This is a genomic window from Leucobacter iarius, assembly GCF_039530105.1.
Taxonomy (GTDB): Bacteria; Actinomycetota; Actinomycetes; order Actinomycetales; family Microbacteriaceae; genus Leucobacter; species Leucobacter iarius.
In genome coordinates this window covers 115,344-230,686 of record NZ_BAAAOB010000001.1, presented here as the reverse complement: position 1 = coordinate 230,686, position 115,343 = coordinate 115,344, and the positions used below count along the sequence as shown (strand labels likewise).

The following is a 115,343-nucleotide window of genomic DNA, read 5'->3' as shown; positions in this document are numbered from 1 at the left end:
CGGGCAAGTCCCATGCGCGGCCACCGGAGCGAGCCGAACCGGTGGGGCTCGACCCGATCCGCATCGCCGTGTCGTTCCGCAGCGACCAGCTCGGCCGGCTCGACGGTCAGTCCCCTCCGGTCTGGGCGCCGCTCTCCGGGTTCTTCCCGGCGGCCGACGGGTGGGTGCGCACCCACGCCAACTATCCGTGGCACGCCGCGGCGCTGCGCGCCGTGCTCGGCCTCGGACCGGACGCAGGCGGCGACGCGGTGGCCGCGGCGATCGCCGAGCGCGGCGCACGCGAGCTCGAGGATGCCGTGTTCCGGGCGGGAGGCCTCGCGGTCGCCGTGCATGAGCCCGACGCGTGGGCCGCGCAACGCGGAGCACCCACGGCGCCGATCCGCGTGGATCGTGCCGGCCGGGCGCGCGCCGTTCTCGGGGCGGATCCGGAACGACCCCTCGACGGTGTCCGGGTGCTCGACCTCACCCGGGTCATCGCCGGTCCCGTCGCGACGCGCGCGCTCGCGGGCCTCGGCGCCGACGTGCTGCGCGTCGATTCGCCGGTGCGACCCGAACCGCTCTGGCAGTGGCTCGACACGGGGCGCGGCAAGCGCTCGAGCCTGCTCGACCTCGAGGATCGCGCCGACCGGTCCCGGTTCGCCGAGCTCCTGGCGGAGGCGGACGTCGTGGTCACGGGGGCACGCCCCGGGGCGCTCGCGCGCTTCGGACTCGAACCCGAGCAGATCGCCGAGTCCCGGCCGGGCACCGTCACCGCGCGGGTGCGTGCGTGGGCTCCCGGCGGCGACTGGGGCGAGCGGCGGGGGTTCGACAGCCTCGTCCAGGCGGCCTCCGGCATCGCCGCCGTCGAATCCGCGGACCGCGAGAACCCGGGGAAGCTGCCGGCGCAGGCGCTCGACCACTCCGGCGGGGCGCTGCTCGCGGCCGGGATCACCGCGCTCCTCGCCGAGCGGAACGCGGGCGCCGTCGAGGTGACACTGGAGAGCATCGGGCGGGCGCTGCTCGCGGCCGGCGCGGCGGCGAGCACCGGTGCGGCGGCGAGTTCCGGCGCGGGTTCGATCGAGCCCGAACTGATCTCCGCGGTTGGCGGCTTCGTACCGGAGGCCGCGCCGAGCCTCTGGGGCGCCCTGGGAATCGTCGGCGAAGCGTATCTGCCGAGCTGGCAATCGGATCCGGGACCTTGGGCCGGGAGTGCATTCGGTGAGGATCCGCCGCGATGGCGCTGAGCACCACCGGCGCTGCGCGCGGCCGGGAATGCCGCTCACCCGGTGCCGGTTACGACACGTGTCGCCCGATTCGCGCGGGTGGACCGATCTGGCGCATACTGAAGTGTTGCGAATGCGAGACATTCGCAGACTTCGCATGTTGCATCGCACCGGGCAACGCCGGACCGTACCGGCGGACGAGCAGATTGGACGGATCATGACCGAGCACCCGCAGCCCACGCAGAGCACGGCCGCGGCCGCCCACGACGCCTGGCGGGTCGCGCGTCGCGAGGCCGTCACCTCTGCCACGGGCAACCTCAGCCTGGTCGAGACCCGCTGGTTCCCCGCGGGCACGACAGCGCAGGAGGCGGGCATCACCGCCGAGGCCGAGCGCTCAGCCGCGCGTGCCGAGGGGCGCGGTGATCGCGTCACCGTGACCGAGCTGCAGCGCCGCGACCTCACCACCGGAGAGCCCGAATACGGCATCCGCGTGTGGGACGCCGATTCGGCGGCGATCCGCGCCTTCGACGGCACCGCCACCTTCGACTACGACCCCGCGTGGGTGATCGAGGCCGAGTTCACGCCCGTCGCCTCCGATCGCACGATCCCGTTCGAGCACATCCGCGACGCCGGGCTCACCCGCGACCTCGTCGTCCCGGGGGACATCGCCTTCGAGCGCGATGGCGAGCGCTTCACCCTCTCGGCGTTCGACGACGACGGCCAGCTGCTGCTCGTGTTCGGCGATCCGACGAACCGCGCGACCGACGGGACGCAGAGCTACGGCGCGGGCCGCTTCCTCTTCGTGCCGCGCGACGCGGGCGCCTTTGGCGAGGCCGGCCGGGTGACGCTCGACTTCAACCGCGCCTTCGTGCCGCCGTGCGGCTTCTCGGCGCAGTACAACTGCCCGATGCCGCCGGCGCAGAACCGTCTGCCCTGGCCGATCCTCGCGGGCGAGCGCCTGCCCGAGTTCCGCGACGGCTTCGACATCTACACGGTGTGACCGGAGCGGATCCTGCGCGAACCGGATCCGCCGCACGCACCCACCTGCTCAGCACCACTGCCCGACCCGAAGGAATCCCATGATCTCTCTGAAGCGGAAGGCCCTCGCGGCCGCTGCGGCCCTCACCGTCTCGGCCCTCGCCCTGACGGGCTGCGCCCAGGGCGGCGGCGCGAGCGCCGGCGGAGCCGACGCGACGATCCGCATCGGATCGCTCTACGAGCCCGTCAACCTGAGCAACGTCGCGGGCGGCGGCCAGGGCGTCACCGAGGCGCTCACCGGCAACGTCTACGAGAGCCTCTTCAAGCTGAACGACGACGGCACCATCTCGCCGCTGCTCGCAACGAAGCACGAGATGAGCTCCGACGGACTCACCTACACCTTCACGCTGCGCGACGGCGTGAAGTTCCACTCGGGCAAGGCGCTGACCTCCGCCGATGTGAAGGCGAGCATCGAGGCAGTGCTCGCGCCCGACTCCCAGTCGGCGCGCAAGTCGAGCCTCGAGGTGATCAAGAGCATCGAGACGCCCGACGCGCACACCGTGAAGGTCGACCTCAAGCAGCGCTCGATCTCGTTCCCCTACCTGCTCTCGTACATCTGGGTGGTGAACGCCGACGCCAAGAATCTCGAGAAGCAGGAGGACGGCACCGGGCCGTACACGCTCGGCGAGTGGAAGCGCGGCAGCACCCTGACGCTGAACCGCTGGAACGGCTACTGGGGCGAGAAGGCGAAGAACGGCAAGGTCGTGTTCTCGTACTTCACCGACGCGACGGCCGAGGACACGGCGCTCACGAGCGGACGCCTCGACCTGATCACGAGCGTGCAGAACCCCGATGCGCTGCCGCAGTTCGAGAAGAGCGGCAAGTTCACGATCAACGACGGCAAGTCGACCACCAAGGAGCTGCTCGCCTTCAACGATAAGGCGAAGCCGTTCACCGACGCCAAGGTGCGCCAGGCGATCTACTCGGCGATCGATCGCAAGAAGCTGCTGAACGCGATCTGGGGCGACTACGGCACCCTGATCGGTTCGATGGTGCCGCCGAGCGACCCCTGGTACGAGGACCTCACGACGCTGAACCCCTACGACCCTGCGCGCTCGAAGACCCTGCTCGCGGAGGCCGGGCTGGCGAACGGCTTCACCTTCACGCTCGACACCCCGAGCTACGATCCGCACCCCGCGGTCGCCGAGTTCCTGCAGTCGGAGCTGAAGAAGGTCGGGATCACGGTCAAGATCAACACGATCAGCGCCGACGAGTGGTACACGAAGGTGTTCAAGAACCACGATTTCGAGGCGACGCTGCAGGAGCACGTCAACGATCGCGACGTGGTCTGGTACGGCAACCCCGAGTTCTACTGGGGCTACGACAACCCGCAGGTCACGAAGTGGATCGACGAGGCCGAGCAGGCCTCGAGCGAGGCCGAGCAAGTCAAGCTGCTGAAGCAGGCCAACCGGCAGATCGCTACCGATGCGGCGAGCGCGTGGCTGTACCTGTACCCGCAGATCGTGGTCGCGTCGAAGGACGTCAGCGGATACCCGGTCAACGGGCTGAACTCGCAGTTCCCCGCCTATAACATCGTCAAGAAGTAGCTCGAAGACGCGAGGGTGCCGGGGGCCGCTGGTCCCCGGCACCCTCGCGTCGGTGGCGGCGACCGCCCGACCCGTGGGAAGGAGTGCACGATGCTCGGCTATCTGCTGCGCCGCGGCGCGCTCCTGATCGGATCGCTCGCGGTCGCGATGATCGTGATCTTCGTGCTGCTGCGCCTGCTGCCCGGCGATCCGGCGAACGCGCTGCTCTCGGTGAGCGCGACTCCCGAGCAGATCGCGGCGGCGCGCAAGCAGGTGGGATCGGATCAGCCGCTGCTCGTGCAGTTCGGTGCCTGGGCGGCCCAGATGCTGCGCTTCGATCTGGGCGAGTCCCTCATCACCGGTGCGCCGGTCGGACCCGAGATCTCCTCGCGACTGCGGGTGACGCTGCCGCTCACGCTCCTTGCGTTCGGCATCGCGCTGGTGCTGTCGGTCGCGGCGGGCGTGACCGCGGCGGTGCAGTCGGACCGCTGGTACGGCACGCTGCTGTCGGGCGTCGCGCAGCTCGGCATCGCGGTCCCCGTGTTCTGGATCGGGATCATCCTCGTGTGGGTCTTCGGGCTCGGGCTCGGCTGGTTCCCGACGGGCGGGTTCCCCGCGGACGACTGGTCGGATCCGGCGGGGGCGTTCTCGTCGCTCGTGCTGCCCGCGCTGGCCATCGGACTCGTGATGGGGGCCTCGCTGACCCGCTACATCCGGTCGGCGACGCTCGACGTGCTCGGCAGCGACTACCTGCGCACGGCGCGGGCGCACGGATCGGGCTTCGGAGAGGCGCTGTGGCGGCACGGGCTGCGCAACGGCGCGGTGCCGGTCGTCTCGGTGCTCGGCATCGAGCTCGCGACGACGCTGCTCGGGGCGGTCGTGGTCGAGAGCGTCTACGCGCTGCCGGGGCTCGGCAGCTACCTCGTCGACGGCATCGCGAAGCACGACTTCGCCGCGATCCAGGGGGTGCTCGTCGTGACCACCCTGCTGGTGCTGCTCGTCGGCTTCGCGGCCGATGTCGTGCAGCGCCTCATCGATCCCCGGCTGCGGGCGAGCGTGGGGGTGGCGTCGTGAAGCGCGCAACGCTCTGGATCGGCCTGGGCCTCGTCTCGGTCGTGGTGCTCGTCGCCCTCGTCTCGCTCGTGTGGCTGCCGTACCCGCTCGACGACACCTCCGGCGGGCGCCTGTCGCAGCCCTCGGGGGAGCACCTGCTCGGCACCGACAAGCTGGGGCGCGACCTGCTCAGCCAGCTCATGGTCGGCGCCCGCATCGCGCTCCTGGTCGGCGCGGGATCGGTCGTGATCGCGACGCTCATCGGGGTGACCCTCGGCCTCATCGCGGCGTTCGCGGCCCCGTGGCTCGACGACTCGATCTCGGCGCTCCTCGACGTGGCCATCGCGTTCCCCGTGCTGCTCACGGCCATGCTCATCGTCGCGCTGCAGCCGCCGTCGCTGGGCTCGGCGATCCTCGCGATCGGGCTCGGCATGTCCGCGGTCGTCGCGCGCATCGCGCGGATCCTCGCGAAGCGGGTCGTCGGATCGCAGTACGTCACCGCGGCGCGCACGAGCGGCACGCGCACGCTCGGGATCGTGCGGCGCCACGTGCTGCCGAACATCGCGCCCACGCTCGCGGTCACTCTCGCCCTGCAGTTCGGCGCGGCCGTGCTCGCAGAGGCGAGCCTCTCGTACCTGGGACTCGGCGCTCCGCCGCCCAACGCGTCGTGGGGCCGCCTGCTGCAGGAGGCGCAGGGCACCGTGCTCGAGGCCCCGGTCGGCGCGATCGCACCGGGTATCGCGCTCGTGGTGCTCGTGCTCGGCGTGAACTTCGTGGCGGACGGCCTGCGCGATGCGGCCGACCCCACTCGGCGCAGGAGGCGATCCGCATGAGCGTTCAGACCGGCGAGCGGGCGGGCGCGGGCGCGCCGCTGCTCCGCGTCGAGGGACTCACCGTCTCGGCGGGTGCCGGGGCGGAGGCGACCGAGCTCGTGCGCGGCATCTCGTTCGAGATCGCCGCGGGCGAGCGGGTCGGCCTGATCGGCGAGTCCGGCTCGGGCAAGTCCCTCACCGCGCTCGCGATCGCGGGCCTGCTGCCCGCCGGGCTGTCGGCCGGCGGTTCCGCCGTGCTCTCCGGCGTCGAGACCATCGGCGCGAGCGAAGCCGAGCTGCGGCCGCTGCGCGGACCCGCGATCGGTTTCGTGTTCCAGGAGCCGCTCACCGCGCTCGACCCGCTGATGCGGGTCGGCAGGCAGATCGCCGAACCGCTGCGACGGCACCGCGGCCTCCGCGGTGCCGAGCTCGACCGGGCGGTCGCAGAATCCCTCACCGAGGTGCGGCTCGAGGATCCGCGACTCGCCCGCGCCTACCCGCACGAGCTGTCGGGCGGGCAGCGGCAGCGCATCGCGATCGCGATCGCCCTCGCCGCGCGTCCGGCGCTGCTCGTCGCCGATGAGCCCACGACCGCGCTCGACGTGACCGTGCAGGCCGAGGTGCTCGGGCTGCTCGACCGGCTCGTCGCCGAGCGCGGCATGGGCCTGCTCTTCATCAGCCACGACCTGGCGGTGGTCTCGCAGCAGACCTCGCGGGTGCTCGTGCTGCGTGCGGGCGAGGCCGTCGAACGGGGCGCGGTCGCCGATCTGGTGCGCGCTCCGCAGCATCCGTACACGGCGCAGCTCGTCTCGCACGCGCGAGCGCTCGACGCGGCGCTCGACGGCGCGGCGGGCGGCGGGAGCACCGCGGCGGACGGCCGCGGCGGAGACGCAGGGGGCGACGCATGACCGTGCTCGAGGCCGCGAACGTCGACTTCGCCTACGGTCGCCGCCCGATCCTGCACGGGGTCTCGCTGCGGCTCGGCGCGGGCGAGTCCGTCGGTGTCGTCGGCGAGTCCGGTGCCGGCAAGTCGACGCTGCTCTCGCTGCTGCTCGGCCTCGCGGCGCCCTCGGCGGGCGAGGTGCGGTTCGACGGAGTCCCGCTGCGGCTGCGCGATCGGGCCGCGATGCGGCGGTTCCGCTCGGGCGTGCAGGCGGTGTTCCAGGATCCGTACTCGTCGCTCGATCCCCGGCAGCGCGTCGACCGGATCGTGGCAGAACCCCTCGAGTCGCTCGGGATCGCGCGCGGCGCCGACGCGGCGGATCGGGTGCGGGCCGCGCTGGCCTCGGTCGGGCTGCCCGAGGACGCCGCGCTGCGGTATCCGCACGAGTTCTCGGGCGGGCAGCGGCAGCGCATCGCGATCGCCCGGGCCACGGTCGTGCGCCCGCGCGTGCTCATCGCCGACGAGCCGGTGAGCGCCCTCGACGTGAGCACGCGTACCCAGGTGATCGACCTGGTGAACGAGCTGCGCGCGACGACGGGCCTCGCGCTCGTCATGGTGTCGCACGACCTCGGGGCCGTCGCCGCGACTTGCGAGCGCACGCTCGTGCTCGAGGGCGGTCGCGTGGTCGAGGAGGGCCCCACCCCGGGCATCCTGTCGACGCCGCGCGAGGACTACACGCGCCGACTCATCTCGGCGATCCCGCGGCTGCCGGGGTAGTCGCGATCGGCTCTGCGGCAGCGCTTCGGCCGGAGCGCAGGTCGTCCCGGCGTCGATCAGAGGCTCCGGTTCGGGCTGCCTCGGCGATCCAGCGCTCGCGCTGCCGTTCGCTCGCGGCGCCGACGCCCAGCATGCGCCGCACCGGGAACGGGCGCACACCGCAATAGCGCATCGTGTGCCGGGAGACCTGGCGCGCGGCCGGGGTCCCCACGAACGGCAGCGCGATCCGAGGGGTGTCGGCGAGCAGGTACATGCGACCGCGGCGCCCGGTGAGCAGGCCCTGCGGGAGGCCCACGGGCGACATCCGGTACTCCTGCTGCGGCAGCAGGGCGCGGTCGAAGAAGCCCTTGAGCAGCGCGGGTACCGATGCCCACCACATCGGGGTGGCGATCACGATGCGTTCTGCGGCGTGCAGGGCGTCGCGCGCGTCCTGCAGATCGGCTTCGATCGGGATCCGCTTGCGATAGCCGAAGCGCATGTGCGGATCGAAGTCGAGGTCTCGGAGTGCGAGCAGGCGAGCGTCGCCGTGCCCGTCCGCGTAGCTGCGGGCGATCGCCGAGGTGAGCGAATCGGGGTTCGGGTGTCCGTCGATGACGAGGGCGGTGGGCATCCGGCGATCCAATCTTGACAGTGTCTATTTATGTGGGCAGTGTCAAGATAAGGAATGATGTTGCTCGTGTCAAGTTCCCGAGAGGCCTACCACCACGGTCGGCTGGCCCAGGCGCTGGAGGACGCGGCCATGCAGCTGCTCGAGCGCAAGCCCGCGACCGAGATCAGTCTGCGCGAGGTCGCGCGCGCGGCCGACGTCAGCCACAACGCTCCGTACCACCACTTCACCGACCGGCGCGGGCTGCTGAAAGCGCTCGCCGAGCGCAGCATGGGGGAGCTGCTGGCCGGCGTGCGGGACGCGGTCGGCGGCGCCCGAGCCGCCGGCGGGCCCGTCGACGCGCTGCTCGCGGGCGGCAGCGCCTACATCCGGTTCGCCGTCGAGCACCCGAACGCCTTCACCGCCGTCTACGACCCGACGGTGTGCATCCCGGGCGCCCCGACCGAGACGATGGCGCCGCTCATCGAGGAGCTCGAAACGATCCTGGGGTCGACCGCGGCCGCGGTCGGTCTCGGATCCGAGAGCGATGCGCTCGCGCTGTGGGGGCTGATGCACGGCCTCGGCACCCTCTGCGCGGCGGGGCACTTCCCGGCCGCGGCGGCGCAGGCCGCATTCGCGGCGGGTGCGACCCGCATGCTGCCGAACTGACGACCCGAGCAGCTCGGTCGAGCGCTCAGGCCGCGATGTGCTCCTCGCAGGAGGCGCCCGCGTGGGACGCGCACAGCACGAGGCGCTTGCGGCAGGCCGGGTCGGCGCAGTTCGCGAGCTGCTTCGACGCCTCGCCGCAGACGGCGCAGCGCCCGAGCACCGCGGCCCCCGGAGCGAAGTCCATCGACTCGCGGCCGTCGAACACCGCGAGGGATCCCTCCCAGAGCCCGTCGTTGCCGAAGGCCTCGCCGTACTTCACGATCCCGCCGTCGATCTGGTAGACCTCGCCGAACCCCCGCTCGACCATCGCGGCCGAGAGGATCTCGCAGCGGATCCCGCCCGTGCAGTAGGTCACGACCGGGCGACCCTTGAGGTCGTCGAATGTGCCGCTCTCGATCTGCTCGATGAACCCGTGGGTGGTGCGCACGTCGGGCACGACCGCGTCCTTGAATCGGCCGATCTCGGCCTCCCACGCGTTGCGGCCGTCGAAGAACACGACCTCCTCGCCGCGCTCCGCGACCAGTTCGTTGACCTGCTGCGGCGACAGGTGCGTACCGCCGCCGACCACGCCGTTCTCGTCGACCACGGTCTCGTCGGGGATCCCGAACGCGACCAGCTCGTCGCGCGCCTTCACACTGAGCTTCGGGAAGTCGGCGATGCGCCGCCAGGGCGCGCGCCGGTCGACGCCGTGCAGCGGCTCGGCCGCATCGGGTTCGAACGCGGTGCCCTCGCTCCACTTCGGCACGAGCGCGGCGAACGGCGCGTACGCCTTCGTGCGACGCAGGTACTGCTTGCAGGCGTCGAGCTCGCCGCCGACGGTCAGATTGATGCCGTGCTTCGAGATGATGATGCGGCCGCGGAGGCCGAGGGACTCGCACAGCTCGCGCTGCCAGAGGCGCACCGCCTCGGGATCGGGGACGGGGGCGAAGGCATAGGCGAGCAGGATCTTGGGCGCGGACACCCGTCAATGGTAGGCGACGTGCCCGCGCCCGCGCCGTGTCTCAGCGTCCGGCTGCGAACTCGGCGTAGGGGGCGCGCTCCGCGCGTGCGAGGAGCAGGCGCTCGCGCAGCTCGGGCGACGCCGCCGCCCCGGCCGCGGTCAGTGCGAGCGCGATCGCGCCGTCGATGGCTGCGCGATCACCGGCTTCGGAACGCGCTGCCGCAGCGAAGTCGGGGTGGTGCGGCGACGCCGAGGTCCCGCGGATCTCGAGCATCGGATGGATCGCGGGCAGGTACTGCGAAACGTTTCCCATGTCGGTCGAACCGCCGACGAAGCCGCGGGGCGGTTCGCCGAGCACGTAGTCCAGCTCCTCGGTCACGGCGCGATCCCAGAGCGCCGAGAGCTCTGCGTGCGAATCGAGCGGCTCGTAGGGAGCTTCGGTCTGCTCGATCGCCCACTCGCAGCCGGTGGCGATGGCCGCCCCCTCGGCCACGCGACGCACCTGATCGCGCGCCGCGGCCCACTCCTCGGGATCGGTGCCCCGGATCTCGATCTCCATGAGCCCGCGTGCCGGGATCACGTTCGTGGCTTCGCCCGCTTCGACTACCCGCGACGCGACGACGATCGACTTCGGCAGCTGCTGCCGGAGCAGGCCGATGCCGACCTGCGTCAGTGTGACGGCGTCGCCCGCGTTGATCCCCGTGTGGGGCATCGCTGCGGCGTGCGCGGCACGGCCGGTGAACTCGATCTCGATGTGCTCGAGCGCGAGCGTGAGGTGGCCGCTCGCGGGCAACTGCCCCGCGGGGGCCGGGTGCACCATCAGCGAGAGCGCCGCATCGTCCCAGGCGCCCCGCTGCAGCAGCAGGATCTTCCCGCCCCCGTCCTCCTCGGCCGGTGTGCCGAGCAGGACCACGCGCAGGCCCAGCTCATCGGCGACCTCGGCCAGTCCGAGCGCCGCGCCCACCGAGGCGGTCGCGATCACGTTGTGCCCGCAGGCATGGCCCACCGTGGGGAGGGCGTCGTACTCGCAGGGGATCACGACGGTGAGATCGCCGGTCCCGAAGACGCCCTCGACGGAGGTCGGCAGCTCGTACGCGCCTCGGGTCACGGCGAAACCGCGGCGCTCGAGCAGGGCGGCCACGCGTTCGGCGGCGCGGACCTCGGCGAAGGCCAGCTCTGGGTCGTCGCTGATCTCGTGGCTCAGGCGCAGCAGATCGGCTTCGGCCGCGGCGATGGCGGAGCGGATGCGGTCGGTGGTCATCAGAGCGCCTCCTCGGCGATCGGGGTGTTGGGGGAGTCGGGAGTGTTCGGGGCTTCGACGGTGCTCGCATCGCCCGCGGGCACGCGATCCCGCAGCCGCATGGCGAGCACCGTCGCGACGGCTCCGAGCAGCGCGAAGAATGCGAAGGTGAGCTGGAACGCGACGAAGGGGGCGGGAACCTCGGCGAGGTCGGCTCCGGCCGGAGCCGAGGCTGCGGTGAGCACGGTCATGAGCGTCGCGATCACGGCGCCCGAGATCGATCCGCCGATGGTGCGTCCGGTGTTGTAGATGCCCGAGATGGACGCAGCGGACTCCTGCGGAGCACGCTCCACGACGATGCCGGGCATGGTGGCGAGCAGGATCCCGAGGGCGAACCAGGATACGGCGAAACAGGCGGTGGCGAACACGGCGTTGCCGGGGCCGGTCGCGAGCACGCACATGGTCGCCGTGACGATCGCAGTGCCGATCATGACGGTCGTGCGCACGCTCAGCGCGCGACGGAGCAGGGGCGTCGCGAAGGAGCCGAGGCTCGAGGAGATGCCGGTGATGGCGAAGATCAGGCCGACGGCACCGGGGGAGACACCGGCGCCGTACCCGGCCGCCTCGGGCGACGCGGTGAGGTAGAGCACCATCGGTGTCTGGGAACCGAACATGACCATCGCGGCGAGCAGCCCGAGCGCGAGGGGGACGCCGAGACGAATGCGGCGCAGCAGCGCCAGGTCGAAGAGCGGGGTCGTCGCGCGGAGCTCGACGAGGACGAAGGCCGCGAGCGCGAGTGCGCCGACCGCTGCCGGGATGAGGGCATCGGGTGCGAGCCATCCGGCGGACGGGCCGTTCGCCAGACCGTACATGATTCCGGCCACGCCCAGCCCGAGCAGCAGGGCGCCCCACCAGTCGACGCTGCGTCGGCTGTCGCCCGGAGTCGCGGGAACCGCGACGAGCAGGACGAGAGTGATGATCGCGAGTCCGACGGCGGGAACGCTCTGCGTCAGGACGAGGTTTCCGCTCCACTCCATGATCGTGCCGCCGAAGAGCGCTCCGAGCGCGACGCCGATGGTCAGGGTGCCTACCAGTGCGCCGACGATGCGCGCGGCGTTCTGGGATCGGTGATGCTTCAGCGTCGCCATCTCGAGCGGGAGCAGCGCCGCGACCGGGCCCTGGACGATCACGCCGATGAGGAGCAGCGGGAAGCTCGGGGCGAAGGCGATGAGCAGAGAGCCGATCGCCGTGCATGCGGCGCAGACGACGAGCAGCACCTTGGCGCCGAAGCGGTCGGCCAGCATCGTCATGAGAGGCACGGAGACGGCCGAGGAGAGCAGCCCGACGGTGAGCACCCAGTTGAGCGCGCCGTCGCCGACGCGGTAGTGGGTGCCGATGGTGTCGAGCAGCGGCACGATCCAGCCCTGCACGAGGCCGCCGAACAGCTCGAGCAGGATGAAAGCGGGGACGAGCAGCGGTGCGGCCTGTCTGAGACCGGTGTGCTCGACGGAGGAGTTCGTCATTGAGGTTCCTATTCGCAGGGGAGGGCCTGCGCTTCTACACTCGTGTCAGGCCCGCAGACAGCGTGCCAGTATCGCGAGAAGTCCGTGATGAATGCAGAGAATCTGCAATTGGAGGTGCCCGGATGCCGGAAAACCTCGATTCGGCGCTCGAAGCACTCGACCTGCAGATCCTCAACGCCATGCAGCTCGATCCTCGGATCCCCTGGAACGCGGTCGCACGGGTCGTCGGCGTGGATGCCGCTACCGTGGCCAGGCGCTGGGCGCGCATCGAGTCGGAGGGACGGGCCTGGATCTCGCTCACCGAGGGGCCGAGGCGGATGCCCGTCGCCGCCTTCATCGAGTTCTCCTGCGAACCGGGCCGCGTCCTCGAGGTCGCGGATCGCGTGGCCGTCGACGACCGCGTCGCCTCGCTCGACCTCACCGCCGGCCGCCGCGACCTCCTCGCGACCCTCTTCGCCCGCACTGAGGATGCACTGGCCGATCACGTGCTCTCGGAACTGGGAGCGCTGCCCGGCGTGCGCAGCATGCAGACCCACGTGCTCGACCGGATCATGCGGATCGGCTCGGACTGGAGTCTCGGAACGCTGTCCGCCGAACAGCGCGCACGGATCCCGATGCCGCGGCCGCCACGGGCCGGATCCGCGAAGCGGGTGGATCCCGCACTCGCCGACGCGCTCGTCGAGCTGCTGCGCAGGGACGGTCGCGCATCGTTCGCCGAACTGGGGGCCGCGCTCGGGATCAGCGCGCAGCGCGCTGCCGACGCGGTGGCCCGGCTGCGCCGTTCGGGAGACGTCGTGCTGCGGGTCGACGTCGCGCTCCGCCAATCGAACTGGCCGGTGGCCGCCTGGTACTTCATCCAGGCTCCCGCGGAGACCGTGATCGGCAGCAGCGCGGCGCTCGCCGATCTCGACGCAGTGCAGGTCGCGGCCTCGGTCACCGGGCCCTATCCGCTGATCGTGGCCGCCGGAGCGACCTCCCGGGCGGAGGCGCTCGACTTCGAGGCGCAGCTCGAGCGGAGACTGCCGCGCGCCAGGGTCGCCGACCGCTCGCTGATCCTCAGGGTCCGCAAGCATCTCGGCCGCGCGCTCGACGCCCGCGGGCTCGCCCGCTCGGCGACCGCGGAGCAGAACGGCTGGACCGGTCCAGACTGAAGCGGGCTTGTGCGAGTCCCGCCGCAGGATCGAGACTTGCGATGCACACCCGTCTGCGCACGACCCGGGAGACCGTCATGACCGCCGAAGCCGACCCGAACGCCCACACCCGCATGCACTCGGTCTCCGAGGAGACCCGGAGCATCGTCGACCTGGTGCTCGACTACTCCCGGCGCCGCCTGCTGGCCACCGACACCCCGCTCGACCACGCGTCCTCGCCGGGCGAGCTGACCCGCCTCGCGGGCCGCACCATCAGCGAGGAGGGCATCGGCGCGAGCCGCGCGCTCGCCGCCTTCGAGATGGTGCTCGCGCCCGCCTGCATCACGACCGATCACCCGCAGTACCTCTCGTTCATCCCGAGCGCCCCGTCGAAGGCCGCGATGGCGTTCGACCTCGTCGTCTCGGCGAGCGCGCTGTACGGCGGATCCTGGCTCGAGGGATCGGGTGCCGTGCACGCCGAGAACGAGGTGCTGACGTGGCTCGCCGGCGAGTTCGGCCTGCCCGCCGGAGCCGGCGGCGTGTTCGTGCAGGGCGGCACCATCGGCAACCTCTCCGCGCTCGTCGCGGCCCGCGACACCGCCCGCCGCGCCCGCACCGGGGCGGGGCTTCCCGCCCGCCCCGAAGGCGGCTGGGCGGTCGTCTGCAGCGCCGAAGCGCACTCCTCGGTGAAGTCCGCGGCCGAGATCATGGACGTCGACGTGATCGCCGTGCCCGGCGGCGACACCGGATCCCTCTCGGCCGCCGCCGTGCGCGAGGCGCTCGAGTCCGACGGCGAGCGCGTGTTCGCGGTCGTCGCGACCGGTGGATCCACGAACTTCGGCATCGTCGACGACATCGCGGGCGTCGCCGCGCTGAAGGACGACTTCGACTTCTGGCTGCACGTCGACGGCGCCTACGGCCTCACCGCGATGCTGTCGCCGCTCGCCCGGCACCACTTCGCGGGCGTCGAGCGCGCCGACTCGGTGATCGTCGACCCGCACAAGTGGCTGTTCGCGCCCTACGACGTGTGCGCGCTGATCTACCGCGATCCCGAGAACGGCCGCCTCGCGCACACCCAGCACGCCGAGTACCTCGACGTGCTCACCGAGCAGGCGGCCTACGACCCCTCCGACTACTCGATCCAGCTGACGCGCCGGCCGCGCGGCCTGCCGCTCTGGTTCTCGCTCGCGACCTACGGCGCCGCGACCTACCGGGACGCGGTGACGCACTCGATCGCGCTCGCCCGCCGCATCGCCGACGAGATCGAGCGACGCCCGGGCTTCTCGCTCGTGCGCGATCCGCAGCTCTCGGTCGTCGTGTTCGAGCGCGACGGCTGGTCGAAGGCCGATTACGAGCGGTGGTCGGATCAGCTGCTCGAGGACCAGCAGGCGTTCGTGGTGCCGAGCTCGCACGCGGGACGCACCAACGCCCGCTTTGCGATCGTGAACCCGCTCACCACCTTCGAGCAGCTCACCGCGATCCTCGACTCGATGAAGTAGTCGCCTCCGCGCCGGTCGGCGCTTGACCTTGACGTTACGTCAAGTTCTAGCGTTGAATCGTCGGGATCGGAGGGGCCACGAACGGCCCCGTCCCGACGACCGGGAGGAACCGTGGAGTACTCGATCCAGGAAGTGGCGAAGGCCGCGGGCACGACCTCGCGCACCCTGCGCCACTACGGCGAGCTCGGCCTCGTACCGCCCAGCCGGGTCGGTGCGAACGGCTACCGCTTCTACGACGACCGCGCGCTGCTGCGGCTGCAGCGGGTGCTGCTGCTGCGCGATCTGGGCCTCGGGCTGCCGCGCATCGGCGAGGTGCTCGCGGCTCAGGACGCGACGGCTCGGGATCCGGGCCGTTCGGCGGCGGATCCCGCGGCGAGCGCCGCGGGCGCCTCGCGCGCCGAGGCCGGGATCCTGCGCGGGCACCTCGAGCTGCTGCGCCAGGAGCAGCGGCAGCTCGACGCCCGCATCGGTGCGGTCGAACGCACGATCGCGGAATTGGATCGGCGCGGAAGCGGCGACGCGGACCTCTCGGGAACGGAAGGGAACGGAGGAGACCTCATGTCTCGGAACATCTTCGACGGATTCGATCACACGCAGTACCGCGAGGAGGTCGAGGAACGCTGGGGTGCCGATGCGTACGCGAAGTCGGACGCCTGGTGGAACGGCCTCGGCGCCGACGGGCAGCAGGAATGGAAGGATCGCGTCGCGGCGCTGAACGCCGACTGGGTCGCGGCCGCCGAGAGCGGCGAGGATCCCGCGGGGGAGGCGGCGCAGGCGCTCGCCGAACGGCACGTCGCCTGGCTGACCGGCATCGCGGGCACGCCCGCGGCGGCCCCGGGCGGCGACGTCGTCGGGTACGTGCTCGGCCTCGGCGAGATGTACGTCGCCGACGAGCGGTTCGCCGCGAACTACGGCGGTGCCGCGGGAGCGACGTTCGTGCGCGACAGCCTGCGCGCGTGGGCCGAGCGCCGCTAGGCGGCTCGGGAGGGCTGCGCAGGCCCCGGCGGACTAGGCCCGGCTCGCCTCGTTGTCGCGCACCTGCGCGATGCGCTCCTCCTGCTCGGGGGTGCGCGGCAGCGGCTGCTTGACCTGGTTCTCGCTCACGATCACCACGTCGTGGTCGACGTGGTCGGCCATGGAGTGGACGGCGTCGATGAAATCGCGGCGGCGGATCGCGTCGAGCACGCGGGCGTGATCGCGCTCCATCTCGGTCGCGGTGGCGACGTTCGCGAGGCGGCCGCGGTGCTCGGGGCTGCGGAGCTGCTCGTTGATGCCGGCGTAGAGCGCGGCGAGGAGCCGGTTCTTGGCGGCGTCGAAGAGCAGCTGGTGGAACCGGCTGTCGAAGGCGCTCGACTCGGCGCCGCGGGTGAACACCGGGCAGCGGTTGCAGCCGAGCTCGTCGGCCGCGGCCTGCTCGAGCGCCTCGAGATCGTCGTCGCTGCGGTGCAGCGCAGCCTGCTGCGCGGCCTCGATCTCGAGCGCTCGGCGGTAGCTGAGGATCTCCTCGAGCGTGAAGTCGACGAGGAACTCGTTGAGGAGCGTGCTCGTGGGCGTCGAGGAGCGCACGAAGGTGCCGCGCCCCGGCAGGGTCTCGAGCATGCCGATGCTGGCGAGCGAGCGCACGGCCTCGCGTACGGTCGAGCGGCCGACGCCGATCTGCTCGGCGAGTTCGGGCTCGATCGGGATCCGCTCGCCGACGGGCCAGTCGCCCGTGGTGATCTTGCGACGCAGGTAGGCGAGCGTCGCGCGGGCCCGTTCGGATCCGGTCGTCACTGCCATGTCTGTTTCTCCGCCTCAAGCACGGCCCGAGTACTCGTTGGCGCACCCGCGCCGAGCCGTGCCCCGAGTATATCGACTGCGCGGCTGACGGTAGCCCTCGCCGTCACCTGCTCCTAGGCTGGGGACCGCAGACAGGATCCCGGCCGCCCGGCCGGACGAGGAGGTCCCCGATGACGCAGCCGACGCAGGGGCGAGGCCCCATCAATCCCTACGCCGCAGTGCGGGAGGTGCCCGAGTTCGTGCTCGCGAGCACCGAGATCGAGGCGGGCGAACCGCTGCCGGCCGAGACCTACGACACGGCATCGGGCGGCAGCAACCGTTCGCCGCAGCTCAGCTGGTCCGGCTTCCCCGCCGAGACCCGCAGCTTCGCGGTCACCTGCTTCGATCCCGATGCGCCGACCGGATCGGGCTTCTGGCACTGGGCCGTCGCGAACATCCCGGCGAGCGTCTCGGAGCTGCCGGCCGGGGCCGGGGGACTCGGCTCGCCGCTGCTGCCCACGGGCGCGATCACGATGCCGAACGAGCTGCGCGAACCGGCGTTCGTGGGTGCGGGGCCGCCCGAGGGCACCGGCGTGCACCACTACTGGTTCGTCGTGCACGCGCTGAGCGTCGAGCACATCGACATCGATCCGCAGGCGACGCCCGCGGTGCTCGGCTTCCTCATGCGGGACGCGGTGCTGGCGCGCGGCGTGCTCGTCGCGACGGGCGAGTACGGCCAGGCCGACTGACCCGTAGCGCACGCCCCGTTTCGCGGCTCGCCGCGCGGCGGATACCATGCTGAGCAAGTTGTGCGATCTCGTGCGGCTTCCCCTGCTCGAAGGCATCCGGGTCCCGTGCACACCGCGCAGCGGACCCGACCGGCGTCTCCGGGCCCTATTAAAGGACTCAACACCCATGCGACAGACTTCGCTCCGCCGCCGTGCACTCGCCCTGGTCGGCATCGCCGCCGCCTCGGCCCTCGCACTGACCGGCTGCTCCGGATCCGCTTCGAACGACTCCGGCTCCGGCTCCGATTCGGCCGCCAAGAGCGTCAAGATCGGGATCAGCCAGCTCGTGCAGCACCCCGCGCTCGACGCCGCGACCAAGGGCTTCAAGAAGGCCCTCGAGGACTCGGGCATGAAGGTCACCTTCGATGAGCAGAACGCGCAGGGCGAGCAGTCGAACGCCGTCACCATCGCGCAGAAGTTCGCCTCGAGCGATGCCGACCTGTACCTCGCGGTCGCGACGCCCGCGGCGCAGGCGCTCGCGCAGGCCGTGACGAACAAGCCCGTGCTCTTCACCGCCGTCACCGACGCGGTCACGACGCAGCTCGTCAAGTCGAACGAGCAGCCCGGCGGCAACGTCACCGGCACGAGCGATGCCGCTCCCATCGACAAGCAGCTCGAACTGCTGAAGCAGATCGTGCCGGGCGCCAAGACCGTCGGCATCGTCTACAGCTCGGCCGAAGCGAACTCCGAGGTGCAGGTGAAGGCGGCCGAGGAGGCCGGCAAGAAGCAGGGCCTGTCGTTCAAGACGAAGACCGTCACCACTGCCAACGACATCGCGCAGGCTACCGAGTCGCTCGGCGACGTCGACGCGATCTACGTGCCGACCGACAACACGGTCGTCTCCGGTCTCGCCGCGCTCGTGCAGGTCGCCGAGAAGAAGCAGATCCCCGTGATCGGCGCAGAGGCCGGCACCGTCGAGAAGGGCGCGGTCGCGACGCTCGGCATCGACTACGAGAAGCTCGGTTACCAGACCGGCGAGATGGCCGTGCAGATCCTCAAGGACGGCAAGAAGCCGGCCGATCTGCCGGTCGAGACCGCCAAGGACGTCAACTACGTGGTGAACGAGGGCGCGGCGAAGCGCATGGGCGTCACCATCCCCGCCGACATCCTCGACAAGGCCGAGAAGGTCAAGTAGTCGATCTCCGGTGCGCCGGGCATTCGCCCGGCGCACCGGACCGAAGAACAGGAAAACTCCATGATCGGCGCGATCGAACTGGGCCTCATCTACGGTGTGATGGCCCTCGGCGTGTACCTCACCTTCCGCGTGCTGAACTTCCCCGACCTCACGGTCGACGGCAGCTTCACCACGGGCGCTGCGACCGCCGCCGCGCTGATCACGCTCGGCCAGAGCCCCATCGTCGCCACGCTCGCCGCGGTGGCGGCGGGGCTCGCGGCCGGAGCGGTCACCGGCCTCCTGCACACCAAGGGCCGCATCGACGGCCTGCTCGCGGGCATCCTCACCATGATCGCCCTCTGGTCGATCAACCTCAGGATCATGGGCACGACGAAGCCCGACAGCGCGGTCGCGGCGAACCTGCCGCTGCTGCGGGCCTCGACAGTGTTCGATCCGCTGCGCGAGAACATGCTGCTCGGCACCTGGGCGTCGGTCGCGATCATCGCCGTCGGCGTCATCCTCGTGAAGCTCGTCGTCGACTGGTTCCTCTCGACCAACCTCGGGCTCGCGATCCGTGCCACGGGCGACAACGGCCCCATGATCCGCAGCTTCGGCGTCAGCACCGACCGCACCACGATCCTCACCCTCGCCCTGTCGAACGGCCTCGTCGCGCTGTGCGGCGCGCTCGTCGCGCAGTTCCAGGGCTTCGCCGACATCAGCATGGGCATCGGCCTGATCCTCGTCGGCCTCGCCTCGGTGATCGTCGGCCAGGCGATCCTCGGCCAGCGCTGGATCTGGCTCGCGAGCCTCGCCGTCGTGATCGGCGCGGTGGTCTACCGCCTCATCATCTTCTTCGCGATGCAGGTCGGTCTCGATCCCAACGACATGAAGCTCGTCACCGCCGTGCTCGTGGTGCTCGCGCTGCTGCTGCCGCGCTGGGGCTTCCTCAAGCGGGTGCCCTCGCTGCGGGGCCGCGGCGGCCGGGTCCCGCCGCGCGATCCGGCGCCGGATCCCGCTCCCGTCGCAACCGGAGCGGCCCCGGCCGCCGCGACCCCGACCGCTCCGAAGGAGGCCTGAGCCGTGCTCGCCATCACCGACATCGAGAAGACCTTCTTCGCCGGGACCGTCAACGAGCGCCGGGCGCTCGCCGGCCTCAGCCTGCGGCTGGAGGAGGGCGACTTCGTCACCATCATCGGCTCCAACGGCGCCGGCAAATCCACGCTGCTCAATGCGATCTCGGGCCGCTACACGGTCGACTCCGGCAGCATCGAGATCGACGGGCGCCGGGTCAACCGCCTCAAGGAGTTCCAGCGCGCGAAGTACATCGGCCGCGTGTTCCAGGATCCGATGGCCGGCACCGCGCCGACCTTGACGATCGAGGAGAACCTGGCCCTCGCGCTGCGTCGCGGCACGGCGCGCGGTCTCGGCCCGAGCCGCAGCCGTGCGCAGCGGGAACGGTTCCGCGAGGAGCTGCGCACCCTGGAACTCGGCCTCGAGGATCGACTCGGCGCCAAGGTGGGCCTGCTCTCGGGCGGCCAGCGCCAGGCGCTGTCGCTGCTCATGTCGGGCTTCACGCACCCCAGCATCCTGCTGCTCGACGAGCACACGGCGGCGCTCGATCCGCAGCGCGCCGCGCTCGTCACCGACCTCACCGAGCGGATCGTCTCGCAGGGCGGCCTCACGACGCTCATGGTCACGCACAACATGGAGCAGGCGCTGCGCCTCGGCAACCGGCTCGTCATGATGCACGAGGGCCGGATCGTGTTCGAGGCCGGCGAGGAGCAGAAGAAGGGTCTCACCGTGCCGGCGCTGCTCGCCGAGTTCGCGAAGATCAAGGGCGCCCAGCTCGACGACCGCGCGCTGCTCGCCTAGCGCCCCGATCCAGCGCGCCTCCCGGGGCGCGCATAGGGGCCAGCCCTACAGTGGGCGTATGGCAGAGGAACGCGGCGGCGTCGGCGGGTGGGAGAGCATCGCTCGGGCGGCTGAGGCCCGCGCGGCCGACTGGGCGCGCGCCCTGCAGCCGCACGCGGACCCCGAGCGCGGCGAACGCGCCCCCGAACTGCTCGCCGGTGTGCGCGCCGACGCCGGCGGACTCGACTTCACGCGCCGCCTGCTCGAGCACCTGCTCGGATCCGCGGACCCGTTCGCGGCCGCGCTCGGCCTGCGGGAGGTCGCCCACGAGCTGCCCGAATCCATGCCGGTGCGCGACCGCCTGGCGGTCCGGGCCGGCGGCATCGCCGCCCTCGGCCTGCCGTGGGCGGTACTGCCGCTCGCGCGGCGCTGGTTCCGGGATCGGGTCTCGTCGATCGCGTTCACGGCGAAGTTCCCGCAGGGGCCCGAGAAGCCGGTCGACGCATCCGGGCTCGCGGATCGGCTGCTCGCGAAGATCGAACCGGGCACCTCGGCCCTGATCGCGCTCGGCGGCGAGCCCGTGCTCGGCGCCGACCGGGTCGAGCTCGAGGTCGCCCGCCTCGTGGCACTCGCCGAGCAGGCCGGGATCGATCAGCTGCTGGTCGATCCGCTGCGGCTGCTGCCGGGCGGCACCGACTGGACCTTCGACGCCGACGTCACCCGTGCGGTGGACGCCCTGCGGCCCGTGCTCGAGGCCGCGCGCCAGGGCGGCACCGCGATCCTGCTCGACGCCGTCGGATTCCGAGGCGCCCGACTCGCCCCCGAGGTGCTGCTGCGCGCCGCCGGAGACGCCCGCCTCGACGGCGTGCGCATCGGCCTGGTCGTGCCGGCCGAACTGCCCGAGTCCCGCCGCGTCGTCGAGCGGATCGGCCGGTGGGCGGTGCAGCGGGCGAGCGACGGCGGAACGCCCACCGAGATCGTGCTCGCCGACACGGGCATGGCGGGCGCCGAGCGGATCGCGTCGATCCGCAGCGGTCTTCCGGTGCCGACGCTGGACGGGCGCACGGCGGTCGCCGCGCAGCTGCTGCGCCTCGCGCACCTCGCGCTCGGCTACGGGCCGTCCGTGCGCCTCGTCGTGCAGAGCGAGGAGCCCCGCCTCCTCGCCGCCGCGACCGTGCTCGCCGAACGGCACGGCACCGGAGAACTGCTCGGCCTGCAGCTGCGCGCCGGCGCGGATCCGTCCCTCGCCCGGGTGCTCGCCACGGGCGCGCACGAGATCCGGATCCGCCTCCCGCTCATCCCCTCGGGGGAGCCGTCGGGCCTCGCCGAGCCGCTGCTCGCGCTCGCCGCCCACGCGGCGGACCCCGACCGAATCGACTTCGCGGAGGCCATCGCCGAGGCCGCCGAGTCGTTCCCCGAATCGCACCGGACCCAGCTGCGCGCCCGGGAGTGGGATCCGAGCGAGCGCGACAGCGCCCTGTTCTACCGGCCCCCTGCCGACCCCGACCGCTTCGACACCGGCGGCCTCACCGCCGCCGTCCTCGGCCTCACCCGCGGTTCCACCGGCGAGATCACCCTCGAGGCCGCGGGCCCCGCGCTGCGCATCCCCGTGATCTCGGAGTCCGGCCTCGCCGCCGAGCCCGCGACCGACGCGTCGCGCACCGACAATCGGGAATGGGTCCGCTCGCTCGTCTCGCTCGTCGCCGAACCCGGCTCCGAAGCCGCGTCGGCGGCTCCGGGCGACGCCCCAGGCACCCCGGACGGATCGGGCGGTTTCGAGGCCGACACCGTCGTCTCGGCGGCCTCCACCGCCGCCGGGATCTGGCGGGCGCCGCGCCACGGCGACCGCGCGACGCGGGTGCGCAGGCTCGCCCTGGGCACCGTCGCGGCCCGAGACCGGCTCATCGCCGCGCTCGCCGCCGAGAGCGGCGACCCGGTGGCGCTGCTGGACGCCGCCGTGGGCGACGCGGTCGACGCGGCCCGCTGGCTCGGGCGCCTCACGGAGGACCTCGGGTCCGTGCGCGGAGCCGAGTTCCATCCCGACCGGGTCGCGGTCGTGGTCTGCGATGCGGGCACGCCGTTCGCCGAACGTGCCGAAGCGATCCTCTCGGTGATCGCGGCGGGCAGCGCGGCGATCGTCGCGGCCCACCCCTCGGTGATCCGTTCCACGCGAGTCCTGCTCGAGGAATGGCAAGCGGCGGGTCTTCCCGTCGAGGTCGTGACCCTGATCGCACCCGGTCCCGAAAGCACCGCCGACCCCGATGCGCCGGGCCACCTGGCCCTGGCCGTCGAGCTCGCGAGCGATCCGCGCGTCGATCGCGCCCTGGTGCTCGGGCGCCGGGAGACCGCCGCGGCACTGCTGCGCCGGCGACCCGACCTGCGGATCGAGGGCCGATTCGAGGCCCGCGCCTCCGTGCTCGTCACGGGCGGCGCCGACGTCGATACCGCGATCCCCGACGTGCTCGCCTCGGCGTTCGGCGCGCCCGCGGCGGATCCGCTCCGCGCCCGCCAGCTCGTGCTGCTCGGCGGCATCGCGCGATCCCGCCGGTTCCGCTCGCGCCTGGCGGACGCCGTCCGCACGCTCCGTGCCGGCCACACCGGGCGGGCGGGATCGAGCGACCCGCTCGACCTGCAGCTCGGACCGCTGCCGGAGCCGCCCGGTGCCGCGGGCCTGCGGGCCCTCACCGAGCTGGATCCCGGAGAGGAGTGGCTCGTCGAACCCGAGCGCCTCGACGACGCGGGACTCCTCTGGCGGCCCGGCGTGCGCTGGGGCGTCAAGCGCTCGGCGCGATTCTGGCGCGATTCCATCGGCATGCCCGTGCTCGGAGTGACGCACGCGCGCAGCCTCGACGAGGCGATCGCGATCCAGAACGACGCCGGCAGCGGGGCCGCCGCGGCGATCCACTCGCTCGACGCCGACGAGATCCTGCCCTGGCTCGAACGGGTCGAAGCGGCGTCGTTGGCGATCTGCCGCCCGACCACGGGCGCGCGCATCGAGCAGCGGCCCGTCGGCGGCTGGAACGACGCCGGGCTCGGCATCGGATCCCTCGCGGGCGGCCCGAACCGGCTGCTCGCCCTCGGCTCGTGGAGCGTGCGCGAGGGGACGCAGAGCTCGACCCTGCACCTGCGCGGCCTCGACCCCGAGGTGCAGCTGCTCATCGAGGCGGCCCAGGAGGCGCTCGACTACACCGCCTTCGACCGGGTACGGCGGGCTGCGCTGAGCGACGCGCTGACCTGGCGCACCTCGCTCGGCATCGCGCGCGACACGGTCGGCCTCGGCATCGAGCGCAACCTCGTACGGCACTGGCCCGTGGCCACGCAGCTCCGGCTCGCCGAGTCGGGGGAGCTCGCCGAACTCATCCGGGTGCTCGCCGCCGCGCTCATCGTACGGGCGCCCATCACCGTCTCGACCGGGGTGGTGCTGCCCGCACCGGTGGTGTCGCTGCTCGAACGGCAGGGCATCGAGGTCTCGCTCGAACGGGACGACGACTGGCTCGAGCGCATGTCGGTGCTCGCCGCGGTGGCCGATGCGTCGAGCGCCGCCGACGCCGGCTCGCGGGGGAGCGAGGGCGGTGCCGCGCTCGTCGGAGTGGATCCGAGTGCGGCACGACGGATCCGGCTCATCGGCGGCGACCGCGTGCGCGCGGCGGAGTGGCTCGGCCACGGGGGCCGCGTGGCGCTCTGGGCGGAGCCCGTCACCATGGCGGGGCCGGTCGAGCTGCTCACGCTGCTGCGCGAGCAGTCCATCTCGATCGCGACCCACCGGCACGGGCTCGCAGCACCCATCCTCGCGGTCGAGGACCGGGTGATCGAGCTCGGCCGCTAGGCGGCGGCTCGCGGCTCGCGCTGCATCGGCGTGTGCGGGATCCCGTCCTCGACGAACTCCTCGCCGTGCTGCACGAACCCGAAGCGGGCGTACCAGCCGGTCAGGTATGACTGCGCGTCGAGCACCATCGGGCGCTCGGGCGACGCGGCGTCGTGCGCGTCGATGGCGGCGCGCATCAGCGCCGCCGCGAGGCTGCGACCCCGCCACGCGGGCGCCGTCGCGACCCGGCCGATGCGCGCGGCATCGGGGTCCTGCAGCACGCGCAGGGTCGCCGCGACGCGGCCCTCGGGCGCGGCGTCCTCGACGTCGATCCAGAACTGCTCGGCGCCCGGCTCGAGGTCGCGCCCGTCGAGGTCGAGGTACGGGCAGTCCTGCTCCACGACGAACACCTCGGAGCGCAGGCGGGCGATCGCGTAGAACGCGGAGGCGTCCAGATCCGCGAAACGGGCGCTGCGCAGCGCGAGGCCCTGCGGGAGCGCGGCGGCGGGGCTGCTGGATTCGTGGAGCTCGCTCATGCTCCGATCCTGCCACCGGATGCCGCACCGACACGCGGGGCGACGCGCCGCGGGGCCGAATCCCGGCCCGATTTCGGATCCGAGACGAATCCGGGTAGAGTGGTCTCTCGGTCGTGTTCGCGCGGCCAACGGCGGGTTACCCGAGCGGCCAAAGGGGGCTGACTGTAAATCAGCTGGCACTGCCTACGGGGGTTCGAATCCCTCACCCGCCACAGCTAGAAAAGCCCGGTCAGGATCAAATCCTGACCGGGCTTTTTGCGTTTCCGGGGGTCGTTCGGCCGGTGCGTCCGGCTGCCCGCTGATCGCTCTGCGGAGATCCGAACGATTTCGGATCCGGGGCCTCGCGCGTCCGCGTTCCTGCGGATCTCCGCGCGGTGCCCCAAGGTCCTCGCGCATTCGAATTACAGAACTGTAGTTCGGCGGTCATCAACAGCTTGTCCACACCTCAGGGCCGGTATTCACGCGTTTTCCCCCGATTCTCCACAGAGTTATCCACAGCTGTGGATCGTTCGTGCGGTCCGTGCGGTGTTGAAACGACGCGGATCGAACGCGCGGATCGAACCCATGTTCGACGCGACACGCCGCCCGCGCTGCGCGGTTCGAACATCCGCGGTTCAGCCGAGCGCGTCACGAGTGCCGGCGAACTTCCGCGACCACTGACCGACACCCATGCGCGGATGCAGGTAGACGGCGTCGCCGATGCGGGCGAGCATCTGCTGGTAGACCTCGACGGCTTCCGAGACGACCCCCAGGTCGTGCGCCATGGAAGCGACGTGGCCGTCGCGGAGCGCCTCGACCTCGCGGTAGCGCTCGGGGTCGATGAGCCGCGTCGCCGCCCACTCGTCGGCGCGGCGCTCCATCTTCGCGTCGAAGTGGGGGAAGAGCGACGGGACGTCGCCGTTGAGAGCGTGACAGGTCTCGTGCCCGAGCTTGAACGTGTGCAGGCGCGGAGCCATGTCGTGCTGGAGCCGGACGAGCTTCAGGTCGTGGTCGTACTCGCCATCCCGATCGAGGTGTTCGAGATTGACGTACTCGACGGTCACGCCGAGCGCGTCGAGGATGTCGAAGAAGACCAGATCCATCAGTCGTACTCGCCGTCCTCTCCTCGGTCGCGCGACCGCTTGCTCGCGGCCCGGCGCTGGGACGCGGCGAGCTCGTCGGCGATCGACTGGTCCTCATCCTGACCGAAGCGTCCGACAATGAGGTTCGACTCTACGGTTTCAGCGGCGTTTCGGCGGCGGCCGCCGAGTGCCTGCACGATCGCGGGCTTCGGTTCGTCGTCGACGGCGCGCGGGGCGCGCAGCGCGACTCCGCGGTCGGCGAAGACGAGGCGGGCCGGTGATCGGCGATCGTGGGCGGCGAGGAACTCCTCCGCCTCGCGGACGAGTTCCCACGACTCGACGCCCAGCGAGAAGCACATGGCGTCCAGCTGGTCGATGGAGATCGGGCGGACGCCGCGCACCATCTTCGACAGTTGGGACTGCGAGGTCCCGACGGACTCCGCCATCTGGCTCTGGCTGACGCCGTACTTGGCCATGAGTGCGCGCACCTGTCCGGCGATGTGCCGCGTCAGATCGAGCGTGTCGTAGTCGTTCATGGGATCCATCGTGCCAGTTCTGGCACGAGTAGTCCAGGAAGCTTGTTTTCTAGTTAGAGGACCGCAACTATAGTTCACATGAACTACGCAACACCCAGTGCCCAAGCCGCCCTGGCCGTGCGAGCTCTCCTGCACGATCGCGCCGAGACGCAGGAGCGGCTCGCGGACTCGATCGGCATCTCCCTCTCCACCCTCAAACGACGAATGCTGTGTGCCAGCCCCTTCACCATCGACGAGCTCTTCGCGATCGCACGCCACTTCGACGTCCCGCTCCCGTGGGTCCTGTTCCTCCGCACCTCGCGAACCGGGAGCGGACCGGATCCATCCGGGAGTCCATCGAACCCGCCGGAGCGACCGCCCGCCACCGCGGCGCGGCGCGCACCGAGCGCACCGGAGTCGCCGCGGTAGGGGTGCCGCAGCGATCCACCAGTTGGCCCCGCTCGAGCGGGGAACCGAAGGCGTCGGGGTGATGACGCGTGGCCGCCCGTGGTGGGGCGGAACCGGCACAGGGTCACGTGCGGCCCGTGCGTGCGCTCGCAGATCGGCGCACGGGCACGGGATCGCCGGTCCGGCGATCCCTCGGAGGCCGGGTCGAGAACCGACGGAGGTCCCCGAGATCGAATCCGAAATCAAGACGAAGGAGAAACATGGCGCTACTGACAGTGGACCAGTGGGCGAACTCCGTGAACGGGAAGTACATCGACCACGATGGCATCCCTGCGGGGAACATCTACCAGTGCCACGACCTGTGGATCGACTACCTCATGCGGGTGGCCGGCGGCACGCAGTCGATGGGGTATGCCCCGTCCGGCTTCACCGACAGCGTGTTCACGAACTTCCCCGTGAACGGCCTCGACGCGAAGGTCACGAGGACCTCCGGAACGAGCGGTATCCGTAAGGGCGATGTCATCTTCTGGGGCTACGGAGCGGCGAACTACCCCTACTCGCACGTGGCCATCGCGCTCGCGGCACCGTCCGGCGGGAGCGTGCTCTGCATGAGCCAGAACCCGGGCGCATCGCAGAAGCTCACCCTCACCCTGGCAGGTGCCCTCGGGTACCTGCGTCCGAAGAACCTGCCCACCGATCCGACCCCTCAGCCCGACCCAAAGGAGATCACTGTGAAGAGCTACCACCGCGAAAACCGAACCACCCGTCCGATCGCGCCCGGCCAGCGCCTGTACCTCATCGATAGCGGGAACGCGAAGGAGAACTGCGTGGGTGGGAATGGGCCGTACTCGCTGACCGCGCACCTGTACGGAAACGGGTTCGCCCCGGGCGACGTGCTCGAGTTCCGATTCGAGTCGGTGACTGTTGCGACCGGCGCGCAGTCGGATCACTACCTCGAGCGAGTGAGCGCGGATGTCAACGGCGGGATCCGGGCGAGCCGCGAGTTCAAACTCGACGTGCCTGTGGGCACCCGGGTGCACTTCTCGGTCTACGCCGCGACGACCAACGCGAAGACCGGGTCGATGATCGTCATCGACTCCGACGCCTACCTGTTCAGCGTCGCCTGAGCCGGCTGCCGGATCCGTGGCGCTCTTCTATCCGCTCCCTCCGGAGCGCGTGATCGAGTGGCCGGGGATCCGGCCGGCCGGATGGGCGCCGCACTGGGGGACCGACTGGCCGACGCCGGTCGGGACCCCGGTGCCCGCCACCAGCGACGGCACGATCGTGTACGTCGGCGATGACGGGCTCGGCGGGAGGACCATCGATCTGCTGCGCGACGACGGTCTGCTGCAGCGCTTCGGCCACCTGTCTGAGTACCGGGTCGGACTCGGGCAGCGGGTCGCCGCGGGTCGGATCATCGCCCTCTCGGGCAACACCGGAGCCTCGACCGGGCCGCACCTGCACTGGGAGCTCCGCCGTGACCGGCTCTGGTCGGCCGGCGCCTGGATCGATCCCCGTTCGCTCCGTCCCTCGGCATTCGGCCGTGCGGCCCGCACGGTCCACCCCGTCCGCACGGCTCGACCGGCCGTCCCCGCACTCAAGGAGGTGCTCCCCATGACCAACCCCATCGGCATGTACATCGGCACGACCCGACCCAGGACCGCGACGGAGGAGCGGTGCGTCATCTACGACCTCGACTCGGGGTTCTACACGACCTTCTCCGGGGTCTCTCAGTCCTACATCAACGACATGGCGCGTGCGCACGGAACGCGATCGTTCGGGCGGATGACGGTCAAGCACTGGAACCAGATCAAGGCTCAGCTGGACGAGGTGAGGCGCTCGTGAGCTCCCCGGAATCCCTGATCATGGAGGGCCTGTCGAGGGTGAACTGGGGCACCGTGCTGACCGCGCTGCTCGGGGCTTCCGGAGGCGCCTTCGCGGCGCTGAACCGGGCTCGCGGCCGGCGGCGGGACGACATGCAGGCGTTCATCGATCAGCTCCAGGAGGAGCGCAACCAGTACGCCGAGCTCCTGCGTGAGGAGCGGCACGCCGACCAGGCCCGCATGGATCGGATGTGGGCCGACAAAGCGGCGTCCCGCGAGTACGTTGCGCAGCTCCGCGCCCATATCCATCGGGGCGACCCGCCCCCGCCGCCGAGCGCCCCCGACGGCTACATCGAATGAACCGACCCCGCTCGCGGAAGGAGCGCTCATGTTCAAATCCACTCCGGTCCTCCGGCTGTTCGTCTACGGCCTGGCCCTGCTCGCCATGGCGACGAGCTTCTTCATGACCGCCGTCGAGTCCCCGCTCGCGCCCGCGTTCGTGCAGACCGCGAATCTGCTCGGCGCGGCCGCCGGGGTCGGCGCGATCTCCAATCTCGGCACGCTCTCACGCAGACCCGGCGATGTCGGGATCGTTCCCGACGAACCCGCCGCTGAGGGGTTCGGGGCCGCGGACGGAGCCGGCGCGATCCTCGAAGCGCCGCTCGGGCGATTCGCCGAGCGCGGGGCTTCGGAAGGGGTGGCCGCTACGGCCACCGATGCCGAGGCGCCGAGGCACGCGCGGCGCACCCGACCCCCGGAGTAGGCTCCAGGCATGACGGCCGCCGCGCTCTCCTACCTGTTCGTGCCCGCCTCGCGGCCCGACCGCTACGCCAAAGCGATCGCCTCGGGAGCGCACCGGGTCGTGATCGACCTCGAGGACGGCGTGGCCGTCGCCGACAAGGCGGCTGCGCTGGCGCACGTGATCGCGGCCCTCGAAGCGGAGTCGGGTTCCGAGCTCGCGCTCGCCGCATCGGTGATCGTGCGCGTCGAGGGTCCGCGGTCCGACCGGTTCGAGTCGGAGCTCGCGGCGCTCGCCGGGCTCTCCGCGGGCGCGCGCGGTCGCCTCGCCGGCATCGCGGTGCCGAAGGTGGAGGATCCGGCGGCGCTCGCGCACGCGATCGCCGCCGCGCGAGCGGACGCGGGGACGGGGCCGGCCGGCGCACCGCTCGAGGTGCTCGCGCAGATCGAGACCGCGGCGGGCCTGGCCCGGGTGGGCGAGATCGCCGCGGTCCCCGGCCTGACCCGGCTCGCCATCGGGGCGGCCGATCTGTCGTTCGACCTCGACACCGAACTCGACTCGGTCACGATGGACTTCGCCTACGCCAGGCTCGTGCTGGAGTCGCGCATCGCGGGTCTCCTCGGTCCGATCGCATCGCCGTCGTTCGAGCTGGCCGACCTGGACCGGGTCGAAGGAGACGCGCGCCGCTTCCGCGGGCTCGGCCTCACGGGGCAGTTCGCCGTCCATCCGGTGCAGCTGGCCGCGATCCACGCGGGCTTCGGCCCGACCGCCGAACAGGTGACGTGGGCGCGCACCATCGTGGACACGGGCGACGGTGCCGTGCGCGTGGGGGAGCAGATGGTGGATGCCCCGATCCGCGACCGGGCGGAGCGGATCCTCGCGCAGGCCGGCTGAACCGGGTGCGGGGACACCCCGCGCGGTTTCGCGTACGCTGGGGGCATGGCAGATTCTTCGTTTGACGTGGTGAGCAAGATCGACTCGATGGAGGTCGACAACGCGGTCAACCAGGCCCGCAAGGAGGTCGAGCAGCGCTACGACTTCAAGGGCGTCGGCGCCGACATCTCGATGAGTGGCGAGACGATCCTCATCAAGGCGAACACCGAGGAGCGCGCGAACGCGGTGCTCGACGTGCTGCAGTCCAAGTTCATCAAGCGCGGCCTCTCGCTCAAGGCGCTCGACTCGGGCGAGCCCTTCGCCAGCGGCAAGGAGTACCGCATCGAGTCGAAGCTCAAGGAGGGCATCGACCAGGCCGCCGCGAAGAAGCTGAACAAGCTGATCCGCGACGAGGGCCCGAAGAGCGTCAAGTCGCAGATCCAGGGCGACGAACTGCGCGTCTCTTCGAAGAGCCGCGACGACCTGCAGACGACCATGGCGCTCCTCAAAGGCGCCGACGTCGACGTCGCGCTGCAGTTCGTCAACTTCCGCTGAGACCTCCGAAACGGCTCGGTGCCGCGGGCTACTGCTCCGCGGTACCGGGCCGTTTTTCGTTCCCGCTCTCCGGCGGCTCGATCCCGCTCGAACGCGGTGTCGAAATCGTTATTACGGAGATACGAATTGTGATCGTTCGGAGATCCCGAGGACACTAATCTTCGGGACATGAGCCTCTTTCCCTCCGCCCGCCGATCCGGCGGGATCCTCCTGATCACCGCGGCGGTTCTCGCGTCCGTCCTGACCGGCTGCGCTCCCGAAGCCGCACCGAAGCCGACGACGAGCCCCTCGACGAGCAGCACCCCGAAGCCGAGCGCCACGCCCACCGAGACCCCGGCCGCCTGGACGCGATTCTCGGATCAGCGATTCACCGCGTCGTTCGAGCTGCCCCCGGGGTGGAAGCTCGAGGAGCAGGAGACGCCGTATGCGGACCAGGGGATCTTCCAGCTCAACGTGCTCGACACGGCGGGGAAGCGGCAGCTCGTGTTCCTGAACGGTGCCACCGGGCTCGGCGGCGTCTGCTCCGCCGACAGCGTCCCCATGCAGGTGGAGGAGCTCGATCGTCAGGAGGTGTCCCTCACGGGGTATGCTCCCGCCACCGAACCCCCGGTCGCGCTGACCGCGCCGCAGTTCGTCTACCGGGCCTGGAACACCGGGGACGGCGTCGTCGCAGCGACCGTCGCCCTGGTCAACACTCCGCCGGTGAAGACCTGCTTCGACGTCAATCTGCTGTGGACCGCGGAGCGCCAGTACACGCTCTCCGACGGGACGCAGGTCGGCACGCACAAGGAGCTCCGCCCGCGGACCTTCGCGAACATGGACGAGGCGAAGGCGTTCATGCAGACCCCCGAGTACGCCACGCTGAAGCGGATCATCACCTCGTTCCAGCTCTGAGACGGGCCCGGTTCCACGACTCGCGGTCACCCGCCCGGTACACTGGGCGGGTGATCGGCGAGAACCTTCTCGGTCCCGAGCCCACGCGGCTCCCGGCCGAACCGCATGTCTCTGACGCTCTCGACCGCGGCGAACCGATCGAGAGCGTGGTTCGCGCGAACCCGGATTCGCCGCTCGCCTGGGCGCTGCTCGCCGACGGCGCGTACGCCGACGGCCGCGAGATCGAGTCCTACGCGTTCGCCCGCGTCGGCTACCATCGGGGGCTCGACGCGCTGCGGCGGGCCGGATGGCGCGGCGCCGGGCCGGTGCCGTGGGAGCACGAGCCGAACCGCGGGGTGCTGCGCGCGCTCTTCGCGCTGCGCCGTGCGGCCGGTGCGATCGGCGAGACGGGCGAGGTCGAGCGCCTCACCGAATTTCTGAACGGGGCCGACGCGACCGCGATCGCCCAGATCGAAGCGAGCGGAACGCTCGAGGGAAGGGGCTGAGATGCCCGCTGTACTCATCACCGGCGCCCAGTGGGGCGACGAGGGCAAGGGTCGCGCGACCGACCTGCTCGGCAGCCGGGTCGACTACGTCGTCAAGTTCAACGGCGGAAACAACGCGGGGCACACCGTGGTCGTCGGCGACGAGAAGTACGCGCTGCACCTGCTCCCCTCGGGCATCCTCACCCCCGGCGTCACCCCGGTGATCTCGAACGGCGTCGTCGTCGACCTCGAGGTGCTGCGGGGCGAGCTCGAGGCGCTCGGCGGCCGCGGGGTCGACGTGTCGCGGCTCAAGCTCAGCGCGAACGCGCACGTCATCACGGCCTACCACCGCACGCTCGACAAGGTCACCGAGCGGTTCCTCGGCAAGCGCCAGATCGGCACCACCGGTCGCGGCATCGGCCCGGCCTACGCCGACAAGATCAACCGCGTCGGGATCCGGATCCAGGATCTCTTCGACGAGGGGATCCTGCGCCAGAAGGTGGAGGCGGCGCTCGAGTTCAAGAACCAGGTGCTCGTCAAGATCTACAACCGCCGCGCGATCGGCGTCGACGAGGTCGTCGACGATCTGCTGAGCTACCGCGAGATGATCGCGCCGATGGTGTGCGACACCGGTCTGCTGCTGCACGAGGCGATGCAGGCGGGCAAGACCGTGCTGTTCGAGGCCGGCCAGGCGACCATGCTCGACATCGACCACGGCACCTACCCGTTCGTCACCTCGTCGAACGCGACCGCGGGCGGCGCGAGCACCGGATCGGGCCTGCCCCCGCACCAGATCGACCGTGTCATCTCGGTGGTCAAGGCCTACACGACCCGCGTCGGCGCCGGCCCGTTCCCGACCGAGCTGTTCGACGAGTCGGGCGACTACCTGCGCAAGCAGGGCTTCGAGTTCGGCACCACCACGGGTCGTCCGCGCCGCTGCGGCTGGTACGACGCGCCGATCGCCCGCTACGCGGCGCGCATCAACGGCGTCACCGATTTCGTGCTCACCAAGCTCGACGTGCTCTCGGGGCTCGAGACGATCCCCGTCTGCGTCGCGTACGACGTGAACGGCGTGCGCCACGACGAGATGCCGGTCAACCAGAGCGACTTCCACCACGCGAAGCCGATCTACGAGGAGTTCCCCGGCTGGAACGAGGACATCTCGGGCGCCCGTCGCTTCGAGGATCTGCCGAAGAACGCGCAGGACTACATCATCGCGCTCGAGGCGATGAGCGGGTCCCGCATCTCGGCGGTCGGCGTCGGCCCCGAGCGCGAGCAGGTCGTCGTGTTGCACGACCTGGTGGGCTGAGGGCCGCCGTGTCCGAGCCGTCCGCCCAGGAGCAGCTCGACCGACTGCGGTCGAGCATCGACAACATCGACGCCGCGCTGATCCACATGCTCGCGGAGCGCTTCAAGTGCACCCAGGCCGTCGGGCTGCTGAAGGCCGAGCACGAGATGCCCGCGTCGGATCCCGGCCGCGAGTCGCGGCAGATCGCCCGACTGCGCGAGCTGGCCGAGGGGGCGAACCTCGATCCGGAGTTCGCCGAGAAGTGGTTCAACTTCGTGGTCGCCGAGGTGATCCACCACCACGTGCGGATCGCCGAGCAGCGGGACGCGTAGCCGCTGGTCGAGTCGCGGGACCCGCGGCTCGACCACGCTGCCCCGCTAGTCGTCGAGCAGCTCTTCTTCGAGGTTCCAGACCGGATCGCCGCTGTCGCTCTCCGCGAGGGCCACGATGAGGTCGTGCTGCTCGGGGTCGTCGTCGCGGAGCATGCCGCGCGCGGCGGCGACGACCTCGTCGCGCTCGGCGTCGTCCCCGGCCTCGCGCTGGGCGTCGCCGAGCGCCCAACGGTAGCTCTCGAGCGCGGCGTGCAGCTCTTCGTCGGTGATGTGCGACTGGTCCACGGGCCACCTCCTGCGCCGGGCGCGAACCCCCGTGGGCCCGCTGTCTGCCTCTACGCACAGCCTAACCCGCGCGGGCCCCGACTGTCTCGGGGCGGCGGTGCGTCGTTCAGACGGTGCTCCGCGCGGCGACCTTCCACGCGAGTACCCCGGCGGTCGCGGACAGTGCGAAGCATCCGCCCGCGACGAACCAGAGCCACGGGGTGGTGAGCGCGAACAGGCCGGCGATCAGCGCTCCGCCGAGCAGCAGCACGGCCATGACCCAGAGGCCCATGTGTGGTTCGATGACGGTGACCCCCGCTGCTTCTGACGGCTCCGGCTTCGCGGTCATCACGATGTAGGCGGTCGCGAACGGTCCGAGGAGCAATGAGAGCAGGAACCAGTTCAGGCGCGATCGGTTCTTCTGCTCGGCCAGGCCGGCGTTGACGAGCGCCAGGGCGAACCAGCCCCAGCCGCCCTGCTGCCATCCGTCCACGGATCTCCCATCGTCGCGTTCCGGGTACCGAGTCAGGATACTGCTTTTCGGACAGCGAGTGGGTTGCGAATCATTCGAACATATGTTCGAATGATTCGCATGCGATGGGACGGTCAACTGCGGGATCCCGGCGCCGCCGAGGCGGCCGCCGATGCGGGATCGTCCGCGCCCGAGGCCGGTTCGGTCTCGGCGAAAGCGACGGATCCGGCGCTCCCGGGGCTCGAACGGTCGACGCTGGCGGCGCTCCCGGGGCACCTGCGCACGGTGCGGGCGCCGGAGTTCCAGGGCGCGGTGTTCCACGAGGTGCTGGCGAAGAGCGCGCTCAACCGGGTGCCGGGGCAGTCCTCGATGCCGTTCGCGTGGACCATTAACCCCTACCGCGGCTGCAGTCATGCGTGCGTGTACTGCGTCTCCCCGGAGACGCTCATCCTCTGCGCGGACGGGAGGCAGCGACCGTTGAGAGAGCTCCAGGTCGGGGCCGAGATCATCGGAACGGAACGGCGCGGAAGGTACCGACGGTACGTGCGCACGACGATCCTCGACAAGTGGGGGACCCGAAAGGTTGCCTACCGGGTCGCCATCGCGGACGGGACCACCCTCATCGCGAGCGGCGATCACCGCTTCCTCACCGATCGAGGATGGAAGTTCGTACGGAACAGCGAGTCCGGGCAGCGTCCGCACCTGACCACGGCGAATCGCTTGATGGGCTTCGGGCTGGGCGGAGGTGCATCGCGAGGCGCCGTCGATATCGAGGGCGATGCATACCGGCGAGGGTACCTCGCGGGAATGGTGCGCGGAGATGGCATGATCTTCCGCCGCAGCTACGACGACGGGTCCCGCGTGCGCGACATCGTCATGTTCCGCCTTGCTCTGGCTGACGAGGAGGCCCTGGACCGCTCTCGCCGATACTTGGAAGCGGAGGGGATCGTCGTGCGAGAGCGGCCGTTCGCTCCCGCGAGCAGCACCCGCCGGGCGATCCGCGCATTGCACACCGCCGCCCGGAAGCAGGTCGAGGCGATCGAGCGCATCACGCACGAGACGCGCTTTGCCGACCTGGACTGGTGCGCCGGGTTCCTCGCCGGCGTCTTCGACGCCGAGGGAAGCTGCTCCCGGGGAATCGTTCGAATACCGAATAGGAACCCCGAGTTCCTCTCGGAGATCTCGGCCGCGATGGAGCGCTTCGAGCTCTCGCACACCGTCGAACCTGCGCGCCCGAACGGGGTGCGGAGTATCCGTCTGCTCGGCGGCCTGCCGGCTCGGCAGAGATTCTTCGCCACGGTGCAGCCGGCCATTACGAGGAAGCTGTCGGTCGAGGGCGTCGCAGTGAAGACCGTCGCCGATCTTCGGGTGGTCGCGATCGAGCCGCTCGAAGGCGAACGCGAGCTGCTGGACATCACCACAGGCACCGGCGATTTCATTGCGAACGGAGTGATCAGCCACAATTGCTTCGCCCGCGGCACGCACCGCTATCTCGACTTCGATACGGGTGCCGACTTCGACCAGCAGATCGTGGTGAAGGTCAACGTCGCCGAGGTGCTGGCGCGCGAACTCGCGAGGCCGAAGTGGGCGCGCGAGACCGTCGCGCTCGGCACCAACACCGATCCCTACCAGCGCGCCGAGGGGCGCTACCGGCTCATGCCGGGCATCATCGAGGCGCTCTCGCGCAGCCGCACCCCGATCTCGATCCTCACCAAGGGCACCCTGCTGCGCCGCGACCTGCCGCAGCTCGCCGTCGCCGCCGAACGCGCCCCGGTCGACCTCGCCATGTCGATCGCGATCGGCGACCACGAACTGCAGCAGTCGGTCGAGCCGGGCACCCCGAGCACCCGGGCGCGCCTCGAGACCGTCGCGCGGGCGCGTGAGGCGGGACTGCCCATCGACGTCTTCGTCATGCCGGTGCTGCCGCACCTCAGCGACGGCGCGCAGCAGCTCGACGCGCTGCTGCGCGAGATCCGCGAAGCCGGGGCTCGGTCGGTCATGTACGGACCCCTGCACCTGCGCGCCGGGGTGAAGCCCTGGTTCTTCGCCTGGCTGCGGCGCGAGCACCCCGATCTGGTCGCGCGCTATCGCGGCCTGTACCCCGAGGGCGCGAGCCGCGCCCCGCAGGAGTACCGCAGGGCGCTCGCCGCCAGGATCCGCCCGCTCATCCGCAAGCACGGCCTCGAATGGGCGCCCGGACGGCCGGCGATCCGCGAGACGCCGGAGCCCGCGATCCCGCAGCTGCAGCCGCAGCCGACGCTGTTCTGAACGACCGGATCTCCTCCCGGGGTCGGAGCCTCCGGGCCGGAAGTGGTACCTCAGGGGGACGTGCCCGGTCGGGTGCTCCGCATACCGTGGAATCATCCCGGAGCGGATCCACCGCCCGGAACCGACCCCTCGCCTTCGCGCGGGACCACGAGAAGGAGCCCCCATGATCGAGGCCACCGGACTCACGAAACGCTACGGAGCCAAGACCGCGGTCGACGGCATCAGCTTCAGCATCCAGCCGGGGCAGGTCACCGGCTTCCTCGGGCCGAACGGCGCGGGCAAGTCGACCTCGATGCGGATGATGGTCGGACTCGACCGGCCCACCAGCGGCACCGTCACCATCATGGGCAAGCCCTACGCCGAGCACGACGCACCGCTCGCGGTCGCCGGTGCCCTGCTCGACGCCAAGGGCGTGCACCCGGGCCGCTCCGCTCGCAGCCACCTGCGGGCGCTCGCCGCGACGCACGGGATCCCCGAGCGCCGCGTCGACGAGGTGCTCGAGATGACCGGCCTTTCCGCGGTCGGCATGAAGCGCGTCGGCGGCTTCTCGCTCGGCATGGGCCAGCGACTGGGGATCGCCGCGGCGCTGCTCGGCGACCCGAAGGTACTGATCCTCGACGAGCCCGTCAACGGTCTCGATCCCGACGGCGTGCTCTGGGTGCGCCAGCTGGTGCGCTATCTGGCCTCCGAGGGACGCACCGTCCTGCTGTCGAGCCACCTGATGGGCGAGATGGCGCAGACCGCCGACCACGTGATCGTGCTGGGGCGTGGCCGCATCGTCGCCGACGCGCCGATCGATCGGCTCATCGCGAGCGCCCAGACCGACCGGGTCTCGGTGCGCGCACCCGAGGCCGCCCGCCTGGCCGAGCTGCTGCTGCGGGTCCCCGAGGTCCGGGTCGAGCACGGTGCCGACGGCTCGTTGACCGTCGAGGGCGTGCCCGCGGCCGTGGTCGGTCGCGCGGCCTTCGAATCGGGGGTCGAGCTGCACGAGCTCACGCCGGTGCGGTCCAGCCTGGAGGACGCCTACCTGGCGCTCACCCGCGACGACGTCGAGTACCGCACCGACGCCGCGCACGCGTTCCCGCCGGCCGCCTGAGCCGAGCCGCCAGACACCGAGTTTTCGCCTCGCGCTCACCCGCGACGCACCAGACGAACAGGATTCACACCATGACCACCACCGCTCCCGCCGGAAGCGCCCCGCAGGCGCCCGCCCGTCGAACCGACGCGCACCGGAACGCCGTGCGCCCCCGTCTCCGCTTCGGCGGAGTACTGCGCTCGGAGGGCATCAAGCTCTCCTCGCTGCGCAGCATCCGCTGGACCCTCATCGCCACCGTCGTCGCCGGTCTCGGACTCAGCCTCCTCATCTCCTGGGGCCTCAAGTCCACTGCGGGCATGGAGGGCGCGCCCACCATCCCGCCCGAGACCTACGCGCTCTCCTCGGCCACCATCGCCGCACCGTTCATCGCGCTGGTGTTCGGCGTGCTGGGCGTCTTCGCGATCTCGAGCGAGTACTCGAGCGGCATGATCCTCTCGACGCTCACCGCGGTGCCGAAGCGCACCCCCGTGTTCCTCGCGAAGGCGATCGTGCTCGGCATCATCGCCGTCGTCACCGCGGCGATCCTGGTGATCGGCGGCCTGCTCATCGCGCTGCTGTTCAACTCCGAGGTCGGATCGGTGATCTTCTCGAAGGCGGTCGTCTCGGGCGGTGCCGGCGCCATCGCGTATCTGACGCTCATCGCGCTGCTCGCGTTCGGCGTCGCCGCCCTGTTCCGGAGCACCGCCGGCGGCATCGCGGTGATCGCGGGCCTCACCTTCGTGCTGCCGCTCGGACTCCAGATCGCTTCGATGACGGGCTGGGAGTGGGTCAGCACCGTCTCCCACTACATCCCGTTCTCGCTGGGCAACACCATGTCCGCCGGCATCGCCGAGGCGACCGTGCCGGGCGCGACGGGCCCCGACTACTGGGGCGCGATGCTCGTCATGCTCGCCTGGGCGCTCGTCGCGGTGATCCCCGCCGGGATCCTGTTCCGCACCCGCGACGCGAAGTAGCCGCCGCCGGCGCCCGGCCGGGCACCGGAACGGACGAAGGCCCGTGATGCGTGAGCATCACGGGCCTTCGTCGTCCGCTGAAGCGCGGGAAGTCTTAGAAGCGCCAGACGACGGCCTGGAAGCCGGCGGGGGGCTCGGGAGTCCAGTTCTCCTTCTTGGTCACGAGACCCGAACCGCCGGGGCTGTTCGACTGGATGATGGTGAGGGTGCCGTCCTTGTCGACGCCGGTGACGAGGACGGTGTGGACGCCGGTGACCCAGGAGGTGGGGGAGGCGATGTTCTCGTACTGGATGATGTCGCCGGGCTGGGCGTCGGACAGCGCGAGACGGGTCGCGCCGGCGTAGTTCGCGACGGGATCGCCGCTGCCGACCCACTTGCCGCCGCCCGCGAGGATCCAGCGCTGGGCCGACATGATGCACTCGCCGGGGGCGCTCCAACCGGTGGGGCGGCTGGTGCCGACCTCGCTCTCGGCGGCCGCGATCGTCTTCTCGACATCGAAGCCGTGCGGGGCGTTGGCGACGTCGCTCATCTTCAGCATGGAATCGAGCGTGTTCGCGCTGACGTCCTCCTGCTGCGTGCGCAGGGTCTGCGCGGGCGGCTGGACCACTTCTGCGGCAGCTGCGGCGAAGTCGACCGGTGCGGGAGCTGCGCTTGCGGGCGCTGCGCCGAGGGCGAACGTCACGGACGCGACGAGCGTCACGATGAACGCCTTGGCGGGAGTCTGCACGCTGCGTTTCTCCTTGGATCCTCGGTTGAAGTTTCACGCTCTGATCGAGCGGCACAAGTTCCAGTATGCGTTACCGTACCGTTACAAAGCAAGTCTTGCTGCAAAAACGGCGGATTCATGCGGGAGATTCGGGTGCGTCGAGCTGTCTCGGGCGCGCTTCTCGCGTCGCTGCGGGGCGTTCGGTCACGGCCCGTTATGAAACATTGCGACATGGGTGACATAAGTGAACGTGATGTGAGGCTATGCTGGACCGCTGTGGGTCCGAACGGACCCGTCCACGGAATCGGATCCGGCTGCGCGCCGTCGATCCACCGCGACATCGAAACCCGCGCACCGCGCAGGAAGGACGACCCATGTCGACCACCGCCCAGGCCCCGACCGCGAAGCGGAGGCTGCCCCGCTGGGCGACCTCCTTCGGCTGGCAGATCCTCGCCGCGCTCGTGCTCGGCGTCGTGCTCGGCGCGATCGCGCTCTCGCTCGGCAAGGACGGCGCCGGCAACCCCAACGGCCTGCAGGTCACGCTCGACACCATCGGGTCGAAGTACGTCTCGCTGCTGAAGGCCGCGGTCGTGCCGCTCATCTTCACGGCGATCGTCTCGAGCATCGTCGGTCTGCGCCGGGTCACCAACGCGGCCCGCCTCGCGGGGCAGACCCTGCTGTGGTTCGCGATCACGGCGCTCATCGCCGTGACCATCGGCATCGTGCTCGGCATCGTGATCCAGCCCGGATCCGCGGCCGCGCACGGCGAGTTGAAGACCGGCGACCCCTACACCGTCGGCACCTGGTGGAACTTCCTCGCCGGACTCGTCCCCGGCAACTTCCTCGGCCTCGAGGTCCGCGGCGCCATCGCCGACCCGGCGACCGGCGCGCTCGACCTCGCCCCCAACTTCAACGTGCTGCAGGTCATCATCGTCTCGGCCGCGATCGGCATCGCCGCGCTCAAGATCGGCGAGAAGGCGGAGCCGTTCATCCGCGTCGTCGAGTCCGCCCTCGCGATCATCCAGAAGGTGCTGTGGTGGATCATCCGCCTCGCCCCGATCGGCACGCTCGGCCTCATCGGCAACGCGGTCGCCGAGTACGGCTGGAGCACCATGGGATCGCTCACCTGGTTCGTGGTGACCATCTACATCGGCCTCGCGCTCGTGCTGTTCGTCGTCTACCCGATCCTCGTGAAGACCCACGGCTTCTCGATCAAGCAGTACTACTCGGGCGTCTGGCCCGCGGTGCAGCTCGCGTTCGTGAGCCGCTCGTCCATCGGCACCCTGCCGCTGACCGAGCGCGTGACCGAGCGAAACCTGGGCGTGCCCCGCGGCTACGCCTCGTTCGCGGTGCCGCTCGGCGCGACCACCAAGATGGACGGCTGCGCCGCGATCTACCCGGCCGTCGCCTCGATCTTCATCGCGCAGTTCTTCGGCCTCGAGCTCTCGCTCACGCAGTACTTGCTGATCGTGCTCGTCTCGGTCGTCGGCTCGGCGGCCACCGCCGGCACCACCGGCGCCACGGTCATGCTGACGCTCACTCTCTCGACCCTCGGCCTGCCGCTCGAGGGCGTCGGCCTGCTGCTCGCGGTCGATCCGATCCTCGACATGGGCCGCACCGCGGTGAACGTCGCGGGCCAGGCGCTCGTGCCCGCGATCGTGGCGAAGCGCGAGGGGATCCTCGACCTCGACCTCTACAACGCGCCCCGGAACGGCCGCGCGTTCGACAACGACGACGCGGATTCGGATCGCGGCGCCGAACTGGATCCGGAGCCCGCGAAGGCCTGATCGAGCGCGCGCTCGTCCATGACGCGGAAGGGCCGGTGCCGGGAATCGATATCCGGCACCGGCCCTTCTGTATTCGGCGCTACGCCCGCGCGCCGAGCCGCTGCAGGAACAGCGCCTCGCCGAGCGCGATCCGGCGGATCTCGTTCGGGTCGACGCTCTCGTTGGTGGAGTGGATCCGGCTCTCCGGATCCGGAACGCCGAGCAGTACGATCTCGGCCTCGGGGTTGATGCCTGCGAGCACGTTCGTGAGGGGAATCGATCCGCCGCCGCCGCTCGTGACGGTCGCGACGCCGTCGTAGGCGTCGGTGAGCGCATCGCTGAGCAGGGTGAAGCTCTCGCCCGTCGTGTCGGCGCTGAACGGGTGGCCGAGCTCGCCGGCGCTCGTCTCGACCTTCACGCCCCACGGCGCGATGGCGTGCAGGTGCGCGATGAGCGCGTCGCGCAGCGCGGCCGGGTCGGCGCCCGGCGGCACGCGCAGGTTCAGCTTCGCGGCGGCGCGGGGCTGGATCGCGGCGACCGCGCCGACCACGCGAGGCGCGTCGATCCCGAGCACCGTCAGCGTCGGTCGCGCCCAGAGCTGATCCGCGACCGCGCCCGAGCCGATCCGCTCGGTGCCGTCGAGCATGCCCGCGTCGCTGCGGAACGCGTCCTCGCCGTACTCGACGCCGGGCCAGACCTGGTCGGTCGGGATCCCGGGCACGCTGAGGTCGCCCCGCTCGTCGCGCAGGGTCGCGAGCATGCGGATGAGTGCGGCGAGGGCGTCGGGTGCCGCGCCGCCGAACTCGCCGGAGTGCAGCGAAGCCTCGAGCGCGGAGACCTCGACGACCACGTCGACGGCGCCGCGCAGGCTCGTCGTCAGGGTCGGCACGCCGTTCGCGAAGTTGCCCGCGTCCTGGATCAGGATCACGTCGGCCTTGCGGAACAGCTCGGGGTTCGCCTCGGCGTAGCGGTCGAGGCTCGCGCGCCCCTGCTCCTCGGAGCCCTCGGCGACGAGCACGAAGCCGACGGGGTACGCGGCCGGGTCCGTCGCCGCAGTGTCCGCACGCAGGGCGCGCAGCGCCGCGAGGTGCGCCACGAGGTTGCCCTTGCAGTCGGCGGAGCCGCGACCGTAGAGACGGCCGTCGCGTTCGGTGAGCTCGAAGGGCGGGCTCAGCCACTCGTGCTCGTCGAGGATCGGCTGCACGTCGTAGTGGCAGTAGAGCAGCACGGTCGGCGCCCCGGCGGGCGCGGGGCGGTGGCCGATCACGGCGTAGGTGCCGTCCGGGGTCTCGGTGAGTTCGACCGGGATCCCCTCGGTGAGGAACGCGTCGCGCACCCACTCGGCGGCGCGCACGCACTCGGCGGGATCGACGACGCGCTCGTCGGCGATCGACGGGATCGCCACGATCTCGGTGAGGTCGGTGAGGACCTGCGGCATGAGCGCGTCGATGCGGGCGCCGATCTCGACGCGATCGGCGGGCGGGGTGAACGGGGTCTGGACTGCTTCGTCGGTCATGCCTCTATTCTGTCGCGCCCGGGCCCGCCCGGGCGCGCGCCCGGCAGCGCCGTCAGCCCGCCGGCAGCGGCTCCGCGGGGCACCGCTCGAGCACGCCCCGCATCGCGTTCCGCTCGGCGTCCGTCACCCAGAGCGCGTACTTCGCCTTCACCGCGATCTGCCGCGCCACGTAGGGGCAGCGCGCCCCGGCCTGTGGCGGCAGCCAGCTCGCAGCGTCGGAGGCCTCCTTGCTGGAGTTCTGCGTGCCCGAGATGGCGAGCAGGTTGAGGGGATCGTTCGCGAGCGACTCGCGCTGCTCCTGCGTCAGCTGCTGCGCGCCCTTCTGCCAGGCGTCCGAGAGGGCGACGACGTGGTCGATCTGCACGAGCGGCGAGGTCTCGGGGCCCCGCTCGAAGGCGATGGTCTCGCCCGAGTACGGGTCGAGCAGGGTGCCGGAGGCGATCTTGCAGTTCTTCAGGCGCGCGGTGTCCGTCAGATCGCGCGCGAGGATGTCGTTGCGGGTGTCGCAGCCGTTGCGGTCGACGTCGAGCCACGCCTTGCCGAACACGACGGTGCGGTCGTAGCCGGTCTTCGGTGCGCGACCCTTGACCTCGAGCGTTTCGAGTGCGGCCAGCGCCGGGCCGGTGGACGGCGCGGGCGTCGGGGACGTACCGGGGGTGCGGCTCGGATCCGTGCTCGGCGACGCGGATGCCCCCGGCGACGGCGACGCGGTCGGTGGAGCGGTCGGTGCAACGGGCGGCGCGGGATCGAACGCCTCGGGCAGCAGCTTCGCCCCGACGGCGATGGCGGCGACGAGGATCGCGCCCAGTACCCAGGCGGCGGACTTCAGCCGGCGGCGGGCTCGGGCCAGGTCGTTCTTCGCGCTCACCGGCTCCATTCTTCCAAGGATCGGTGCGGAGGACTCCTCGCTCCGGCTCCGGGCGCGCCGGACCCGATGGACGGGTCCGGCGCGCCCGGAGCTGTGCGGCGGATCAGAGCTCCACGGTGCGCCCCACGAAGCTCATCTCGGCGTCGGGCCCCGAAGCGATACCCACCCCGCTGGGCCTCGGGACGAAGCCGGGGAGCCGGTCGATGCCGTCGGCGCCGTCTACGAGTCGGAGCGCCACCGGAGCCGTGCCCTTCAGACGGAGCGTGATCTCGGCCCCGGCGGCGGGCAGTGCCTCGATCTGCACCGAGAATGGCGTGCCGACGGCGATCTCCCTGCCGCCCACGACGGCCGACTCGACCTCGCCGCGCGCGAGCTGCAGGTACAGCGATCGTGCACCGCGCGGCGAGGTCGCGCGCAGATCGAGCTCGCGACCGCCGGGCACGGCCCGTTCCGCGACGACTGCGATCTCGGGCGCTCGCGCTCCGACGGCTCGCGCTTCGCCGACCCGGGTATCCGTGTCGAGCATGGGGAACGCCTCCGAGAGGTCGGAGCGACCTGAGACCATGCCGCGGCTCCATCCGGTGGGATCGTTCCCGGCGCTCACCCAGGCGGCGCGACCGGTGTCGGCGTCCTCGACGTGAGCGAGGGCGACCGGGACCGGGTTCTTCGCGTCGAACCGTTCGGTGGTGAAACCGACGCCGAGGGCGATCACCGCCGCGAGGGTCGCCGCGACGGGAGCGATCAGTGTACCGAGCCGTCCACGGACGCCTCGAGCCGAGCCGTCGGCCGGCCTCTGCGGGAACAGCAGGTCGAGCACTGGGACGAGCGCGAGTGCGAGCAGCGCCGCGAAGCCCAGCGCGGGCAGGCTGCCCTCGATCCCCGAGGAGGGGAGCAGCAGGCCGACGGTCGGCACCAGTACCAGCACCGAGACGATACCCGAGGCGGTGAAAGCGAGGATCCGCCTGCGGACGAATGCGGCGACGATCAATGCGATGCCGGTCGCGAGCGCGGGGATCGCGGTGACGTAGGAACCGCCCGGTATCGTCGCGGCCGTGACCGTGCCGATGCCGGCCAGCCAGACCGCGCCACCGAAGAGGAGGCCCTCGACGGGGAACCGGCGGCGCAGCAGTGCCAGCCAGATCAGCGTCACGGCGAAGACGGAGAGGACGAGGGCGGTGCGGAACCAACCCGGGTTCCAGGGCTCGGCGAGTTGCGCGTACGCTGGCTCGACCGTGGTCATCAGCGCCCAGAGTCCGTTGCCCGCGGACAGCACGACCCCGACGGGGATCGCGGCGAGTCCGACGCTCGCGAGCAGGCGTCCGAGCCCGACGGCCCGGCGCCGGACGAGCAGGAACCCCGCGGCGAGCACCGAGACGACGGCGCCGATCGCGATCGGCCACACCAGGGTGCCCGGGTAGCGGACGAGCTGGCCCAGCACCGGGAAGAAGGTCGCGTCGTCCGCGGCCGGTTCGGCGAGCCGAGCGAGATCGGCGGCCCCGAGCGCCCGTGCGGTGGCGAGCGTATTGGATCCGTGGTGCTGCAGGGACTCGATCGACTGGTGCTCGATGTCGTCCTGCGGTGCGTGGTAAACGGCCGAACCGTCGAGGTACGAGAAGTTCAGGCCGGTGAATCGGCCGGACTCGAGCATCGGCGTGAAGTCCGTGTCGTTCGGCATCTCCTTGTAGATGTCGGCCGCGAGGCTCGTGCCGACCGGGTTCGGCGCGTTCGCGCCGAACAGGTCGACGAGTCGCTCGTTGCCGGGGCCGGTCTCGAAGAGCAGCGAGGGGCCGCGCGAACCGCGGGCCTCCACGTTCAGCACCACTCCGCCCGCTTTCGCCTCGGGCGCCTGCGACACGAACGCCTCCGAGCCGAGCAGACCGGCCTCTTCGGCATCCGTGAAGAGGAGGACGACATCGTTGCGCGGTGCGGGACCGTTCGCGAGCGCCCGAGCAGTCTCGAGCAGCGTGGCAACTCCGGCACCGTCGTCGCCCGCGCCGTGGGAGGCGGGCGCGGCGTCGTAGTGTGCGACGAGGAAGAGCGTGCCGGTCGAACGCGTGCCGGGGAACTTCGCCAGCACGTTCTTCGTGTATCCGATCGTCGCGCCGTCGCGCACCGCGGTCGAGCCGACGCCCTGCTGGACGCGGGTCTCGATGCCGTCGCGGCGGAGCGCATCGACGATCATTTGCCGCACTCGATCGTTCTCCACCGACCCGGTCGGGTGGGGTTTCGTGCTGATGTCGGCCTGGTGGATGCGCGCGCGCTCGGCGCTGAACGCATCGGCCGGTGCGGAGGCCGGCGCGGCGCTCGGCGGCGCGATGCTGGCGGCCGCCCACCAGGCGGAGAGCCCGACGAGCAGCACGAGGCCGATCGCGAGCAGAGCGTGGATCCGGGGCGCGGTCCGCGGGCGGGCTGCTGCCGTCGCGGAAGGGTCCTGGTCTGTGATGATCTTCCCTCTCGTTCATGAGCTTCGGGGGATCGCGCACGCCGGGACTGCCGGAGCGGCCGGCGTCGGCGATTCCGCTCAGAGTAGGCGGGGGGATCGGGCCGGGCATCGTGCTCGACGCGCGGCGGATCGCCGCCGGATTGTGCGCCGCGCGCACGCCTGCGGGATCCCGCCGAATACTCGGAGCACGGGCGGTCGGCGGCCTGGGAGCCGGCAGCGAACGCGCTGTGAATGCGCGTTCGACGGCCCCGGGATCGCTGGATCCGCGGGGCCGTCGATCGCGCGGTGCGGGGTCGCTCGGCGGGCGTCGCTCAGCGGGCGAGCGGGGAACGTCGGTTCCGCATCCGCATCCGCGCACCCCACACGGTGAGCCCCGTGCCGAGCAGGATCATGATTGCGGCGAGCCACCCGATCTGCGGGGCGGAGGTAGCTCCGGTGACCGAGAGGTCGCTGGTCGCGCCGCGGGCCGAATCACCTCCCTCGTGCGGGTCGGCGCCGGTCCCGGCCTTCGCCGCGGCACCCGCTCCGGCTGCCGAGTTCGCGGAGGCTCCGGCTTTCGTTCCGGCATCCGCACTCGCTCCGGCTCCGGCCTTCGTCCCGGCACCGGCACCGGCACCGGCACCGGCCCCGGGCCCGGAGGTCGGATCCGCCGCGGCGCTCGCCGCCGCTCGGGCGCCGCCCGCCGATGCGGATCCCTGCTGGTCGCCGGTTCCCGCAGCCGCCGCGGAGGCATCGGTCGAGGCGTTCGCGATGGCCGCCGCACGGGCGGCGCTCGACGAGTCGCCGTTCGCGGTCGCCGTGCCCGCGGAGTTCGCACCCGCCCCGACGTTCGCGGATGCCCGGGCGGCGGCCTGGGCCGATGCGTTCGCGTGCGTCGAGACGTCCGCGGAGGCGGTGACCGCTCCGAGGGCCTGCGACGATGCGTTGGCCTGCGACCCGAGGTCTGCGGCCCCGCGCGCTGCCGCTCGCGCGTCGGCACTCGCCGCGGCGTCCGCGGAGGTGCTCTGGTCCGCGTAGGCGGCGGCCCGCGCCGCGGCCTGCGCGCCCGCCCGGTTCGATCCGTCGGCGCTCGCGGACGCGGCGGCGGAGGCCGAGGCGTTCGCCAGGGCGCCCGCGTAGCCCGAGGCGGTGCTGGATGCATCGCTCCGGGCCGCGGCCTGCGCGGACATGGAGGCCTTGGCGAAGCCCTCGGCCGACGCGGCGGCGTTCGCCGTGTCTCCGGCGTTCGCGTCCGCCGCCGCGGTCGCTGCGGCCTGCGCGGCGGCTCCCGACCGTGCGGTTGCGGAGGCCGAGGCGTCGACCGAGGCCCGTGCGAGCGCGGATCCCTGCGCTGCGGCCTTCGCCGAGGAGTCCGAGGCGGCGGAGGCCACCGAGGTCGCGTCGCCGTACGCCGCCGACACGGCCGAGGCCTGGGCGGCGATGCGGTGGTCGCCGTCCGCCTGCGCTGCGGCGGCGGCCGACGCCGAAGCGTTGGCGTTCGTGTCGGAGCTCGCCCGGCTGAGCGCCTCCGACGAGGCGTCCGCTGCCGCGGTCGCCGTGGCATCGGCAGCTGCGGTGGCGGACGCGGTCGAGGACGCCGAGGCGATTGCCGCGGCTTCCGCCGACGCGTTCCCGCGCGCGTTCGCCGCGCTCGAAGCCGAGGCGTTCGCGGCTGCGGAGGCCTGCGAGCTCGCTGAAGCGACCGCCGCGGCGCGCGCCTGCGCGCTGGGTCCGGAGTCCACGTTCGCCGAGGCCGTGGTCGATGCGTTCGCCCGTGCCGCGTTCCGTGCGGCGGCGGTCGCGTCGCCGTTCGCCGCCGCCGAGGCGGTGCTCTGAGCGTTGGCGTACGCCGAGGCGACGGCCGCGGCGACGGCTTCGGCCGTGCCGTTCCCGTCGGCGCGCGCCGAGGCCGCGGCCGAGGCGGACGCGTTCGCGTTCGTGTCGGCGGCGGCGACCGATGACGCCTGGGACGAGGCCATGTCCGTCGCCGAAGCCTGCGCGGCGGCCGAGGCGTTGGCGTTCGCCGCCGACGACGCCGAGGCGTTCGCGGACGTCTGCGTATCCGCCGAGCCCGCCGCGGAGGCCGAGGCCTGCGCCGCAGCGTTCTGCGCGGTCGTCGCCGTGGTCGAGGCGTTCTGCGAGGCGTCCGCCTGCACCGAACCGGCGACCCGGGCCGCCGCCGATACGGTGGCGTCGGCGGCGGCCGAGGCGATGCTCGTCGCGTCGGCGAAAGCAGCGGCCTGCGCGGCGGCCCGGGCCTGGGCCTCGGCGGAGACGTCGCCCTGCGCCGAGGCCGCGGCCGATGCCGAGGCGTTCGCGTCCGCGCGGGCGGCGGATCCCGCCGACGCGGAGGCATCCGAGTCCGCGTTCGCGCCGGACGCCGCGTCGGCGTTCGCCGCGGCCGACGCCGAGGCCTCGTTCGATCCGTTGCTGCTCGCCGCGGCGCGGGCGGAGGCCGAGGAGTTGCCCTCGGCCGCCACCGAGGCCGAGGCTCGGGAATCGCTCTTCGCGGCGCTCAGTCCGGCGGCGGTGGCGGCAGCCCGGGCGCTCGCGCTCGCGGTGCTCGTCGCATCGGCCGACGCGTCGCTCGACGCGTCGGTGCTCGCCGCCGCCTGCGCCGCAGCTTCGGCGTCCGCTCGGGCGGCGGCCGAAGCTGACGCGTTGCTGTCCGCCCAGGCGGCGGACTGCGCGGCGGCCTGGGCGCCCGCCCGGTTGTCGCCATCGGCTCGGGCCGACGCGGCGGCCGAGGCCGAGGCGTTGGAGTCCGCCGATGCGCGCGACGACGCCTGCGCGCTGGAGTCCGCCTCCGCCGCGACGGACGCGGCCGATGACGCGTTGCCCTCTGCCGCAGCGGAGGAGCCGGCCCGGGCCGCCGCGGTGCTGTCGGCGGATGCGCGCGCCGCGGCGATGCCGGAGGACCAGCCGCTGGCCGACGCGTCGGCCGCTGCCTCGGCGGTCGCGGATCCGGCGGCGCGTGCGGCGGCCGCTGCGTCGACGGTCGCGGCGGCGTCGGCAGTGGTCGAGTTGTCGGCCATCGCCGCCGCCACGGCGGCTGCCTGGGCCGCGGCGTTGTTGTTGCCGTCGGCCATCGCCGATGCCGAGGCGGAGGCCGCCGCGTTGCCGTTGTTCGGGCGGCACGCCTGCTGCGCGGTCAGCGACGCGGCGTTGGTGGTGACGGTGCCCGAGCTGTTCGTGGCGCTGAGCCGGTATCGGATGCCGGTCATGCGGTTCTCGAAGTTCGCGGTGAGGGCGAGCCCGTCGCTCGACACGGTGCCCTCGGCGGGGACCCACTGATCGCTGCCGGGCGCCTGCTGCTCCCAGCGGTACGCGGGGGCGGGGTAGCCGTCGTAGTCGAGCTCGGCCCGGATCGTGAAGTCGGTCAGGCAGACGCCCTCGACGGTGTAGGGGAGTTCGCGGATGCTCGGCACGCCGAACACCTCGAACCCGCCGGGCACCCGGTAGCTGTACTCCGCGAGCGCGGGAGGGGTCGGGCTCACGCAGCCGCCGTAGCCGTTCCCGTAGCAATAGGTGCCGGCCTCGCGCCAGGTGATGGTGAGGTCCTTGCGGCCCGGTTTGCCGAGGTTCACCCCGTTCCAGCTGACCGACTGCGGTTCGATGCCGGAGATGTTCCACGCGGTGTCGCGGATCGGCAGCTCCTGCCCGTCGAAGGACATCTTGACCGAGCGCAGGGGCTGCATGAGCCGGGACGGATCCGGTGCGCCGGTGCTCCGATCGCGCGTGAACACGTCGCCGTCTTCGGTGACCCAGAGCGCGCCGGCGATTCCGCCGTTCCCGGTGGGGACGCTGTTCACGACGCTCGCGATCTTCACCGAGTCGGGGACGGCGAGCGGCTGCGGCGCGGTGACGCAGGTCCCGTCGGCCGAACGGCCCCAGGCCCACAGCTTGCCGGTGCTGTCGAGCGCAGCGGGGGTGTTGGCTCCACCGAAGATCCGGGTGACGGTGACGCCGCTCAGCCCCGCGATGGGCGCTGCGCCGGCGGTGCCCGACGCCGACCCGTTGCCGAGCTCGCCGCAGCTCTGCGTGCCCCAGGAGTAGACCCGGCCGTCGTCGGTGAGGGCGAGCCGGTACTGGGAGTCGCCGGTGACGTCCGTGAACCGGACCCCGCTCGGTGCGGTGCGGGTCCAGGGGGCGGTGTCGGCCTGCTGCCAGACCGCGCCGTCCGCGTCGATGAGGGATCGGGCCGAACCGAAGAGGGAGAGGCTGGAGCCGAGGCTTCGGACGGTCGTGCCGGCCGGGGCCGCGAGCGGCACGAGCGCCGGCTGGGTCGGCGGGGCGTCGTACGAGAGTCGTCCACCGGGGTCGACGCCCGCGAGCGAGCCGTCCGAGAGCAGGACCGTGCCCGGGGCGATGTCGCGCACCGTGACGCCGGACGGGAGCGGGACGGGGCGGAACGTCATCGACCACCACGTGTTGCCGAGGCTGTTCGCCCAGTACCGATCCCGAGCCGAGTACCAGAGACTGCCGTCGGTTCCGAGCGCGAGGATCAGCTCCTCGTTCCAGCGGGCGCTGACGCCGTACTCGACCCGGGTGCTCATGCGCACCTTCGTGAAGCGCATGGCCGGGTCCGCGACCTCGGCGAGGCGGTTGCTCTCGTACAGCCGGCCGTCGGCGCCCAGCAGCACGACGCGGCCCGAGGTGCCGCTGATCCCGGCCCAGATGTCGTCGACCTTGCTCGCGACGCCCTCCCGCATGGGGATCCGGAGGTCGGGGAGCCCGACGGTGAGGTTCTGCCAGGTGAAGGCCTGCCCCTGCCGGGTGCTGAGCGTCGGTTCGTGCCCGGCGGGCGCCTGCGGCGGTGCCGCGGGCGCGGGGGCCGCGTGCGCCGTATCGGCCGCTCCCGCGAGCGACGCGAACGCCAGCAGCCCGCTCGTCACGAGCACCGCGAATCCGTTCCGCAGCGCCCGCCGAACGGGTCGTCCGACGGGCCGTCGGGCCTCCGTCGACCCGGTGCGCCGGATCCCTCCGTGCCTCGCGGCACCGAAGATGCTCGCCCCCATGCGTGTTCCCCCTTGCGATCGAGCACCGCCGGGCGGCTCCGCCCGATCGGTGTTCGTGGTCGATCCCCGGAAAACACCGGGTTCACCTATGAGAGACACTCAGGCGCCCCCAAAACCGTCGCGGTTTGCACATTCCGGGCGTGTCGCGACGCCGATGCGGCGGTTGAAGCTTCATCAATTACGGTGAACACGTCGAAATCACGGCATGTGGGGTGGAAGTTGGACGAAGAAGTCTTGCTCGCACGCGCGTCACGGGGCGACCGTGCCGCTGCCGGTGCATATCTGGCGCAGCATCTTCCGGCGCTGCACCGATCCGCGCGGCGGATCGCCGGCAGGCGGATGGATCCGGACGACCTGCTCGCCGACGCCGTCGAGGGGCTGCTCGTCAGGTGGGCGGACGGCGGCGAGGAGATCGCGTCGCCCCGCGGCTACATCCTGGTGTCGATGCGCAACCGGGTCATCAACGAGGCGCGGTCGCCGCGGTCGCGCAGCACCGGGCTCGGGTTCGGGATCGGGTTCGACCGGGACGATCCGAGCGCGCTCGGCACCGACGAGGCGATCGAGCTGGAGCAGGAGCTCGCGTGGCTGCGCCTGGCGCTCGGCCGGCTCTCTGCGGCGCACCGGAGCGCGCTGCACGACGGCGAGGTCCCGCCGGGCGGACCGACGGCAGGCGATTCGACGGATGTCGGGGAGCCGGGCGCGCAGGGCGGTGCCGGGCGGAGCGCCGATGCGCGGCAGTCCCTCCGGGCCCGCGCACGCCGCGCGCTGCGCCGCGCGTACCTGCAGGTCGTGCTGGAAGAGGGGGCGTCCCCGGCCTGCCACGCCGCGATCGCGCGGCTGCCGGTGCGGGTCGGGGACGACCCGGACTCCACCGGCGACGCCCCCGAACACTTCCGATCCTGCGAGCGCTGCCGGAAGCGCTGGCTCGTGTTCGCGGGACTGGCGGGCGGGCTCGGCATCGCGGGCGCTGTAGCCGTCCCGGCGGGATCGGCACCCGCGCGGGCCGACGGCCCGGGATTCGCGGGATCCGTCGGATCCGCCGGATCCGCCGGATCCGCCGGAGGCGCCGGCTCGGGCCGCGGGTCGGGCGAGGGTGCCCGCGGGATCATCGCCTCGGGCGCCGCGCTGATCGGGATCGGGATCCTCCTCGCGGCCGCGGCGTTCTTCCCGCAGGCGCTCCGCCCGTGGGCGGCCCCGGGGGAGCCCGCGCCGGTGGGGCGCTCGGCGAACGCCGTGGGAGGCGGGGCCGGTGCAGCGGTGACGGCGCGCATGGTCCTGGCCGTGACGGGCGGGCCGATCGCGGGGGACGGGATCCAGGAGGTCACGATCCGGCTCACCTTCGACGTGGCGGGGAGCGACTGGTCGACGCACGAGCTCGGCTTCGAGCTGCCGTCGACCTTCGACGCCGTCAGCGCGTCGGAAGGCTGGAGCTGCGCGGGGCACCGCTGCGCGCCGGCCATCGCCGACGCGCGCGAGGGGGTGTTCGCGATCCGCGGGCCGCACGGCGGGGGTGATGAGCGGATCGGGGTGCGCTGGCGGGCGGAAGCGGCGGGACACGCGGTGACGGCCGATGCGTCCAGCTCGGTGCCGCTCGCGGGCGAGACCTTCACGACCTCGGCGAGCGACCGGGAGGGGTGAGCAAGGGGCGGTGCGTCCGCCCGCGTACCCGCCCGCCGAAGGGTGACAGTCGGGGTGACAGCGCCCTCTCTGTGCGATGCCTGAGTGTCAGGATCTGGCAGTAGCGTCGGCGCTCCCCCGCCGATGCGCGAAGAGCAGGTTCTCTCGGAGAGGTAACGGACACGATGACCGCACGGATCGGACTCCGCAGGTTCAGGCCTGCACGAAAGACGTTGGGAGTCACCGCGGCCGCGGTGCTCGTCGGAGGCGCGCTGGTCGGTGGACCGATCGCGCCGAGCGCGGTAGCGGCCCCTGGCGTGGCCGCGGCACCCACCCCGGTGTTCCTCGAAGACTTCACGGGCAACGGCAGCAACGACAACCCGCAGAACATCACCGGCTTCGTCGGGTCGTCGGGCATGACGTACGTCGCAGACGCACAGTGGACCCCGGCCGAGGGCCGGTGCAACGGCTGGGTCGCGAACTCGACCGCGGTCGCACCGCTCGCGGTCGATCCGGGATGCGCGGGCGGATCCTGGACGGCGACGCAGAGCGGCAGCACGGCCATCGGTACGTACCTGGGGCAGGACGCCGCCACCGCGCCGACGAACAACATCCTGAACGCCCAGACGCAGGGCGGCAGCGATATCGGGGGCGGGGTGGTCCTGCAGACCGCGAAACCCGTCACCGCGGCGCGGGTCGGCGACCACTTCTATGCGCTGTCCGCCGTCTCGAGCTCCACCGGATGCGCTTCGCCCGCTTCCCTGGGGTTCGCGCTGATCGAGAACCAGACCGGGAGCGGGCCGGCCCCGGGCACCGGTGGCGGCACGCTCACCACACTGCTCTCCGGACGCAGCGCCTGCGCCGCGCCGTACGAGACGATCGGGACCGCGCGAGTGGCGACGGTCACGTCCGATGCGTTCAGGGTTCCCGCGGCGACGCCGATCGGGTTCCGCTTCACGAACGCGAACGGGTCCATCGGCGGCAACGACACCAACTACGACAACGTCGGCATCGTGGACGTCACCCCGCAGCTGGACGCCGCGTTCTCGCCGGCGAACGTGCCCGCGGGCACGAAGACGAATCTGGTCTACACCGTGACGAACACCACCGAGCTGGGGGCGAAGGCCGGCTGGGCGTTCACCGACACGCTCCCCGCTGGCCTGGTCGTCGCAGCCGCCCCGACCACGACCTGCGCCGCGACCACCGCGACCGCGGCCACTGGCGGCACCGCGATCGACGTCGGCGGCACGATCGCGAAGAATGCGACCTCGTGCACGGTGACCGTGCCCGTGCGAGCCACCTCGCTGACACCGGGCAGCTACACGCTGCCCGCGACGAGCACCGCGACGGGGTTGCTGAAGCCCGCGAATGCGTCGGTGACGTTCCAGACCGGTGCAGTTGATGAGACGAAGTCGACGATCGCCGCGAATCCCACCTCGATCGTCGCGAACGGCACGGCGACCTCGACGGTGACCGTGCGACTGTTCGACGGCGCCGGCAACCCTGCCGGCGTCGGCGGCGACGCCGTGGTCATGAACGCGACGAACGGCACTCTCGGCGCGGTGACCGACAACGGCGACGGTACGTACACGGCTACGCTGACCGCCCCGACGGCGGCCGGCAGCGCGACGGTGTCGTTCACAGTGAACGGCATCGCGATGAGTGGGACCGCGACGGTGAACTTCACCGCGGGAGCGGCGAGCGCGACCACCTCGACCATCTCGGCGACCCCCACCAGCATCCCGGCCGACGGCGCGTCGACCTCGACCGTCACGGTCCAGCTGAAGGACGCGAACGGGAACCCGCTCACCGCCGGCGGCGCGACCGTCGCGATGGCGACGACGGCGGGTACGCTCTCGACCGTGACCGACAACGGCGACGGCACGTACACGGCGACGCTGACGTCCGCGACGGTCACGGGGAGCGCGACGGTGTCGTTCACGGTCGGTGCCGCTGCCGGGACGGACACCGCGCAGGTCGACTTCGCGGTGGGTGCACCGGATGCGGACGAGTCGGAGATCCAGGCGGCCCCGAGCAGCATCACCGCCGACGGATCGAGCACCTCGCAGGTCACCGTCACCCTGTTCGACGCCCACGGCAACCGGATCACGACCGGCGGCAGCACGGTCACGATGGCGACGACGGCGGGCACGCTGTCGAGCGTGACCGATAACGGCGACGGCACCTACACGGCGACGCTCACCTCGAGCACCGCGTCGGGCACCGCCACCGTCTCCTTCGGTGTCGACGGCACGCAGAGCACCCGTACCGCGAGCATCGAGCTCACCGCCGGAGCGGTCGACGCCGACCAGTCGAAGATCGAGGTCTCGGACCCCCAGCTGACCGCTGACGGCACGAGCAGCACGACCGTGACCGTCACCCTGTTCGACGCCCACGGCAACCGGCTGACCGCCGGCGGCAGCACCGTCGCGCTGGCGACGACGGCGGGCACGCTGTCGACCGTGACCGACAACGGTGACGGCACCTACACGGCCACGCTCACCGCGCCGACCGCGTCGGGCACCAGCACGATCTCCTTCAGCGTCGACGGCACCGAGAGCGCCGAGACCGCCACAGTGGCCTTCGTCGCAGGGGCGGTGGATGCGGATGCCTCGACCATCGCCGTGAAGCCGGCCAAGATCCCGGCCGACGGGAAGAGCACTTCGATCGTGACCGTCACCCTGGTGGACGCGCACGGCAACCCGGTCACGGGCGGTGGTCACAAGGTGACGATGCGGACCACGGCGGGCACGCTGTCGGACGTGGTCGACAACGGCGATGGCACCTACACCGCGACCCTCACCGCGGCGAAGGCGTCCGGGGTCGCGACGGTCTCGTTCAGCGTGGACGGCACCGAGAGCGGTGAGACGGCGCAGGTCGAGTTCACGTCGGTGACCGTGCCGACGACGCCCCCGACGTCGAAGCCGAAGCCGACGTCGCCGGCCGGCGGGCTGTCGACGACGGGTGGTGCGTCACTCATGGGTGGGGTCGCTGTCGGGATCCTCGCGCTCCTCGGTGGCGGTGTCGCGCTGGTGGTGGCGCGGACGCGTCGCCAGCGCGCCCGGCACGAGTAACCCCGGGCGTTGCCCTGACGGAACGGGCTCCCGACCGTATCGCGGTCGGGAGCCCGTTCTGCTGTCCCGCCCTGGTTGGCTGGGCGGTGACCGACCAGGTGCCGGTGCCGGGCATCACCCGGACCTGGCCGTTGGAATTCGCCGAGGGTGCTCCAGGTCGGCGGGGCATCAGTGCCGCGCGCGCTCCGCTGCGGCCGGCTTGCCGTGCCCCTCGGTGAACTGCGGGCGACGGCCGAACAGGCGTCCTGCGCCGAGCAGGATCCCGACGATGAGCAGCCCGATCAGCAACCCGGAGATCGCGGAGATCGCGGTACCGCCGATCCAGACGACGATCGCGCCGAGCGGTTCGAGGATCCCCTCGACGCCGTGCAGAAGGTCCGCTGGGAGATGGAGGCCGACTTCGCCGAGGTTCACGATCACGAGGTGCCCGCCGACCCACAGCATGGCGACGGTGCCGACGATGCTGATCGCGCGGAAGATGGCCGGCATGGAACGTACGATTCGGGTTCCCGTGTGACGGACCCGCCTCACCGGGTTCTTGGCCATCTTCAGCCCGATGTCGTCGATCTTCACGAGCAGCGCGACGGCCCCGTAGACGGCGCCGGTCATGACCACGGCGATCACCGCGAGGACCAGCAGCGTCTTCCAGAAGCCGAGCCCCCGATCCAGGCTCGCCAGCGAAATGAGCATGATCTCCGTCGACAGGATGAGGTCGGTGCGAATGGCCCCCCACACCAGGCGCTTCTCGTCGCGTGCGCCCTCCTCCTCGGCGCCGTGATTGAAACCGAACCACTCGAGCACCTTCTCGGCACCCTCGAAGCACAGGTACACCCCGCCGACGATCAGCAGATACGGAAGAACCCAGGGCGCGAACGCGGTGAGGAGGAGCGCCGCGGGGATGATGATGAGGAACTTGTTGCCGAGCGACCCGAGCGCGATCCGTCCGACGACCGGCAGTTCGCGGGCCGGCGTGAGCCCCTGCACGTACTGGGGTGTGACGGCGGCGTCATCGATCACGACGCCCGCAGCCTTCGCGGACGCTTTCATCGCGGTGGTGAGGATGTCGTCGACGACCGCCAGCAATCCAACAGACATGTGTGCTCCCATCGCGACGAAAGAACGGCGCCGGTGACCCGGCGCTGCGTAAGGAGACACTACCGATTGGCTCGCCGTTGAGGCATCGCGCCTCTCGTATTGGGGCGGGATCCGCGACCGAGCTCGGAAAACGTCTGAGGCCCTCGACTCCGAACGGAATCGAGGGCCTCAGGCGTATTTTGCAAGGGTTTCGGGATCTTTCTGCAAAGACCCTGGTGGCGGAGGATGGGGGATTTGAACCCCCGAGGGCGTGAACCCAACACGCGTTCCAGGCGTGCGCCATAGGCCGCTAGGCGAATCCTCCAGCGCCGACTGCGAGCAGCCAGCTTTTCCATATTAGCCGGTTCTCGGCCGACTTGCTGACACGGATCACCCGCGGGTCCGATGATCAGGGCCTCGGGGTGCCCGGGTGTCGTCGCTCAGCGGTCCGCGAGCGGGTGCAGCACCATGCCTGACTCGTCGATCAGATCCTCGTCCTCTTCGGGGCGGGGATCGCGGCCGTCGGCCGCGGCGAACGCGACGGCGGCGACGGCGCAGGCGATCGCGATGATGCCGAACGGGTTGCAGAGCGCGATCGACATCTCGTTCGCGCCCGCGCCGCCGAGCTCGCCGAAGAGCGTGCGGAACGCGCCGTCCGCGTACTCGGGAGCCGTGAGGCCGAAGGCGATCGCGCACGCGGCGGAGAGCACCAGGGCGACCCGGGTGCGCGGGCGGATCCGGTAGCCGCGGGCGACGGTCTGCGTCATGCGCCGGGCGGTCCAGATCCAGAGCCAGACGAAGGCGAGCCCGAGCGTCGGGCCGAGCCAGGCTGCGACGGGTCCGACGAGTCCGAACGACACGCGGGCGAGGGTGATCCACAGGCCCAGGACCAGGGAAAAAACAGTGATCAGGGTGGTGCGCACACGCCCGAGTCAAGCAGATTTCGCATCGCGTCGCCAACAGTGCTATTCTCTAACGGTTGTCATCGCAAGGTGGCCGCGCCCCGATAGCTCAGTGGTAGAGCACTTCCATGGTAAGGAAGGGGTCGCCAGTTCAATCCTGGCTCGGGGCTCTGACTCTCTGGCCTGCATTCGTGCGGGCCAGTTTGGCTGAGTAGCTCAGCTGGTTAGAGCGCACGACTCATAATCGTGAGGTCGCGGGATCGAGCCCCGCCTCAGCTACAGAGAGTCACGAAAAACCCCCGGTTCGGCCGGGGGTTTTCTCGTTTCTGCGTGGTCCGAGCTGCTCCCGCGCCGGGCCGTCGCGCCCGCTTCGAGGCGGTCTGCCGCGCTACACCCGCTTCGCGAAGGTGACCGCGCGATCCTCGGCGCGGAATCCGAGGCGTTCGTACATGCCGAGCGCTCCGCTCGGGTTCTCGGCGTCGACGTTGAGCATGGCCCGGTCGAGTCCGGCGTCGCGGTACGCCCGCAGCGTGTCCGCGATCAGTGCCGTGGAGAGCCCGCGGCCGCGCCAGCCGCGCACCACCCCGATCATGCCGAGCTCGCCGAACGGGCCGCCGTTCGCCGCCCACGCATCACGGTCGACGTCGCTGAGCGCGAAACCGACGACCCGGCTCGGGTCGGAGAGCGTGCCCCCTCCGGCGATCGCGAGGCGGGACAGCTTCGGCGCGAACGCCGAGGCCCGTCCGCCCGCCTCCCATTCCCGGCGCGTGATCGGTTGCGTCCCCCAGTGGTCCCGGAACGCGTCGTTCACCGCCGCCCGGGTCGCCTCCGAGCGGCGGGCGGTGAAGGGGACCAGTGCGATGCCCGCGGGGAGGGCGGTGGCCGGGAGTTCGGCGGACAGCGGGCGCCAGAGCTCGAGCCACCAGCGCACCGGCGCGAAACCCGCCGATGCGTACAGCGCCTGGTTCTGCGGATTCGCTTCGCGGCTCGCGACGGTGATGATGGCGGGCAGGTCTCCGCCGGTCTCGGTGAGGATCTGGCGGGCGCGGGCCTCCTGCCAGGAGAGCAGCGCACGGCCGACGCCGAGCCCGCGGTGGTCGGGGCGCACCGTGCCCTCGAGCGCCACCTCGACCTCGGTCGTCGGATCCTCGGTGCGCTTGGCGGTGCCGAAGGCGATGGCCGTGCCGTCTGGGCCGAGCGCGATCATCGAGTCGGTCCGACGGCTGAAGTGCGCTCCCGAGAGGCCGAGGGCGATCTGGTCCTTCGCGAGCCGGGTGCGCGGGTGGTCGACCCGGCCGGCCTCCGCCACGAGCGCGTGGATGCGCCGGATGTCGGTGCGGCGTGCGCGCCGCCAGGTGAGCGGCGTCAGGCCGGCGAAGGCCGGGAGCACCGGAAGCGCGGCGGGGGCATCCGCGCGAGCGGCGAGCGGCGTACGGGCGGCGGCGGGCTCGGGCGGGTGAGCGAGCATGCGCTCCTCCTTCGGGGGTCGGGTCGCGCCGGCGGCGCAAAATATCTTGACAGTAACGAGCGGATCCAGTGTGATAGATCGGCCTGTGGGTTGACTGAGACGGCCACCGAGTCGCGTTCCTGTGAAAAGTTTTGACGAAAACCAAAACATGCTGCACACTTCTTTGATGAAAACCAAATCAACGAAGGGGCAACGATGCGCTTTCCTCGAAGGCTGATCGCCGCGGCGCTCGCGCTGAGCGCGCTGCTGGCCGCCAGCGGCTGCAGCGCGCCCGCGGGAACCGGTGAGCGGGTGCTCCGGATCGCGCGTGCCGAGTCGTTCGACGGCTGGGATCCCGACAAGGCCTCGGCGTACGCCAGCTACCAGACGCTGCAGGCCGTGCTCGAACCCATGCTGCGGCTGAACCCGGACGGCGTCTCGATCGACCCGGGCATCGCGACCCGCTGGGAGAGCGATCCGGCGAAGCGTCGTTGGACCTTCACCCTGCGGGACGACGTGCGGTTCAGCGACGGATCCCCGCTCACCTCGGCCGACGTCGCCTTCTCGGTGCAGCAGTGGAAGGCCGGCCCGAACTACGGCGGCATGTACGCGCAGATCGCGCGCGTCGAGACCCCCGACGCGCGCACGGTGCGCTTCGACCTGAGCAGCCCCGACGCGTCGTTCCCGGTGTTCATGACCTGGTCCTCGTCCGCGATCTATCCGAAGGGCTTCGGCGGGCGCACCGCCCGGCAGTTCTTCGCGAAGCCGGTGGGCGCTGGGCCGTTCGAAGTGGATCGCTGGTCGCCGGGCGGTCGGATCGTGCTGACCCGCAGCCCGCACTACTACCTGCCCGGTCGGCCCCACGTCGATCGCGTGGTGATCGACGTGGTCGAGGAGGATGCCGAGACCATGTTCGAAGCCGGGCAGCTCGACATCGTCGAGTACGTCTCACCGCTCGAGGCCTCGCGCTTCGGCGACGAGCTGCGCACGCTCGCGCCCAGCCAGGTCGAGCACCTGAGCCTCAACCGCGCGAGCCGGGGCCTCGGGGACCGGCGCGTGCGCGAGGCCCTCGCGCACGCGGTCGACTCCGACGCGATCCGGATCGGCGCCTTCCGGGGCAAGGCCTCGGCGCCGTCGGGGATCCTGCCGCCGGGTCTGCCCGGAGTCGTGCCGCCGACCGTGCCGATGCCGAAGCACGATCCCGCACTCGCGCGCGAGCTGCTGCGGAAGGCCGGGGCGAAGGACCTGTCGTACGAGGTCATCTACGACGCGTCCAACAGCACCGATGTGCTGATCGCGCAGATCCTGCAGGCCGGGTTCGAGCAGGTCGGCGTGCGGCTCAAGCTCAGCGGGCTCGAAACGGGGACCTTCATCGACCGCGCGTACGGGCACGACGCCGACATGGTGCTCTGGTCGTTCGGCGCGGTCTCGCCCGACGTGGTCGATCCGATGAGCTGGTTCACGGGGACGTCCTGGCTGTTCTCGGGTCTCGACACGGGCCCGCTGCTCGGCCGGATCGACGAGTATCGGCGGACGGCCGACCCGGCGGAGCGGGAGCGCATCGTCGCGGCCGTGCAGGACGCGGCCGTGGAGGAGCTGCCGGCGATCAACCTGGCCCAGTACAGCGTGCAGCACGCGGTGAAGTCGAACGTCTCGGGCTTCGCGCCGACGCCGTGGGGCATGTATGCGCTGGACACGATCGAGGTGGGGCGCAAATGAACCGGTTCGCCTTCGTCGGGCGGCGGCTGATCTTCGCGGTGCCGCTGCTCGTCGCCATCGTCCTCCTCGTCTTCCTGATCCTGCAGATCACGCCCGGCGACCCCGCGCGCCAGGTCGTCGGCCTCCGGGCCTCGGCCGAGGACGTCGCGCGGGTGCGCGCCGAGATGGGGCTCGACCGGCCCGTCCTGGTGCAGTTCCTCGACTACCTCTTCGGGGTGGCGCGCGGCGATCTCGGCATGTCGTTCAAGTCGGGCGAACCCGTCGCGGGCATGATCGCGGACCGCTTCCCCGTCACCGCGGGGCTCCTCGGCCTCGGGCTCCTCATCTCGCTGCTCGTGTCGATCCCCGTCGCGATCCTCACCTCCCGCCGTCGCGGCGGGGCCGCCCGGGCGGTCGTGTCGACCCTCGAGATCGGCGGCCTCGCGCTGCCCTCCTTCTGGATCGGCATCGTGCTCGTGCTCGTGATCGCGCTGCCCACCGGGTGGTTCCCCGCCGGGGGCATCGGCGAGACCCCGGGGGATCACCTCCGCTCGCTGATCCTGCCGGCGGTCACCCTGGCGATCACGGTGGCGCCGCTGCAGATCCGCAGCCTGCGCGAGAGCATCCTCGAGACCCGCGAGCGCGACTTCGTCACGCTCGCGCGCACCCTCGGCGTCAGCCGATCCCGCACCATGCGGCACTTCGTGCTCCGCAACGCCGCGGCGCCGAGCGTCTCGCTGTTCGCGCTCAACATCGGGTTCCTGCTCTTCGACGCCGTCGTGATCGAGAGCACCTTCGCCCTGCCGGGCGTGGGGCAGGGGATCGTGCTCGCCGCGAAGCAGCGGGACATCCCGGCGATCCAGGGCTACACCCTGCTGTTCGCCGTCATCGTGGTGCTCGTCTATCTCATCGCCGACGTCGTCAACGCCGCGCTCGATCCCCGCGTGAAGGTGGAATCCTGATGTCCGAACCCACACGTCCGACCAGCGTCTTCCCTCGCACAGAGGCGCTGACGACCGCGATGCCCGCGAAACCGGGCGAGCGAGCCGTGCGGCGCCGGCCGAAGCCGGGACTGCTCATCGGCGGCTCGATCGTCGCCCTGTTCGTCCTCGTCGCGCTCGCCGCCCCGCTGATCGCGCCGCACGGCCCGAACGACCAGGACGTGCTGAACATCCTCGCGTCGCCGAGCCCTGCGCACTGGCTCGGCACCGACGAGCTCGGGCGCGACGTGCTCAGCCGCCTCATCTTCGCGGCGCGGGTGGACCTCGGCATCGGCCTGCTCGGCGCGCTGCTGCCCGCGGTGGCGGGCACCGCGCTGGGCGCGATCGCCGGCTACTTCGGCGGCTGGGCCGACGCGCTCATCATGCGGCTGTCGGACGTGGTGCAGGCATTCCCGAGCTACATCCTCATCATCGCGCTCGTGTTCGTCTTCGGGCAGGGGCCGGTGTCGATCCTGATCTCGTTCACCCTCGTCTCGTGGGTGGCGTACGCCCGGCTCGTGCGCACCGAAGTGCTGCGGGTGCGCGAGCAGGACTTCGTGCAGGCGGCCCGGGTCGCGGGCCTCGGCGACCGCCGGGTGCTCTGGGGGCACGTGCTGCCGAACTCGCTGCAGCAGGCCGTGCTCTACCTGCCGGCCGACATCATCGGGGCGACCCTCGGCCTCGCCGCGCTGTCGTTCCTGGGGCTCGGCGTCGAGCCGCCCACCGCCGAGTGGGGCGCCATGATCGCCCAGGGCAAGCCCTACCTGCGCGAGCAGTGGTGGCTCGCCACCGTGCCCGGCCTCGCCGTCTTCGTGTTCGGCGTCGGTCTCTCCCTCGCCGCCGAGGGCCTGAACTCGAGGAGGACCCGATGACCGCCGCCGCCCGCACCGAACCCGCAGCCCCGACCGTGCTCGACGCGCGGGGGCTCTCCGTCCGCCTCGCGCTCGAATCCGGCACCATCGTTCCGGTGCGCGGGATCGACCTGCGGGTGCGCCGCGGCGAGGCGCTCGGACTCGTCGGCGAGTCCGGCAGCGGCAAGAGCCTCACCATGCGCGCCCTGCTCGACGTGCTGCCGGAGGGCGGGAGCCGAGGCGGAACCGTCGCGCTCGAGACCGTCGCCGCCGATGGATCGCGCGTCCCGGCGCGCGCCGCGCTCGTCTTCCAGGAGCCGCTCTCGGCGCTGAACCCGACGATGCGGGTCGGCGACGCCATCGCGGAGGCCGCGCGGGCCCGGGGAGTGCGACCGCGCGCGGCCCGGGCGCTCGCGGTGGACCTGCTCGCGCAGGTCGGCGTCCCCGAGCCGGAGCGGCGTGCGCGGGACTGGCCGCACGAGCTCTCGGGCGGGCTCCGGCAGCGCGTCATGATCGCCGTCGCGCTCGCCGCCGAGCCCGACGTGCTGTTCTGCGACGAGCCGACCACGGCGCTCGACGTCACCGTGCAGGCGCAGATCCTCGCCCTGCTCGACCGGTTGCGGCGCGAGCGCGGTCTCGCGCTCGTCTTCGTCTCGCACGATCTGAGCGTCGTCGCACAGCTGTGCGATCGGGTCGCGGTCATGTACGCGGGCGAGATCGTCGAGCAGGGGCCGCTCGGCGAGGTCCTCGCCGGGCCCGCGCACCCCTACACCGCGGCGCTGCTCGCGGCGGCGCCCGCGCTCGACCACCGGCAGGATCGCCTGCTGCCCATCCCAGGGACGCCGCCCGATCCGCGTGCGTTCCCCGACGGCTGCCGCTTCGCCGCGCGCTGCCGGTTCGCCGACGAAGCTTGCCGGTCGGCCCGGACCGAGCTGCGCGTCGTCGGGGCCGACCGAGCGACCGCATGCATCCGGCCCGGAGCCGGGGAAGGAGTGTTCTCGTGACCGCACTGCTCGAGACCCGCGCGCTGCGCAAGAGCTATCCGGTCCCCGCCGGCCTGTTCCGCCGGACCGAGCGCGAGGCGCTGCGGGGTGCCGAGCTGCGCATCGAGCGCGGGGAGGCCGTCGGGATCGTGGGGGAGTCCGGCTGCGGCAAATCGACCCTGGCGAAGCTCCTCGTCGGGCTGGTGCCGCCCACGAGCGGCGAGATCCTGCTCGACGGCGAGCCGCTGCCCGCGCGGCGGCCGACGTCGCTGCAGCGACGGATCCAGATGGTGTTCCAGGATCCGTCCTCGTCGCTCAACCCGCGGCGCACGGTGCGCCAGACCCTCGCGGAGCTCCTGGCGGTGCACCGGATCGTGCCGGCGGATCGGCGCGAGGGGCGGGTGCGCGAACTGCTCGACGCGGTCGGTCTGCCGCGCGAGCTCGCCGACGCGGTGCCGGGTCGCCTGTCGGGCGGGCAGAAGCAGCGCGTCGGGATCGCGCGGGCGCTCGCGCTGGAACCCGAGATCCTCATCGCGGACGAATCCGTCGCCGCGCTCGACGTCTCGGTGCAGGCCTCGATCCTGACTCTGCTGCGGGACTTGCGGGAGGAGCTCGGACTGACCCTGCTGTTCATCACGCACGACCTCGCGGTGGTGCGGCAGGTGAGCGACCGGCTCGTGATCATGAGCGCCGGCGAGATCGTCGAGGAGAGCGGGACGGAGGCGTTCTTCGCGGGGCCCCGGCACACGTATTCGCGCCGGTTGCTCGAGTCGGCCCCGAGGCTCCCCGCCGTGTGACGGCGGGTGGCGGGGCGTCGGGCGCGGATCGGTATTGTGGAGCCGTGGGAGCACGGGAGACGAATCGGGAGAGCCGCGAGCGCGCGCTGCTCGAAGCGGCCATCGAGTCCTTCGCCGAACTCGGTTTCTCGGAGGTCCGCCTGTCGGACATCGCGAAGCGCGCGGGCATGACCGCCGGCCATCTGAGCTACTACTTCCCTTCGAAGTCGGAGCTGCTGCGGCGCGCGATCGAGATGAGCGAGCGCCGGCTCATCGAGGATGCTCGCGCGGCGCTCGCGCGCCTGGAGCGCCCCGAGGATCGCCTGCGCACGCTGATCGACCTGTCGCTCGCCGACCGGGTGCGGGATCCGGGCTGGCTGCTCTGGTTCCAGGTCTGGGCCGGTGCCGCGCTGCACCCCGAGATCACCGAGTCGCACCACGCGCTCGACGGCGAGTGGCGTGCGCTGCTGCGTCAGGTGATCGACGAGGGCATCGCCGCGGGCGGTTTCCGCGCCGAGGACCCCGACGCGACCGCCGCCGCGATCGCGAGCATGCTCGACGGGCTCTCCATCCAGCTCGTGCTGGAGGCACCCGGGTACGGCCCCGAACGCATTCGGGCCATCGCCGACGCGGCGGTCGCCGCACTGCTCGGCCTGCGCGACGCCTGATTCCTGCGGTTCCCGGCCGTTCCCGACGGTTCCTGGCAGGCTTCTTCCGCCGGATATCCAGCTTCTGCCGGATCCTCCCCGCGGGGATCGTCCGGCCCCCGCCCGATATCCGGTGCCCGTCGTGCGACCGGGGCTTGCGCAATATTTGGTTTTCAGCAAAACTTTTTTGAGAACCAAATTTTGGAGTGATGATGACCGAGATCCAGAGCACCCCGGCCGCGGCCGGATTCGCCATGCCCGCCGAGTGGGAACCGCACGACGGCTGCATCATGGTGTGGCCGTTCCGAAAGCAGCTGTGGGGATCGCAGCTCGCCGCCGCGAAGCGCGACTACGCGGCGGTCGCGAACGCCGTCGCCCGCTTCGAGCCCGTGTTCATGGTGTGCCCGCCCGGGCTCGCCGACGAGGTGCGCGCCGCCTGCGGCCCCGAGGTCGAACCCATCGAGGTGCCCGTCGACGACTCGTGGGCCCGCGACAGCGGCCCGATCTTCCTCCGCAACGACGAGACCGGCGAGTTCGCCGTGATGGACTTCCGCTTCAACGCCTGGGGCGAGCGCTGGCCGCACGCCGAGGACGCGCAGCTCGCGGTGCGCCTCGCCGACCACTTCGGCCTGCCGCACTTCCGTACCCCGTTCGTGCTCGAGGGCGGTGCGTTCTTCGTCGACGGCGAGGGCACTGTCTACGTCACCGAGCAGTGCCTGCTGAACCCGAACCGCAACCCCGAGCTGAACCGGGAACAGATCGAGCAGGAACTGCGCGCGGGCCTCGGCGCCGAACGCGTCGTCTGGCTGCCCTACGGGCACGCGCTCGACACCGGCCCCGCCGGCACCGACGGTCACATCGACGGCGTCGCCCAGCTCGTCGGCCCCGGCCGGATCCTGCTCGAGGTGCCGAGCGATCCGGCATCCACCGAGTACGAGCGCTCGCGCGCCAACCTCGCGGCGCTCGCCGCCGGGCCGGACGCGCGCGGGCGCCGGATCGAGGTGCTCGAGGTCGACGTCCCCGCCGAGGGGCAGGTCGCCTACGCCAACCACTACCTCGCGAACGGCGCCGTGATCGTCCCCATCGGCGAGGACGAGCACGATGCCGGCATGCTCGCGGCCCTGCAGCGCATCTACCCCGATCGGGAGATCGTGGGCGTTCCCGGCCGCACCATCGGGTACGGCGGCGGCGGACCACACTGCATCACGCAGCAGATCCCGGCCGGGATCCTCTCGCCGCGCGCCTGAACCCGAGCGTCCCGCAGGCCGTTCCGGCGAGCATCAGGGCGAGCGTCGCCCGGACCGCCCCGGCCTGCGGGGCCGACCCCGTTCCAGTGCCGCCCGGTGTCGGTGGTCGGGAGTAGGGTCGTGCCCGTCCCGATACTTCGATTGCAGAGGAGCCGCCATGGTCGCACGCACGCGCAGGGTCGACCCCACGCCCCGCCTCGATCCAGTGCGACTCGACGAGCTCCGCGACGGCGATCCCGAGGCGATCGGGCCGCGCCGCGTGTTCGAGGGCGAGCGCTTCGCGGGCGGCGACCTCTCGGGGCGCGCCGCCGCCGGGCTCACCCTGATGGAGTGCGAACTGCTCGACCTGCGGGCTCACGACACCGACCTGCAGGGCTCCCGGTTCGTCGAGACCCGCTTCGAACGCCTCGACGCGCCGAACTTCAAGGCTCGACGCACCACTTGGAAAGACGTCGAGATCCTCTCGTCGCGCATCGGCGCGGCAGAGCTGTACGACTCCGGGCTGCACCAGGTGCTCTTCGAAGGATCGAAGCTGGGGTGGGTCAACCTGCGCGCCTCCGAGCTGCGCGACGTGCTGTTCCGCGGCTGCCACACCGAGGAGCTCGACCTCGGCGGGGCGCGCGTCACCCGCATGGCGTTCGACGGGTGCACGGTCGGCAAGCTCGTGCTCACGGGCGTGCGATCCGAAGGGCTCGACCTGCGCGGCCTCGAGTTCTCGAGCATCGAGGGTCTCGAAGGCCTGCGCGGCGCGATCGTCTCCGAGATGCAGGCCATCGACCTCGCCCCGATCTTCGCCGCGCACTTCGGTATGGGGATCCGCGCGAGCTGACGACGGCTCCACGAGATAATCGTCTCCGTGTTCTTCCTCCCCGTCGGTGCCGTCCTGCTGAACGTCTACGCCCTGATCCTCGTGCTCGCTCGGGCCTGGGTGTACCGCACGCCGCTGTACCGGCCGATGCTGTGGAACATCCTGCTCTCGGTCCTGCCCGTCTTCATCCTCGGCATCGGCGGCCTGTTCGGCTTCGCGCTGCTCGCCGCGGCTCCCGCGGTCGGGCTCGCGGTGCTCGCCGTCACTGCGATCCTCTGGCTGCTCATGCTGCCGAACGCGAGCTACCTCATCACCGAGCTCAACCAGTCGCACCGGCGGGACGGCGATCCGGTGCCGCTCTGGTACGACATCATCCTCGTGATCACCCTCGCGATGTCGGGCGTGATCAACACGGTCTTCAACGTGTTCCTCGCGCACATGTTCTTCACGACGAGCGTGTACGGCGACTCGGCGCGCAACTTCCTGGAGCCGGGCGCGCTCGCGGCGGTCGGGGTCGTCATGCTGCTGCTCGGGTTCGGCATGTACCTGGGGCGCTACCTGCGCTTCAACTCCTGGGACCTGCGCCACCCCGTCTCGTTCCTGCGCAAGTTCTTCGCGCACTTCCGCACGCGCGACCACATCGCGGCGGCCGCCGGCTTCACCGTGACCTACGCCGTGTTCCTCGCGCTCATCTACTGCGTCGTTGCAGGGCCGATGATCGACGGCTTGCTGTCGATCGAGCGGGTGCGGAGCCTGCTGCAGTAGCCTGCGGTCAGCGCGGGCCGGATGCGGCCCGCTCCACCGGGGAATCGGGAATCGGGGTCGCGATGGTAGAGCAGGAAGCGCGGGCCACGTCGTTCGGCTCGGTGGCCGAGCTGTACGAGCAGGGGCGTCCCGAGTATCCGGCCGCAGCCATCGAGTGGATGCTCGCGCCTGTCCGCGGCACCGCCGCATCGCCGCGGGTGCTCGATGTCGGGGCGGGGACCGGCAAGCTGAGCCGCGGCCTCGCCGCGGCCGGGTGCCGGGTCACCGCGGTGGATCCCGATGCGCAGATGCTCGAGCAGTTGCGCGGCTCGGTGCCCGGGGTCCCGACGGGGATCGGCACCGCCGAGTCCCTGCCCTGCGCCGACGCGAGCGCGGACGCCGTCGTGCTCGGGCAGGCCTGGCACTGGGTCGATCCCGTGCTCGCGTCCCGCGAGATCGCGAGGGTGCTGCGTCCGGGCGGTGTGCTGGGCCTCGTCTGGAACCTGCGGGATCCCCGCACCGCGTGGGCGGCCGAGCTCGAAGCGCTGGTGCGGTCGAGCGGGTCGCGCGACACGATGGCCGCGGGCGGTCCCGAACTGGCGCCCCCGTTCGGCGCTCCCGAGCACGCGAGCTGGGCCTGGGAGCATCCGGCGACGCGTGCGACGCTGGGCGGGATGCTGCGCTCCCGCAGCTCCTACATCACCGGATCCCCGGTCGAACGCGCGGAGCTCGACGCTGGGCTCGCTCGGATCCTCGACGGGCTCGGCCTGCGCGACGGCGAGTCGATCGGCATGCCCTACGTCACGCACGCGTTCCGCGCGATCCTGCCCGGGTAGGACGCTCGACGGTCTCGACCCGCCCGGAAGGCCGCAGAACGTGCGGCCTCGCGGTGCGCGAGCACCGACTCCGGAGCTCCCGGATCACAAATCCGGACCGAAGTCAGGGAATGCCCTGGACGAACGCGCGATCCCCAGGTACGCTCAACTCGATTCGGGGAAGTTTCAAGTATTCTGCCGTGCCGCTCGGGGGCGCGCGGCGCTTCGCCGAAGTCGGGGACGTGCCAACGCTCCCGGACAGCTCGAGCGGTCGGAGGGGGCCGGCGCTCCTGACACGTGGGGAACCTCATGAATACAGCAGCACCGCCTCGTCGCGGTTTGGCGCGCGCGGCCGCGTGGGCGACCGCAGCGCTGATCGCGCTCCCGCTCGGCGCGCTCGGAGCCACCGCGGCCTCGGCCGTCGTCGGCGACCCGACCGTCGCCACCACCGCTCCGGGCACCACCAGCGTCGCTCAGACCGCGGGCAAGGCGCGCGGCAGCGGCCTCTGGGGGTACGCGGGTGATGTCCGCACCTGGGAAAGCGGCCTCGTCTACACCTACGGTGTGGCGATCAGCCCGTCCGATGGCAGCCTCTGGGCGACCGACAGTGCGAAGGTCGTCGGAAGCACTCCCACGGGCAACTCGCGTCTGCAGCGGCACGAACTGGCTGCGACGCCGGATTGGGCGGCGGGTCAGTACACCGGCAGCGGCGCGTACGGCACGGTCGCCGCGGGCGACAACGCGGGCGTCGGCGCCAACTACGCGAAGCTCGCCGACTCCCAGGTCTGGGACGGCACCACGATGCCGAGCGGCAAGTTCGGCGGGGTGCGCGGCGTCGCCGTCACCGAGGCAGGCACGGCCTGGACCATGGACTCCGACGGTCAGGGAAGCTGGCTGACCAACGCGAAGAAGATCGTGCGCATGGTCACGCCGAACGGTACCGAGGCCGGCGCGATGGGCAAGTCGAGCTGGCCGAGCGGCAACGGATGGGCGAACCGCTACGACCCCGAGACCTTCGACTACACCGTCGGTGTCGCACGGTTGAACAACGGCGACATGATCGTCACCAGCCTGACGCCCGAACTGCTGAAGCAGTACAAGCCCGACGGCACCTTCGTGCGCAACATCTACCTGAACCAGCCGGCGGGCACGGCGTACCCGAGTGACGGCGGCTTCCGCTCGCCCTACGCGATTGCGGTCGACCCTGCCGACGGCACCCTGCTCGTCGGCTTCATCGATCCGGGCAACGGGAACAAGAGCTTCATCCAGCGCATCGACCCGAACTCCTGCACTACCGAGGCTGTCGGCAACCCGACGGGGTCCTCGCGTGACCGGTGCGCCGTGAAGCAGACCATCGGCATCGGAACCCTCGGAACCGGATTCCTGCAGCAGACGGCGACCTTCGCGATCCAGGTGGAGCCGCGCACGGGCGACATCTACGTCGGCCAGCGCACGGGGCTCATCTCGGTCTTCGCGAACGACGGCACGGCGAAGGGCAAGTTCTCGGCGTTCGGCTCGGGCACCGGCAACGGACAGCTCTCGACGGTCCGCGGTCTTGCCTTCGACGAGCGCGGCTTCCTCTACGCGACCGTCGCCGAGGGGTCCTCGGCGACCCGCGTGGTGATCTTCGCCCGCACCCCGGATGCTGTGACGCAGTTCGCGGCGCAGTACACGAGCCCGGCGAAGACCTCGGTCGACCTCACCTGGAACGCGCTGCCCGGCGGCGTCACCGCCGACGCGCAGTCGCCGGTGCGCGACTACGTGATCGAGCAGTCGGAGGACGCCGGAGCCACCTGGACCGTGGTGCCCGCGGCCGCGTCGACTGCCGCGACCCGGACCGTGTCGGGCCTCGACCCCGCGAAGAACTACCAGTTCCGCATCTCGGCGTGGAACGAGGCCGGCAACGGCGATACCGCGGTCACGACCGTGCGCGCGCCGCTGTCGCACCCGTCGATCTCGGTGACGAAGACCGGCAACGGCCAGCAGAAGGGCACGCAGGCCTCCGCGCTGCACGTCGCGGCGGGATCCACCGTCCAGTTCGCCTACACCGTGAAGAACACGGGCGACGTGCCGGTGCAGATCGACGACGTGACGGACAGCGTGCTCGGCACGATCCCCGCGCCGAGCGGCTTCAGCGGCACGCTGGGTGTCGGCGACGAGGTCGTCTTCACCGCGAGCGGGCCCGTGGCCGAGGGCGATTACCACAACCGGGTCACCGTCAAGGCCACCGAAGCGGGCGTTCCGAACGAGCTGCAGCCGGTGCAGGCCGACTGGTACGGCTTCGGCGCGACCGCGGGCCTGCAGGTCGTGAAGACCGGTGACGGCGTCCGCGCGGCCACCGCCGCGGATCGTCACAGCGTCTCCACGAAGAAGACGGTTCCGTTCGTCTACACGGTCACCAATACGGGCAACGTGCCCGTGCGGGTCGACAGCGTGAAGGACGACCGGCTCGGCACCATCGCCGCGCCGAGCGGGTTCGACGGCACGCTGGCTCCCGGCGCCTCCATCGCCTACACGGCCTCGGGCAAGCTGCCGAAGGGGGACTACGTCAACACGGTGACGGTGTCCGGGACCGCGACGGGGACCGATGCTGATCTGACCGTGGACCCTGCGAAGGACAGCTGGTACGGCAAGGGAACCGTCGATCGGGTGCCGCCGACCACGACGCCGCCGACCACTCCGCCGACGACGCCCCCGACGACCCCGCCGACCAAGAAGCCGAACGGCGGCGGACTCGCAGATACCGGTGACGCGACCGCCGCGGGCGTGCTCGGCCTGGCAGGCGTGCTCCTGCTCGGCGGCGGTGCGCTGCTGACGGTGAGGCGACTGCGCCGAACGGCATAGCGCGACGCGACGAGTGCGCGGGTGCGGATGGGCGAACAGCCCGTTCGTACCCGCGCACGTGCGCGTTCCGGGGCAGGTTTCCCCGTGTTCTTGCGGGAACCCCACAAACAGTATTGGTGTAGGTGGTTTCGGGGTGCACAATCGACCGGTGCCGTAATTCGGCGGCGCAGGATCTGGAACCGGGCTATTCGAGACGATGAGCGAGTCGGGAACGGCTGAGCGCGACGCGGTCGTGCTCGGGCCCGATCCTGCCCGATCCGCGTTCGCCGAGGACCCCGTCGATCCCGATACCGACGCCCGCCTGCTCGATGCCGCGGCGTGCGGCGACGCCGACGCGTTCGCCGAGCTCTGGTCGCTGCACCGGGGCGCGGCCTACGCGGTCGCCCGCTCGGTCGCGCCGGGCAACGCCGACGACGTGGTGTCGGAGGCCTACGCGACGATCTGGGCTCGGCTGCAGCGCGACTCCGCGCCGACGGAGGCGTTCCGCGCTCACCTGCTCGAGACCGTGCGGGAGATCTCCGCGCGGTGGTTCCGCGCCGGCCGACGGGTCGTCTCGGTGCCCGCCGTCGAAGAGGTGCCGGACCCGAGCGTCGGCGACGCCATGGAGTCGGTCGAAGAGCGGGCCATGATCCTCAGCGCCTTCGCCGCGCTGCCGGACCGCTGGCAGCAGGTGCTGCAGTGGCGTTCCGTCGAGCGGTTGCCCCGAGCGGAGACCGCCCGGCGGCTCGGGATCAGTCCGAACTCCGTCTCGGTGCTCGGCCGACGCGCGACCGAGGGGCTTCGCGTTGCCTGGCTCGCGCAGTGGTTGCCGACGCCACCCGGCGGGATCGAGCACGCCCGAGTGTTCGAAGCGCTGCCGCGGTACGTCCGGGATTCCCTGCCCCGTGAGCGGGCCGCGCTGCTGCGCTCGCACCTGCGCGGCTGCGGCCAGTGCCGTTCCGCCGAGCAGCAACTGCTCGAGGCGAACCGTCGTCTCGGCGGCGGGATCCTCGGCGTGCTGTTCCTCGGAGGCGCGGGGAGTGCGCTGACCGCGGCGCTGCGGGCGGCGGATCCGGTCGCTCCGGCGGCGTTCGCCGCGACGGGCGGGGCGACCGCGGTGCACGGAGCGGCGATGATCCGCCCCCTCGCCGTGCTGACGCAGGTCGGTGGCCTCCGCGCCGGTTTCGGCAAGCTCGCGACCGCCGTCGGCGGCAAGGTCGCGATCGGATCCACCGGACTCGTGCTGGGTTCCACGCTCGCCGCGGCCGCGATCGCCGGAACGGTGGTGCTCGCGCACCCCTTCGACCCCCAGCAGCCCGTCACTCTCGAAGCGGGCAGCGGCTGGAGCACCGGGCAGCATGCGGCGCCGTCGGACAACGGATCGGCGACCGGCGGCGCGCCCCGGTCTCCGGCGAAGCAGCGTCCCGGCACCTCGGGCGCCGCGGCCGGAGTGGAGCCGGGGGCGGGCCTCGGGGCCGTTGCCGGTCAGCAGACCGACGGACGTCCCGCGCAGCTCGCGGACGAGGTCGTCCCGCGGGAGGACTCGCTCCTCCCCGAGGTTCCGCTGAGGCCCAAGCCCGAGCCCGACGGAGGCGACCGGGTGGGTCCTCCGAACCCTCCGCCGACGCAGCGCCCGGACCTCCCCGCGCTCCCGACCCCGACCGTCCAGAGCTCCGGCGACGCCGGCGGAACCATCGCGCCGCGCCTCAGCGGCACGGTGGAACCCGGGACGAAGATCGCCGTCGCCGTCGCGGGCGCGCGGATCCTGCCACCGGTCGCCGCGGACGGGAAATGGGCCGTCGACCTCGCGGATCTGGAACTGCGACCGGGTGCGCAGCGGGCCGAGATCACCCAGACCCGTGGCGACAGCGTGTCGCCCGCCGCACCCGTCACCTTCTCGCTCACCGCACCGAAGGTCGAACTGACCGCTCTTCCGGTGCGTTCGATCGACACGACCCGCTTCGCCGCGACCGTCTCGATCACCGGCGGCGTGCCCGGTGCGACGGTCTGCGTGAGCACGGGCACCGCCAAATCGCCCAGGATCCAGCTGGACTCGCGGGGCGCCTACGAGCGCGGGCTGGTGCTGTACCCCTCCGGAACGAAGGCGCTGGTGTTCGCCTACTGCGACGGCGACGGATCCGGCACGCGATTCGGGGTGCGGCAGAGCATCGCCATCCCCGCCGCCGACCCGGGCACGCCGGCGGATCCCGGATCGCCCGCGACCCCGGCGGACCCGGGCGCGCCGCAGCCTGCCGATACCGGGAACGGCACGGCGGACTGAGCCGGCTCGGCCCGGATCAGACCCGGGTGAAGACCGCGAGCGCCTCGAGGTGGTGCGTGTGCGGGAACAGATCGAACGCGCGCACCGGCCCCAGCTCGTAGCCGAGGCCCAGCAGCGTCGCGGTATCGCGGGCCAGCGCGACCGGGTCGCAGGCCACGTAGATGATGTTCGCGGGTGCCAGCTCGCCGAGCTGCTGGCTCACCGCTCCGCCCGCACCCGAGCGCGGGGGATCGAGCACCACGGTCGAGCGGCGGAAGCGGTCGCGGACCGCCGCGGGCGCGGCGAGCAGGTCGGCGAGGTAACGATCGACGCGGGCCGTCACCGCGAGCGCTCCGACGAGCTCCGAGAGGTTCTCGGCGGCATCGTCGGTCGCGCCGGGATCGGCCTCGACCGTGGTCACCTTGAGCGCGGGGCCGACGGCCTCGGCCATCGCAGCGGCCAGCAGGCCTGCGCCCCCGAAGAGGTCGAGGTTCGCCGCGCCGGCATCGACACGGCCGGCCTCGTCGAGCGCGATGACCGCGTCGCGCACGGCGGTGAAGAGCACCTCGGGCGCTTCGCGGTGCACCTGCCAGAACCCGCCGGCGCGCACCAGGAACTCGCGGTCGCCGACGAGCTCGCGCACTGCGTCGTTCTCGCCGGCGCGGGCCACGTCCTCCTCCGCCGTGATCAGCATGCGGGGATCGTCGGCGCTGGGAGCGATCAGGTCGATCGACACCAGGTGGTGCATCGGCTCGTCGAGCGGGGCGATCATGTTGACGCCCTCGACCGCGAGCGGCAGGGACTCGACGGGCACGATGGTCCGGCTGCGCGCCGCGTACGGGCCGACGGCGCCGGTCTCGGGATCCACGTGCAGGCGCACGCGGCTGCGCCAGCCGAGACCGTTCGCCTCGTCGTCGCCGGGCGCCGCCTCGACGGTCACGTCGCGTTCCACGCCCGCGAAGCGCTGCAGGGACTCGGCGAGCACCTGCGCCTTGAGGGCGCGCTGGCGCTCGAGCGCGATGTGGCCGAACTCGGCGCCGCCGGCGCGCTCCTCGGGATCGCGTTCCAGGGCGGCCTCGGGCCAGACGTGGGGGCGCCGGTCGGGCGACGCCTCGAGCACCTCGAGGGTGACCGCGCGCGCGAACGACTTCTTGCGGGCCTCGGTCACGCGCGCACGCACGCGCTCGCCGGGGATCGCGTCGGCGACGAAGACGACGCGGCCGTCGTGCCGGGCCACGCTCACCCCGCCGTGCGCGATGTTGGTGATCTCGAGCTCGATCTCGTCGCCGGGCTGCAGGGGTGAGGTATTCGCCATGCACCCATTCTCCCATCCCTCCTGCGCCGATGCGCACGGATCGGCGGCGGGGCTCGCGCCATCGCCCCGCCGGGTCTACGCTGAGGCCATGAAGCCCAGCGCCCCGGCCGGTGCGGCCATCGAGATCCGGGGGCTCGGCGTGCGTCGCGGGCGGCGGGCCGTGATCGAGCACCTCGACCTCCTGGTGCAGGCCGGACGGGTGACCGGACTCCTCGGGCCGTCGGGATGCGGCAAGTCGACCCTCATGCGCACGGTCGTCGGCGCGCAGGCCGGGGTCAGCGGCAGCGTGCGCGTGCTGGGCGAGCCCGCCGGCTCCCGCGGGCTGCGCCGCCGGGTCGCCTACGCCACCCAGGCGGCCTCCGTCTACGACGACCTCACGGTGCGCCAGAACCTCCGCGCCTTCGCCAGCGCCGTCGGTGCCCCGCGCGACGATCCGGAGCGGGTCGTCGCGCTCGTCGGACTGGAATCCGAGGCCTCCCGTCGAGTGGACGCGCTCAGCGGCGGACAGCGCAACCGGGTCTCGTTGGCGGCCGCCCTGCTCGGATCCCCCGAGCTGCTCGTCCTCGACGAGCCCACCGTCGGGCTCGACCCCGTGCTGCGCGCCGAGCTCTGGGAGCTGTTCCACCGCCTCGCCGACGGGGGCACGACCCTGCTCGTCAGCAGCCACGTCATGGACGAGGCGCTCCGCTGCGACGACCTCCTCCTCATGCGCGAGGGGCGGATCCTGACCCACACCACCCCGGGCGCGCTCATGCGGCACACCGGGACCGAGGACCCGGAATCCGCATTCCTCGCCGTCATCGCGGCCGACGCGGAGGGCCCGGCACGGCCCGACGGGGAAGGACGGACGCCGTGAACCCCGCACGCACCCTCTCGACCGCCGCGCGCGTGCTGCGTCAGCTCGTGCACGACCCCCGCTCCGTCGCGCTCGTGCTCATCGCCCCTGCGCTGCTGGTCGGGCTCTTCTCCTGGCTGTTCAGCGACCAGCCCGGCGTATTCGACCGACTCGGCGGACCGATCCTCGCGCTCTTCCCGTTCATCCTGATGTTCCTCATCACCTCCGTCACCACGCTGCGCGAGCGACGATCCGGCACCCTCGAGCGGCTCATGACGACCCCGCTCGGCAAAGCCGACTTCATCGTCGGCTACGCGCTCGCCTTCGGCCTCGCCGCCACCCTGCAGGCGGTGATCACCGTCGGTTTCGCCGTGATCGTCTGCGGCCTCAGCACGACCGGCCCCGTCTGGCAGCTGGGCCTCGTCGCCGTGCTCGACGCCCTGCTCGGCACCGCGCTCGGCCTGCTCGCCAGCGCGTTCGCCCGCACCGAGTTCCAGGCCGTGCAGTTCATGCCCGTGCTCGTGTTCCCGCAGATCCTGCTCGGTGGGCTGTTCATGCCGCGCGATCAGATGCCCGACGTGCTCCACGCCATCTCCGACTGGCTCCCGCTCAGCTACGCGATCGACGCGGTCACCGCCGTCACGAAGGGCGACGAGGACTGGACGCTCTGGGGGCCGCTGATCGTGATCGCGGCGGTCTCGGTGGTCGCCCTCGCGCTCGCCGCAGCGACCCTGCGGAGGCGGACGCCGTAAACTCGCGGCATGCGTCTGATCCTCGCCTCGACCTCGCCCGCCCGTCTCTCGGTGCTGCGCGCCGCCGGCATCGAGCCGGTCTGCTTCTCGCCGCAGGTCGACGAGGAGGCCGAGGTCGTCGCGCGCGAGGCGGAGCTGGGGCGGGCGCTCACCGCGCCCGAGCTCGTCGAGTACCTCGGGCGGTTGAAGGCCGAGGACGTGGTGCGCCGGCACGCCGCGAAGATCGCGGAGCTCGGCGGGGGACTCGTGCTCGGCGGCGACTCGGCGTTCCTCATCGACGAGCAGATCCTCGGCAAGCCGCACCTGCCCGAGGTGGCGCTCGCGCGCGCCAAGCAGCACCGCGGCCGCAGCGGAGTGCTGCACTCGGGGCACTGGCTCGTCGACGTCGCGGCCGACGGATCCCCGCGCGGGGCGGCGGGCGCCGTCGACACCGCGACGGTGTCGCTGGCCGCCGACGTCACCGACGCGGAGCTCGAAGCGTACGTCGCGACGGGCGAGCCGCTGGAACTCGCCGGCGGATTCGCGATCGACGGCCTCGCCGGGGCCTTCATCGATCGGGTCGAGGGCGCGACCAGCTGCGTGATCGGACTCTCGCTGCCGGCGTTCCGCCGCCTCGTGCGCGAGCTCGGGCACGACTACCCGTCGCTCTGGAACCGCGCAGCATAGGCGCGGCGACCCGTTCCTCGAACGGGGGCGGGAGCGCTACCGTTCGCGGCGGGCGAGCAGCGCGACCGTGAGCGTCGCGATGGTCATGCCGTCGGTCAGATCGACGCCCAGGAGCTCCTCGATGAGCGCGATCCGCTGGTAGAACACCGAGCGCGAGAGCCGCGCCCGCTGCGCCGCGAGCGAGCGGTTCGCGGGGTGCGCGGTCACGGCGTCGAGCACGCGCACCAGATCGCCGTGGTGCTCGCGGTCGTACTCGACGAGGGGCGACAGCACGTCGCTCGCGAACTCCTGCACCTCGGGGGTGCCCGACAGCTCGCGCACGAGGAACGCGAGCGGTTGGCGCTCGGCCTGCTGCACGCTGACCCGACCCGCGCGAGTCGCCGCGGGCAGGATCCCGACCGCGCGCACCGTCTCGAGCGACGAGATGGCGCCGCGCAGGCGCCGGGCGGGAACCCCGAGGCCGAGGTGCGCACGCCAGCCCGCCGGTGTAGCGGCAGGCGCGAGGGCATCGATCTCGCGGGCGAGCCGGGCGGCCAGGGGCGAGGCGATCCCGCGGTCCCCGGTCGGGGCGACCCGGGCGTCGCCGTCGGGGAAGGACAGGAGGGCGAGGAGCACGGGGCGCTCACCGCTCGCTCGTCGCCCCCCGGCGTCGCCCGGCCCGCCGCCGGACGTGCCGGGACCGAACGTGGACAGCTCGCCGTCGTCGACCGCGATGAGCGCTCGTCCCTCGGGCGCGATGGCCCGGCGCAGGGCCGATTCCAGCACCGAGCGCTCCTTGGCGGCGGGCCCGCCGAAATCACCGGCGCCGCGGAGCGTGACACCGACGGTCACCCGGCCCGCGACGGGCAGCCCGCCGGCCGCGAGCTGCGCCGCGAGCTCGGTCTCGTGCCGGTATCGGCCGCCGAGCAGCGCGCCGACGAGCCGCTTCGACGAGAACCGCACCCAGGCGTCGCCATCGGGATCGGCCAGGCGCCCGAGCGCGAGGGCGAACGCGCCCAGCTCGAGCACCGTGCGCCGGCCGGCGGGGTGCGGTGCGCCGGGGAGCGCGGTGAGGAATCCCCAGCGGCTGCCCCGGGCCTCGACGGGCACGCGGACCCAGCTCGCCGGCAGTTCGAATCCGCGTCCGTCCGAGGCGACCCAGGCCGACAGGACCTCCTCGGGCGGGTGCCCCGGACCCGACCACGCGACGACACGGTGCGCGGAGTCCTCGAGCACGACCGGGGCGCCGATGGTCTCGGCGAGCCGCTCGATCACGTAGTCGACGGGGCTGCGGTTGAGTCCGAGCTCCGTGAGCATGTCGTGCACCTGCGCTCGGGCGCGCAGCGCCTCGTTCTGAGCAGCGAGGATCCGCTGGTGCACGCGCTGGGTGATCTGGACGAAGCGGACCTCGCGACGCAGCACGGCGAGGGGGATCCCGTCGCGTTCGCACGCGGCGATGAGCGGCGCCGGGGCCTCGGCGAAGTGGACGCCGAGCTCCAGTACGATCGCGGCGACATCGGCGGCGACGAGCGCCTCGGCGATGCGGGCCAGGCCGGCTTCGTCGCGGGGCCAGCCCGCCCCCGTGGTGAGGACGAGCTCGCCCCCGTCGAGCAGCGAGGCGCCGCCATCGGCGCCGCTGCCGGCGACCACGTGGGCCCAGCGCACCTCGCGGTCGAGCCCGCCGCGCCCGGCGATCAGCTCGAGGCGTCCGTCGGCGAGCTCGGGGAGGGCGAGCACCGAGCGCACGCTCGGCAGCGGGTGGCGTTCGAGGGGGTCGGCCATGGTGTGCTCCGCTCGCTCCGGGACTCCGCCCCGAACGGGGCGACGCGGCTATCATACAGAGTGTCCGGTCGGCTTCAGAAGTGCGGTCGCTTTGCGTGATTCCAGCGATGATCCTCGCTGAAATACTGGTGACAGTGCGCCGCGTTCGAGGTCGAACACACTGCCCGATGCGGCGCGGATGCGATGGCCGTGCAGTCGGTGCGGCCCGCTTCCCGCAGCGAGACACCACGAAGAAGAGGATCCGGAGCAGAACCCATGAGCGACTTCATCGACCAGAACGGCGCCGAGCAGAGCTTCGGCGACTCCGACGCCCAGCGCGAGGTGCGCGCGAACGACCGCCAGTACGTCTTCCACTCCTGGTCGGCGCAGGGCAAGATCGACCCGATCCCCGTCGCCAAGGGCGAGGGCGTGCGCTTCTGGGACTACGACGGCAAGGAGTACCTCGACTTCTCCTCGCAGCTCGTCAACCTGAACCTCGGGCACCAGCACCCGGGGCTCGTGAAGGCGATCCAGGAGCAGGCCGGTCGCCTGGCGACGATCCAGCCCGCGATGGCGAACGACGTGCGCGGCGAGCTCGCGAAGCGCATCGTCGAGCGCAGCTTCGACGGCGCCCGCTCGGTGTTCTTCACCAACGGCGGCGCCGAGGCCAACGAGTACGCGGTGCGCATGGCCCGCCAGCACACCGGCCGTCAGAAGGTGCTCGCACGGTTCCGCTCGTACCACGGCTCCACCGCGACGGCGATCACGCTGACCGGCGAATCGCGCCGCTGGGCGAACGGCACCCCCGACGCAGGCGTCGTGCATTTCTTCGGCCCCTACCAGTACCGTTCCGAGTTCTACGCGGAGACCCCGGAGCAGGAGGCCGAGCGTGCGCTCACCCACCTGGAGCACACGATCCAGCTCGAGGGCCCGGCGACGATCGCCGCGATCATCCTCGAGACGGTCACCGGCACCAACGGCATCTTCGTCCCGCCGCCCGGCTACCTCGCCGGTGTGCGCGCGCTCTGCGACAAGTACGGCATCGTCCTGATCTGCGACGAGGTCATGGCGGGCTTCGGGCGTACGGGCGAGTGGTTCGCCTACCAGGCGTTCGACGTGAAGCCCGATCTCGTGAGCTTCGCGAAGGGCGTCAACTCGGGCTACGTGCCGCTCGGCGGCGTCGTGATCTCCGAGGAGATCCACAACAGCTTCGTCGAGAAGCCGTTCCCCGGCGGCCTCACCTACAGCGGTCACCCCCTGGGCTGCGCGGCGGGCGTCGCCACCTTCGACATTTTCGAGGAGGAGGGGATCATCGAGCGCGTGCGCGACCTGGGCGCTCGGGTTGTCGAGCCCCGCCTGCGCGAGCTCGCCGAGAAGCACCCGTCGATCGGCGAGGTGCGCGGCACCGGACTGTTCTGGGCGCTCGAGCTCGTCACCGACCGCGGCACGCGCGCTCCGCTCGAGGGCGACGGATACAACGCGGTCATCGCGGCCTGCAAGAACGCGGGCCTGTGGCCGTTCGCTGCGGGCAACCGCCTGCAGATCGCGCCGCCGCTCGTCATCAGCGAGGAGGACCTGGTCCGGGGTCTCGACATCATCGATGCGGCGCTCGACGTCGCCGACGGGTTCGTCGCGGCCTGATCCGAGCGACCGTTCGTGCGACGGGCCTCGGAGCTTCGGCTCCGGGGCCCGTCGTCGTTCGCGGGCGGTCGGTGAATTCTCAGATCCGACTCTCGACGCGGGCGCGACCTGGGGACAGAATGATGCCAGGCCCGCTCCGGGTCGAGAGTCCCGAAAGGATCAATGCAGATGAGCGCTCTGGAAGACATCAGGAAGTACGCCCCGCAGGCCGAGGAGTCGGTGGTCGCCGCGATGGAGAAGACGTATGCGCTCGCGCTGCGCGACGCCGATGCGCGCCAGGTCTCCTTCAGCGATCCGGCGGAGCTGAAGACGGTGCGGGACAGCTTCGTGAAGGGCAAGCTCGGGGTCGCTGATTCCGATGCCGACATCGATGCGGCGATCGCGAAGGTGGGGGAGCAGGTGCCCGGTCACAAGCAGCGGCTCACCGTCTACTACCTGCTCGCGCAGCACTACGGCAAGCTCTCCGTCTTCGGCGGCTGAGCCGGCGTCGAGCGCGCCGAGGGGCGGATCCGAGATGCAGATGCCGAGGGCCTCCGAGGAACAGAAGCAGCGCTTCCGCGATCTGATAGCGGAGGTGGGCGCGAGTGCTCCCGAGGCGGAGGTGAAGCCGATGTTCGGCCAGCTCGGGGCGTTCGTGAACGGCAACATGTTCGCGGGGCTGTTCGGGCCCGATCTCGGTGTGAAGCTCGCCGAACCGGACGCGGCCGTGCTGGCCGCGTCCGGTGGCGGGCCGTTCGGTCCGGCCGAGCGGCCGATGGGCGGGTACCTGACGTTGCCGGTGGACTCGGATGCGGCGGAGTGGATCGGGCGAGCGCTGGCCTACGTCGCTGCGCTTCCGCCGAAGGCGCCGAAGCCGTCTCGGGTGAAGCGCTGAGCGGCCCTCCGCCTATGCGGATCGCGGTTCCGGTCCCAACTGCTCCGGGTGGGAGAAGTCGAGGGGTCCCGTGTGGGTCGCCAGGGCGAACAGTCGATCGTCGACCCGGTCGAAGCGCGCCCCGAAGCGATTCTCCGCTCGGTCGATCCGCTTGGAGAGTTTCGCGTCCACCGCGTCGATTCGTTTGCCGAGCTGGGATTCGACCTGGTCGATTCGTTTGCCGAGCTGAGTCTCGACCTGGTCGATCCGGTCGCCGAGTTTCGTCTCGACCTGGTCGATCCGTTTGGTGAGTTTCGCGTCGACAGCGTCGATTCGTTTGCCGAGTTGGGATTCGACCTGGTCGATCCGCTTGGTGAGCTTCGTCTCGACTGCATCGATGCGGTTGGTGAGGGCGGTTCCGACCGCGTCGATGCGGTGTTCCAGACCGTCGATGCGATGGGTGAGGCGACCCTCTGAGCGTCGGCTGGTCGTCAGGATCATGCCGCCGAGGGTGGCGCCGAGCGTCACGAAGCCGACGAGGACGGTGACGAGCGCGCTGAGCTCCAAACTGCCTCCTCGGTCTGCCGGATGTGTGGATACCAGCCAGGCTAGGCGCGTTCGGTGCGCCTTGCGGCCGCCGAACGCAATCTGTGGAGAACTCGTGTCGGACCCGAGCTGTGTAGGACGATCCGGCTACTCGGGCGAGTCGGAAGCGCCCATGATTCCGGTCGCGGGCTCCCCGGGGAGCGGCGCGTAGCGCAGCAGGAGGGCACCGGCGCTCCCCGAGGCCGGCGGTTCGACGAGCCGGAGATTGCGCGGCGCGGCGCCATCGGGGAACACGCGGCGTCCTTCCCCGAGAACGACGGGGTAGACCCAGAGCCGCAGTTCGTCGAAGAGCCGCTCCGCGAACAGGGTCTGCGCCAGGTCGAGGCTGCCGATCACGTGCGTCTCGCGGTGCCGGGCGCGCAGCGCCGAGATCTCGCTCGCGAGGTCGTCCCCGATCCGAGTGCTGCCGTCCCAATCGAGCCGCGTCCCCGGATCCCGTGAAGCGATGTACTTCGGGAGGGAGTTGAGGATCCTCCCGATCTCGGTGTCGTCGTGCAGCGGCCAGTAGGCGGTGAAGATGTCGGCGGTGTGGCGGCCCAGGAGCAGCGCGTCCATGTTCCGGATCCCGTCCAGGATCGTGCGGCCGGCCAGGTCGTCGGCGAACGGCGCCTGCCAACCGCCGAAGCGGAAGCCGCCGCTCGGATCCTCGTCGGGCCCGCCCGGAGCCTGGGCGACTCCGTCGAGGGTGGTGAAGAGGTCGATCACGATGCGACCGGCCGGATTCTGCTCAGGCATGGCGGACTCCGTTCAGGTGAGTGCGCGCTCGGCGACGTCCCGGTCGGGCGCGGGGATGATGCGATCGATGCGGAAGGTCTCGGCGAAGGTGCCGAGCAGTGAGGCGTCGCCCCGCACCACGGCGACGAGATCCTGGTCGAGTGCCTCGGCGGCGTCAACCTCGCCGCCGATGAGGCGTCGGATGCCGGGCCCCGCGACGATCACGCCGTCGGGGTCGCCGTCGGGGATGCGGTTGCCCGCAACGGTCGGATCCGGCGCGATCCTCGCGATGGCGAGTGCGCGATCGCGGACGGTCGCGCGGAGGGCCACCTCGCCGACGTGGAGTTCGTAGTCGGCGTCGGCGGCGTGCTCCGGGCGGAACGAGGTGCGCAGCGCCATGCTGAGCGAGTCGGGGGTGACGATGTCGCCGTCCTCGGGATCGCCCATGGTCTGGAACCCCCAGCGCCCGAGCGCGATCATGATCGGCTCCAGCGCGCGTCCGTACTCGGTGAGTTCGTAGACGAGGCCGCACCGGGCGAGCGGGACCCGACGCACCACACCACCCTCCTGCAGCTCCTTGAGACGGGTGCTGAGGATGTTGGTCGGGATGCGGGGGAGGCCCTGCTTCAGATCGGTGTATCGGCGGGGGCCGACGAGCAGGTCGCGGAGGATGAGCAGCGCCCATCGCTCCCCGACCAGCTCGACGGCGGAGGTGACGCCGCAGTACTGGCCGTAGCTGCGCGCGGCCATCTCAGGATCCGGGGACCGGATCCGGGCCTGCGCCGTGCTCGGCGACGTATGCCTCGGGGCCCTGCTCGGCGGCGGCCTGCGCCATCCAGTTGAAGTCGATGATGTTGCCGTCGGGGTCGTGCAGACCGCGCTGGTACATGAATCCGTAGTCCTTGGCCTCGCCGGCCTCGGAGCCGCCGGCGGCGACGCCGGCCTCCACGATCGCGTCGACGGCCTCGCGGGAGTCTCGGGTGAAGGCGACCGACACCTGGGCGCTCGTCTCGGGATCCGCGATCGGCTTCTCGGTGAACTGCGAGAAGTGCTGGTGCGTCAGCATCATGAAGTAGGTGTTCTCGTCCCAGACGATGCACGCGGCGTTCTCGTCGGTGAAGAGCGGGTTGATGTCGGCGCCGAGCGCCGTGTAGAACGCCTTGCTGCGTTCGAGGTCCTTGGTGGTGAGGTTGACGAAGATCACGATGACTCCCTTGTGCGTTCGGTGACTCGGGCTTGCCCGATGCCAATAGCTTGCAAAAAACAAGCAACCTTGTCAACGGGAAGTTTCGAGCGGAATAGAGCTGGGCGCCATTTGCATAGCAAAGCTATATAAATAGTGCTACAGTTGCTTGCTGTGGAAGAGAACAGCGCCGGTGCCGGTGGACAGATGGATCACCTGGCTCTCGAATTGACTCGGGCGGCATCCAGGTTCACCCGGCTCGCGGGCCGGGTCCCGGGCAGCACCTACTCGACCGTGGCGTGGCGGGTGCTCGCCGAACTCGAGCTGCAGGGCCCCGCCCGGGTCAGCGAACTCGCCCAGCGCGAGCGCATCGCGCAGCCCTCCATGACCGCGCTCGTGCAGCGCCTCGAGTCCGAGGGCTGGGTCGACCGCAGGCCCGATCCGGACGACGGGCGGGCCACACGTATCGAAGTCACCGCGGCCGGATCCGCGGCGCTCGCCGACTACCGGCGTGCGGCGTCCGAACGCTTCCGTCCGCTGCTCGCCGACCTCACCGACTTCGACCGGGCCACGCTCGCGCGCGCGGCCGAGCTGCTCCAGCAGCTCGCCGACGGCGTCGACCGCGTCTGACCCCTCGTCCCACCGCCACCACCAGTTCCGAAGGAGTCATCACGAGTACGCTCACCGATCCCCAGCCATCCACCGGATCCGTACCGGTGCCGAGCCCGGGCAGCGCCCGCGCGGCCGGCCGGGCCGCCGCGCCCCGCAAGGCCTCGATCCTGCGCCAGCCCACCGCGGTCTGGGCGATCGCCTTCGCCTGCGCCATCTCCTTCATGGGGATCGGGCTCGTGGACCCGATCCTCCCCGCGATCAGCCACGAGCTCGGCGCGAGCTCGGGGCAGACGATGCTCCTCTTCACGAGCTACCTCTTCATCACCGGCATCGCGATGTTCTTCACCAGCTGGGTTTCCGGTCTGCTCGGTGTGCGCTGGACCCTGGTGCTCGGGCTGATCCTCATCGTGGTGTTCGCGGCCTTCGCCGGCCTCTCAGGCACCGTGGACGAGATCATCGGATTCCGGGCCGGCTGGGGCCTCGGCAACGCGCTCTTCATCTCGACCGCCCTCGCGGCCATCGTCGGCGCGGCATCGGGCGGATCCCGGCAGGCGATCGTGCTCTACGAGGCCGCGTTGGGCGTCGGGATGGCGATCGGTCCGCTGGTCGGCGGCGCGCTCGGGTCGATCTCGTGGCGCGGCCCGTTCTTCGGGACCTCGGCGCTCATGGCGATCGCCCTCATCGCGATCCTCGTGCTGCTGCGCGCTCCGAAGCAGAGCGCGGCCGAGCGTGCGGTGGCGCGTGCGGCGCGGCCCTCGTTCACGGCCAGCTTCCGGGCGCTTCGCAACCCGGCGCTGCTCGCGCTCGCCGCGGTGGCCTTCTTCTACAACTTCGGCTTCTTCGTGCTGCTCGCCTACAGCCCGTATCCGATGGAGGCCGCGGCGAAGGCGGCAGGCATGACCGCGTTCGGGGCGCATGAGCTCGGCCTCGTGTTCTTCGGCTGGGGCCTCGCGCTCGCGATCACCTCGGTGCTCGTCGCGCCCGTGCTCACTCGTCGTTTCGGCCTGCGCCCCGTGCTCTTCACGATGCTCGGCGGGCTCACCGTCTGCCTCGCGCTGCTGGGCTTGTTCGTCGGCAGTTTCGCCGGTCTGGTCGTGGTGATCATCGTCAGCGGCCTGCTGCTCGGCATCATGAACACCGCCCTCACCGAGGCGGTCATGGAGGCGACGGACCTGCCGCGCAACGTGGCATCCTCCACCTACTCGGCCGTGCGCTTCATCGGCGGCGCGATCGCGCCGGCCGTCGCCGGCCCCATCGCCGCGGGTCTGGGCGCTGCGGCTCCCTACTGGATCGGCGCGGCGTCGCTCGTCGTCTCGATCGTCGTGCTCGCGAGCGTCGGGCACCTCCTGCACCGCGTCGGCGCGACCCCGCACGAGAGCGCGGAGGGCGAGGCGCAGGTGATCGCGACGGGCGACGCCGCGTAGCGGAGCGTCGCACGCCCGAGGGGGCGTGCGCTCAGCCGGATATACGCCTTCAGCCGGACGAATCCCAGCGATTCGTCCGGCTGAAGGCGTATATCCGGCTGAGCGCGTGAAGCGGCCGGGCGGTGCGTGCCCGCAGGCGGAGCGCGGCTGAAGCTGCTTGCGCTCCCAGGTTCATCGTTTTAGACTGACTAGTCAGTTTAGAAATGCATCGAACCAGAGGAATCTCCGTGAACGCATCGGATCCGACCCAGATCCTGGAACTCGATCGGCCGACCGGGACCTCCGCACCCGCGACCGTCGCCGGGCCAGCCGGCACCACCCGCCCCGCTTTCGAGCTGCGCGGCGCGACCGTGACCGCCGACCGCGGCACCGTCTTCGGTCCGCTCACCGTCGCGAGCGCGAGCCCGGTGTCGGTGGTGCTGGGCTCCCGCGGCACGGGGCGCACCTCGCTGCTGCTCAGCATCTCCGGCCGCATGAAGCTGAGCGGGGGCGAGCTCACCACGCTCGGCGAGACCCGGCTCGGCGAGATCCGCAGCCGCACCGGCGTCGTCGGCTTCGAAGCCGTCGACGCGCTCGAGCACGCCGTCACGCTCGGTGCGATCCTGCGCGAGCGCCTCGCCTGGGCGATGCCCTGGTACCGGCGCACGCCCCGAATCACCCCCGAACTCTCGTCCGAGCTGCTGGCCGCGGCCTTCGGCGAGTTCGAGCAGCCGGATCCCGGAACGCTCGTGCGCGAGCTGGGCGCCGCCGAAGAAATGCTCGTGCGCATCGCGCTCGCCCTGATCGAGGGTCCCGAGCTGCTCGTCGTCGACGACTTCGACGCCGTGCGGGATCCCGCGGAGCGCGCCGTCGTGGCCGAACGCCTGAGCGCCCTCGCGACGCAGGGGATCCGCGTGGTGCTCGCCACCAGCGACCCGGGCGACGCCGAGCTCTTCGCCGCCCACGAGCCGACCGTCGTCGAGCTCTGATCCCTCCGCTCCGGCCGCGCCGCAGCACCGACGAACGTCACCGATAGTCGAAAGAACCGCAATGTCACTCCTCACCCGCAGCACCGAGCTGAAGCGCTTCAAGCAGGGCACCCTGCCGAAGATCTCGCTCGTCGTGCTCCTCGTCATCCCGCTCATCTACGGCGCCCTGTACCTCTGGGCGTTCTGGGCGCCCACCGACAACATGAACAAGCTGCCCGTGGCGATCGTCAACCTCGACGAGTCCGCCGAGAAGCCCGACGGGTCGAAGCTCTCCGCTGGCCACGACGTCGTCGAGCAGCTGCAGGATCGCAAGGACCTCGACTGGAAGACGCTCGACGCGGACGAGGCGGCGACGGCGGTCTCGGACGGTGACGTCTACTTCTCGGTCACGATCCCGAAGGACTTCTCGAGCACGCTCGCCGGGCTCCAGGACGATCCGAAGGCCGGCGAGATCCAGGTCGTCTACAACGACAACAACTCGTTCCTCGCGTCGACGCTGGGCAAGCAGGCCATGGTGCAGCTGCGCGGCGCGGTCGCCGAGACGGCGACGCAAACCGCTGCCGAGCAGGTGCTCGTGGGCGTCGAGAAGCTGAGCGACGGCACTCGCACCGCGGCCGACGCCGCGGGCACGCTCGAGCAGGGCACTTCGGCGCTCGCGACGGGCAGCGGCAAGCTCAGCGTCGGTCTCGGCAAGCTCGCCGACGGCACGGCCGAGATCGCCGCGGGTGCCCCCGCGCTCGTCGACGGCACGCAGCAGCTCGCGAGCGGCGCCGGCGAGGCCCGCGACGGCAGCGCGAAGCTGAAGGCAGGTAGTGCGAAGGTCGCCGATGGCAGCTCGCAGCTCGCGGGCAAGAGCGGTGAACTTCGCGATGGGCTCGGGCAGCTGTCGAGCGGGGCCGGAACTCTCGCGACGAAGTCCACGGAGCTCGCGGCAGGAAGCTCGCAGCTCGCGGAAGGCGTCAAGACGCTCTCCGCCTCGAGCATCCAGCTCGCAGCAGGCCTGGCGCAGCTGTCGACCGGCACCGGCCAGCTCGCGGCAGGGACGCCCCAGCTGAGCGCCGGCGCAACTGAGATCTCCACGGGAGCGGAGGCGGTGAACTCGGGGGCTTCCCAGGTGGCGGCCGGTGTCGGGTCCATTGCCGAACTCGCCGCGGCCAACCCCACGATGACGCTCGCAGAACTCGACGCGGCGCTTCAGGCGCGTGGCGCCTCGCTGGCGGCACTCTCGACCGGGGCCGGGCAGGTACGGGACGGGGCCGCCTCCCTCTCATCCGGCGCCAAGACGCTCGCCGAGAACACGGCGACGCTAGACGGATCCGCGCGATCTATCGACGCTGCGGCGCGGAAGCTCTCGACCGGCGCAGGGGCACTCTCCGGTGGGATCGCGACGCTCGACAGCAAGTCCGGCGAGCTCGCAGGGGGAGCTGCGAAGCTCTCGGCCGGTGTCGGGACGCTCGCGCAGAAGTCCGGCTCCGCCTACGCAGGAAGCCAGGCCTTCGAGAACAAGCTCGGTGAGCTTTCGTCGGGAGCCGACCAGGTCGCGGAAGGGAGTTCGCAGCTCGCCGCCGGCACTCAGAAGCTCTCGGACGGCGCCGGGCAGCTGGCGTCGAAGACGCCCGAGCTCGCCGCCGGCGCGACGAAGCTCAACGACGGCGCGCAGGAGGCCAGCTCGAAGTCGAAGGACCTCGTGAAGGGCGCGACGAAGGTCGACGACGGCGCGGGCACCTTCGCGTCGAAGCTCAAGGACGGCGCCGCCGAGGCTCCGACCTTCGCCGAGGGGCAGACCGCGAAGATCTCCGAGACGATGGCCGCTCCGGTCAAGCTCGACGAGACGACCGAGAACGGCGTGCAGGGCTTCGGCGGCGGTTTCGCCCCGTTCTTCATCGCGCTCGCGTCCTTCGTCGGTGCGCTCATCACGTGGCTGATCCTGCGCCCGATGCCGCGCCGCCCGCTGGCGTCGAACGTCTCGGGTCTGCGTTCGGTGCTCACCGGCTTCGGCCCTGCGGCACTGATCGGCGTCGGCCAGGTGATCATCATGATGTCGGTGCTGGTGTTCGGGATCGGTCTGCGACCGGTGCACTGGATCGGCATGAGCCTGTTCATGCTGCTGACGACGTTCGCGTTCCTCGCGCTGCAGCAGATGTTCATCGCGGTGCTCGGTACGGCGACGGGCCGCGTGGTCAGCCTCGTGCTGCTCATGCTGATGCTCTCGTCGTCGGGCGGCACGTACCCGGTCGAGACGACGCCCGGATTCTTCCAGGTGCTGCACCCGTTCATGCCCGCGTCCTACGTGGTCGACGGTCTGCGGCAGCTGATCGGCGGCGGCATCGACGGTCGATTCTGGGGGGCGCTCCTGGTGATGCTCGCGGTGCTCATCGGTTCGCTCGCGATCAGTGCGGTCGCCGCGCGCCGGCAGAAGGTGTGGACGATCAAGCGTCTGCACCCCGAGCTCGCGATCTAGCGGGAGGGGTTGCGGCCCTCGCGCGGAGATCCGCACGAGATCGGAGATTCCACGGGAATCGGATCCGGGATCGTGCGGATCTCCGCACGGAGGCACGGCGGCACCCGCGGTAGGGGAGGATGGACGCATGGCACGCGTGAACACGAAGCAGCTCATCCGCGACGCGGCGGTGCGCGTGGCCGCCGAGCACGGCATCAGCGGCGCCTCGATGGATCAGATCGCGGAGGCGGCCGGGGTCGCGAAGGGCAGCCTGTACTACAACTTCGCGTCGAAGGACGCGATCTTCGAGGCTGTGATCCAGGGCGGGTTCGAGCACCTGGCGGAGGCCATCGACACCGCGCGCGTGGGTGTCGCCCCGGCGGATGCGCCGCGCGCGGTCGCGGGTGCCACGCTCGAGACGCTGCGCGGCAACCTGGACCTCGCGAAACTGATGGCCTCCGAGGTGTTCCGCACGGATCGGCCGTGGGCTTCGGCCATGGATCTGGCGAGGTCGTCCGTGGTGGTGCGGTTCCGCGATGTGCTGCGCGAGGCCCGCCGGGTCGCCGGGGATCCCACGGCGGACGAGGTGACCGAGATCGCGGGCGCGGCCTTCTTCGGCGCGCTCGCCGGCGCCTGCCTCGACTGGCTGCTGTTCCGGCAGGATCAGTCGATGGAGCAGGTACTCGACCAGGTGCTGCGCGCGCACTGATCCCGCGATCTGCGCCGCGCTTCGCGGCTCAGTGGGCCGCGGTGAGCCCGATGCGCGGGAACAGCACTGGGAACGCCTTCAGGAGCCCGGGTACGAGGGCGCCACTGTGGTCCGCGTCGGGGATCGCGAACCACGAGGTCTCGAACCCCGCGTCGCGGGCGATCTGCGCGGCGAGCTGCGTCTGCTCCGTGAACTGGGCGTCCTGATCGCCCGCCGTGAACACCGCGACGTGCCCGGCGTAGCCGCCGGTGTTCTCCGCCGCTTTCGTCGCGGGCTTCGCCGCCTCGTACGCGGCCTCGTCGCCGCGGAACACCTGCTGCAGCACCTGCTCGGGGAACTCCGTCCCCTGATAGGACTCGCCGGACAGGCTGACGACGTTGCCCCACAGCTCGGGGTGCGCGAGGCCCCAGTCCAGTGCGCAGCCGCCGCCGTTCGAGAAGCCTGCGATCGTCCAGGACGAGGCGTTCGAGAGGATCCGGAGGTGCGCCCGGGCCCAGCGCGGGATATCGGTGGTGAAGTACTCCTCGACGCCGCCGAAGGCGGCCGAGTCGACGCAGGCGGGGTTGTTGTCGATCGCGCCGAGCTGGTCGGCGACGATGACGATCGGAGCGAGGCCGTGGTGCTCCGCGGCGAGGCGATCCATGGCCTCGCTGATCGGTCCGGGATCCGGGGATCCGGGTTGCCCCATCATGAAGACGACGAGGGGCAGCGACGGCGGATCCCGCGTCAGCGCGGCGGGTGGCAGGTAGAGCGACGCGGAGCGAGCGGAGAAACCTGCGGTCGACGGGATCTGGAGCGCGCCGTTCAGGGGCACGACCGCGCCGTGCTTCGGCAGGTCGGCCGGGGCGCGCCAGGTCTCCGCGATCGGAGTCGAGGGATCGGGACCGGGCAGGGGAGCGGCGATGCGTACGGTCGCGCCCTGGGTCGTGGTGCCGGTCGCCCCGGCAGCCGGGGCGACCCGGGCGAGCGTCTCGTGCACCGCGAACACGGCGACCAGCAGCAGGAGCACGAGCAGCAGCGAGAGCAGGTGGCCCCGGCGCGACCGGAGGCCGTGCGCTGCGATCGGGACGCCGAAGGGCGGCAGGATCCGAGGATCCTGCCGCCCTTCGAGTCGACGCATGATGCGCTCGCGTCAGTTCGTGCCGAGCAGCTTCTGGATGCGCTGGACGCCCTCGAGCAGTGCATCGTCGCCGAGCGCGTAGCTGAAGCGGAGGAAGCCGGACGGGCCGAAGGCCTCGCCGGGGACCGCCGCGACCTCGGCCCGGTCGAGGATCAGGTCGGCCAGCTCGAGCGAGGTGGTCGGCGTGACGCCGTCGATCTCGCGCCCGAGCGCGCCCGCGACGTCGACGTAGGCGTAGAACGCGCCCTCGGGGGTCGGGGCGTGGAAGCCGTCGACCTTGTTGAGCTCGGCGATGATCGTCTTGCGGCGACGGTCGAAGGCCTGGCGCATCTGCTCGATCGGCTCCTGCGGGCCGTTCAGCGCCGCGATCGCCGCGCGTTGCGCGATGTTGTTGATGTTCGAGCTGAGGTGCGACTGCAGGTTCGCGGCACCCTTGATCACGTCCGCGGGGCCGAGCATCCAGCCGAGGCGCCAGCCGGTCATGGCGTAGGTCTTGGCGACGCCGTTCACGAGGATCGTGCGATCGGCGAGCGCCGGGACGGCCTCGACGATCGAGACGGCGCGCACGCCGTCGTAGGTGAGGTTCTGGTAGATCTCGTCCGAGATGACCCAGAGGCCGTTGGCGTCGGCCCACTCGCCGATCGCCTTCGTCTCCTCGGGGGAGTAGACGGCGCCGGTCGGGTTGGACGGGGAGACGAAGAGCAGCACCTTGGTGCGGTCGGTGCGCGCGGCCTCGAGCTGCTCGACGGTCACCTTGTAGCCCTGCTCGGAGCCCGCGAAGACCTCGACGGGCACACCGTCGGCGAGGCGGATGGCCTCGGGGTAGGTGGTCCAGTAGGGCGCGGGGAGCAGCACCTCGTCGCCCGGATCGAGCAGCGCCTGGAAGGACTCGTAGACGGCCTGCTTGCCGCCGTTCGTCACGATGATCTGCGATGCGGGGATCTCGAGTCCGGAGTCGCGGAGCGTCTTGGCTGCGATCGCCTCGCGCAGCTCGGGCAGGCCCGCGGCCGCGGTGTAGCGGAAGTTCTTCGGGTCGTCGAGCGCGGCACGGGCCGCGTCGACGATGTGCGCGGGAGTCGCGAAATCGGGTTCGCCCGCGGCGTAGCTGATGACGGGACGACCCGCGGCCTGGAGGGCTTTCGCCTTCGCGTCGACCTTGAGCGTTGCGGACTCGGCGATGGCGCCGATCTTCTTTGAAAGACGGGAGATGTGGCTCACGTATCCATCCTACGGCGGAGGGTGCGGTCCGTTCGCATGCGTTCGCTGGGAGAGCCGGATCCGGGCCTCCGATCGGTGCGCGGCGCGCCCGGGATGACGGGGCCGCGTTCGACATCCGGGCGGTGATCCCGTAGACTCATCAGCGGTAGTTGACTTCTGCCAGAATTTCCTATGCCCGAAGGGGTCGGAAATTCGGCGGATAAGCACTCCATAGGGCGGTGGCGCAATTGGTAGCGCAGCGGTCTCCAAAACCGCAGGTTGCAGGTTCGAGTCCTGTCCGCCCTGCCACACCTCGTCGCATCGCGGTCGCGAAAGCGACGGGGCGATGAAAGGACGGGAATCCGTGAGCAGCAGTGAAATCGAAGAGTCCGGTGGCGGCCTCGTCGAGCGCGCCAAGGCCGACAGTGCCAAGCGCGGCTGGTTCGGTCGGATTCTCCTGTTCTTCCGGCAGGTCGTCGCCGAGCTGAAGAAGGTCGTCACGCCGACCCGCAAGGAGCTCATCAACTACACCCTCGTGGTGATCGGCTTCGTCGTCGTGATGATGGCGCTCGTCTGGGTCCTCGACCTGGCGGCGGGTGCGGCCACCCTGTTCATCTTCGGAACTCCGCTCAACTAGCGCTCCGATCCCAGAGATTTCGTTTTTCGCGAGAGAGCAAGAAAGTCAGATGACGACCGAGAACAACACCCCCGAGTCCGACCTCGACGCTGCCCTCGACGCGCTGGCCCGCTCCGCCGACCCCGAGGCGGACGCCGTGGTCGAGGACGCGCTCGAGATCGACCAGCCGGCCGAGGCCGATGCCGCGGCGACCGCTATCGCCGAGTCCACCGCGGACGGCGAGGCCGCTGCGGACGCCGAGGCGGATGCCGAGGACCCCTACGCCGCGTTCAAGCGCGAGCTGCGGGTCAAGCCGGGCAAGTGGTACGTCGTGCACAGCTACGCGGGCTACGAGCGCAAGGTCAAGTCGAACCTCTGGAACCGCCGCGAGACCATGGGCGCCGTCGACGACATCTTCGAGATCCAGGTCCCCATGGAAGAGGTCATGGAGGTCAAGAACGGTCAGCGCAAGATGGTGACCCGCGTGCGGATCCCCGGCTACGTGCTGGTCCGTATGCACCTCAACGAGAACTCCTGGTCCGTCGTGCGTCACACCCCGGGCGTGACCGGCTTCGTCGGCAACGCGCACAACCCCGTGCCGCTGCGCTTCAAGGAAGCCTTCGAGATGCTCAAGAGCACCGTCGAGCTCGAGCCGGTCGCGACCGCCAAGGGCAAGGCCGCGGCCACCGCCGCCGCGCAGGGCAACGTCGAGATCGACTTCGAGGTCGGCGAGACCATCACGATCAAGTCGGGCTCCTTCGAGGGCCTGCCCGGCACGATCAGCGAGATCAACCCGGCGAGCGGCAAGCTCACCGTGCTCGTCTCCCTGTTCGAGCGCGAGACTCCGGTCGAGCTCAGCTTCGACCAGGTCACCAAGATGGTCTGACCCTCGAGGTCTGCATTCGCCGAACGCCCCGCTGCTCCCGAGCAGCGGGGCGTTCGCGTTTGGGGGCGGCCCGCTGGTGGACTGCGTCCGACCGCCGCGACCTCGCTCGCACCCCCGATCCCTGCTACACTGTTGTGGTTTGCGTCCGCGTGATCCTGCTTCCCGAAGCAGCGAGCGCCGATGCGAACCGCGCACCGCGTTCCGGAACGGCCGGAAGTCGCGGGAGAGCACGTGCGGAAGCGCGCGCGTTCGAGGAAAGGAAACATCATGGCAAAGGCCAAGAAGGTTACCGGTCTGATCAAGCTTCAGATCGCAGCCGGCGCCGCCAACCCCGCACCCCCCGTGGGTCCTGCGCTGGGTCAGCACGGCGTCAACATCATGGAATTCTGCAAGGCCTACAACGCGGCCACGGAATCCCAGCGGGGCAACATCGTCCCCGTCGAGATCACCGTCTACGAGGACCGTTCGTTCACGTTCGTCCTGAAGACCCCGCCGGCCGCCGAGCTCCTGAAGAAGGCAGCCGGCGTGCAGAAGGGTTCGGGCACCCCGCACACCGTCAAGGTCGCGAAGGTCACCGCCGAGCAGGTTCGTCAGATCGCCGAGCAGAAGCAGGCCGATCTCAACGCGAACGACATCGACGCGGCTTCGAAGATCATCGCGGGCACCGCTCGCTCCATGGGCATCACGGTCGAAGGCTAAGGGGTACGGAAATGGCACAGAAGTCCAAGGCGTACCGCGCCGCTGCCGAGAAGATCGAAGCAGGCAAGTTCTACTCTCCCGCCGAGGCCGTGGCCCTGGCGAAGGAGACCGGTTCCACCAAGACCGACTCGACCGTCGAGGTCGCCGTCAAGCTCGGTGTGGATCCCCGCAAGGCGGACCAGATGGTCCGCGGCACCGTCAGCCTGCCCCACGGCACCGGCAAGACGGCGCGCGTCATCGTGTTCGCGACCGGCCCCGCGGCTGAGGCGGCTCTCGCTGCCGGTGCCGACGAGGTCGGCGGCGACGAGCTGATCGAGAAGGTGGCCGCAGGCTACACCGACTTCGACTCGGCCGTCTCGACCCCCGAGCTCATGGGCAAGGTCGGTCGTCTGGGTAAGGTGCTCGGCCCCCGCGGTCTGATGCCGAACCCCAAGACCGGCACCGTCACCCCGAACGCGGCTCAGGCCGTGACCGACATCAAGGGCGGCAAGATCGAGTTCCGCGTCGACAAGCACGCCAACGTGCACTTCATCGTCGGCAAGGCCTCGTTCTCGGCCGAGCAGCTGAACGACAACATCGCTTCGGTGCTCGAGGAGATCGTGCGTCTGAAGCCGGCGTCGTCGAAGGGCAAGTACCTGATCAAGGGTGCCGTCTCGACCACGTTCGGCCCGGGCATCCCGCTCGACGTCAACAACATCTGATCGAGGCGCGTCCGCAGGACGTGCGATCGGAACCGGAGGCCCCGGCAGTTTCGACTGCCGGGGCCTCCGGCTTTTCCACAGATTCCCGGCAGGCGCTGCCGGACTTCCGGTACCGTTTAGTATGAGTTGATGATGTCTCGCATTCCCCCCTGCGGTCACGGACGGTGGCTGTCGTGAGCGCGCGCGCATCGATCAACGCACCGGCGATTCCGGGCTTCAGCTACGTGCGTCCGCTGGGCGCCGGCGGATTCGCGCAGGTGTTCCTCTACGAGCAGGACATGCCTCGCCGCCTGGTCGCGATCAAGGTGCTGAACGGGTCGGTCGCGGGCGACGGCGCCGGTGCCGAGCTGCGGGCGACGTTCGAGAGCGAGGCGGACGTGATGGCCCGCCTCAGCAGCCACCCCTCGGTGGTGTCGATCTACGAGGCGAGCATCTCGCTCGAAGGGCACCCCTATCTTGCGATGGAGTTCTGCCCGGGGTCTCTCGGACAGCTGACCAAGGGCAAGCCGGCGCGGCTCGTCGACGTGCTCGACGCCGGAGTGCGCATCGCCGGGGCGCTCGAGACGGCGCACCGCTCCGGGGTTCTGCATCGCGACATCAAACCGTCCAATGTGCTGCTCACGACGCTGGGCAAGCCCGCCCTGTCCGACTTCGGTATCGCGCACGTGCTGGGTGGTCGGCAGGCGGAGGGCGAGCTCGCGATGTCGATCCCGTGGTCCGCACCCGAGGTCGTGCAGCTCGAGAGCAGCGGCAGCGTGTCGACGGAGGTGTGGTCGCTGGGCGCGACCCTGTACTCGTTCGCCTCGGGGCGCTCGCCGTTCGAGCTCGCGGATCGTGCGCAGAACACGCGTGCGAAGCTGTCGGAGCGGATCGCCAAAGCGGTCTACCAAGGGATCCCGGGGGCGCAGGGCTACGAGCACTTCGACGAGGTCATCGCGCGTGCGCTGCGGCGGCTGCCGCACGAGCGCTACGCGTCGATGGCCGAGTTCGGCGAGGCGCTGCAGGCGCTGCAGCGCGCCTACGGCTTCGACGTGACGCCCCTCGAAGTGACTTCCGATGCCTGGGTGCCGCGGGCCGAACCGGTCGAGGCCGGCACCCGCGGCCCCGTGGTGACCTCGGTCGGCCGTGCGACCCGCGCCGAGGCCCGTGCCGAGATGCTCGCGCAGAAGCGCGGCACCGATGACGACGGCCTGCTGCTCGACCGGCCCGCTTCGCCCCTGCGCGCCGGGCTGATCGGTGCCGGGGCCGCGCTCGCCGGTGTCGCCGCGATCGCGGTCGTGGTGTGGGCGCTGACCGGCGGTGGCGGATGACCTCGGCGGGTTCGGGCGAGCGGCGCGGTCCCCGTCGACTGCAGTGGTGGATCGCCGGCGGCGTCGTGACCGCGTTGGTCGCGACGGTCGCCGTGATCGCGAGCGGATACGACGCGAGGCAGACTCCGCGTGAGGAACCGGGGGTCTGGGTCGCGCGCGAATCGGGCCAGTACGCCCGGGTGAACACCGATACCGGGGAGCTCGATCTCGTCCGCAAGGTCTCGGACCCGAGCGGGATCATCCAGAGCGGCGGTCGCGGCGCCGTGCTCTCGAACGGAAACGGCAGGGCCTGGAGCCTCGACCCCTCCAACCCGGTCGACCTCGACGTCAAGCCCGCGACGAGCGGCGGGGAGCAGCCCCCGAAGTCGGCGCAGCCGGCCTCGAACCAGTCCGCGCAGTCACAGGATTCCGCGGAGTCGGTGCGCATGCCCGAGGGCACTCGCGACATCGTGAGCGCCGGTCGCTTCGTTGCGATCCGCACCGAGTCCGGGGCCGTCTACGCGGGCGAGCTCGCGCCGTCCGAAGCGGATGGGCTCGGTGCGAACGCCGCAGCCGTGAGCACTGCGGACACCGCGGATCTGGAACGGCGATTGTCGTCGCTGGTTCGCGTCGATCCTTCCGGTGAGGGGCAGAAGAAGCCTTCCGCCGGAGCGGACGCGGGCTATCGCGCCGCGGCGATCACGCTCACCTCGGCGGGCGTGATCGGCGCATACTCCAGCTCCGACGGCTCGGTGCTCAGATTCGACATCGCCGCCGGCGAACCCGTCGGCCGCGCGGACCCGGTGCCCGATGCGGCGGGGAAGCTCCAGTCCCCGCAGCTCGCGCTTCTCGGCGACGACTGGGTGCTGCTCGACGGCGAGAGCGGGCGACTGTGGCGCTCGGGCGGCGGCGAGACCACGGTGAAGCTCGAGGGTTCCGGCGTGCTGCAGGGCAGCCTCGATCCCGAGCAACGGAAGCGGGTCTCGGCCGGCGAACGCCGGAGCGGCCAGGACGCCGCGGTCGATGCGGTGCTCATCGCCGACACCGGCGGACTCCTCGCGGTGTCCTCCGGGGGCACGGCGAAGCGCGTGCTGCAGGCGAACGGTGCGCCGGCGCAGCCGACGGCGGTCGAGGGCGCGGTCTACGCGGCCTGGCTGGGGCAGCGCGCGGGCACGCTGTGGAACTCGAACGAGGGCGACAAACCGCTGGCGTTCGACGACGCCGCCCGCGAATCCGGCGACCTCCAGCCGACCATCCGGAGCAACGGCTCCCGGGCCGTGCTCAACGAGATGCGCACGGGCATGCTCTGGACGCTGCCCGACGGCAAGCGGATCCCGCTCTCCCAGTGGAGCATCTCGGATCCGCCCAAGCAGGATCGCGGCTCGGTCGTCGTGACCGACGTGACCGATCAGCAACCCCCGACCGCGGTGAACGACACCTTCGGGGTGCGAGCCGGCGCATCGGCGCCGCTCCCGGTCCTGCTCAACGACTTCGATCCCAACAAGCGCGATGTGCTGACGATCGTGCCGGACTCCCTCGGCGCGAGCAGCCTGCCGAAGCCGTTCGGTTCGCTCGAGCTGATGCCCGACGGGCAGTCCCTCATGGTCCGCGTCGCCGCGAAGGCGAGCGGAACCGCGACGTTCACCTACCGAGTGACCGACGGCGCGCTGACCTCGAACCCGGCGACGGTGACCTTGCGCGTCGCTCCCGAGGCCGAGAACACCGCGCCGGCGTGGTGCCCGGTCGATGGCTGCCGACGCGAGTGGCGTGTGCCTCCGCTCGCCCCCGGCGGCACGCTCGTCGCCCCGCTGCTCGACGGCTGGGTCGATCCCGAGGGCGACGTGATGACTCTCACGAGCGTCGAGCCGCTGCGCAAGGAGGATCCGCTGCGCGCTATGGTGACCGCGGACGGGCGTCTCGCGCTGCGGCACACCGACCCCAACGCCGGGGCGGCCGAGATGACGCTCCGGGTCACCGTCACCGACAGCCGCGGCAAGCAGACCCGCAGGAACCTGGGCGTTTCGGTGCAGCCGGGTGCGGCGGCCGAGTTCACCGCGTCGGCGACGACGGTGCGGGTGGGCCAGACCATGACCGTGCGGCCGCTCGAGCGGGTGGCGGGCGGTTCGGGCAGCTTCGCGCTGCTGGACGCGACCTCGCCGAGCCCCAATCTGCGCGTCACCCCGCACACGTCGAACGGCACGATCGATCTGCAGGCCTCGCAGGCCGGCAGCACGACCGTCTCGGTGATGGTCCGCGATACGGCCACCGGGACCGAGGTCACGGGCCAGCTCCGCGTCACGGCGACCCCGGCCGGTCCGCCGCTCGCGCTTCCCGAACTGCGCGCGTTCGTGCGTCCTCTCACCGACACGACCGTCGAGATCCTCGACGCGATCCCCGGGGCCGGGTCCCGCTCGCTCGCGGTGCAGAGCGCGAAGTCGGGCGGTGGAGAGCTCCAGGCCTCCGTGATCGACCACTCCAAGGTGCACGTGTCCGGAAGCACCCCGGACGGAGCGCCCGGCCGTATCGGCGCTGTCGATGTCACGGTGGCCGAGGGCGGCACGACCGCGACGGGCAAGCTGACCGTGTTCCAGGTCGCGGCGAACGCACCCTCGGGGGTGATCGCCGTCGCGGATACCGCGACCGTTCGCGCCGGTTCGGTGGTCGATATCCGCGTGCTCGACAACGATGTGGCCGCTCCGGGTGAGCGCCTGGTCCTGCAGCCCGAGATCGTCGGCTCGGGAACCAAGGGCGAGCTCGCCTTCGCCTCGGGCAACGTGCTCCGCTACCTCGCGCCCAAGAAGCCCGGCACGTACCGGCTCAGCTACACCGCGTACGGGGCGAGCGATCCGACCTCCGGCGACGTCGGCGCCGTGATCGTGACCGTGCTGCCGACCGGAGCGAACCGGGATCCGCAGCCGGCGGCGCTCACCGCGCGAGTCGCAGCGGAGGCCACGGCCCAGGTCGCGGTCCCGCTCTCGGGCGTCGACCCCGACGGCGACCGGGTGCGCCTCACCGGTGTGCAGACCGAAGAGGGATCCGGCATCGTGGCGGCCCTGAACGACACGGGCACCGGGATCGAGGTGTCCGCCGCGGCCGGAGCCAAGTCGGGCACGAAGCAGCTCAAGTACACCGTCGTCGATCCGTCGGGCGCCCGCGGCACCGGCAAGCTCGGCGTCGTCGTGCTGCCCGAGCAGGAAGCCGCGGGAATCGTCGCGACGACGGATTCGCTCCGTGTGGGCCCGGGCGGCGATGCGGTCGTTCTGAGCCCGCTCGACAACGATGTCGATCAGTCGGGCGGCACGCTCGAACTCACCTCCGTGACCCCGAATCTTCCCGGTGGGAAGACGAACCCCGCGTACCGGGCGCTCGCCGGGCGCCTCGACCTGTCCGAGATGAAGCAGGGCCGGGTCTCGATCGAGCCCGGCCGCGAGCTCGGCACCGACTCGTTCCGCTACACGGTCCGCTCGACCAAGACCAAGAGCACGGCGGACGGACTGATCGTCGTGCAGACCTCCGAGCACGTCGGAGCGCAGGCGCCCGCGGTGAGCGACACCGTGCTCAACGTCCGCGACCGGGCCGATCTCGCATCGAAGGGCGTCGACGTGCTCACCGGCAAGACCCGCTGGGCCACGGGCGACGTGTCGAAGCTGAAGCTCTCGATCTGGGGGAGCGGGGACGCCGACTACCGGGTGAAGGGCTCCCGGATCCTCGGGCAGTACCGCGCGGAGGGCGACACCGTGGTGTTCAAGCTCAGCGGAGCGGACGCCTCGGGCAAGCAGGTCGCGACCTACGGCCTGCTCGTGATCCTGCCGCTCGACGAGCTGCCGCTGACGCTGAAGCCCGGCCTGAAGCCGCTCACCGTCGACGAGAACCAGCAGACCGAGGTCGATGTGACGGACCTCGTCGACGTCGGACCGAGCGATCGGGTCGAGCTGCGCAAGGGCTCCTTCGTGGTCGGACGCGCGCAGGCGAGCTGCCAGGCGGTCTCGGGCGACCGGCTCCGGTACTCGGCCGGCGGAGAGGCTCCGTGGACCGACAGCTGCCTCATCGATGCCCGACTGGTCGGTCAGGACCGCTGGACCGCGCTTCCGGTTCCGGTCGTGATCGTGCCCAAGCAGCCGGTGGCGCAGGCGCAGGCGCTCACCCGCACCGTCGATCCCGGCGCGACGCAGACCATCTCGCTCACCGACATGGTGACCTGGGAGGGCGGGCGCAAGGGTGACACGGGCAAGCTGAGCTTCGCGGAGTCGGGCGGCACCTCGCTGTTCGAGGTGCAGCAGAACGGCAGCTCGCTACGGGTGACGGCGCGCGCGGACGCGGTACCCGGCACGCAGGAGACGGTGTCTATCGCCGTCAGCGGGGCGGGCGACTCGCGAGCCCCGCTGACCCTGCAGGTCGGCCAGGCCCCGCGCGACCTGCCGCGCGGCGGCACCGTCGCGCTGCAGTGCACCGTGGGCAGCTCCTGCCAGGCGCAGCTCGTCGGCGTCGCCGGCGAGCACGACCCGTTCGCGGGCAAGACGGGAGGCGGCCTCAAGCTCGCCTCGGTGAACGGCGACTCCTGCACCTTCGGTTCCTTCTCGCGGGTGGGCGACTCGGGCATCTCGGTGTCCTGGCCGAACGCGCGCGGCATCGGCGGCACCTGCCGGGTCGGGTTCACCGTGCGCGATGCGCAGGGACGCACCGGCGAGGGCACGGTCGAGTTCGATGCGCAGGGGCTGCCGGGCACGCCCAGCATCCAGCAGACCGGGTACACGGCGAGCAGCGCGAGCTTCACCGTGACGCTCGGCTCGCAGCAGGCGCACCCGGCGGTCACGAGCGTGACCCTCTCGGGCGGCGGATCGGGATCCTGCGCCGCGGTCGGACCCGCGACCTACCAGTGCACGGCCGGCGACCTGAGCAACGGCCAGAAGCACCAGTTCACCGCGCAGGCGGTCAACGCGGTCGGATCCTCGCAGGCCTCGACCGCCGTGACGGCGTGGGCGTACAGCCCGCCCAAGACTCCGACCGTGACGGTGACTCCGATCCCGAACCCGCAGAGTACGGACCAGGGGAGTGGCGCGGTACGCGTCACGGTGAAGGGATCGAGCGACACCGGTCAGTTCTCCCTGCAGCGAGAAGGCACCGACCTCGGCAAACTCGACGGTCCGACAGCGACCAAGGATTTCTCCGGGCTGAGCGTCGGAACGGCCACGTTCACCGCAATCCCGATCACCCGATTCGAAGTGCCCAACATCGGCGGCGGCAGCGGCAGCGGGGAAGCGGGGAGCGGAACCGGCGCGGTGATCGGTGCTCCGCGCCTCACCGGCGTCACTCTGACGAGCACTTCAGCGAGCAGCGCTTCCGCGACGACAGCGCTCGCTCCGAAGGACCTCCCGCATGCCGACGAGAAGGTGAGCGTCCGATACGCCATCGGCCGAATGACCGAATCCCTCGATTGCTGGTCGAGTTCGAACGATACCGGGAAGTTCACCGACCTCGTGCGCTACCGGTTCTACAAGGTAGCGGCGTGCGCCTCGAGCGACTTCGGACGGAGCGGTCCGGTGGTGTCCAGCGTGGTGCGCGTCGGCGAGGATCCGCCATCGCCCCGGGGTCAGCGCACCTACGTCGTCGCGAGGGATGCCGCGGTGAACGCTGAGGGCACGGCAGCGAACTATCTCGAGGCGGCCCCGTCGCTGACGCCGCGGGGCGATAACGGCACGATCCAGTACCGGATCAACGGCACCATCACCACCGCGTTCGAGCTGAGCGGCGATGCGATCCCCGTCGCCGAGGTGCGCGAGTGCGCCGACGTCAACGACGCCGAGACCTGCTCCGCCTGGGAGATCCTCAGCGGGGTCAACGCGCCGACCCGGGTGTCGGTGAGCGCGATCCAGGGCGCGTGCTACAAGATCTCGGCGCCCCAGACCGACCTGAAAACGCTGTTCGACATCTCGGCGGCGGCCCGCGACTCCGCGAACGTCACGCTGGTGGCCCCGCCCGCCGCCGATGCCACCACCGCGCAGATGAAGATCTCGTGGACCGGCGACTTCTCCGGGCTCAGATCGACGACCCTCAACGTCTGCACCACCCCGTAGTCTCGATTCACCCCACCTCTCCCCAGCAGAAGGCCCAGCATGAACACGCAGCCCCAGACCGACTCGACGGCGATCTCACCCGAGCAGGCCCAGTGGGTCGCGCGCATGTTCTCGACCACGGCGGACGCGATCGAGCAGTCGATCCACGGCAAGCGCCGTGTGGTCGAGCTGGTGATCGCCTGCGTGCTCGCAGGAGGCCACGTGCTGCTCGAGGATGTGCCGGGGACGGGCAAGACGGCGCTCGCCCGCGCGCTCGGCGAAGTCATCCAGGGCTCGTCCTCGCGCGTGCAGTTCACCCCTGACCTGCTGCCGAGCGACATCACCGGCATGTCGGTCTTCGACCAGCGCGCGGGCGCCTTCGAGTTCCATCCGGGCCCGATCTTCGCGAACGTCGTGCTGGCCGACGAGATCAACCGCGCCAGCCCGAAGACCCAGTCGGCGCTGCTCGAAGTGATGGAGGAGGGCCGGGTTACGGTCGACCGCACCTCGCACGACGTCGGCACCCCGTTCCTCGTCATCGCGACCCAGAACCCGGTCGAGCAGGCGGGCACCTACCGGCTGCCCGAGGCCCAGCTCGACCGGTTCATGGTGAAGACCTCCATCGGCTACCCCGACCAGGCGGCGATGACCCGGATCCTGCAGGGCGACCGCTCGCATCAGCAGCCCCTCTCCCCGGTCGTCACGACGGGCATGGTGACCCAGGCGCAGGACCTGATCAACCGCGTGTACGTCAGCCCGCTCGTCGCCGAGTACGCGGTGCGCCTCGTCGAGGCCACCCGTCGCGCGAACGAGGTGCGTCTCGGCGCGAGCGTGCGCGGTGCGCTGTCGCTCGTGCGTCTCGCCTCAGCCTGGGCGGCCGCGAGCGGTCGGCACTTCGTCACTCCCGACGACGTCCGCGACCTCGCGATGCCGGTACTGACGCACCGCCTCGTGCTCGAGCCCGAGGCCGAGTTCGACGGGGTGACGGCGGCGCAGGTGCTCGGCCAGATCCTGCTCGACGTCGCCGCACCCCAGGAGAACGGCTCGGTGTGAGACAGAACACCTCACGCGCCCCGATCTCCGACACCGGCACGGCGACCCGGGGCAGCACCAGCACGCGCTTCGGCGACACCCAGCGCTCGACGGGATACCTCGGCGCGGGGCGCCGTCGCGCGCGCCGCTGGTGGCGCCGCAACCGACGTCGCATGCGTCGCACGGCCGAGACCATCACGCCGACCGGCTACTTCGTGCTGGGTGCCGCGATCCTCTCGCTCGTGCTCGCCGCGACCCTCGGCTGGATCGAGGCCTGGTTCGTCGCCGCGGTCTTCGGCGTCCTGCTGCTGCTCGGCCTCCCGTTCCTGCTGGGATCCCGCGCCTACCTGATCCGCATCGCCGTCGACCGCACCCGGGTGACCGCGGGCGGGCGGGTACGCCTCGGCATCGAGGTCGAGAACGCGGGTGCCCGGCCTGCGCTCCCCGCGACCGCGGAACTGCCCGTCGGGGAGGCACTGCGGGAGATCGCGATCCCGTTCATCGGGCCGCACGGCGAGACGGCGATCCCCGTGGAGATCGCGACGACCGCGCGCGGAGTCATCGGCGTCGGGCCGCTGAAGCTCGCCCGCCGCGACCCGCTCGGGCTCGTGCGCCGCGAGATCACCTGGCGCGACCGCCACCTCATCCACGTCCACCCGCGCACGGTGCTGCTCCCGCCGGGGTCCGTCGGACTCGTGCGCGACCTCGAGGGGGCGTCGAGCCGCCGGCTCACCGACTCCGACCTCTCGTTCCACGCCGTCCGCGAATACGTGCACGGCGATGCGCTCCGGCACGTGCACTGGAAGTCGACCGCGAAGACCGGCACCCTGATGGTGCGGCAGTACGAGGAGTCCCAGACCGCGCGGGCCGCGATCCTCTTCGACGCCGACCGCACCTCCTACAGCGACGACGAGGAGTTCGAGCTCGGCGTCAGCGCGGCGGCCTCCCTCGGTCTGCTCGCGGTGCGCGAGGGCCGCGAACGCTTCATCGCCTCCCAGTGGGCCCCCGGCCGGATCCGCCCGAGCATCGACGGGCTCGAAGAACTGCCCGCGCAGACGCCGACCCAGCTGCTCGACGCCTGGGCGGAGCTCGAAGCCGCCGAGGAACCGCTGCCGATCGAGCGCCTGGCGCGCCACCTCGCCGAGTCGCGGCGTCCGCTCTCGATCGTGATGCTCGTCACCGGTTCGGTTCCCGACCCGTCGCGCCTGCGCCGCGCGGCCGCCGCGTTCGCCGAGGACGTCGACGTGCTCGTGGTGCGCTGCGAACGGCTCGCCGACCCCGCGGCCCGACTGTTCGATGCCGGGACCATGTTCACCGTCGGCGCGCTCGACGACCTGCCGCAGCTCATGGTGCGCGGAGGCTTCGCGTGAGCGGGGAAGCGCGGTCCGCCTCGCGGCGACGCGCACGACGTGCCAACGCGTCGAGACGGCCGTCCGCGGCGATCTCGCTCGGCGCGCTGCTGCTGAGCGCAGCCGCTGCCGCGCTCGGGGCTGCCTCGGCGATGCCGATCTACCGGACCCCGCAGGTCTGGCTGGTGGCGGGGGTCGGCTGGGCGCTCGCCTCCGGGATCGTGTGGTGCGGACGCCGGTGGGGCTGGGGCCTCATGACCCCGGTGGCGCTGATCGTCGCGTTCGTCGCGGCCGTCGTGCCGCTCGCCGTCCCCGGCGCCTTGTCCACCGGTCCCGCCGGCTGGGTGCGCGGGCTGAGCGACGGTCTCGCCTCGGTCGCGCTCGGCTGGAAGCAACTGCTCACCCTGACGCTGCCCGTCGGCAGCTACCAGGCGGTGCTCGTCCCGCTGCTCGTCGTCACGATGGTCACCACCGGGGCGATCGTCGCGCTCGCGCTCTCCGGGCGCCGCACGGCCCCGTTCGCGGCGCTGCCCGTCCTCGTGCCCGTCCTCTTCGGCGTCGTGTTCGGCGCCTCTCAGGTGAGCGCTCCCCTCGGCCTCGGACCGCTGCGGATCCAGGCGCCGAAGGAGCTCGCCCTGTGGGCCGGGGCCTGCGTGATCGGTGCGGTCTGGGTCGCGTGGTCGTCCGGCATCGAACGCCGTGCTGCGCTCAGGCTGGGCCGCCTCGGCCAACCTGCGGAGCGCTCCGGCGGGGTGCGGCGCAACACCGCGATGCGCGCGCTCAGCGCCGCGGTGATCGCGGTCGTCGCGCTCGGGGCGGGGGCGCTGATCGCGCCGGCCGTCGGCGCGGACCGCACGGTGCCGCGCGACAGCATCGACCCGCAGCTCGTCGTACGTCAGCAGACCAGCCCCCTCGCCTCCTACCGGTCGGCGAAGCGGGACGACGAGTTCGAACGGACCCTGTTCACCGTGTCCGGGAACGGGACGCTGCCGACCCGGCTGCGCATGGCCGTGCTCGACGATTACGACGGGGTCGACTTCTTCGTGGACCCGGGCGGGGACGGTCGGTTCACCCGGTTCCCGAGCGGCGACCCCATCGCGGAACCGGCCGAGGTTCGGATCCGGATCGACGGCTACCGGGGGATCTGGCTGCCGGTCGCGCCACCGCTCGCCGAACCGCCCGCCTTCCTCGGGCCGCGGGCATCCGAGCTGAGCGACAGCTTCTACATCAACCGCGGCAGCTGGGCCGCGATCGCGGTGCCCGGTGGCAGCGGTCTGCGCGCGGGCGACGAGTACTCGGCCCGGATGAGCACCGCCGGCGACGTCAAGCCCGCCGAGCGTCCCGCGGACGCGAAGCCGCTCATCGACCTCGAACGCACGCCGCAGCTGAAGCGCTGGCTCGACGAGCAGCGACTCCCCGCCGACCGCGACGGACTCCTCGAGGCCATCGACCGGCTGCGCCAGCGCGGCTACCTCAGCCACTCGCTCACCGACGGCGAGGGCGAACGGAACTGGATCGCCGCGCTCGCGCCGCAGTACGGCACGCGCTTCGTGCCGAGCGCCGGCGGGCATTCGATCGCCCGGATCGAGCAGCTCTTCCAACAGCTGAACGAACAGCAGGCGGCCGCGGGCGAGACGAGCGACGAGCGCGCGCTCGTCTCGGGCATCGGCGACGACGAGCAGTTCTCGGCCGCAGCCGCGCTCATCGCCCGCGCCATGGGCTACGACTCCCGGGTCGTGCTCGGGGTGCGGCTCGGCGGCGAACGGGCCGGAGTACCCGGAGTCCCGGCGTGCGCCGAGACCTGCACCGGCGAGAACCTCGCCGCGTGGATCGAGGTGCGCGGCGACGGCGGCGACTGGGCCCCGATCGACGCGAGCCCGCAGGTCGCGATGCCGCCGGTCACACTCGACCGCGGCGAGCAGCTCCCCGAGTTCCCGACGGTGCCCGAGGACCGCAATGCGACGGTCGCGGACCCGCCGAGCGGATCGAGCAGCGACTCCACCGATCCCGTGCCCGATCCGCAGCGCAGCAGCTTCGCGGCGCTCTGGCCGATCCTGAAGGGCGTGGGGCTCTCAGCGCTGGCACTGGCGCTGCTCGCCCTGCCACTGCTCTTCGTCCCCGTCGCGAAGCGGCTGCGCGTCCGCCGCAGGCGGCAGACCGCCGCCCCCGAGGTGCGCGCGCTCGGCGCCTGGGACGAACTCGTCGACGGGTACGCCGACAGCGGCGCCGCACCCCGATCCCGGGGGAGCCGTCGCGACATCGCCGAAGAGCTCGGGGTGCCCGGCGGTGACTGGGCCGCCTGGACCGTGGACCGCGCGGTCTACGCCCGCGAGGGCATCGGCGACGCGGAGGCCGAGCAGGTCTGGGCCGTGGTCGACGAGGCCCTGCTCGAACGGCGCCAGCGCATCGGGTTCTGGGGGCGGACGCGCGCGCGGTTCTCGCTGCGCTCGCTGCTGCCCGAATCGCGTCGCGCACGGGCCCGGCGCTCACGACGACCGCGCGGAAGGAACCGACGATGACGGAAGAACGCGCAGGAGCCGGAACCGGCCCCGGCCCGAGCGGACTCGGCCCGGGCGCCGGCCAGAACGGCGAGGATGAGCTCGACGCGACCGTGGTCGCGCCGCGCGCCCGCATCGCGGCGGAGGCCGCGGGACCCGCCGCAGCATCGGCAGAACCCGCAGAACCCGCAGAACCCGCGGCGCCGGCAGAACCCGCAGCGCCGGCAGAACCCGCAGCGCCGGTGGCGCCGTCAGCGCCGGACGACGCGACGATCGTGGTGGCTCGCCCGCCGCGGAGCGCGCAACCCGATGCGACGCGCGACGAGGATGGGACGATCGTCGTCGCGCGGCCCCCGCGATCCGATCAGACGCCTCAACCGGATCAGGCGCCGCAACCGGATCCGACGTCGCGGTCCGCGCCGATCGGGGAGGACTCGGGGCGGTCGACCCGCAGCGGCACGGCGAACCCGGCACCGCCCATCGAGGAGCCGTCCGCGGGGCAGCTGCCGGCCGACGTCGTCGCGCGCATGTTCAAGTCGCCGCTCGACGCGAAGCTGCGGATCCCCGACGCGCCGACCCCGCCCGAGGAGCACACCCTGCCGCGGCGGGGCGTCGCCCCGGGCATCCCGGTCCTGAGCCCGGTGCGGAGCCTCGGCGAGGCGGACGCGAGCCAGGGCGGCACCCTCTCGGAGCGTTTCGGTCCGCCGCCGGCCTCGGTGCCGGAACCGCTCTCGGCCGAGCGTGACGGGCTGCGCTCGACCGCTCGCGCGAACCGGCGCTTCGGGCTCGGCACGATCATCGGGCTCGGCGTCGCGGTCGTCGTCTCGGTGCTCGGCCTCTGGGGGGTCGCGGTCCTCGCCTTCGGCTAGTCAGGCCGCGGTGCCGCCGTCCCGCCGTCCCGTGCCCGGGCGGCGCCGGGTCCGTGCGGCCAGCGCGAACACGGCGATGAGGCCTCCGGCGCCGAGGACGAGCGCCGCGACGAAGGTGATGTCGTCGGCGCGCGTCTCGTGGGCGGTGACCCGGGTGGACACGGAGGCGCGTGCCGCACCGCTGGTGTCAGCGAACGGACTGACCGGGCCCCGGGTGCTGCTGCTCGGCCGCAGACCGAGGGCCGCGGCCGGTCGGATCGTGCCCCACCCGATCCGGTCATCGCGCGCGTCGGGGTCGGGACGATCCGCCGTCGCCTCGAGCCGGTAGGCCCACTGCTGCGGGGTCTCCTTCGGGTAAGCCTGGGCGACGAGGGCCGCAGCACCTGCCGCATAGGCCGTCGCGAAGCTCGACGATGGGGCATCCGGCGCGTAGCGGCAGTCCCCGCCCCCGTTCGAAGTGGTGAGCACGTTCTGGCCCGGGGCCGCGACGTCGATGTGCGGTCCGTGGATCGACGAGGACGTCGCGAGGCCGGTGGGGCCCACCGCCGTCACGGCGAGCGCATCGGGATAGGCCGCCGGGAATCGGGGCGAATCCTCGGTCTGCTTGGTCGTGTCGCGGTTGCCCGCGCTCGCGACGACCAGCGCGCCGCGCGACGTCGCGTAGTTCGTCGCGTCGCGCAGCGCGGGGGTGTCGACGTCGTCGCTGAGCGCGACGGTGATCACGCGCGCGCCGCGGTCGGTGGCCTTCCGGATCGCCTCGGCGATCCGTCCGGCATCAGGTCCGAGGCCCTTGTCGATGCTCTGCTGGCTGTCGTCCCGGAACACGCGCAGCGAGATGATCCGTGCGTCGGGCGCGATGCCGACCACGCCGGAGGTGGGGCTGGGGCGCGCCGCGATGATCCCGGCGAGCGCCGTGCCGTGGCCCTGGGAATCTCCGAGCCCGTCGGAGCGCTCGCCGTCCGAGATCAGCGAGTCGCTGCGGCCGGGGACGAGGGCCTTCGCGAGCTGCGGGCGGGAGGCGTCGACCCCGGAGTCGACGATCGCGACGGTGATGCCGGCGCCCGTGTACCGTCGCCCGTCGGCCGGGAGCCCCATCTCGGCGAACGCCACGGGCGGCCCGGGCAGACGCGCCATGACCCCGACGGCGCACTCGTCCGCCGCCGACGCCGGAGCGGGTGCCAGCGGGGACAGCGCCGCCAGCGGGGCGGCGGGTCCCGTGAGCGCGGTGCCGAGGATCGGCAGCGCGACGAGCGCGGCGGCGATCCTCAGACGGGTCTGCTTCCGGTCCACGCCGCGGTCCTACTTGCCCTCCGGCGTCGCGCCGGCAGCCTCGGGCGTGAGCGCCGGTCCCGCCTGCAGCAGCTGGAGCCACGGCGCGGGGAGCACGTCGACATCGGTGCTGCGGTAGCCGAGCCGGGCGGCGCCGGTCTTCACGGATCCCGGGATCGCGTACGCGGTGCCGCTGCCGTCGACGAGGGTCAGCGTACCGGCCGAACCGCCGCGCACGAGCGCTCCGCCGTCCTTCGCCACGGTGACCTCGGTGCTGCCTGCCGCCGCGTCAGAGGAGGCGGTGCGCGATCCGCCGGCCGCGGCGAGGACCGTGCGCTGATCGCCGCGCTCGCCCGCGAGCGTGGCGCAGGGCGCCGAGACGCCGGCGAGCGGCACGAGGCCGTCCTCCGGCCAGCCCTCGGGCGCGACCGGATCTGCCGTCGGCAGCGGTGCGATCTGGGCCGGGCTCAGTTCGACGGGTTCCCCGAGCGAGCCACCGCCGGGCGCGGTTCCGAGGCCCAAGCGGTAGAGCCGATACGCCAGCGGGCTGAGCGGGGCGAGCTTCCCGTCGCCGGTGAGCAGGTACTGCTTGGCTTCACTGGTTCCGGCGGAGTGGATCACGGATCCCGCGGGCAGGCCGACGCCGGCGACCGTGCCGCCGCCCGCGCGCACGATGGGGGAGAGGTCGTCGCCCTTCGCGAAGAGGGCCAGCCATTCGCCGCGCACCGGGACGGGGGTCGCGGTATCCAAGCCGATGGCGCGGAGCACGGCGGTGCGGTGCTCCGCCGGAACGAGGAGGCTGGTGCCTTCGGTGACCACGTAGGTCTTGCCGTCGGCCTCGACGACGATGCCCTCCGAATCGCGGGCGGCGGTCCGCGACTGGCCGCCGACGCGCACCTCGGTGGCCTCCTCCGTCGAGCAGGCGCGCCAGCCCGTCCCGTCGAGGGCGCTCGCCTTCGGAAGCGTGTCGGGTGCGCCGAGGATCCCGAGCGTCCCGCCGATGGGGATCCCGTCGAGGGACTGCTGCTTGACGCTGATGATGGCGAACTCGTTCGCGGGGATCAGCATGCGCGCGCTGACCGTGTTGATCACGGGGTGCAGGGTGCCGTCGACGCTGACGTAGCGCGCACCGGTGTCGCTCGCCACGATCAGGCGGTTGTTCTGCCAGCCGCTCGGGAGCGATGGTTGTTTGAGGCCGATGAACACCCCGGCGAGGATCACCATGGCCGTGAGCGCGATGCCCGCGAACACCGCGCGCAGCGGCTTGGCGGGTTCGAGCTCCTTGCCGCCGGGGGCGCCGCCGACGAACGCCGAGAGCAGTCGCGCCTTGCTGAAGCTCTGCGCCTCGAGCAGGTCCTTCTTGGTCGCCATGCCTACGCGAGCCCAGCGGTGAGGGCACCGAGCGGGAGCAGCAGCGCCAGCAGGATCACCTCGACGGTGTCGCCGAGCGCGGTGAGGCGCATGCGGACCCGGGTGCTGAGCAGGGTCAGCCCGGTGACGATGCCCGTCGCGACCAGCAGCGCGATCAGCAGCAGGGGCGCCTGCTCGCGCTGGTCGAGGATCGCCGCGAGCCCGCCGACGGCGAGGATCGCGGTCCCGCCGGCGAGGAGGACGATGACGGAGGCGCGGCGTGCGGACTGGCGGGACTGGAACATCAGCACGGTCCCGCACGTCAGCACGAGGATCGTGCCGATCCAGCCCGAGCCCGAGACGAGGGGTGCGGCGATCAGGACGGAGAGGGCGAAGGCGACGCGCAGGGCCACGAGCAGCCGGTGCCCGGCGTCGACCCGGGCGGCGACGCGCTCGGGATCGATGGGCTGCGGCGGGTCGAACATCTCGAGCTCCGTCGTCGGCGAGATGACCCGGATCCGGGTGCTGCTGAGCGTCAGCCAGGGCAGTGCGCCCGCGAGCAGCCCTGCGCACGCCACCATCACGGCGTAGGGGCCGGTTGGGTCGACCCCGGTGAGGCCGACGATCCCCGCAGGCAGGCCGACCGCGATGCCGAGCGCGATCGGGAGCGCGAGGATCTCGGCCGGTTTCGCCGCGAGCAGGAACGCCGCGCCGCCGCCGACGATGCACCCGAGTCCGGCCGCCGCGAGCGGGAACCCCCAGAGGGATCCGCCCGGGACCAGGAGGTATCCGGTGAGGCCGGCGAATCCCGCTGCGGCGATCCCGAACGCCAGCCCGGCTTCCGGCTGGGCCAGCCGGCCGAGCGCGGCCGTGAGGGCGAGCAGGACGATCGTGCCCGTTCCGGCGATGATCGCGGGCAGGAGCGAGCCCGCGGGCTGCAGGGCGAGCATGATCGCGCTGAGGCCGACGAGGGTGAGGCTGATCGCGACGGCCGTGCGGGCCGCGTCCTCGGGGCGCCAGGCGGCGTGATGCGCGGAGGTCGCGTCGACCACCGCCTCGACCACGTCGTCGTAGCGCCGCGGTACCGCGACGAGCTGGCCCCGGGTCAGGGTCAGGATCTCGCCCTGGTCGATGCCCTGCGCGATCGCGCCGCGGGTCGGATCGAGCTCCGTGCCGTCCGAGCGGGTGAGCCGGTAGCCGCCGTGCAGCAGCGTGGCGTCGAGCACGCCGAGGCCGCGGGCGACGCCGGGGAGCACTTCGAGCAGGGGGAGGCGCCCGGGCACGGCCAGGTCGATACGGCGCTCGGCGTGAACGACCGAGAGCCGCACGACGGCACTCGGGTCGACTGCCTCAACGCTCACGCGTACCTCCTGTGTGATGTCGACACGAAATCGGCTGCTCCGCGCGCAAGTATCCTAACCCGGTTTCTCGGGCCGGATGGCGGGGCGGGATCCGGTTCCGGCATACGGATCCGACCCCGATCCCGTCCGACCCGACGCTACACTGAGTCGCGTGACCGACCCCATGCCGCAGTTGCGTCGCATCGTGATCGATGTGGCCGGACGGCGTCACGACCTCGCGATGCCGCGCGGCGAGGCGCTCGTCGGGGCTCTCGCGTCCATCGGCGTGCACCTCGCGGCCGGCTCCCGGGTCCAGGGCCCGGACGGATCCCCGGTGGATCTCGGCACCCCCGCCGCGCAGCTGCTCGAGGGCGGTCTGTACGCCGTCGCCGGGCCCGCGGCGACGCCCGCCCGGCGGATCGACCGCACGGCGGCCGGCGGATCCGTGAACCCGCTGCCCTGGGCGCTGGTCGGTTTTGGGATCGTCGCCGCGATGCTCGCCGTCGGAGACGAGCGGCTGCGGTGGCCGACGGCCGGCGTGCTCGCGCTCGCCGCGCTGGTCTCGATGGTGTTCGGCGTCGCGCGCGGCGGAACCGGCGACATCGGCGCCGCCGCCTCCCTGGTGCTCGCGGGGATCGGGTCGTGCCTGGGTGCGCTGACGATCCTCGTGGACGCGCCGGTGCTCGCCTTCGCGGTCGCGGGTGCGGCGATGGCGGTGCTCGCCGCCCTGCTGATGGTCGTCGCCCGGACGGCGCGCGCCCGCGCGGCGGCGGCCCCCGTCGTCGTGATCGCGGCGCTGTTCGCGGCTCTGGCGCTGACCGGCCCGATGCTTGGATGGGCGCCGAATCAGCTGCTGATCGCGGCGTCCGCCATCGCGGTGGTCGGCATCCGGGCCGCGCCCAGCCTCCTCGTCGGCGTGGATCCGGGCTATCACATCGACTACGGCCGTTTCATGGTGCTCCGGTGGACGGTGCGGGGCCGCGTCCCCGTCTCGATCGACCGGATCGACGAGCAGCGCGTGCGCGAGATCGTCGCCGCTGCCGAAGCCCGTCTCGACTCGGCGATCCTGATGCTCGCGGTGCTCGCCGGGGCCGGGCTGCCCGCCGCGGCGCCGGCGCTGGTCGGCCCCGATCCGGTCGCCCGGATCTCCGCGATGGTCTACGTGCTGCTTGCGGTGCTGGCGCTGCTGCTCACCTCCCGGCGTACGGCGGCGCCCGCGCTGCGCATCCCGCCCCGGGCCGCGGCGGTGATCGGGCTCCTCCTGCTCGCGGCGGCCGTCGTGCCGCAGTCCTCGGCGGCGGGAGCTGCGATCGGAGCCGGCGCGCTGCTGTTCGCCGCGCTCGTCGCCGCGGCCGCGGTGCTGCCGCTCGCGCGCGGCGAACGCTCGCTCGGGTGGTCGCGGACGGGCGACATCGTCGATAGTCTCGCGATCGCACTGGTGCTCCCGGCCGGACTGCTCGCCGCGGGCACGTTGGATCTGCTGCGAGGGGTGCTCACCTGATGTCCGATTACACGCCGAATCCGGCCGGTCCGCGTCGGCGCTCGAACCCCGTGCAGGCGCCCGTATCGCAGACCGCTCAGCAGACTCAGCGGACCCGGCAGCGGCTCGCTCGGGAGGCGGGGCGCGACGGCGCGGCTCCCCGCGGGAGCCGGCCCGATCCGTCGGCCCGTCTCTCGAACGCCCTGGCGCGTTCCCGTGCGTGGGCGCGTCCCGCGAGCACCGGCGCTCGGGTCGCCGCGTTCTCCATCGATGCGGCGGTGACCCTGGTGATCGCGGCGGTCGTGGGCGGCCTCACCCGCAGCGCGGTGCTCGGCGTCCTCGTGCTGCTCGAGGTCGCGGTGATCCAGCTCGTGCTCGAAGCGCGCACCGGCGCCACGCTCGGCAATCTCCTGCTGCGGCAGCGCACCGCCCGCGACGACGCCCCCTTCTCACCCGGTGTCGGGCGGAACCTCGTGCGCGGCCTGATCACCGGGGCTGCGAGCCTGGTCGCCCTGATCGGCGGGTGGATCGTGGTCGCCACGAGCGCGGCGGATCCGACGCGCATGGGGCGCAGCTGGGCCGACCGCGCCGGGCGCACGCTCGTCGTCCGCGTCCCGTCGGAGGCCGAGCGGGAGGCCTGGTCGCGCAACGCCGAGGTGTGGGCGCAGAGCGCGCCCGTGGCGGAGGCCGCGGTGCCCGCCGCCGGTGCCCGCCCGCCTCAGCCGGTCGCGGCGGCTCCGGTTGCTCCGGCCGTTCCGTCCGCGCCGATCGCTCCGTTCGTTCCGGCGCAGCCGGCTCCGCTCGTCGCGCCGCACGGGGGTGCGGCGGCGATTCCAGCACCGGCACCGGCACCGGCGCCGTCGTCCGCTCCGGCCGCTGCCGCGCTGCCGGCCGGGGTCGTCGCGGTCGACGCCCCGATCGCTCCCGCTCCGCCGAAACCGCAGATCGGCGAGATGCTCGTGCTCTCCTTCGATTCCGGGCAGCGGGTCCGCCTGCGGATCCCGGCCGCCGCGAACCTCGGCCGCCGTCCCGATCCGATCGATGCCGATGACCAGCTCGTCGCGGTCGCCGATCAGGACGGATCGGTCTCGAAGACCCACCTGCGGCTCGAGTACCGCGGCGACAGCGTCTGGGTGACGGATCTCGGTTCGACGAACGGCTCGGAGATCGTGGACGACACGGGAGTCGGTTCGGCGCTGGCACCCGGAGCGCGGGTCCGTCTCGAAGAGGGCGCGAGTGTGCGCATCGGCATGCGCAGCTTCACGGTCGGGGTCGTCACCGGCGAACTCTGAACCCCGGGTTCGGGAGGCTCCGGCATCGGCGAGATTGTTGGAATTTCAACCTTTCTGGCGATTCCGGC

At 71.7% G+C, this 115,343-nt stretch carries 97 protein-coding genes and 5 tRNA genes (1 of these 102 only partly in view); 73 read left to right on the top strand and 29 right to left on the bottom strand.

Annotated features, from left to right (window positions below; translation table 11 throughout):
• The 7 genes from ABD169_RS00995 to ABD169_RS00965 form a co-directional block, all read left to right on the top strand.
• A protein-coding gene (locus ABD169_RS00995; RefSeq protein ID WP_344028146.1) for a CoA transferase crosses the window boundary here: on the top strand, positions 1–1,223 show its 3' portion. 172 nt of this gene lie to the left of the window's left edge; the window shows 1,223 of its 1,395 coding nt (coding positions 173–1,395); the start codon falls outside the window, past its left edge; it ends in the stop codon at positions 1,221–1,223.
• A gap of 196 nt (positions 1,224–1,419) precedes the next feature.
• Positions 1,420–2,202, top strand: a complete 783-nt coding sequence (locus tag ABD169_RS00990) for a DUF1684 domain-containing protein (RefSeq protein ID WP_344028143.1) — start codon at positions 1,420–1,422, stop codon at positions 2,200–2,202.
• A 79-nt stretch (positions 2,203–2,281) separates the two neighbouring features.
• Entirely contained in the window at positions 2,282–3,787 is a 1,506-nt protein-coding gene (locus ABD169_RS00985; RefSeq protein WP_344028140.1) for an ABC transporter substrate-binding protein, read from the top strand.
• Between the two features lie 90 nt (positions 3,788–3,877).
• A complete protein-coding gene (locus tag ABD169_RS00980; protein WP_046454904.1) occupies positions 3,878–4,840 on the top strand; it encodes an ABC transporter permease in 963 nt (320 codons plus the stop codon).
• Complete coding sequence (locus tag ABD169_RS00975) at positions 4,837–5,652, top strand: ABC transporter permease (RefSeq protein WP_344028135.1); 816 nt, start codon at positions 4,837–4,839, stop codon at positions 5,650–5,652. Before ABD169_RS00980 ends, ABD169_RS00975 begins: the two co-directional genes overlap by 4 nt.
• Positions 5,649–6,539, top strand: a complete 891-nt coding sequence (locus ABD169_RS00970) for an ATP-binding cassette domain-containing protein (protein ID WP_344028132.1) — start codon at positions 5,649–5,651, stop codon at positions 6,537–6,539. Before ABD169_RS00975 ends, ABD169_RS00970 begins: the two co-directional genes overlap by 4 nt.
• A complete protein-coding gene (locus ABD169_RS00965; RefSeq protein ID WP_344028129.1) occupies positions 6,536–7,291 on the top strand; it encodes an ABC transporter ATP-binding protein in 756 nt (251 codons plus the stop codon). The genes ABD169_RS00970 and ABD169_RS00965 overlap by 4 nt, the downstream gene beginning before the upstream one ends.
• Here ABD169_RS00965 and ABD169_RS00960 read toward each other — a convergent pair.
• A complete protein-coding gene (locus ABD169_RS00960; RefSeq protein WP_344028126.1) occupies positions 7,260–7,901 on the bottom strand; it encodes an NAD(P)H-dependent oxidoreductase in 642 nt (213 codons plus the stop codon). The genes ABD169_RS00965 and ABD169_RS00960 overlap by 32 nt on opposite strands.
• Positions 7,902–7,967: 66 nt before the next feature.
• Between ABD169_RS00960 and ABD169_RS00955 the strand changes: the two genes are divergently transcribed.
• Positions 7,968–8,546: a TetR/AcrR family transcriptional regulator gene (locus ABD169_RS00955; RefSeq protein WP_344028123.1), complete on the top strand. Its 579-nt coding sequence runs from the start codon at positions 7,968–7,970 to the stop codon at positions 8,544–8,546.
• 25 nt (positions 8,547–8,571) lie between these two features.
• On the opposite strand, the gene trhO is transcribed toward ABD169_RS00955, so the two are convergent.
• From trhO to ABD169_RS00940, 3 genes are read right to left on the bottom strand one after another with little or no spacing between them, the layout of a single operon-like run.
• Positions 8,572–9,507 carry an oxygen-dependent tRNA uridine(34) hydroxylase TrhO gene (gene trhO / locus ABD169_RS00950; protein ID WP_344028119.1) on the bottom strand — a complete coding sequence of 312 codons (936 nt, stop codon included), beginning with the start codon at positions 9,505–9,507 and terminating at the stop codon, positions 8,572–8,574.
• Positions 9,508–9,547: 40 nt separating this feature from the next.
• The gene (locus ABD169_RS00945; protein ID WP_344028116.1) at positions 9,548–10,747 is read right to left on the bottom strand and encodes an amidohydrolase; all 1,200 of its coding nucleotides are present in this window, start codon (positions 10,745–10,747) and stop codon (positions 9,548–9,550) included.
• A complete protein-coding gene (locus tag ABD169_RS00940) occupies positions 10,747–12,249 on the bottom strand; it encodes an MFS transporter (protein ID WP_344028113.1) in 1,503 nt (500 codons plus the stop codon). Before ABD169_RS00940 ends, ABD169_RS00945 begins: the two co-directional genes overlap by 1 nt.
• Positions 12,250–12,371: 122 nt before the next feature.
• On the opposite strand from ABD169_RS00940, the gene ABD169_RS00935 reads away from it, so the two are divergent.
• The 3 genes from ABD169_RS00935 (at position 12,372) to ABD169_RS00925 (ending at position 15,853) form a co-directional block, all read left to right on the top strand.
• Entirely contained in the window at positions 12,372–13,400 is a 1,029-nt protein-coding gene (locus ABD169_RS00935; protein ID WP_344028110.1) for an Lrp/AsnC family transcriptional regulator, read from the top strand.
• A gap of 77 nt (positions 13,401–13,477) precedes the next feature.
• Complete coding sequence (locus tag ABD169_RS00930) at positions 13,478–14,878, top strand: pyridoxal phosphate-dependent decarboxylase family protein (RefSeq protein ID WP_344031598.1); 1,401 nt, start codon at positions 13,478–13,480, stop codon at positions 14,876–14,878.
• 111 nt (positions 14,879–14,989) lie between these two features.
• Positions 14,990–15,853 (top strand): MerR family transcriptional regulator, encoded by an 864-nt coding sequence (locus ABD169_RS00925; RefSeq protein WP_344028107.1) that lies wholly within the window; start codon positions 14,990–14,992, stop codon positions 15,851–15,853.
• A gap of 33 nt (positions 15,854–15,886) precedes the next feature.
• Here the strand turns inward: ABD169_RS00925 and ABD169_RS00920 are convergent, their stop codons facing one another.
• A complete protein-coding gene (locus tag ABD169_RS00920; protein WP_046454914.1) occupies positions 15,887–16,657 on the bottom strand; it encodes a FadR/GntR family transcriptional regulator in 771 nt (256 codons plus the stop codon).
• A 170-nt stretch (positions 16,658–16,827) separates the two neighbouring features.
• On the opposite strand from ABD169_RS00920, the gene ABD169_RS00915 reads away from it, so the two are divergent.
• From ABD169_RS00915 to ABD169_RS00895, 5 genes are all read left to right on the top strand, one after another.
• Entirely contained in the window at positions 16,828–17,385 is a 558-nt protein-coding gene (locus tag ABD169_RS00915; protein ID WP_344028102.1) for a YbhB/YbcL family Raf kinase inhibitor-like protein, read from the top strand.
• A 166-nt stretch (positions 17,386–17,551) separates the two neighbouring features.
• Positions 17,552–18,559 (top strand): ABC transporter substrate-binding protein, encoded by a 1,008-nt coding sequence (locus tag ABD169_RS00910; RefSeq protein ID WP_344028100.1) that lies wholly within the window; start codon positions 17,552–17,554, stop codon positions 18,557–18,559.
• A 60-nt stretch (positions 18,560–18,619) separates the two neighbouring features.
• Complete coding sequence (locus tag ABD169_RS00905; RefSeq protein ID WP_344028097.1) at positions 18,620–19,615, top strand: ABC transporter permease; 996 nt, start codon at positions 18,620–18,622, stop codon at positions 19,613–19,615.
• A gap of 3 nt (positions 19,616–19,618) precedes the next feature.
• The gene (locus tag ABD169_RS00900; RefSeq protein ID WP_344028093.1) at positions 19,619–20,410 is read left to right on the top strand and encodes an ABC transporter ATP-binding protein; all 792 of its coding nucleotides are present in this window, start codon (positions 19,619–19,621) and stop codon (positions 20,408–20,410) included.
• A gap of 58 nt (positions 20,411–20,468) precedes the next feature.
• A complete protein-coding gene (locus ABD169_RS00895; RefSeq protein ID WP_344028089.1) occupies positions 20,469–24,215 on the top strand; it encodes an aldehyde dehydrogenase family protein in 3,747 nt (1,248 codons plus the stop codon).
• Here the strand turns inward: ABD169_RS00895 and ABD169_RS00890 are convergent.
• A complete protein-coding gene (locus ABD169_RS00890) occupies positions 24,212–24,730 on the bottom strand; it encodes a GNAT family N-acetyltransferase (protein WP_344028086.1) in 519 nt (172 codons plus the stop codon). The genes ABD169_RS00895 and ABD169_RS00890 overlap by 4 nt on opposite strands.
• Positions 24,731–24,860: 130 nt before the next feature.
• Between ABD169_RS00890 and ABD169_RS00885 the strand changes: the two genes are divergently transcribed.
• Positions 24,861–24,942, top strand: a tRNA-Tyr gene (locus ABD169_RS00885).
• Between the two features lie 402 nt (positions 24,943–25,344).
• Here the strand turns inward: ABD169_RS00885 and ABD169_RS00880 are convergent.
• Together ABD169_RS00880 and ABD169_RS00875 are read right to left on the bottom strand one after the other, a co-directional pair.
• Positions 25,345–25,812, bottom strand: coding sequence for an ImmA/IrrE family metallo-endopeptidase (locus tag ABD169_RS00880; RefSeq protein WP_344028083.1), 468 nt, complete (start codon positions 25,810–25,812; stop codon positions 25,345–25,347).
• Positions 25,812–26,327: a helix-turn-helix domain-containing protein gene (locus tag ABD169_RS00875; RefSeq protein ID WP_344028080.1), complete on the bottom strand. Its 516-nt coding sequence runs from the start codon at positions 26,325–26,327 to the stop codon at positions 25,812–25,814. The genes ABD169_RS00880 and ABD169_RS00875 overlap by 1 nt, the downstream gene beginning before the upstream one ends.
• 78 nt (positions 26,328–26,405) lie before the next feature.
• On the opposite strand from ABD169_RS00875, the gene ABD169_RS16155 reads away from it, so the two are divergent.
• From ABD169_RS16155 to ABD169_RS00825, 11 genes are all read left to right on the top strand, one after another.
• Positions 26,406–26,735 (top strand): helix-turn-helix domain-containing protein, encoded by a 330-nt coding sequence (locus ABD169_RS16155; protein ID WP_425560935.1) that lies wholly within the window; start codon positions 26,406–26,408, stop codon positions 26,733–26,735.
• Positions 26,736–26,974: 239 nt separating this feature from the next.
• Positions 26,975–27,841 carry a C40 family peptidase gene (locus tag ABD169_RS00870; RefSeq protein WP_344028077.1) on the top strand — a complete coding sequence of 289 codons (867 nt, stop codon included), beginning with the start codon at positions 26,975–26,977 and terminating at the stop codon, positions 27,839–27,841.
• A gap of 16 nt (positions 27,842–27,857) precedes the next feature.
• Complete coding sequence (locus tag ABD169_RS00865) at positions 27,858–28,559, top strand: M23 family metallopeptidase (RefSeq protein WP_344028075.1); 702 nt, start codon at positions 27,858–27,860, stop codon at positions 28,557–28,559.
• A complete protein-coding gene (locus ABD169_RS00860; RefSeq protein ID WP_344028072.1) occupies positions 28,556–28,897 on the top strand; it encodes a hypothetical protein in 342 nt (113 codons plus the stop codon). Before ABD169_RS00865 ends, ABD169_RS00860 begins: the two co-directional genes overlap by 4 nt.
• A gap of 28 nt (positions 28,898–28,925) precedes the next feature.
• Positions 28,926–29,300 carry a hypothetical protein gene (locus tag ABD169_RS00855; protein ID WP_344028069.1) on the top strand — a complete coding sequence of 125 codons (375 nt, stop codon included), beginning with the start codon at positions 28,926–28,928 and terminating at the stop codon, positions 29,298–29,300.
• 9 nt (positions 29,301–29,309) lie between these two features.
• Positions 29,310–30,170, top strand: coding sequence for an HpcH/HpaI aldolase/citrate lyase family protein (locus ABD169_RS00850; protein ID WP_344028066.1), 861 nt, complete (start codon positions 29,310–29,312; stop codon positions 30,168–30,170).
• 45 nt (positions 30,171–30,215) lie between these two features.
• Positions 30,216–30,704, top strand: coding sequence for a YajQ family cyclic di-GMP-binding protein (locus ABD169_RS00845; protein ID WP_344028064.1), 489 nt, complete (start codon positions 30,216–30,218; stop codon positions 30,702–30,704).
• A gap of 168 nt (positions 30,705–30,872) precedes the next feature.
• Positions 30,873–31,598, top strand: coding sequence for a hypothetical protein (locus ABD169_RS00840; protein WP_344028061.1), 726 nt, complete (start codon positions 30,873–30,875; stop codon positions 31,596–31,598).
• 50 nt (positions 31,599–31,648) lie between these two features.
• Entirely contained in the window at positions 31,649–32,083 is a 435-nt protein-coding gene (locus ABD169_RS00835; protein WP_344028058.1) for a DUF3151 domain-containing protein, read from the top strand.
• Position 32,084: 1 nt separating this feature from the next.
• On the top strand, positions 32,085–33,371 hold the full coding sequence (locus tag ABD169_RS00830) for an adenylosuccinate synthase (RefSeq protein ID WP_344028055.1): 1,287 nt from the start codon (positions 32,085–32,087) through the stop codon (positions 33,369–33,371).
• A gap of 8 nt (positions 33,372–33,379) precedes the next feature.
• On the top strand, positions 33,380–33,682 hold the full coding sequence (locus tag ABD169_RS00825) for a chorismate mutase (protein ID WP_046454929.1): 303 nt from the start codon (positions 33,380–33,382) through the stop codon (positions 33,680–33,682).
• Positions 33,683–33,727: 45 nt separating this feature from the next.
• On the opposite strand, the gene ABD169_RS00820 is transcribed toward ABD169_RS00825, so the two are convergent.
• A complete protein-coding gene (locus tag ABD169_RS00820) occupies positions 33,728–33,967 on the bottom strand; it encodes a hypothetical protein (protein WP_046454930.1) in 240 nt (79 codons plus the stop codon).
• A 106-nt stretch (positions 33,968–34,073) separates the two neighbouring features.
• Complete coding sequence (locus ABD169_RS00815; protein ID WP_344028051.1) at positions 34,074–34,439, bottom strand: hypothetical protein; 366 nt, start codon at positions 34,437–34,439, stop codon at positions 34,074–34,076.
• A gap of 99 nt (positions 34,440–34,538) precedes the next feature.
• Between ABD169_RS00815 and ABD169_RS00810 the strand changes: the two genes are divergently transcribed.
• The 3 genes from ABD169_RS00810 (at position 34,539) to ABD169_RS00800 (ending at position 38,735) form a co-directional block, all read left to right on the top strand.
• Positions 34,539–36,686, top strand: a complete 2,148-nt coding sequence (locus tag ABD169_RS00810) for an intein-containing Rv2578c family radical SAM protein (protein WP_344028047.1) — start codon at positions 34,539–34,541, stop codon at positions 36,684–36,686.
• Positions 36,687–36,849: 163 nt separating this feature from the next.
• Positions 36,850–37,782, top strand: coding sequence for an ABC transporter ATP-binding protein (locus ABD169_RS00805; RefSeq protein ID WP_344028044.1), 933 nt, complete (start codon positions 36,850–36,852; stop codon positions 37,780–37,782).
• Positions 37,783–37,853: 71 nt separating this feature from the next.
• The gene (locus ABD169_RS00800) at positions 37,854–38,735 is read left to right on the top strand and encodes an ABC transporter permease subunit (protein WP_344028041.1); all 882 of its coding nucleotides are present in this window, start codon (positions 37,854–37,856) and stop codon (positions 38,733–38,735) included.
• 94 nt (positions 38,736–38,829) lie between these two features.
• Here ABD169_RS00800 and ABD169_RS00795 read toward each other — a convergent pair whose 3' ends face one another.
• Entirely contained in the window at positions 38,830–39,462 is a 633-nt protein-coding gene (locus ABD169_RS00795) for a hypothetical protein (RefSeq protein WP_046454934.1), read from the bottom strand.
• Positions 39,463–39,815: 353 nt separating this feature from the next.
• Here ABD169_RS00795 and ABD169_RS00790 point away from each other — a divergent pair, with 353 nt between their 5' ends.
• On the top strand, positions 39,816–41,228 hold the full coding sequence (locus tag ABD169_RS00790) for a dicarboxylate/amino acid:cation symporter (RefSeq protein ID WP_344028037.1): 1,413 nt from the start codon (positions 39,816–39,818) through the stop codon (positions 41,226–41,228).
• 79 nt (positions 41,229–41,307) lie between these two features.
• On the opposite strand, the gene ABD169_RS00785 is transcribed toward ABD169_RS00790, so the two are convergent.
• From ABD169_RS00785 to ABD169_RS00770, 4 genes are all read right to left on the bottom strand, one after another.
• On the bottom strand, positions 41,308–42,723 hold the full coding sequence (locus ABD169_RS00785; RefSeq protein WP_344028034.1) for a dipeptidase: 1,416 nt from the start codon (positions 42,721–42,723) through the stop codon (positions 41,308–41,310).
• A gap of 52 nt (positions 42,724–42,775) precedes the next feature.
• Positions 42,776–43,591: an HNH endonuclease family protein gene (locus ABD169_RS00780; protein WP_344028031.1), complete on the bottom strand. Its 816-nt coding sequence runs from the start codon at positions 43,589–43,591 to the stop codon at positions 42,776–42,778.
• A 103-nt stretch (positions 43,592–43,694) separates the two neighbouring features.
• Positions 43,695–45,950, bottom strand: coding sequence for a M28 family peptidase (locus ABD169_RS00775; protein WP_344028028.1), 2,256 nt, complete (start codon positions 45,948–45,950; stop codon positions 43,695–43,697).
• 395 nt (positions 45,951–46,345) lie between these two features.
• The gene (locus tag ABD169_RS00770) at positions 46,346–51,031 is read right to left on the bottom strand and encodes an RCC1 domain-containing protein (RefSeq protein WP_344028025.1); all 4,686 of its coding nucleotides are present in this window, start codon (positions 51,029–51,031) and stop codon (positions 46,346–46,348) included.
• Between ABD169_RS00770 and ABD169_RS00765 the strand changes: the two genes are divergently transcribed.
• Complete coding sequence (locus tag ABD169_RS00765) at positions 50,999–52,669, top strand: RNA polymerase sigma factor (protein ID WP_344028023.1); 1,671 nt, start codon at positions 50,999–51,001, stop codon at positions 52,667–52,669. The genes ABD169_RS00770 and ABD169_RS00765 overlap by 33 nt on opposite strands.
• Positions 52,670–52,881: 212 nt before the next feature.
• A complete protein-coding gene (locus ABD169_RS00760; RefSeq protein ID WP_344028020.1) occupies positions 52,882–55,722 on the top strand; it encodes an invasin domain 3-containing protein in 2,841 nt (946 codons plus the stop codon).
• Positions 55,723–55,890: 168 nt separating this feature from the next.
• On the opposite strand, the gene ABD169_RS00755 is transcribed toward ABD169_RS00760, so the two are convergent.
• The 3 genes from ABD169_RS00755 to ABD169_RS00745 all read right to left on the bottom strand — a co-directional run bounded on the left by ABD169_RS00755 (position 55,891) and on the right by ABD169_RS00745 (position 57,719).
• Complete coding sequence (locus tag ABD169_RS00755; protein WP_344028017.1) at positions 55,891–56,817, bottom strand: DUF808 domain-containing protein; 927 nt, start codon at positions 56,815–56,817, stop codon at positions 55,891–55,893.
• 216 nt (positions 56,818–57,033) lie between these two features.
• Positions 57,034–57,121 (bottom strand) — tRNA-Ser (locus tag ABD169_RS00750).
• Positions 57,122–57,236: 115 nt separating this feature from the next.
• Positions 57,237–57,719: a hypothetical protein gene (locus ABD169_RS00745; RefSeq protein ID WP_344028015.1), complete on the bottom strand. Its 483-nt coding sequence runs from the start codon at positions 57,717–57,719 to the stop codon at positions 57,237–57,239.
• Between the two features lie 77 nt (positions 57,720–57,796).
• On the opposite strand from ABD169_RS00745, the gene ABD169_RS00740 reads away from it, so the two are divergent.
• Together ABD169_RS00740 and ABD169_RS00735 are read left to right on the top strand one after the other, a co-directional pair.
• A tRNA-Thr gene (locus ABD169_RS00740) sits at positions 57,797–57,868 on the top strand.
• Between the two features lie 35 nt (positions 57,869–57,903).
• Positions 57,904–57,977, top strand: a tRNA-Met gene (locus ABD169_RS00735).
• Positions 57,978–58,086: 109 nt separating this feature from the next.
• On the opposite strand, the gene ABD169_RS00730 is transcribed toward ABD169_RS00735, so the two are convergent.
• Positions 58,087–59,166: a GNAT family N-acetyltransferase gene (locus ABD169_RS00730; RefSeq protein ID WP_344028012.1), complete on the bottom strand. Its 1,080-nt coding sequence runs from the start codon at positions 59,164–59,166 to the stop codon at positions 58,087–58,089.
• A gap of 195 nt (positions 59,167–59,361) precedes the next feature.
• On the opposite strand from ABD169_RS00730, the gene ABD169_RS00725 reads away from it, so the two are divergent.
• The 12 genes from ABD169_RS00725 (at position 59,362) to ABD169_RS00670 (ending at position 73,798) form a co-directional block, all read left to right on the top strand.
• Complete coding sequence (locus ABD169_RS00725; protein WP_344028009.1) at positions 59,362–60,864, top strand: ABC transporter substrate-binding protein; 1,503 nt, start codon at positions 59,362–59,364, stop codon at positions 60,862–60,864.
• Entirely contained in the window at positions 60,861–61,805 is a 945-nt protein-coding gene (locus ABD169_RS00720) for an ABC transporter permease (RefSeq protein ID WP_344028006.1), read from the top strand. The genes ABD169_RS00725 and ABD169_RS00720 overlap by 4 nt, the downstream gene beginning before the upstream one ends.
• Complete coding sequence (locus ABD169_RS00715) at positions 61,805–62,695, top strand: ABC transporter permease (protein WP_344028004.1); 891 nt, start codon at positions 61,805–61,807, stop codon at positions 62,693–62,695. The genes ABD169_RS00720 and ABD169_RS00715 overlap by 1 nt, the downstream gene beginning before the upstream one ends.
• Positions 62,692–63,678, top strand: coding sequence for an ABC transporter ATP-binding protein (locus ABD169_RS00710; RefSeq protein ID WP_344028002.1), 987 nt, complete (start codon positions 62,692–62,694; stop codon positions 63,676–63,678). The genes ABD169_RS00715 and ABD169_RS00710 overlap by 4 nt, the downstream gene beginning before the upstream one ends.
• Positions 63,675–64,454, top strand: a complete 780-nt coding sequence (locus tag ABD169_RS00705; RefSeq protein ID WP_344027999.1) for an ATP-binding cassette domain-containing protein — start codon at positions 63,675–63,677, stop codon at positions 64,452–64,454. The genes ABD169_RS00710 and ABD169_RS00705 overlap by 4 nt, the downstream gene beginning before the upstream one ends.
• A 44-nt stretch (positions 64,455–64,498) precedes the next feature.
• Positions 64,499–65,101: a TetR/AcrR family transcriptional regulator gene (locus ABD169_RS00700; protein WP_344027996.1), complete on the top strand. Its 603-nt coding sequence runs from the start codon at positions 64,499–64,501 to the stop codon at positions 65,099–65,101.
• 191 nt (positions 65,102–65,292) lie between these two features.
• Entirely contained in the window at positions 65,293–66,327 is a 1,035-nt protein-coding gene (locus tag ABD169_RS00695; protein ID WP_344027993.1) for an agmatine deiminase family protein, read from the top strand.
• A 157-nt stretch (positions 66,328–66,484) separates the two neighbouring features.
• Positions 66,485–67,156, top strand: coding sequence for a pentapeptide repeat-containing protein (locus ABD169_RS00690; protein WP_344027991.1), 672 nt, complete (start codon positions 66,485–66,487; stop codon positions 67,154–67,156).
• A 27-nt stretch (positions 67,157–67,183) separates the two neighbouring features.
• Entirely contained in the window at positions 67,184–67,900 is a 717-nt protein-coding gene (locus tag ABD169_RS00685) for a DUF1361 domain-containing protein (protein WP_344027988.1), read from the top strand.
• 62 nt (positions 67,901–67,962) lie between these two features.
• Positions 67,963–68,715, top strand: a complete 753-nt coding sequence (locus tag ABD169_RS00680) for a class I SAM-dependent methyltransferase (protein ID WP_344027985.1) — start codon at positions 67,963–67,965, stop codon at positions 68,713–68,715.
• Positions 68,716–69,003: 288 nt separating this feature from the next.
• On the top strand, positions 69,004–71,538 hold the full coding sequence (locus tag ABD169_RS00675; RefSeq protein ID WP_344027982.1) for a DUF7507 domain-containing protein: 2,535 nt from the start codon (positions 69,004–69,006) through the stop codon (positions 71,536–71,538).
• Between the two features lie 196 nt (positions 71,539–71,734).
• Positions 71,735–73,798: a sigma-70 family RNA polymerase sigma factor gene (locus ABD169_RS00670; protein WP_344027979.1), complete on the top strand. Its 2,064-nt coding sequence runs from the start codon at positions 71,735–71,737 to the stop codon at positions 73,796–73,798.
• A 16-nt stretch (positions 73,799–73,814) separates the two neighbouring features.
• Here the strand turns inward: ABD169_RS00670 and ABD169_RS00665 are convergent, their stop codons facing one another.
• The gene (locus ABD169_RS00665; protein WP_344027976.1) at positions 73,815–75,092 is read right to left on the bottom strand and encodes a class I SAM-dependent RNA methyltransferase; all 1,278 of its coding nucleotides are present in this window, start codon (positions 75,090–75,092) and stop codon (positions 73,815–73,817) included.
• An 88-nt stretch (positions 75,093–75,180) separates the two neighbouring features.
• Here ABD169_RS00665 and ABD169_RS00660 point away from each other — a divergent pair, with 88 nt between their 5' ends.
• From ABD169_RS00660 to ABD169_RS00650, 3 genes are read left to right on the top strand one after another with little or no spacing between them, the layout of a single operon-like run.
• Entirely contained in the window at positions 75,181–75,948 is a 768-nt protein-coding gene (locus ABD169_RS00660) for an ABC transporter ATP-binding protein (protein ID WP_344027973.1), read from the top strand.
• Positions 75,945–76,679 carry an ABC transporter permease gene (locus ABD169_RS00655; protein WP_046455312.1) on the top strand — a complete coding sequence of 245 codons (735 nt, stop codon included), beginning with the start codon at positions 75,945–75,947 and terminating at the stop codon, positions 76,677–76,679. Before ABD169_RS00660 ends, ABD169_RS00655 begins: the two co-directional genes overlap by 4 nt.
• Before the next feature lie 9 nt (positions 76,680–76,688).
• Positions 76,689–77,345, top strand: coding sequence for a Maf family protein (locus ABD169_RS00650; RefSeq protein ID WP_344027969.1), 657 nt, complete (start codon positions 76,689–76,691; stop codon positions 77,343–77,345).
• A gap of 36 nt (positions 77,346–77,381) precedes the next feature.
• Here the strand turns inward: ABD169_RS00650 and ABD169_RS00645 are convergent, their stop codons facing one another.
• Positions 77,382–79,106: a PucR family transcriptional regulator gene (locus ABD169_RS00645; protein ID WP_344027965.1), complete on the bottom strand. Its 1,725-nt coding sequence runs from the start codon at positions 79,104–79,106 to the stop codon at positions 77,382–77,384.
• A gap of 255 nt (positions 79,107–79,361) precedes the next feature.
• On the opposite strand from ABD169_RS00645, the gene ABD169_RS00640 reads away from it, so the two are divergent.
• From ABD169_RS00640 to ABD169_RS00625, 4 genes are all read left to right on the top strand, one after another.
• On the top strand, positions 79,362–80,726 hold the full coding sequence (locus ABD169_RS00640; RefSeq protein ID WP_046455309.1) for an aspartate aminotransferase family protein: 1,365 nt from the start codon (positions 79,362–79,364) through the stop codon (positions 80,724–80,726).
• A gap of 168 nt (positions 80,727–80,894) precedes the next feature.
• Positions 80,895–81,206, top strand: a complete 312-nt coding sequence (locus ABD169_RS00635) for a DUF2853 family protein (RefSeq protein WP_052961388.1) — start codon at positions 80,895–80,897, stop codon at positions 81,204–81,206.
• Between the two features lie 34 nt (positions 81,207–81,240).
• Complete coding sequence (locus tag ABD169_RS00630; protein WP_344027963.1) at positions 81,241–81,600, top strand: TfoX/Sxy family protein; 360 nt, start codon at positions 81,241–81,243, stop codon at positions 81,598–81,600.
• A gap of 72 nt (positions 81,601–81,672) precedes the next feature.
• The gene (locus ABD169_RS00625; protein ID WP_344027960.1) at positions 81,673–82,056 is read left to right on the top strand and encodes a hypothetical protein; all 384 of its coding nucleotides are present in this window, start codon (positions 81,673–81,675) and stop codon (positions 82,054–82,056) included.
• A 216-nt stretch (positions 82,057–82,272) separates the two neighbouring features.
• On the opposite strand, the gene ABD169_RS00620 is transcribed toward ABD169_RS00625, so the two are convergent.
• Genes ABD169_RS00620 through ABD169_RS00610 form a run of 3 tightly spaced genes read right to left on the bottom strand, consistent with a single transcriptional unit; the run spans position 82,273 to position 84,103 of the window.
• Positions 82,273–82,920 carry a dihydrofolate reductase family protein gene (locus tag ABD169_RS00620; protein ID WP_344027958.1) on the bottom strand — a complete coding sequence of 216 codons (648 nt, stop codon included), beginning with the start codon at positions 82,918–82,920 and terminating at the stop codon, positions 82,273–82,275.
• A 12-nt stretch (positions 82,921–82,932) separates the two neighbouring features.
• Entirely contained in the window at positions 82,933–83,649 is a 717-nt protein-coding gene (locus ABD169_RS00615) for a winged helix-turn-helix transcriptional regulator (protein ID WP_046455305.1), read from the bottom strand.
• 1 nt (position 83,650) lies between these two features.
• Positions 83,651–84,103, bottom strand: a complete 453-nt coding sequence (locus ABD169_RS00610) for a VOC family protein (RefSeq protein ID WP_344027954.1) — start codon at positions 84,101–84,103, stop codon at positions 83,651–83,653.
• A gap of 153 nt (positions 84,104–84,256) precedes the next feature.
• On the opposite strand from ABD169_RS00610, the gene ABD169_RS00605 reads away from it, so the two are divergent.
• The 5 genes from ABD169_RS00605 (at position 84,257) to ABD169_RS00585 (ending at position 90,235) form a co-directional block, all read left to right on the top strand.
• Positions 84,257–84,712: a MarR family winged helix-turn-helix transcriptional regulator gene (locus tag ABD169_RS00605; protein WP_344027951.1), complete on the top strand. Its 456-nt coding sequence runs from the start codon at positions 84,257–84,259 to the stop codon at positions 84,710–84,712.
• 86 nt (positions 84,713–84,798) lie between these two features.
• Positions 84,799–86,118, top strand: coding sequence for an MFS transporter (locus tag ABD169_RS00600; protein ID WP_344027948.1), 1,320 nt, complete (start codon positions 84,799–84,801; stop codon positions 86,116–86,118).
• A gap of 227 nt (positions 86,119–86,345) precedes the next feature.
• The gene (locus tag ABD169_RS00595; protein ID WP_344027946.1) at positions 86,346–87,086 is read left to right on the top strand and encodes an ATP-binding cassette domain-containing protein; all 741 of its coding nucleotides are present in this window, start codon (positions 86,346–86,348) and stop codon (positions 87,084–87,086) included.
• Between the two features lie 61 nt (positions 87,087–87,147).
• Entirely contained in the window at positions 87,148–89,547 is a 2,400-nt protein-coding gene (locus ABD169_RS00590) for a YhgE/Pip family protein (protein WP_344027943.1), read from the top strand.
• A gap of 127 nt (positions 89,548–89,674) precedes the next feature.
• A complete protein-coding gene (locus ABD169_RS00585; protein WP_344027940.1) occupies positions 89,675–90,235 on the top strand; it encodes a TetR/AcrR family transcriptional regulator in 561 nt (186 codons plus the stop codon).
• 28 nt (positions 90,236–90,263) lie between these two features.
• On the opposite strand, the gene ABD169_RS00580 is transcribed toward ABD169_RS00585, so the two are convergent.
• Complete coding sequence (locus ABD169_RS00580; protein ID WP_344027937.1) at positions 90,264–91,355, bottom strand: alpha/beta hydrolase; 1,092 nt, start codon at positions 91,353–91,355, stop codon at positions 90,264–90,266.
• A gap of 12 nt (positions 91,356–91,367) precedes the next feature.
• Positions 91,368–92,573 (bottom strand): pyridoxal phosphate-dependent aminotransferase, encoded by a 1,206-nt coding sequence (locus ABD169_RS00575; protein ID WP_046455298.1) that lies wholly within the window; start codon positions 92,571–92,573, stop codon positions 91,368–91,370.
• Positions 92,574–92,785: 212 nt separating this feature from the next.
• On the opposite strand from ABD169_RS00575, the gene ABD169_RS00570 reads away from it, so the two are divergent.
• From ABD169_RS00570 to ABD169_RS00520, 11 genes are all read left to right on the top strand, one after another.
• A tRNA-Trp gene (locus ABD169_RS00570) sits at positions 92,786–92,861 on the top strand.
• Positions 92,862–92,916: 55 nt separating this feature from the next.
• Positions 92,917–93,189, top strand: coding sequence for a preprotein translocase subunit SecE (secE, locus tag ABD169_RS00565; RefSeq protein ID WP_344027933.1), 273 nt, complete (start codon positions 92,917–92,919; stop codon positions 93,187–93,189).
• A gap of 49 nt (positions 93,190–93,238) precedes the next feature.
• On the top strand, positions 93,239–94,054 hold the full coding sequence (gene nusG / locus ABD169_RS00560) for a transcription termination/antitermination protein NusG (RefSeq protein ID WP_344027929.1): 816 nt from the start codon (positions 93,239–93,241) through the stop codon (positions 94,052–94,054).
• A 267-nt stretch (positions 94,055–94,321) separates the two neighbouring features.
• A complete protein-coding gene (rplK, locus tag ABD169_RS00555) occupies positions 94,322–94,753 on the top strand; it encodes a 50S ribosomal protein L11 (protein ID WP_046455296.1) in 432 nt (143 codons plus the stop codon).
• Positions 94,754–94,764: 11 nt separating this feature from the next.
• Positions 94,765–95,454 (top strand): 50S ribosomal protein L1, encoded by a 690-nt coding sequence (gene rplA, locus ABD169_RS00550; RefSeq protein ID WP_046455295.1) that lies wholly within the window; start codon positions 94,765–94,767, stop codon positions 95,452–95,454.
• 173 nt (positions 95,455–95,627) lie between these two features.
• A complete protein-coding gene (locus ABD169_RS00545) occupies positions 95,628–96,764 on the top strand; it encodes a serine/threonine-protein kinase (protein WP_344027923.1) in 1,137 nt (378 codons plus the stop codon).
• Positions 96,761–102,817, top strand: coding sequence for an Ig-like domain-containing protein (locus ABD169_RS00540; RefSeq protein ID WP_344027919.1), 6,057 nt, complete (start codon positions 96,761–96,763; stop codon positions 102,815–102,817). Before ABD169_RS00545 ends, ABD169_RS00540 begins: the two co-directional genes overlap by 4 nt.
• Positions 102,818–102,856: 39 nt before the next feature.
• On the top strand, positions 102,857–103,849 hold the full coding sequence (locus ABD169_RS00535) for an AAA family ATPase (protein WP_344027916.1): 993 nt from the start codon (positions 102,857–102,859) through the stop codon (positions 103,847–103,849).
• Positions 103,846–105,198 carry a DUF58 domain-containing protein gene (locus ABD169_RS00530; protein WP_344027913.1) on the top strand — a complete coding sequence of 451 codons (1,353 nt, stop codon included), beginning with the start codon at positions 103,846–103,848 and terminating at the stop codon, positions 105,196–105,198. Before ABD169_RS00535 ends, ABD169_RS00530 begins: the two co-directional genes overlap by 4 nt.
• The gene (locus ABD169_RS00525) at positions 105,195–107,696 is read left to right on the top strand and encodes a TgpA N-terminal domain-containing protein (protein WP_344027910.1); all 2,502 of its coding nucleotides are present in this window, start codon (positions 105,195–105,197) and stop codon (positions 107,694–107,696) included. Before ABD169_RS00530 ends, ABD169_RS00525 begins: the two co-directional genes overlap by 4 nt.
• Positions 107,693–108,544 carry a hypothetical protein gene (locus tag ABD169_RS00520; protein WP_344027907.1) on the top strand — a complete coding sequence of 284 codons (852 nt, stop codon included), beginning with the start codon at positions 107,693–107,695 and terminating at the stop codon, positions 108,542–108,544. The genes ABD169_RS00525 and ABD169_RS00520 overlap by 4 nt, the downstream gene beginning before the upstream one ends.
• Here the strand turns inward: ABD169_RS00520 and ABD169_RS00515 are convergent, their stop codons facing one another.
• The 3 genes from ABD169_RS00515 to eccD are packed head-to-tail and all read right to left on the bottom strand — an operon-like array spanning position 108,545 to position 112,524.
• Positions 108,545–109,834, bottom strand: a complete 1,290-nt coding sequence (locus ABD169_RS00515) for a S8 family serine peptidase (protein WP_344027904.1) — start codon at positions 109,832–109,834, stop codon at positions 108,545–108,547. It abuts the gene before it with no gap.
• Positions 109,835–109,843: 9 nt separating this feature from the next.
• Complete coding sequence (gene eccB / locus ABD169_RS00510; RefSeq protein ID WP_344027901.1) at positions 109,844–111,184, bottom strand: type VII secretion protein EccB; 1,341 nt, start codon at positions 111,182–111,184, stop codon at positions 109,844–109,846.
• A gap of 2 nt (positions 111,185–111,186) precedes the next feature.
• Positions 111,187–112,524 carry a type VII secretion integral membrane protein EccD gene (gene eccD / locus ABD169_RS00505; protein WP_344027898.1) on the bottom strand — a complete coding sequence of 446 codons (1,338 nt, stop codon included), beginning with the start codon at positions 112,522–112,524 and terminating at the stop codon, positions 111,187–111,189.
• 151 nt (positions 112,525–112,675) lie between these two features.
• Between eccD and ABD169_RS00500 the strand changes: the two genes are divergently transcribed.
• Positions 112,676–114,004: a hypothetical protein gene (locus tag ABD169_RS00500; protein WP_344027895.1), complete on the top strand. Its 1,329-nt coding sequence runs from the start codon at positions 112,676–112,678 to the stop codon at positions 114,002–114,004.
• Complete coding sequence (locus ABD169_RS00495; protein ID WP_344027892.1) at positions 114,004–115,275, top strand: RDD family protein; 1,272 nt, start codon at positions 114,004–114,006, stop codon at positions 115,273–115,275. The genes ABD169_RS00500 and ABD169_RS00495 overlap by 1 nt, the downstream gene beginning before the upstream one ends.
• Positions 115,276–115,343: the final 68 nt, after the last annotated feature.

Excerpts from the sequence above, each read along its gene's own strand:
- ABD169_RS00990 (WP_344028143.1), top strand. The coding sequence starts at position 1,420 with ATGACCGAGCACCCGCAGCCCACGCAGAGCACGGCCGCGGCCGCCCAC.
- ABD169_RS00985 (WP_344028140.1), top strand. The coding sequence starts at position 2,282 with ATGATCTCTCTGAAGCGGAAGGCCCTCGCGGCCGCTGCGGCCCTCACC.
- ABD169_RS00980 (WP_046454904.1), top strand. The coding sequence starts at position 3,878 with ATGCTCGGCTATCTGCTGCGCCGCGGCGCGCTCCTGATCGGATCGCTC.
- ABD169_RS00970 (WP_344028132.1), top strand. The coding sequence starts at position 5,649 with ATGAGCGTTCAGACCGGCGAGCGGGCGGGCGCGGGCGCGCCGCTGCTC.
- ABD169_RS00965 (WP_344028129.1), top strand. The coding sequence starts at position 6,536 with ATGACCGTGCTCGAGGCCGCGAACGTCGACTTCGCCTACGGTCGCCGC.
- ABD169_RS00960 (WP_344028126.1), bottom strand. The coding sequence starts at position 7,901 with ATGCCCACCGCCCTCGTCATCGACGGACACCCGAACCCCGATTCGCTC.
- ABD169_RS00945 (WP_344028116.1), bottom strand. The coding sequence starts at position 10,747 with ATGACCACCGACCGCATCCGCTCCGCCATCGCCGCGGCCGAAGCCGAT.
- ABD169_RS00940 (WP_344028113.1), bottom strand. The coding sequence starts at position 12,249 with ATGACGAACTCCTCCGTCGAGCACACCGGTCTCAGACAGGCCGCACCG.
- ABD169_RS00935 (WP_344028110.1), top strand. The coding sequence starts at position 12,372 with ATGCCGGAAAACCTCGATTCGGCGCTCGAAGCACTCGACCTGCAGATC.
- ABD169_RS00930 (WP_344031598.1), top strand. The coding sequence starts at position 13,478 with ATGACCGCCGAAGCCGACCCGAACGCCCACACCCGCATGCACTCGGTC.
- ABD169_RS00920 (WP_046454914.1), bottom strand. The coding sequence starts at position 16,657 with ATGGCAGTGACGACCGGATCCGAACGGGCCCGCGCGACGCTCGCCTAC.
- ABD169_RS00915 (WP_344028102.1), top strand. The coding sequence starts at position 16,828 with ATGACGCAGCCGACGCAGGGGCGAGGCCCCATCAATCCCTACGCCGCA.
- ABD169_RS00910 (WP_344028100.1), top strand. The coding sequence starts at position 17,552 with ATGCGACAGACTTCGCTCCGCCGCCGTGCACTCGCCCTGGTCGGCATC.
- ABD169_RS00905 (WP_344028097.1), top strand. The coding sequence starts at position 18,620 with ATGATCGGCGCGATCGAACTGGGCCTCATCTACGGTGTGATGGCCCTC.
- ABD169_RS00895 (WP_344028089.1), top strand. The coding sequence starts at position 20,469 with ATGGCAGAGGAACGCGGCGGCGTCGGCGGGTGGGAGAGCATCGCTCGG.
- ABD169_RS00890 (WP_344028086.1), bottom strand. The coding sequence starts at position 24,730 with ATGAGCGAGCTCCACGAATCCAGCAGCCCCGCCGCCGCGCTCCCGCAG.
- ABD169_RS00880 (WP_344028083.1), bottom strand. The coding sequence starts at position 25,812 with ATGGATCTGGTCTTCTTCGACATCCTCGACGCGCTCGGCGTGACCGTC.
- ABD169_RS00875 (WP_344028080.1), bottom strand. The coding sequence starts at position 26,327 with ATGAACGACTACGACACGCTCGATCTGACGCGGCACATCGCCGGACAG.
- ABD169_RS16155 (WP_425560935.1), top strand. The coding sequence starts at position 26,406 with ATGAACTACGCAACACCCAGTGCCCAAGCCGCCCTGGCCGTGCGAGCT.
- ABD169_RS00870 (WP_344028077.1), top strand. The coding sequence starts at position 26,975 with ATGGCGCTACTGACAGTGGACCAGTGGGCGAACTCCGTGAACGGGAAG.
- ABD169_RS00855 (WP_344028069.1), top strand. The coding sequence starts at position 28,926 with ATGTTCAAATCCACTCCGGTCCTCCGGCTGTTCGTCTACGGCCTGGCC.
- ABD169_RS00850 (WP_344028066.1), top strand. The coding sequence starts at position 29,310 with ATGACGGCCGCCGCGCTCTCCTACCTGTTCGTGCCCGCCTCGCGGCCC.
- ABD169_RS00845 (WP_344028064.1), top strand. The coding sequence starts at position 30,216 with ATGGCAGATTCTTCGTTTGACGTGGTGAGCAAGATCGACTCGATGGAG.
- ABD169_RS00840 (WP_344028061.1), top strand. The coding sequence starts at position 30,873 with ATGAGCCTCTTTCCCTCCGCCCGCCGATCCGGCGGGATCCTCCTGATC.
- ABD169_RS00830 (WP_344028055.1), top strand. The coding sequence starts at position 32,085 with ATGCCCGCTGTACTCATCACCGGCGCCCAGTGGGGCGACGAGGGCAAG.
- ABD169_RS00810 (WP_344028047.1), top strand. The coding sequence starts at position 34,539 with ATGCGATGGGACGGTCAACTGCGGGATCCCGGCGCCGCCGAGGCGGCC.
- ABD169_RS00805 (WP_344028044.1), top strand. The coding sequence starts at position 36,850 with ATGATCGAGGCCACCGGACTCACGAAACGCTACGGAGCCAAGACCGCG.
- ABD169_RS00800 (WP_344028041.1), top strand. The coding sequence starts at position 37,854 with ATGACCACCACCGCTCCCGCCGGAAGCGCCCCGCAGGCGCCCGCCCGT.
- ABD169_RS00790 (WP_344028037.1), top strand. The coding sequence starts at position 39,816 with ATGTCGACCACCGCCCAGGCCCCGACCGCGAAGCGGAGGCTGCCCCGC.
- ABD169_RS00785 (WP_344028034.1), bottom strand. The coding sequence starts at position 42,723 with ATGACCGACGAAGCAGTCCAGACCCCGTTCACCCCGCCCGCCGATCGC.
- ABD169_RS00770 (WP_344028025.1), bottom strand. The coding sequence starts at position 51,031 with ATGGGGGCGAGCATCTTCGGTGCCGCGAGGCACGGAGGGATCCGGCGC.
- ABD169_RS00755 (WP_344028017.1), bottom strand. The coding sequence starts at position 56,817 with ATGTCTGTTGGATTGCTGGCGGTCGTCGACGACATCCTCACCACCGCG.
- ABD169_RS00730 (WP_344028012.1), bottom strand. The coding sequence starts at position 59,166 with ATGCTCGCTCACCCGCCCGAGCCCGCCGCCGCCCGTACGCCGCTCGCC.
- ABD169_RS00725 (WP_344028009.1), top strand. The coding sequence starts at position 59,362 with ATGCGCTTTCCTCGAAGGCTGATCGCCGCGGCGCTCGCGCTGAGCGCG.
- ABD169_RS00720 (WP_344028006.1), top strand. The coding sequence starts at position 60,861 with ATGAACCGGTTCGCCTTCGTCGGGCGGCGGCTGATCTTCGCGGTGCCG.
- ABD169_RS00715 (WP_344028004.1), top strand. The coding sequence starts at position 61,805 with ATGTCCGAACCCACACGTCCGACCAGCGTCTTCCCTCGCACAGAGGCG.
- ABD169_RS00710 (WP_344028002.1), top strand. The coding sequence starts at position 62,692 with ATGACCGCCGCCGCCCGCACCGAACCCGCAGCCCCGACCGTGCTCGAC.
- ABD169_RS00695 (WP_344027993.1), top strand. The coding sequence starts at position 65,293 with ATGACCGAGATCCAGAGCACCCCGGCCGCGGCCGGATTCGCCATGCCC.
- ABD169_RS00690 (WP_344027991.1), top strand. The coding sequence starts at position 66,485 with ATGGTCGCACGCACGCGCAGGGTCGACCCCACGCCCCGCCTCGATCCA.
- ABD169_RS00680 (WP_344027985.1), top strand. The coding sequence starts at position 67,963 with ATGGTAGAGCAGGAAGCGCGGGCCACGTCGTTCGGCTCGGTGGCCGAG.
- ABD169_RS00675 (WP_344027982.1), top strand. The coding sequence starts at position 69,004 with ATGAATACAGCAGCACCGCCTCGTCGCGGTTTGGCGCGCGCGGCCGCG.
- ABD169_RS00670 (WP_344027979.1), top strand. The coding sequence starts at position 71,735 with ATGAGCGAGTCGGGAACGGCTGAGCGCGACGCGGTCGTGCTCGGGCCC.
- ABD169_RS00665 (WP_344027976.1), bottom strand. The coding sequence starts at position 75,092 with ATGGCGAATACCTCACCCCTGCAGCCCGGCGACGAGATCGAGCTCGAG.
- ABD169_RS00660 (WP_344027973.1), top strand. The coding sequence starts at position 75,181 with ATGAAGCCCAGCGCCCCGGCCGGTGCGGCCATCGAGATCCGGGGGCTC.
- ABD169_RS00650 (WP_344027969.1), top strand. The coding sequence starts at position 76,689 with ATGCGTCTGATCCTCGCCTCGACCTCGCCCGCCCGTCTCTCGGTGCTG.
- ABD169_RS00645 (WP_344027965.1), bottom strand. The coding sequence starts at position 79,106 with ATGGCCGACCCCCTCGAACGCCACCCGCTGCCGAGCGTGCGCTCGGTG.
- ABD169_RS00640 (WP_046455309.1), top strand. The coding sequence starts at position 79,362 with ATGAGCGACTTCATCGACCAGAACGGCGCCGAGCAGAGCTTCGGCGAC.
- ABD169_RS00635 (WP_052961388.1), top strand. The coding sequence starts at position 80,895 with ATGAGCGCTCTGGAAGACATCAGGAAGTACGCCCCGCAGGCCGAGGAG.
- ABD169_RS00630 (WP_344027963.1), top strand. The coding sequence starts at position 81,241 with ATGCAGATGCCGAGGGCCTCCGAGGAACAGAAGCAGCGCTTCCGCGAT.
- ABD169_RS00620 (WP_344027958.1), bottom strand. The coding sequence starts at position 82,920 with ATGCCTGAGCAGAATCCGGCCGGTCGCATCGTGATCGACCTCTTCACC.
- ABD169_RS00615 (WP_046455305.1), bottom strand. The coding sequence starts at position 83,649 with ATGGCCGCGCGCAGCTACGGCCAGTACTGCGGCGTCACCTCCGCCGTC.
- ABD169_RS00590 (WP_344027943.1), top strand. The coding sequence starts at position 87,148 with ATGTCACTCCTCACCCGCAGCACCGAGCTGAAGCGCTTCAAGCAGGGC.
- ABD169_RS00585 (WP_344027940.1), top strand. The coding sequence starts at position 89,675 with ATGGCACGCGTGAACACGAAGCAGCTCATCCGCGACGCGGCGGTGCGC.
- ABD169_RS00580 (WP_344027937.1), bottom strand. The coding sequence starts at position 91,355 with ATGCGTCGACTCGAAGGGCGGCAGGATCCTCGGATCCTGCCGCCCTTC.
- nusG (WP_344027929.1), top strand. The coding sequence starts at position 93,239 with ATGACGACCGAGAACAACACCCCCGAGTCCGACCTCGACGCTGCCCTC.
- rplK (WP_046455296.1), top strand. The coding sequence starts at position 94,322 with ATGGCAAAGGCCAAGAAGGTTACCGGTCTGATCAAGCTTCAGATCGCA.
- rplA (WP_046455295.1), top strand. The coding sequence starts at position 94,765 with ATGGCACAGAAGTCCAAGGCGTACCGCGCCGCTGCCGAGAAGATCGAA.
- ABD169_RS00540 (WP_344027919.1), top strand. The coding sequence starts at position 96,761 with ATGACCTCGGCGGGTTCGGGCGAGCGGCGCGGTCCCCGTCGACTGCAG.
- ABD169_RS00535 (WP_344027916.1), top strand. The coding sequence starts at position 102,857 with ATGAACACGCAGCCCCAGACCGACTCGACGGCGATCTCACCCGAGCAG.
- ABD169_RS00520 (WP_344027907.1), top strand. The coding sequence starts at position 107,693 with ATGACGGAAGAACGCGCAGGAGCCGGAACCGGCCCCGGCCCGAGCGGA.
- eccB (WP_344027901.1), bottom strand. The coding sequence starts at position 111,184 with ATGGCGACCAAGAAGGACCTGCTCGAGGCGCAGAGCTTCAGCAAGGCG.
- ABD169_RS00495 (WP_344027892.1), top strand. The coding sequence starts at position 114,004 with ATGTCCGATTACACGCCGAATCCGGCCGGTCCGCGTCGGCGCTCGAAC.